Raw genomic sequence first — 108,033 nt, forward strand, 5'->3', positions numbered from 1 at the left:
CATCGACTTTGGGTCCACCCCGTTTGTGGTCCAGCAGGCGCTGGCGGAGTGGGAGCGGCCCAAGGTGGAGCTAAACGGGGAGTTCAGGGAATACCCGAGGGTGGCGGGAGTATCGTCTTTTGGCGCTGGCGGCTCGAACGCCCATCTGGTTGTAGAAGAATACATATCGCCCCAAGAGGTGCGGCCTGCCGCGGCTGCAGATGCGTCAAACCCGGCGGTAATCGTCATATCGGCCAAAACCGAAGAGCGGTTGAACGAGCAGGCGAAAAGGCTTTTGGATGCGGTTAAAGAGGCTGAGCTTATGGACATCGCCTACACCCTGCAGGTGGGGCGGGAGGCAATGGAAGAGCGGCTGGCCTTTACCGCCGGCGATAAGCGGGAACTGGAAGAGAAACTGCAGGCGTTTATAGAGGGGCGGGACGGCATCGAGGGGCTTTATCGGGGAAATACCAGGCGGGGCAAAGAAGCCCTGGGCGTTTTGGCCTCGGACGAAGAGCTGCGGGAAACCTGCGAAAAATGGTTCCGGCGCAAGAAATACTCCAGGCTGCTGGACCTGTGGACGAAGGGGCTGGAGATAGACTGGGAGAAGCTTTACGGGGAGAACAGGCCTCGGCGGGTCAGCCTGCCAACTTACCCGTTTGCCCGGGAGCGGTACTGGGCGCCGGAAGGCGTCGCTGTTGGTGCGGTCTCCGGCAAAATGAAGGTGCTGGGTAATTATATCGAGCGCCCTGACCAGAAGAAAAAATGCTATTTGAAAAAAAGCTGGGAGGTTTGTCCCGCTGACTCTGCCGGAAGTTTTAAGGGGAACGTGGCCATACTGGCAACGCCGGAAACAAAAAGCTTGGCGCTTCGGCTGTCGCAGCTTTTGCCGGGCGGTGTGGTCTTTGATGCGGCTGGTATTGAATCAAGGCTGGAGTCGGGAGAAGAATGGAAAAAGTATGACGGCCTGATAGACCTGGTGGGGTGCGGCAAGGAAAAAAACGATTCGCTGGCCTGGATTGCGTGGCTTCAGAAAATGATTGAGACGGGTCAAAAAAATGGGTTGATGTTTCTAGGCGTGACCAAAGGATTGGAATCATATCAAAACGGTGTCGTTAATATGTCGGGGGCTTCCAGGGCCGGGTTGTACCGCCTGCTGCAAAGCGAATACGGGCATGTGCGCTCCAGGCATATGGACGCGGACACCTCTGTTGACGATGAAGCGCTGGCCCGGCAGGTAGCGGCCGAGTTTTGCCTGGCGGGTGACGATCCGGAAATATGCTACCGGGACGGAAAACGTTACCGGGCTTTTTTGGAGGAAACGGATGCAGGCGGGTGTTTGCCGCAGGCCGTAACTTTTCCTGAAGAACATGTGCTGTGGGTTACAGGCGGGACGCGAGGGCTGGGCTACCTGTGCGCCCGCTACTGCGCCGAGAGGTACGGCGTCAGGCGCGTGGTGCTTACGGGGCAAAAACCGCTGCCGCCCAGGGGGGAATGGGCTGCATATGAAAACAAGGAAGGTTTGGCGGCCCAAAAGATCAAAGCGGTTAGAGAACTGGAAAAACTGGGTGTGCAGGTAATGGTGCTCTCGCTTCCGCTGACGGATGTTAATGCTGTCCAAAAGGGCTTAAAGGAGGTAAAAAAGGCGATGGGCCCGGTTGGAGGGGTTATTCACTGCGCCGGCAGCATCGACCTGGAAACCCCTGCGTTTATTCGAAAACCGCTCCAGGGAATTAAAAAAGTGCTTGATCCCAAAGTTTACGGGCTGGAGGTCCTTTATAATGCCATGCGCGATGAGCCGCTGCAGTTTTTTATCCTGTTTTCGTCCGTTTCGGCGGCTGTTCCGGCTCTGGCGGCGGGGCAAATAGATTATGCCATGGCCAATGCGTTCATGGATTATTTCGCGGAGGCAAATGCAAGGAAGTGTCCTGTTGTCAGCATCCAGTGGACAAGTTGGAAGGAGACGGGGATGGGAGAAGTAAAAAGCAGGGTGTACCGGCAGGCGGGCTTTCTCAGCCATACCGACGAGGAAGGTCTGGAGTTCCTGGACCATATTATTTCAACAAGAATGGGGCCTGTCGTCTTGCCGGCAGTAGTCAACCCGGATTTATGGAGGTCTTACGGTTTGATGAAGCCAAAGATTCAACAGGAGCCCGCGGCATTATCCGGAGAAAGGATTTCCGATTCTATTGATGGGCCAAAATTGCGGGGCAAAACTACGGACCAGGTCCGTTCGTGGCTGGCCGGGTTGTTTGCCGCGGAGTTAAGGATTGAAATCTCCAAGCTGGAACCTGATAAACCGTTTGCGGAATACGGGGTTGATTCAATACTGCTGGCGCAATTGCTGCGCTCTATCAATCAAGCGGTGTCACTGGATTTGGAACCGTCCATTTTATATGAGTATTCAACGCTGGATTCACTTGCCGCCTGGCTGGCTGACAGGCATGCTCAAGCCTTATCCGCATATGCCGAACATGAAGGGTCCGCGCGGCAAGACCCGCAGGTCGGGCTGGAACCTGCCTGGAGAATGCGGGACGAAGCTGACAGGAAAGAAGCGGCTTCCCTGGGCACGGCTGTGGTTGGGATGTCCTGCCGCTTTCCGGGAGCGAATAACCTGGAAGAATACTGGCGGTTGCTGGTGGAAGGGCGTTCGGCGATCCGCCCGGTTTCCCGGGAACGCCGCGGCTACGGAAGCCAGTTTTACGGGGGCTTTTTAGAAGACATTGCCTGTTTTGATCCCAGGTTTTTCTTGATTTCCGAGGAAGACGCCAGGGCGATGGATCCCCAGGCCTTACTCGTGCTGGAGGAGTGTTTAAAACTGTGGTATCAAGCGGGATACTCGCACCAGGAACTCAAGGGAAAACAGGTGGGGGTCTACCTAGGGGGGCGCGGCTGCTGCCCGCCGGGTGAAGCCGTTCTCAGCAAGGCGCGCAATCCCATCATGGCGGTTGGCCAGAACTACCTTGCAGCAAACGTTTCACAATTTTTCGACCTGCGGGGACCAAGCATCGTTGTGGATACCGCCTGTTCCTCGGCGTTGGTCGCCGTGAATTTGGCGGTTCAAGCCTTGAACAGCGGTGAAATTGAATCCGCTGTCGTGGGGGGAGTAAATGTTTTGAACTCTGAGGCGACTCACCGCCTGTTTGCGCAGAGGGGGCTTTTGAATCCCGGCCCGTCCTTTCATGCTTTTGACCGGCGTGCCGCGGGAGTAGTGCTGGGAGAAGGTGTGGGCGTTGTCCTGTTAAAGAAGGTGGAGCAGGCCCTGGCCGACGGTGACCAGATATACGCGGTAATAAAATCGGTAGCCATAAACAATGATGGGCGGACCGCGGGCCCGGCAACCCCAAACCTGCAGGCGCAAAAGGAGGTTATGCAGGCCGCCCTGGCGAGAAGCGGAAAGAAGCCCGAAGAAATCAGCTACCTGGAAGCAAACGCTTCCGGGAGCGAGGTGACGGACCTGCTCGAATTAAAAGCCGTTTCTGCTGTTTACCGTTCCTCAAGCAAAGCACCGCTGTGGTTGGGATCGGTGAAACCCAATATAGGGCATCCCTTATGCGCCGAAGGTGCGGCCAGCCTGATCAAGGTGGTGCTGATGCTGCAGCGCGGGCAATTCGTCCCGTTTTTGTCCGGCGAACAACCCATGAAGCATTTTGTTAAAGAGCAGTTCCCGTTTGGTTTTTGCCGTGAACCGGCCGCATGGGCAGGCATGTCCCGGGCCGCGGGAATAAACTGTTTTGCGGACGGCGGCACCAATGCCCATGCCATTGTGGAGGCCTGGGAGGATATAAGCCCGGCCCGGGCAAAGAGGAGCCCGCTCGTTCCCCCATCTATGGAACGTTATGACATTTACGGCCGAGAGGGCGCCGGTGATTTGAAAATGGTTTCTTCGGTTGACAAACAGGGGCTGCCCGGCGGTGCACCCAATATCTGGAAACGGGGAATAGTGGAGGGTTGAACTGTAATGAAGGAGAGTTTTTTGCTGAGCGCTGACAATCCGGTGATTAAGAATCACAAGGTGTACGGTTTGCCCATGTTACCTGGACTGGCTTATATAGACCTGCTTTACCAGGTGTTCCGGGAAAACGGTTTCGATTATACGACCCTTGAGCTTCGCAATTTAACAATCTATAACCCGCTGGTTGTGGAGCAGGGCAGAGATGTAACGCTTGATATCCAGTGTACCGAGACTGCAAACGGGCAGTGGCAGCTTAAAGTGGAAGGCCAGTATGAGGATAGGGAAAAAAAGGTCCGGGTTAAAAAACAATATGTTGCCGCCGAAATGAAGCAAAGAGAAGCGGCTGTCTTTGCAGAGACTCTTTCCCTTGATGCTGTGAAACAGGCGGCAAAGCAGACCGTTAACTTAAGCGAAATTTATAATCAGTGCCGGCGCAGGGAACTGGTGCATACCGGGTTTATGAAAGCGGAAGGAGTCGTTTATGACCTCGATGCGGAGGTGATTATTGACCTTTCCGTGGGGCCGGCGGCTTACCCCAGCGCGGCGGGATTCATGTTTCACCCGGTCCTGCTCGACGGAAGCGCCATAGGATTGTGGGGGACATCGGCCTTATTCAAGGAGGAACAGCGTTTATCTTTGCCTCTTTTTTATGAATCGTTTCGCGCTTCGACTCTTTTGCCAAAGCGGTGCACGGTACGGGTCCAGAAGTCTTCGCTGCGTCAAAAAAACGAACTTTCTTTCCTGACAATGGAGTTTTTCGATGATGCGGAGAAAAAAGCGGGGGAACTGTTCAATTACACCGGCAAGCTGGTCCGGGACGCAGGCTTGCTTAACCCTGACCCCACAAAAACCCAAAAATGGAACATGCCGAGATTGTTTTTGCCTTTCTTGAAATCTAAGCGGGCAGCAAGCAGCGGGTCGATAGCGGAAGCCGTCGAATCATTTTTAAAACAGCTGCTGGCGGAACGGTTAAATAAGCCGCTGGAGAAAATCGATGCACGGACAGGTTATTATGAGTTGGGCCTTGATTCGGCAGGTTTGCTGGAGCTTGCCCGTGATATAGAAAGAAAAACCGGGACTGATTTGTCGCCGACCTTATTGTTTGAATACACGAATATTGCCGACTTGTCGGCATATTTGGCTGAAAATTACGCTTCAAAATTTGCCGGCCGCGTCTTTGCGGGCATGCCGGCTGCAGCGCCGCGTTCGGGTTCTGGTCCTGATGAAGAGCTGTCCAAACTTCCTGGAGATGAGAGGGAAAGCAAACCGTTTTTTGCTCCGCAGGCCGCCGCCGGCGATATTGCCGTTATCGGCATGGCTGGCCGTTATCCAGGGGCCGGGAACCTGCGGGAATTCTGGAATAATTTGAAGAAGGGAAAGGAGTCCATAACCGAAGTGCCGAAAGACCGCTGGGATTGGAAACGGCTGGAAGGAATAAACTCGCCCTCGGGAAAAGGCATCCCCAGATGGGGAGGGTTTATTGATGACCCGGCCTGTTTCGATCACGAATTCTTTCACCTTTCACCGCGGCAGGCCGAAGAGCTCGATCCCCAGGAACGTCTGATTTTGGAGACCTGCTGGGAAGCGATCGAAGACGCTGGTTACACTCCCGGGACGTTGACGCCCGTTGGGGAGCGAAAACAAAAGCGGCCAGTGGGCGTGTTTATCGGGGTCATGCATAACGATTACTTGCTGGTCGGGGCTGAAGAGGTTTCGCGTGGGCGGCCGTTTCCTTTGCCCATGAGCAGCGCGTCGATTGCCAACCGCATCTCGTATTTCTTTGATTTCCACGGACCCAGCATTACCCTGGATACCATGTGTTCTTCCTCGCTCACCGCCGTGCACTTGGCAGTGGAGGGCATCAGGCGTGGGGAATGCCGGGTGGCCCTGGCCGGCGGGGTGAATCTGTCACTTCATCCCTATAAATACATGACATACGGGCTTATGGACGTGCTGGCCAGCGGCGCGCGCTGTCACCCTTTCGGACGGGAAGGAGACGGTTACCTCCCGGGGGAGGGTATCGGCCTGGTCCTGTTAAAACCGCTCTCTCAGGCTGTTCGTGACCGGGACAACATTTATGCGGTGATAAAAGGCAGCGCCGCCAATCACGGGGGAACAGCGAGCGGGTTTACGGCGCCCAACCTGGCCGCCCTGGCGGACCTGGTCGTCTCTTGCCTGGAGAATAACGGGATTGACCCCCGGACGATCAGTTATGTTGAGGCCGCCGCCAACGGGTCGGCCCTGGGTGATCCTGTAGAGGTGGCGGCTTTGACCAGGGCTTTCCGGAAGTTCACCCCTGATGAGCGGTTTTGCGCCATCGGTTCCGTAAAAGGCAATATCGGGCACGCGGAAGCGGCCGCCGGCATATCGCAGCTGGCTAAAGCAGTCCTGCAGCTTCATTATCAAGAACTGGTCCCGACCATAAACGCGGAGCCTTTAAACCCTGAGATAAACTTAAAGGGAACGCCGTTTTACCTGCAAAAAGAACTGCAGAAATGGAAACGGCCGGTGGTCAAGGTTAACGGGGAACGGCGGGAGTTCCCCAGGCGCGCGGCGGTAAATTCATTCGGGGCAGGAGGTTCGAATGTGCATATCATCCTGGAAGAATATGAAAAGAAGGGTTCAAAAAGTCCTGCCGTATCCCCGCAGGTTGCGGTTATTTCGGCGAAGACCCGGGAGCGCTTGCAGGCGGCCGTGGAACAGATGCTTGTCTTTATTGAAGGTCAAAGCAGGTTTTCCCTGGAGGACCTGGCGTATACCCTGCAGGTCGGGCGTGAAGCCATGGGTTGCCGGTTGGCTTTAGTAGTGAGGAGCCGGGAAGAACTCGTGCGGGGTTTGAAGGCTTACTTGAAACGAAACGCAACAAGCGGCGACAGCGAGGCCAATATCCCTATTTATACCGGGGATGGCGGTGACATGGCCGGTTCATTTCCGGGCAAGGGAAAAGAGGAGGACGCCCGGCGAGCGCTTTTGGCCGAAAAAGACCTTGAGGGCCTTGCTCGTCATTGGGTCCAGGGCGGACAGGTAAACTGGGAACTGCTTCATGAAGGGGGAACAGCAAGCAGGATTTCATTGCCGACTTATCCTTTCGCCAGGGTGCGCTGCTGGATTGCGGCAGGCAAGGAGAGGCCCGCGCCATGCCAGGACCAGGAGGCAATACCCGCCTGCTGGAGCGAAGAAAACATCCGGGAAGATATTGCGCATTTTCTATGCCGGGAGCTTGGCCTGGTCAGGGAACGGGTCGGTTTGGACAGGGACCTCACGGAGTACGGGATGGATTCAATAACCGCCATGAAGCTCCTGCGCCATATCGAAAAAACGTTCGGGTTGAAGCTGACAAGGCGGGAAATGATGGAACACCAGACGATCAAGTCTCTATCGGGCCACCTGACTGCGAAAATAGGGGAAACAAGACTTAAGGCAGCGGGTGAAGCGGGAGGGGACAAGGGGAGCGAGAGCCTGGAGAAATTCAAACAGGGCCTTTTGACCCTGGAGGAAATAGAGGAATTAATTGACAAGGGAGAAATAATAAAATGAAAAGAAAGAGGTTGATGTAATGAGCAGCGGTTCCATTTCAAACAAAAAGGCGCGAGGTTATCTCGGGTTTCTTCTCCGGTCGTTGAAGTACAGAAATTACCGTCTTTATTTCAGCGGCCAGGGCATTTCCCAGGTGGGAAGCTGGATTCAAACAATCGCTATAAGCTGGCTGGTGTACAGTATGACCGGTTCTGCCTTTATCCTGGGTTTTGTGGGGTTTTTAAGCCAGGTCCCGGTTCTGTTTATCACCCCCTTCGCCGGGGTTTTGGTCGACCGGTGGAACCGCCACCGAACTTTTATTGCCACTCAGACCATGGCCATGCTGCAGGCCTTCGTTTTATCGGCGCTGGTCCTGACGGGGAAAATCATGCTCTGGCATATTATTCTTTTAAGCCTGTTCATTGGTTTGGTCTTTTCTTTTGAATTAACGGTTAGCCAAACTTTTATTGTTAATATTATTGAAAAAAGAGAAGACCTTGGCAACGCCATCGCCTTAAATTCCGCGCTGCTCAACCTGGCGCGCTTGTTGGGACCTTCACTGGCGGGAATTTTGATTGCGACCGCAGGCGAGGGTGTTTGTTTCTTTATAAACGGCGCAAGCTACCTTGCCGTTATTGCAGCACTGCTGGCCATGAGAATTAGACCGCAACCGGCGGCCAGAAAGCGTGACCTTGGGAAAGAGTTAAAGGAAGGTTTCCTTTATGTCTTTGGTTCTCTACCTCTCAGGTCGGTAATCTTGCTGCAGGGGTTTATTACCCTTACCGGCATGCCGTTTCAGGTGCTGATGCCTGTTTTTGTCAAGGAAATCCTCAAAGAAGGGCCGCACGCGCTTGGCTTTATCGTGGGCTCTTCCGGTATCGGCGCCATTTTCGCCACACTGTTTCTGGCCTGGCGCAAGGACGTGCTTGGTCTGGTCAGGCTGATACCGTTAGCCACGGGGCTTTTAGGGCTTGGGCTTATCGCTTCCGCCCTTTCCAGGCTGACCTTGCTTTCGATGTTTTTTGCGTTTTTCACCGGGTTTGGAGCAATTATGCAGATGGCGGCGGGCAGTACGGTTTTACAGAGAATCGTGGATGATGATAAAAGGGGAAGGGTGATGAGCATTTATACAATTGCGTTTTGGGGCGTCTATCCGCTCGGCAACCTGCTGGCGGGAAGCCTGGGGAACATAATAGGGGTGCCCAACGAGTATATACTAAGCGGTGTTTGCTGCCTTGCGGGTTCGCTGGTTTTCGCGGCCAGGCAGGGGTCTATTGCTGCGGATGTTAAACAAGTTTTATCTCCTGCTGGGAGCGAAGCAAAGGCGTGAACGAAGAAGGGCGGCGGCGCTCCGGTGGTTTAAACGCCTGCTTGAGGCTGCGGAGAGGGAAGGAGAGGGTGTTTTGAGCAGATTCGAGTTAAAAGAAAGAATCCGGGAGGGGCTTAATGACGCGAGTTCCAGGCTGACCAGGCAAAAAGCCCTGGGTGTTATCAGAATGTCGGTCCGGCAGATGACGGCAAGCTGTCCCGGGTTGAAAGAAAGGTTAAGAGGGATTAAGGAGTATTCAATTGCCAATTTGCCTGTTCTTATGGAACAGGCTGTCGTTTCTTTGAAGGAGAACGGCTGCCGGGTTTTCATAGCCGGTACGGATGAAGAGGCCGTGTCGTATATCGGGGAAATAGTAGGAAATAAATTGGTAGTCAAGTCCAAGTCGAATGCGGGCAAGGAAATAGAGATTGCTGACCGCCTGGAAAGGCTGGGCGCTAGGGTTATCGAAACCGACCTGGGCGACCGCATCAACCAGATGGCTGGAAGCGGCGCCAGCCATCCCCTAGCCCCGGCCATTCACCTCCCGGTGGAGAAAGTGGCCGAACTTTTTTCGAAGGAAACGGGGCGCAAGCTGGAAGGCGACGTGGAAACACTGGTCAGGGCGGCCCGTGCAAGCCTGCGCGGTTACCTGGAAGAAGCAGGCGTGGGTTTATCGGGGGCTAATGCTGTGGTTGCTGAAACGGGGTCGATTATCCTTGCGGAAAACGAGGGCAACATCAGGGCGGTGACCGGCATGCCCGAAATCCATATTGCCGTGACCGGCGTAGAAAAGATCGTGCCCAGCCTGGATGACGGGTTAGCGGTGGCCAGGGCTGCGGCCGTTTGTGGAACGGGGCAGGATATGGGGACATATGTGAGCATAATTTCCGGCCCCACCCGTTATAACGGCCGGGACAACAGCTTTCAGGGAGCGGGACAGGGACCGGCCGAAGTGCATGTAGTCTTTCTGGCCGCAGGCAGAGACAGGGCTATAAAAGAAGGGTTTGCCGAAGCGCTTTACTGTATAAACTGCGGCGGGTGTCTCAATTTTTGCCCTGTTTATGCGGAAATAGGGGATAAATTCGGCTACAAGCACCTGGGCGGCCGGGGCGCCGTCTTCACGGCTTTTCATGAAAGCCTGGAAAAAGCCGAGGAGGCAGGCCTCTCGTTTTGCCTTGGCTGTCAAAAGTGCCTGGAGTCCTGCGCTGCCGGCATCAACACGCCGGAAATGATTTTGCGCCTGCGGGCGGAAGCCGTTGACAAGAGGCGTCCAGTACAGGGATATAATAAGGTGGCAACCGCCGTGCTGGTTGAGAACAGGCTTTCGCGATGGCTCAAACCGGCGCGTGTTTTACAGGATGCGGCGGTAAAACGGCAGGCGGGCGGCGATTTTGCCGTGCCCAGAATCGGGCTGCCGGGTCTGGGGATTCCGGCGACCCGTCTTGTTCCGACGATTGCCGGCAGGTTTTTTGAAGAAATGATCAGCGGGCGGCCGGCTGTTGACAAGTATAAAGTAAAGGTAAATTTTTTTGTTGGGTGCGTGACAAGGTATGTTCTGCCCCGGTTGGGGGCTGACCTGCTTGATGTCCTGGAAACACAGGCCGTAAAGGTCGTTGTTCAAGAAAAAGAGGCCTGCTGCGGGCTGCCCTTGCTGGCGGCCGGTTACAGGGAGGAGGCGACTGCCCTGGCCCGGTGCAACGTAAAGCTGTTTGCCCAGGAGTGCGCTGATTTCATGGTATTTGTATGTCCCGCCTGCGCAGCCGCGGTTAAGAAGGAGTGGCCCAGGCTGCTGGAGAATGAAGGCGACGAATTAAAAGAAAAAAGCCTGGAACTTGCGGCCAAGGTAATGGACATCAGCCAGTTCCTCCTGGAGGTGGTTGGCCTGGAAATGTTCAGGAAAACAGTAGAAAAGAGGGTTACTTACCATGATCCATGCCATCTTGCCGGGGGATTAGGGGTCAGGGAACAACCACGGAGTCTGCTGCGAGCAATCGGCGGCCTCGACCTGGTTGAGATGAAGGAGGCGGACAGCTGCTGCGGCTTCGGCGGCGGTTTCAGTTTTGCCTATTATGAGCTTGCCAGCAGGATCGGGAGCAAAAAAGCGGAAAAGATCGGGGATACCGGGGCGAGCCATGTGGTTACGGGCTGCCCGGGCTGCATGATTCACCTGGCTGACAGCCTGCACCAGGCGGGAGGCGGGCAAAAGGTTGTGCATACCATTGAACTGGCGGCAATGGCGGTAAGAGGAGGGAGAAACTGATGGGACAGGAGATTGCCGCAGCCCGGGAAAAAACGGTCAAGGGCCTGCCGGAGATGGTGAACAAAGCCTGTGAGAAGTTAATAGCAAAGGGCTGCCGGGTTTATTTCGCCGCCGACCGGGTTCAGGCCCGGGGTGTTTTAGCCGGCCTGCTGAAGGGGCAAAGGCTGGTGGCGCGCTCTTACAGCAAGACTTTACGGGAAATAGGGTTTGATGAACTGACGGCCGGGCTGAATATTAAGTCGGTTAGGACCTGCGCGGCGGAAATGATCATGGACCGGCTTCAACCACACCACCCGGGATGCTCCCCCTTTCCGTTTACAAGCTGCAGCCGGGACGAAATTTACAGGGCCTTGCGGGAAGAACTTGGCGAAAACGGCGCAGCAAATTTTGATGAATTAAGACGGCTGCTGCATAAAAAGATCAGGGGAATAATAATTGACAGCGAATCTGGCGTTACCGGCGCCAACGGCATAGCGGCGGAAAGCGGCACACTGATCTTGGCGGAAGAGGAAGGGAACGCCAGGAACGTTTCCAACCTCCCTCCAAGACACATAGCGGTTGCCGGGATCGAGAAGATTTACGGTAATGCAGAAGAGGCCCTGGCTGCCGTTTGCAGCGCGGCGGCACACGGCACGGGGCGGAAAACTCCGGCCTGCATTTCGTTGATTTCGGGGCCGAGCCGCACGGGCGATATCGGGTTTAGACTGGTTTACGGCATGCATGGTCCCGGGGAAGTGCACGTGGTCCTGCTGGACAACGGCAGGCGGTTTTTGCTGGAACAAGGCCTGGGAGATATGCTCAAATGTGTCGACTGCGGGGCCTGCCTTGTTATGTGCAGGCAGATGGCCCTGGAAAACGGGTGGACAGACCTTTCCCTGACCATGAAAGGCATTTGTCTGGCCCTGGTCCAGGGAAGGATTAAAAAACCTGAAAAGCTTGATATTTATAATGTTACCTGTCCGGCAGGCATTGCCTTCAAGCGTTTCAAACAGGTGTTATTAAAGCTGGGCGAGCTTTAAGAAAACGCTTTGTTTATTCTCGAATTCGTTGGGTAATTAAGCTGGAACCCCCAAATTAACGGGGGTTCAAAATTTTTTTAGATTTACAAATTTTTTTTGCAGGAGAATTAAAAAATAAGTAGAAAATAGTGGTACAGAGTGGAGTAAAGTGGTATAATGTGGAGTACAGTGGAAGATAAATAGGAGGAGCTAAACGGCTTGTTCACGGGAGAATACCAGCACAGCCTGGATGAAAAAAGCAGGTTGATAATGCCGGCCAAGTTCCGCGAGGTCCTGGGCGACGCGTTCATAATCACCAAGGGTCTGGACACCTGTCTGTTTGTTTATCCCCAGGCTGAATGGAAAATACTAGAGGAGAAACTGAAGAACCTGCCGTTTACCAATAAAGACGCGCGTGCTTTTGCTCGCTTCTTTTTCTCCGGCGCTATTGAATGCGAGACGGACAAGCAGGGGCGAATCTTAATCAGCAGCAACCTTCGCGAGTACGCAAGGGTTATTAAGGACGTGGTGATCATCGGGGTAGGAACGCGCATCGAAATATGGGCCAAGGAAGTCTGGGATGAATACAGTAAAATAACGGAAAAAAGTTACGAGGAACTGGCGGAGAAGATGATGGAGCTGGACCTGGGATTCTGAGGTGAACACAGATGAATTCAAAGCTGTTTTCTCACACTCCAGTTCTTCTCCGGGAAGTGCTGGACTTTCTTTCTCCGCAGCCCGGGCAGGTCATGCTTGACTGCACTGCCGGGGGTGGAGGTCACAGCAGGGCGATTTTGAGCCGGCTGTTGCCCGGGGGGAAACTTATTGCCCTGGACAGGGATAAAGAGGCTGTTGAAGCTGCGAAAAAAGTGCTGGAACCATTCGGGACAGAAAATTTCTTAATCATGCAGGCTGAATTCAGCGATTTGCAAAAGGTTTTGCAGGCTGTTTCCATAGAAAAGGTGGACGGGATCGTTTTTGACCTTGGTGTTTCCTCGCACCAGCTGGATGAGGCGGAAAGAGGATTCAGCTACCGTGTAGATGCACCTCTGGATATGAGGATGGACCGCGCAGCCGGTCAGACGGCAGCCGAACTGGTGAACGAAAGGTCACCGGAAGAACTTACCCGGATTATTAGGGATTACGGAGAAGAGCGCTGGGCTAAAAGGATAGCTTTTTTTATCTGTGAAGAAAGGAAAAGGGGGCCGATCACCACCACCGGACAGCTGGCGGATTTAATCAAAAAAGCGATACCCCAGGGGGCCCGGCGGGAAGGGCCCCATCCCGCCAGGCGGACTTTTCAGGCGCTCAGGATAGCCGTAAACCGGGAACTGGAAGTCCTGGCCGGGGCATTGGAGCAGGCGATAGAGGTCCTGAATCCAAGGAGACGCTTGGCGGTAATAACTTTTCATTCGCTGGAGGACCGACTCGTTAAAAGGGTTTTCCAGGAAAAGAGCGGGGGTTGTGCGTGTCCTCCCGACTTTCCCGTCTGCGTGTGCGGGAAGAGGGCTGTGGTAAAAATACTGACCGGTAAACCGGTTCAACCGTCGAAAGAAGAGATGGCGGTTAATCCCAGGTCCCGCAGCGCCAAGTTGAGAGTGGTGGAAAAAGAGGCGACGTTCTAAAGGGAAGAAGAGGTGAATATCCTTGGTAGTAGCGTCAAAACGTGCTGTTGGCCATGGTTACGATTACTACGCTCCGGTTTCTCTACCCAAGGAAAAGAGCAAAATAAGGATCAGGACGCGAAAGAGCGCCTCTCCTTTGCTTGGCGTGTTTGCTGGAGTATTGATGGTCACGCTTCTCTTTTCCACCGGTTTGTCTTATACTTATTTAAAAGCATATACAGCCAAGCTTTACCTGGAAATAAACAGATGCAGCCAGGAAAACAAGGCTATAGCCATCCAGAATGAAAAGCTGAAACTGGAAGAAGCCAGGCTGAAATCCTTGGAAAGGGTTGAGAAAATCGCTCAACAGAAGATGGGTATGATAAAAAACCCGCAGGTAGAGTACCTGGCTATGCAGATACAAGAAAGGAAAGTTCCATCTGCTGCGGTGGAGGGTGATGAAAGGCCGGCAGTGCAGGAAGGCGCAAATAGTATTTCTGCCGGGGAGAGGTTGCTAAAAGGTATAGCAGCGGCTATTTTGGAAAGGGGATCGGAAAAGAAAGGGTAACCGGCATTTGGAGTGGAGAAAATGTCCATATCTTCAATCAGGATCAGAAAAAGGATAACGCTTGTTTTTTTGCTGGTTTTGATATTGATGCTGTGCCTCTCCCTGCGCCTGGTTTGGGTCCAGTTTGTTATTGGCGAAGAGCTGAGGGAAAAGGCTTTCCAGGCCAGGTACCGCAATGTTGAGGTTAAGGCGAAAAGGGGTATGATCTATGATGCTAAGGGGAAACCCTTGGCTATTAGTGTTAGTACGGACTCTTTTTATGCCATACCAGCGCAGGTGAGGAAATCGGGCCGGGCTGAAGAAACCGCCGCCAAGATCGCGCAGGTTCTGAATATGGAAAAGGGAAAAGTGCTGGAGGCCATTACCAGGTACCAGGCTTTTGTCTGGATCCAGCGGCATGTGCCTGATGAGAAGGCCAGGATTTTGAAAGAGCTTAACCTGGAAGGAATCAGTTACGTGGAAGAACCGGAGCGCTTTTATCCGAACGGGCAGCTGCTTTCTCATGTTCTGGGTTTCTGCGGTATTGACAACCAGGGATTAAACGGTATTGAGGTTACCTATGAAAAGGTATTAAGCGGCAGTCCGGGAGCGGTAATGGTGGAGTATGACGCCAGGGGGCAGGAAATACCCGACGCCCTTTACAAGTATGTGCCACCGCAGGATGGAAACAGTATTTTTTTAACCATCGACGAGACTATCCAGTATATCGTGGAGCGTGAACTGGATGAAATCATGAAACTGCGGAACCCCAAAAGGGCCGGGGCGATTATTATGGATCCTAAAACGGGGCGAGTACTGGCCATGGCTGTCCGCCCGTCCTTTGATCCCAACAAGTATAAAGAGTATGACCAGTCCCTGTGGCGCAATTTTCTTATTTCAGATGTCTATGAGCCGGGTTCGACCTTCAAAACCGTCACTGCGGCCGGAGCTCTTGATGAAGGTGTAGTGAAACCGAACGACAGGTTTTATTGTTCGGGTTTTATCAAGGTGGGAAAGGAAACAGTAAAGTGCTGGCGGTACGGGAGACCCCACGGCAGCCAGAGTTTTGCGGAGGGGGTCCAGAACTCCTGTAACCCTGTCTTCGTCACTGTGGCGCTGCGGGAAGGAAAGGATATATTTTATCGCTATCTGTACGGCTTTGGTTTCGGCCAGAAAACGGGGATAGAACTGCCGGGCGAGGCGGTGGGAATCCTGGTAGACAGGGAGAAATGCAAGGATATTGATCTGGCCACCATGTCAATCGGGCAGGCCAACGCTGTGACGCCTATCCAGCTCCTGACTGCGTTTGCGGCCATCGCCAACGGAGGCTATCTAATGAAGCCGCAGCTGGTTAAGGAAATAAGGGACAGGGAAGGCAGGCTGGTCAAAACGGTCGAACCACAAGCAATAAGGCAAGTAATATCAAGTGACACTTCAAGGGTTTTTCTTAATATACTGGAAACGGTCGTCAGTCAAGGAACCGGAAAAAACGCTTACGTGGAAGGCTACAGGGTAGGCGGCAAAACGGGGACCGCCCAAAAGATAATCCCGGGTGGAGGATATTCAACTACGGAATACATCGCTTCGTTCCTTGGCGCTGCTCCGGTGAATGATCCCCAGATTGTTGGGCTGGTGGTTGTCGACTCGCCGCAGGGTGTTTATTTTGGCGGGCAGGTGGCGGCACCGGCTTTTGGCAATATTGTTCGCGATACCCTGCGTTATTTGCAGGTTCCGGCGCAGGTTGAACCTGGAAAGATTGCCAGCCCTAGTAAAAAGGCGGTGGTCCTGCCCAATATGGCGGGCCTGGAGGTCAAAGAAGCTGTGCAGAGGTTGGAGAAGCTCAAGCTGAAACAGGAAGTTGTGGGTGACGGGACGAAGGTCAAGACCCAGCTGCCCCAGGCGGGAAGCGAAGTCCGGGAGGGAAGCGAGGTTGTTCTCTATACAGGTATTCCGGCGGTGGAAAACAGCCCCGAATCCGTGGCCATACCCGATCTGACAGGAAAAACTCTTGGCGAGATCAGGGATCTTACCAAACTCCTCAACCTCAATCTTGAAGTTCAAGGCAGTGGTGTGGTGGTAAGACAGGAACCTGAACCGGGACAGCTTGTGCCTGTTGGGAGCAATATAACTATTGTTATGGAACCGCTAACCCAGAATGCTATGGAACAGTATGGGCCGTAAAGACATTTGGGCATTGCTTGGGGCCGATCTCCGGTATAGCTTTTGAATAATCATTAATTCATTAGCGAGAGTCGGAATTCGGATAATTGGATATCCGTTAATTCGGGTAATACTAGGGAGGACGGGACTTGAAAAGGTGGTATGGGCATGAAACTGGCAGAGCTTAAAGAATACACAGAGGTGCTGGCGGAAAGCGGCGATCTGGAAAAAGAAGTGGAACAGGTGGTCTATGACTCGTGCCAGGCCGGGGCGGGGTCCGTTTTCGTGGCGGTACCGGGCTTTAAAACAGACGGCCATCTTTTTATCGGTGAAGCCATGGAAAGAGGAGCCGCGGCTGCTGTCATTCAGGACAGCCGGTACATGTCCGAGGGCTATCCCTGGCTGTTGGTTCCCAGCACGCGCAAAGCGCTGGCCGATTTGAGCTGTGCCGTGTACGGTTTTCCCGGCAGCCGCTTGAATATAATCGGGGTAACCGGGACTAACGGCAAGACCACGACGACAAACCTGATTGCCCGCATCTTGGAGGATGCCGGGCACAGGCCCGGTCTGGTGGGGACCATCTATAACCGGATCGGGCGGGAAATAATCCCTGTCCATCACACAACGCCTGAAGCGCCTGATCTGCAGAAACTCTTTTTGGCCTTCCTGGAAAAAGGCGCGGATTATGCCGTGATGGAAGTCAGTTCCCATGCCCTGGAACTATCCAGGGTGAGGGGCACGGAATTTGACGTGGCCGTGTTTACGAACCTGACCCAGGACCACCTGGACTTTCACGGCGAAATGGAGCAGTACCTGGCGGCCAAAGGCAAGCTCTTTGCCGGTCTGGGGGTCAAAAGCAAGAAACAAAGGCGGAAGTTTGCTATTATTAATTGGGACGATCCCTATGCCGGCGCGATTGCCGAGATGACTTCCGTACCGGTCATAACTTACGCGGTCAGGAAAAACGCGGATGTGAAAGCGGAAAAGGTAGAAGTGAGAGCGGAAGGAGCCAGATTTGTTCTTAAGTTCACAGACAGGGCTGTCCCAGTCCGTTTGAGATTGACAGGGTTCTTTAACGTATATAATGCACTGGCCGCTGTTGCCGTAGGGCTGGTGGAAGGGATCGACGTGGAGAATATTGTTGCCTCCCTGGAAAAACTGGCCGGTATTCCCGGCAGGTTCGAGAAGGTGGAGGAAGGCGGAGAAGGACAAGATTTTACTGTAATTGTCGATTACTCACATACCCCTGACAGCCTGGAAAACTGCCTGAAAACAGCGCGGGAGTTTACGACGGGCAGGGTGATCACGGTTTTCGGCTGCGGCGGAGACCGCGACAGGAAAAAGCGCCCGGTTATGGGCGAAATAGCGGGGAGACTGTCGGATTATATCGTTGTTACTTCAGATAACCCGCGTTCGGAAGAACCGCAGGCAATCATCGCTGAGATTATGCCTGGTGTCAGGAAAACTTCCCTACCCGGAAGATATGTGGAGATAGCTGACAGGAAGGAAGCGATCTTCCATGCCGTCCGGGAAGCAAAAACAGGCGACGTGGTGATTATTGCGGGAAAAGGGCATGAGGATTACCAGATTATCGGGATGCGAGTCGTCCACTTTGACGACAGGGAAACAGCAAGGGAAGCCATCCGGGAAAAACTGGGCAGGTAGATTCACTGCTGGCAAGGGCCAGAGGTGGTAACTATGTATGGATTGACAGTGGAAAGAATAACGGAACTGGTCCAGGGCAAGCTGAGATGCGGGCAGGGATGTGTTGAGCCTGTCGGCGCCGCTATCGATACGCGGGTGCTTAAGCCGGGAGAACTGTTCTTTGCCCTGAAAGGGGAAAAAACAGACGGGCACTGCTTCCTGGAACAGGCCAGGGAAAACGGAGCGGCCGGCGCAGTGGTTTCTTTCATCCCGGAAGGGTTTAGAGAGGAAGGCTTTCCGCTGATCCAGGTCAGCGATGTCCAAAAAGCGCTCTGGCAGACAGCCGCTGCCATGCGGCGCCTTTTTGCCGGGCCGGTGGTGGCGATTACCGGCAGCACGGGTAAAACTACAACCAAGGACATGTTGTGGTCCATCCTGCAGGAAAGAGGCCCGGTGCTACGCAGCAGCGGCAACTACAACAATGAGCTGGGGCTGCCTCTCACCCTGCTGGCCGTAAAACAGGAACACCATGCCGTGGTGCTGGAAATGGGAATGAGAGGGCTGGGGGAGATTGATTTTTTAGCCCGACTCAGCGAGCCAAGCCACGGGATAATCACCTGTATTGGTCACACTCACCAGGAACTGCTGGGTTCGCAGGAGGGGATCGCCCAGGCCAAGGCCGAGTTGATTTCCCATATCCCGGCCAGTGGTGGACTGGCTCTGAACATGGATGATCGAAAACATTTAAAACAGTGGCTTTCCAATATCAGGTGCCGGGTTACCTGGGTGGGACTGGATCGAACCGCCGATTTACGGGCCGTGGATATAAAGCAAATTGCAGGTCCCCGTGGGGAACCGGGCATGAGTTTTATAATCAAGACAAGGGATGGCGAGGAATGTGCTGTCAATTTACCTGTTCCCGGCAGGCACAATGTGGTGAACGCGCTGCTGGCAGCGGCAGCTGCGCGGCAGCTTGATTGTGCGTGGGAGCAAGTAGCCGGCGGGCTGGGAAAAGTCAGGCTGACAGCCATGCGGCTGGAATTAAAAGAGGTTCCGGAGGGAGGAGTGCTGCTGATAAACGACGCGTACAATGCCAACCCGGATTCGATGCAGGCTGCTTTGGAAGTACTGCATTCAATGACTAAGGGGAGACGGGCAATTGCCGTGCTGGGGAACATGTATGAACTGGGCGGCTTTGCCGAAGAGGGGCACCGCCTGGTAGGAAAAAAGGCGCAGGAAGTGAAAGTCGCATATCTTATTACTGTGGGAGAGATGGCCCGGTTAATTGCCGAAGGAGCGCTGGAGGCTGGGCTTGCTCCGGATCAAATAAGGTCTTGCCAGGATAACCAGGAAGCCTTATTCTATTTGAAGAAACTGTTGAAACCCGGTGATGTTGTCTTGATCAAAGGTTCCCGGGGCGTCAGAATGGAAGAAATAGCCGCAGGAATTCTTTCTGTTTGAAGATTGGGAGGTATTTTCTTGCAGGCGGTAATTAAGGCATCGATTGTGGCTGCGGGGATTTGCCTGTTGAGCGCTCCTTTTTTGATACCGGTGTTAAGGAGACTCAAATTCGGCCAACATATACGCAGGGACGGTCCGCAGGGACACCTGAAAAAATCGGGAACTCCCACCATGGGCGGCGTGATGTTTTTTTTCAGCCTGTCTTTGGGAGTTGTTTTCTCGATGAAGCCTGACAACGATTTGGCGGCAGCCTTACTGGTGACGCTTGGTTTTGGGCTAATCGGTTTTTTTGATGATTTTATCAAGATGGTGATGAAAAGACCGCTTGGCTTGCGGGCCAGGGAAAAAATTGTTGGGCAGGTGCTTCTTTCCGGCGTTTTTGCCTGTGCTGTTGCTGCCTACGGAGGCAGGGGAACAGAGGTCTTTTTTCCCGGAACGGAATGGAGCTTGCAGCTGGGATGGATGTATATACCTTTTGCCATCCTGGTGATGGTCTCGACAGTTAACGCTGTCAATCTTGCCGACGGGCTGGATGGGTTGGCGGCCGGTGTCACGCTGTTTGCTGCTTTGGGCTACCTCCTGATTGCCAGGGCATGGGGATTGGAGGGCATTATGGTTTTCAGCGCTTCGTTGATTGGAACCTGCCTTGGTTTCCTCTTTTTTAACATTAACCCCGCCCGCCTGTTTATGGGCGACACCGGGGCGTTTATCCTGGGTGCCGCGCTCGGTTCAATGGCTGTGCTTACAAAGACCGAACTTTTACTTCCTGTGCTGGGCGGAGTGTTTGTCATTGAAACAATTTCGGTGGTTATCCAGGTTGCTTATTTCAGGCTTACCGGTGGGAAAAGGTTTTTTCGCATGAGCCCGCTGCACCACCATTTTGAGCTTTCAGGGTGGCCGGAACAGAAGGTCGTACTGGCATTTTGGACTGCTGCGGCGGCGTTTGCCGGCCTGGCAGTTGCTGCTGTTTTGTATTGAAGTTTTAATCAAAAAGGAGTTTGTTCTATGAATCTGGAAGGTAAACGCATACTGATGATTGGAGCCGCCCGCAGCGGGATAGCTGCAGCCCGATTTCTAAATGAAATGGGAGCCCGGGTTGTATTGAACGATAAAAAAAACCGGGAGGAATTGGAAAAAGAAGCCCTTGATTCACTGGAAAAAAAAGGGATTGAACTGGTATTTGGCCTTCATCCCGATATTGAAAAAATCCCGGTCGACCTGATAATTATGAGTCCGGGTGTGCCCTTAACTATACCTACGGTCCGCTCTGCACTGGAAAAAGGCATTCCGGTCTGGAGCGAAATGGAACTGGCTGCGCGCTTCAACAAGGCGCCGATTGTGGCGGTCACCGGGACCAACGGCAAGACAACCACCACGGCCTTGATAGGCAGAATATTTACCGATGCGGGGAGAAACGTTTTTATTGGCGGAAATATCGGAATGCCGTTTATCAGCAAGGCCGCGGAGCTTAAAGAGGGAGATGTGGTGGTCCTGGAAGCATCAAGTTTCCAGCTGGAAACGACGCAGACATTTAAACCCAAAGTTGCGCTGGCCCTTAACCTGACTCCTGACCACCTCGACCGGCACGGTTCATTTGCCGGTTATATTGAGGCTAAAGCCAGGATTTTTGCCAACCAGGACAAAGATGACTGGCTTATTCTTAACTGGGATGACGAAGAAACGAAAAAATTCGGCGACAGAGCGGCTTCAAAGGTCATATTTTTTAGCCGGAAGAATATTTTAGAGCAGGGATTCTGTGTGGAAAACGGTTATCTGACAGCCAGGATGGGTGGCAGGTCAACCCCAATCATCAGGACGGAAGAGATATACATTAAAGGCGGGCATAACCTGGAAAATGCTCTGGCTGCCGCGGCGGCCGGTTGGGTGATGGGCGTGGGACCGGATAGCCTTAAGGAAAGCCTGGCTACTTTCCCTGGAGTGCCGCACCGCCTTGAGCATGTACTGGTCCACAAGGGGATCGAGTATGTCAATGACTCCAAAGGGACCAATCCCGATGCCGCCATTAAAGCCCTGGACGCTTTCGACAGGCCGATTGTGCTTATTGCGGGAGGGAAGAATAAGGGTGTAGAATTTACGGAGTTTGCCAAAAAAGTGAAGGAAAAAGTTAAGGCCCTTGTTTTATTAGGACAGGCAGCCGGTGAAATCGAAAGTGCTGTAAAGAAAATCGGTTATACAAGTTATTATCATGCCCGGACATACCCGGAAGCTGTGGAAAAAGCCAGTTCCCTGGCTAAAACGGGCGATATTGTCCTGCTGTCTCCTGCCTGTACCAGCTGGGACATGTTCAATAACTTTGAGGAGCGGGGCGAGCTGTTTAAAGAACTGGTAAGAGAACTGGCCGCCCGGGAATGAGGTAAGGTATGGGTTTAAAAAAAGGATCGCCTGATATCATTATATTTTTTACCACCATACTTCTCCTGTCCGTAGGAATAATCATGGTTTTCAGCGCAAGTTACTATGATACACTGGAGAAGGATCCATATTTTTATGTCCGCAAGCAGATGACCTGGGGCCTGATCAGCCTGGCGGCCATGGTTCTTATGATGAAGATCGATTATTTCAGGCTGAAACCTCACGTAAACATTGTTTTTCTTATTACCCTGGTTCTGTTGATACTTGTCCTTGTTCCTGGGGTAGGCGTGGAAGTAAAAGGTTCCAGGCGCTGGATAAATCTGGGGTTTACAAACCTGCAGCCATCCGAAGTGATGAAGCTTTGCCTGGTTCTTTTTTTGTCAAAAAGCCTGGGGGCAAGAAGCCGGAGGATCAAGCATTTTTTCACAGGGCTGGGGCCGTATTTGCTCCTGCTTTCTTTAATAGGCGCGTTGATCATGATGGAACCTGACCTGGGAACAACCCTGGCCATTTCGGCAACGACAGTTATCATGCTGTTTGCGGCCGGTGTGCGCTGGCTTCATATCATTTTCCTGGGGATATCCGGCCTGGCCGTTGGGGCGGCTTTAATCCTCCAGGAACCGTATCGCTGGAACAGGATTGTCGGGTATCTCGATCCCTGGGCCCACGCTTCCAAAGAGGGATACCAGACCATTAATTCCCTGTATGCGCTGGGATCCGGTGGTTTTTTCGGCATGGGGTTAGGCAACAGCCGGCAGAAACTGGATTTCCTGCCGGAACAGCATACAGATTTCATTTTTGCCATACTAGGGGAAGAACTGGGTTTTTTGGGAGCTTTTTTTGTGATCCTTCTCTTTCTATTGCTGGCCTGGCGGGGATACCGCATAGCGCTGACTTGTCCTGATGTTTTCGGCAGTTTCCTGGCAGTGGGGATCACAACCATGATTGTCTTCCAGGCTTTTATCAATATGGGGGTGGTAACGGGACTTTTGCCGGTTACGGGGATCAGCCTGCCGTTTATAAGCTATGGAGGTTCTTCGTTGCTGTTTTCCATGCTGGGGATAGGGATTCTGCTTAATATTTCACGCTACACCGGCATCTGACCAGGACGAACCAGCCCTGGATTTTTAAATTATTATTGTCGTATTATGGTTGATATACTAAAATATTTCCGGGTAGATAAAACGCAGGGATGCCGTAGTAGAAACAAGAACGAGGTGAAGCGATGCGGGTCGTTTTAACAGGAGGGGGAACAGGCGGACATGTATATCCCGCTTTAGCTATTGGACAGGCCATCAGGAATGAATGGCCCAGGACGGAGTTTGTTTATGTGGGGACGGAAGAAGGGTTGGAAAACAGGATCGTACCCAATACAGGTTTTTCTTTTCGAACCATCAACGTGATCGGCTGGCACCGGACTTTTTCCTTACAGGCCCTGAAGGCGGCATGGCAGGTTGTTGTTGGCCTGCACCAGGCGGAAAACATTATTCACGACTTTCAACCGCACCTGGTTATCGGTACCGGTGGGTATGTTTGCCTGCCGGTGGTCTGGAGCGCCACGCTCAACAAAATCCCCACCATTATTCACGAACAAAACGCCCTGCCCGGACTGGCCAACAGGTTCCTTTCCAGGCGGGTAAATGAAATTATGCTTACCTTTCCTGAGGCTAGGCACCGTTTTCCTCGAAAAATAAAAGGAAAGGTCCATCATACGGGATTTCCCATCCGCAGTGAAATAATGCAAACAACCAGGCAAGACGGTTATTCCTATTTCAATTTCTCGCCAGGCAAACCGACGCTTCTGTGCGTGGGCGGATCGAGAGGAGCGCACAGCATTAACGAAGCGATGTTTGGCGTGTACCGTGAGCTTGTTGACAAAATCCAGATGATTCATATTACGGGACCGGCAGAATATGAGGCATACCTTAAACGCCTGGCCGCTACAGGTATAGACCTGGCTAATTGTGGGAATATTATTGTCAGACCATACCTGAACCACATGGAATTTGCCCTGGCCTGCGCCGATCTATGCATAGGGCGCGCAGGAGCAGCATTCATTTCGGAAATCACGGCCAAGGGTTTGCCCGGTATTCTGGTCCCCTATCCTTATGCGGCAGAAAATCACCAGGAATACAATGCAATGTTCCTGGTGAATAAAGGGGCTGCGGAGATGATTAGGGATAATGAACTGAACGGTAAAGTTCTCCTGCAAAGGGTATCCGCGCTTTTATTTGATGAAAGGCGGAGAAAAATTATGTCGGAAAACAGCCTTAAAGCAGGAAATCCTCGGGCGATAGAGAAGATAATTGAAATTATCAGGACTTATATGAAGAGTTAACACCAGGGACAACCCTCAACCTAAAAATGACAACCATACTCCTGTAACACCTCGAAGAAAGCTGCATATATAGTAAATTGCGGGATGATAGCAGTTTTTTTGTTTTAGGAGGTTTTGGACGGGAGAGAAAGGCGTGGAAGGGGATAACAGCAAATGCCAGATAAGCAGTGGGTCCATTTTATTGGTATAGGCGGCGCAGGGATGAGTGGCATTGCTAAATGCCTGCTTGAACTGGGTTACCACGTTACGGGATCCGATCTCCTGGCTACCGAGACAACAAAAAGATTGGAAAACTGGGGAGCAAGAATTTTTACGGGGCACCGGCAAGAAAACCTTGATCCCCTGGTTGACCTGGTGGTGGTATCTTCGGCCATCCCTAAAGACAATGCGGAGTTGATGAAGGCCGTAGCACTTGAAATACCGGTCATTCAACGGGCGGAAATGCTGGGACGGCTGATGGAAATTCAAAAGGGTATTGCTGTCGCCGGAGCCCACGGGAAAACAACGACGACTTCCATGATTTCCTTGATGCTCGAAAAAAACGGGTACGACCCTACTGTGGTGGTGGGAGGCGAGCTTAACGATATTGGCGGTAACGCCAAGCTGGGAAAAGGCGAGTACCTGGTAGCCGAGGCCGACGAATCAGACGGCTCGTTCCTAAAATTAAAACCATTCATTACTGTGGTAACCAATGTCGAAGATGACCACCTTGATTATTACGGGACACGGGAGAACATTGAAAAAGCCTTTCGCCAGTTTATAAAAAACACCCACCCCGGCGGGTTTTCCGTTCTCTGCTTTGATGACCCGGTGCTGCAAAGACTTATTCCGGGATTGAAGAGAGAAAAAAGGATAGTAACCTATGGATTTAATAATAATGCCGACTTTTACGCAGATGATGCGGTGTTAAACGGACATACCACGAAAACAATTATTTTCCAGGGGAGAAAAAGGCTGGGCGAAATACACCTGAGCATCCCGGGGAAACATAATCTGTTAAATGCGCTGGCGGCAGTGGCTGTCGGCATCAATGCCGGTTTGAGTTTTGAAGGAATAGCGTGCAGCCTGCAGCCTTTCCGCGGGGTGCAGAGACGTTTTCAGGTCATTGGTGAAGTGGACGGTATTGCGATTTATGACGATTATGCTCATCACCCCACAGAGCTGAAAACTACGCTTGCCGCGGCCAGGACATTGAAGCCCGGGAGAATCGTTGCCGTTTTCCAGCCGCACCGTTATACCAGGACGCAGCTTTTAGCGCGTGAATTCGGCAGCGCTTTCCGGCAGGCAGACGTTCTCATCGTAAATGAAGTGTATTCGGCTGGAGAAAAGCCAATACCGGGCGTGAGCGCCAAGCTTATCGTTGATCAGATTAAGGAATCAACCGGGCAGGAGGTTGAATACATCCAGGATAAATCCGACATAGTGAAGCGTCTTGGGGAAATAGTCAGGCCGGGCGACCTGGTCATCACCATGGGGGCTGGCAACATCTGGACCGCAGGAGTTGACCTATACAGAAGACTGGGGGAGAAGAAAGGTGAAGTCAAAGGGGATGAGAATGAAAATTGAAAACGTCTATGACTTCATACGGGACGAAAAACTGGGCGGGGTATTTTTAAACGAGCCGCTTTCTTTATATACAACCTGGAGAATTGGGGGGAGGGCCGACCTTCTTTACCAACCGGAGAATGCTGGCGATTGTGCCAGGGTTCTTGCCCTGGCCGGGCGGGAGGATGTCCCCGTACACTTCCTGGGTTTTGGTTCAAACGTTCTCATAGCTGATGAAGGGCTGAGAGGGCTGGTTATTCACACCAAGAGATTGAACATGATTAAAACGGAAGGAAAGAAAATCACTGCCGGCGCGGGAGTGCCCCTGGCCGGGTTAAGCCAGCAGGCAGCCGCAAAGGGGCTGAGCGGGCTGGAGTTTGCCTGTGGAATTCCAGGCAGCGTAGGAGGAGCGGTAATCATGAATGCAGGAGCTTATGGTTCCTCAATGAGCGCCGTTGTAACCAGGGCCACGACTCTTAGTAAAACCGGGGAGCGCAGGGAATACGGCAATGCGGAAATGAGATTCGGCTACCGAACAAGCTGTTTAAAGAATAAGGGCGAGTTGGTGGTGGAAGTTGAAATCGATTTGCCGGAAGGAGACGCAGAAGAAAGCAGAAGGCGAATGGAAGAGTATTTGAGGTTGAGGAAAGAAAAACACCCCCTTCATTTGCCCAGTGCAGGAAGCGTTTTTCGAAACCCGCCTGGCAGTCCGGCAGGCTGCTTGATCGAGACGGCAGGAATGAAAGGACGGCGGGTGGGAGACGCACAGGTTTCAGAACAGCATGCCAATTTTATTGTCAATCTTGGCGAAGCTAAGGCTGCTGAAGTAATTAAACTCATTGAGGAGGTGCAAAAGGAAGTATACAGGAAAAACTCCATATGGCTGGAAACGGAGGTTGTCTTACTGGGTTTTGACGACCGCAGGAGGTGACAGATATGGAAAAGTACGTGATTGTCGGCGGGAAAAGATTGTCCGGGGTAGTGCGGTTAAGCGGTGGAAAAAACGCGATCCTGACCATCTTACCCGCCTGTCTCATGTCTAAAGGGGTTTGTACCATTCACGATGTACCGCGTTTGAGCGATGTGTTTGTAATGAAGGAGGTGTTGGAATGCCTGGGGGCCAAGGTCTCGTTCCACCATAATACGATGGTGGTGGATGCAGCACAGCTTAATTCCGTGGAAGTCCCGGAGCGGCTGACCCGGATGATGCGAGCGTCCAACCTGGTGATGGGGCCGGTTCTTTCACGTTTTCATCAGGTAAAAGTCGCTTATCCCGGCGGCTGCTCTATTGGTTCCCGTCCCATGGACCAGCACCTGCGCGGAATGAAGGCGCTGGGAGCCCATGTGACCGAGCGTTACGGTTATATTGAAGCAAAGGCCGCCAAACTGCAAGGTTGTGAGATTTACCTGGATTTTCCCAGCGTGGGAGCCACCGAAAACCTGGTGATGGCGGCAACGCTGTCCGAGGGCATTACAATCCTGCGTAATGCTGCCAGGGAACCGGAAATCGTAGATCTGCAGAATTTTCTAAACAGCATGGGGGCGAAAATAAGAGGAGCGGGCACGGACATTATCAAGATAGAGGGGGTTAAGGAACTGGGGTCCACCGAGCACACGATTATTCCCGACAGGATAGAGGCCGGGACTTTTGTATTGATTGGCGCGATCACCCAGGGAGAAATCCTAATTGAAAACATTATCCCGGAACACCTGGAAGCAGTAATAGCCAAGGTCCGGGAAGCAGGTGTGGAAATAACCGTGTCTGAAAGCGGTGTGCGTGTTTTTTCCAGGAAAAGGTCCAAAGGAGTGGATATCAAGACCATGCCTTTTCCCGGCTTCCCCACCGATATGCAGGCGCAGTTCATGGCGCTTCTGGCCTTGTCGGAAGGGACGGGTATAGTTACCGAGACAATTTTTGAAAACCGGTTCAAGCATGTCGACGAGTTCCGGCGGATGGGCGCCAATATCAGGGTAGAAGGTCGGGTGGCCATTATTAAGGGTGTCAAAAGCCTGACCGGCGCGTATGTGGAAACATCGGACTTAAGAGCCGGAGCGGCGCTTGTTACGGCTGGCCTGGCTGCGGACGGCGCCACCGTTATAGGAAATATCCAGCACATCGACCGCGGTTATGAGAATTTTGAAAAGAAACTCCGGGACTTGGGTGCACAAATACTTAGGATTAATGGAGGCAAGGAGAAAGGCGAATAGCCTTTTTCCTGACGGCGATGGCTTGGACAGGCCTTGAGGTTGTGTTATAATATTTTTGATTTTAAGAGATGGGATAAAGGGAAAAACAGGGGAGAAATTAGTGCGGGGAAAAGCGGGTGGCGGTAAGGTTAGTTACATAAGAAGGCATAGAAAGAGAAGCACAGTGCCGGTATTTGGTTTGTGGCTTTTTTTATTATTCTCCTGTCTGCTGGCAGCTTATTTTTTCATGCACTCTGCTGTTTTTTCGGTAAAAGCAGTCGATGTAAAGGGCAACAGCTTTCTTTCCGCTGAAGAAATTGTCGAACTGAGCGGCATCAGGACAGGCGTCAACATTTTTAAGCTTGATACCAGGGAAGCTGCGGCCAAAATGAAAGTACATCCAAGAATAAAAAATGTTGAAATAAAAAGAAAACTGCCCCATAAGATTCTCCTGCAGGTCACCGAAAGGTATGCTTGCGCTTATCTTGAGGGTCAGGGCGGTTTGATTGCCGTTGACGAGGAGGGGGTTTATCTATATAAAGAAAACGATCCTGAAAACAGGAAATTTGCTCTCATCAGCGGCGTTCCGGTAAATGACAGCGCCGGTCCGGGAGCGGACCTTTCTACGCCAGGGCTTGCTTCGGCTTTGCTCCTGCTCAAGCTCCTCGATAAAGCCATCCTGGCAGATGTCGAGGAGATTGTGGCGCCAACCCCCGAATCTCTGGTTTTGAAGACGCGTCACGGTGTGGAGGTGCGTTTTGGAAGACCGGAAGAACTGGAAAGGAAGGTCATGTTAATTGGCGAACTCCTGGTGAAAAACGGCGAGCTGATTAATGACCAGACTGTTGAATACATAGACTTGCGTTATAATACAGCTCCCGTAATCAAACGAAAAAACTGAAATAAGTCAGGCTAAAAAAAGGGAAAAGCCACCTGATTGTGGAATATGCAATTATAGGAGAAGAAATGCGAAACGCAGGCTTACCAGGAATGTAAAGAGGAGAAGGGAGAAGTTTTTGATGCTTGAATTTGAAACAGATATTCACCGTACTGCCATGATAAAAGTCATAGGAGTTGGCGGGGGAGGCAGCAATGCCGTCAACAGGATGATTGAAAGCGGTTTAAAAGGTGTCGATTTTATCGCGGTCAACACAGATGTTCAGGCTCTTTACCTTTCCAAGGCCGAACATAAGATCCAGATCGGCGCCAAGCTTACAAGAGGGCTGGGGGCGGGAGCCAATCCTGAGGTAGGTCTGAAAGCGGCGGAAGAAAGCCGTGACGAGCTTGCCGGCATCCTGAAAGGCGCGGACATGGTTTTCATTACTGCCGGGATGGGCGGTGGAACGGGTACGGGGGCTACTCCCGTTATCGCCGGGATTGCCAAGGAAATTGGAGCGCTTACGGTCGGCGTTGTCACCAAACCGTTCCCGTTTGAGGGGAGAAAGAGGATGTCCCAGGCGGAATCAGGCATAGGAAGCCTTAAGGAGAAAGTGGACACCTTGATTATGATCCCCAATGAAAAACTTCTCCAGGTTGTGGATAAAAACACCTCTATTAACGAGGCTTTTCGCATTGCCGATGACGTTCTTCGCCAGGGAGTACAGGGTATTTCTGATTTGATTGCTGTTCCAGGATTAATAAACCTTGACTTTGCCGATGTGAAAACGATTATGCTTGATACAGGTTCCGCCCTCATGGGTATCGGATCGGCTTCCGGGGAAAACCGGGCTTCTGTTGCCGCCAGGTCCGCCATTTCCAGTCCCCTTCTGGAAACATCTATCGAAGGGGCCAAGGGGGTTCTTTTCAATATCACCGGAGGTTCCAACCTGGGGCTTTTTGAGGTGAACGAAGCGGCGGAGATTATTGCGCAGGCGGCAGATCCCGATGCCAACATCATTTTTGGCGCGGTGATCGATGACAACATGGGCGATGAGGTGAGGGTTACCGTAATAGCTACCGGCTTTGAGCGCAGCGCTCGAAAAGAGAACCTGATTGAACTGGATATTAAACCGTTTAAAGCGGATGACCTGTACATACCGCCATTCTTGCGGACGAAAAAATAAACCTTTATAGAAAAACTTGTTCCCCGCCTCCGGCGGGGTTTTTTGCGCGCCGCGTGCATGGGTATCATTTCAAAAAATGCAGTATTACGCCTTGTCCTGTCGCATAATCCGACAAATATATGGAAAGCCCTGGTGTATAATGAAAAAAGAATTTAACCTGGCCCGGGGTGATTGATTTGCAGGCGGGAGGAGAAGTGGTTGAAGTTTATGCAGATGTCGTGGTCCTGGTTAATTTCGTTATGGACTTTTTTATTCTGTGGATAGCCGGGCGGCTTGCCAGCTTGAGAATAAGTCCATTCCGTCTCGTTTTGGGGGCATTGACTGGTGCTGTTTATTCACTGGTGGTCCTTATCCCGGAAAACGCGGCTGCTGCTTCTTTTGCCGCCAAAATCGCCTGCTCGGTGGTTATGGTCCTGCTTGCCTACGCTCCCGTTTCTCCAGCGAAATTTTTACGGTCCATTTTTTTCATGTACGCGCTTTCTTTCATCATGGGGGGATCAGTCATCGGGACAATTTATCTGACAGAGAGGAAACCAGGCTGTCTCCAAGCCTGGAACGGAGCGGCGGTGCTGGCGAATTCGTTCAATTACTACTGGCTGCTGGTGGGGCTGGGAATGGCGGTTTTGACTGGATACGCAAGCCTGTTTTTTCTCCGCCGCAATTGGCTGCGGCAGAATCTCGTGAACGGTCTGGTAATCTGCATTGGCGACAGGAAAACAGATGTTGACGCACTTTTGGATACGGGAAACCAGCTGCTGGACCCGCTGACGGGAAAACCGGTAATCATCGTTGAGGCCGAAGCGTTGAAAGGGATGCTGCCCCAGGAACTGCTGGAAGCGGCAGGAAGCGAGGACGAGGTAAAACTGGCTGGCCTTTATGAGCGGCTTGAGCAGGGATGGGCAGCCAGGTTACGAATGATACCGTTTAATTCCGTGGGCAGGGAACGCGGGTTGCTGGTCGGGCTGCGCCCTGACTACATTGAAATAAAGTGCGGGAACAGGGTTAGCATATGCCGGGAGGTAGTAATCGGTCTTGTGGGCAACTGCCTTACGCGAGAAGGAAAGTATCGTGCTCTTCTTCATCCGTTTCTTTTAGAGAAATATGTATAGAGGAGGAAGCACATGCAGTTCCAGGAAAAACTGACCAACGTTCAAATTAACTTAAAATATTTTGTTTTTGGTGTCTTAAAGCTGCTGGGCATTGAACCGGAGGTTTTGTATGTCGGAAGCAGTGAAGCTTTGCCTCCGCCTTTGAGCATCGACGAAGAAAACTATCTTTTGGAGTGCCTGGAAAGAGGCGAACAGGGCGTTAAAAGCACGCTGATTGAACGAAACTTGCGGCTTGTTGTATACATTGCTCGGAAGTTTGAAAACACGGGGGTAGGGATTGAGGACCTGGTTTCAATAGGTACTATAGGCCTCATCAAGGCGGTAAACACATTTGATCCGGCTAAAAAGATCAAGCTGGCCACTTACGCTTCAAGGTGTATCGAAAACGAAATATTGATGCACTTGAGACGCAACAGCAAAATAAGGACCGAGGTTTCTTTTGACGAACCACTGAACATTGACCTGGATGGAAATGAGCTTTTGCTTTCCGATGTTATGGGCACCGATAACGACATTATTTACAAATCGCTGGAAGAAGAAGTGGACAAAAAGCTGCTGGTTTATGCCATGAAAAAGCTGTCTCACCGGGAAAGGAGGATTATGGACCTTCGCTTCGGGTTAAAAGACGGTAATGAAAAAACGCAAAAAGAAGTCGCCGATATGCTGGGCATTTCGCAGTCTTATATCTCCAGGCTGGAAAAGCGCATCATAAAAAGGCTGCGGAAAGAAATACAGCGCATGGAATAAAATATGCATAATTATACACAAAATGGTTGTATTATAATGAAGTCTTTGATATGATAGGGTAAGACGCAAGAGAGGTGAGAGGAATGTTCATTCGCAAGGCCAGGCTGACAGATGTTGAAGCAATGCACCAGCTTGTGAATAATTATGCAGAAAAAGGGTTGATGCTTTCACGTTCACGCAGCATGCTCTATGAGTATATCAGGGACTTTGCCGTTGCCGAGGTGGACGGGGAAGTTGTTGGTACCGGCGCGCTCCACATCATGTGGGTTGATCTTGCCGAAATAAGAGCGGTAGCTATAAAAGAAGGGTTTACTGGACAGAAGATAGGCAAACAATTGATCGAATTCTTTCTGCAGGAAGCCAGGGAACTGGGAATACCCAGGGTCTTCACGCTCACTTACCAGCCGGGGTTTTTTAAAAAATCCGGTTTTACTGTCGTTTCCAAGGAATCTATGCCCCAAAAAGTCTGGCGAGAATGCATAAACTGTCCCAAGTTCCCTAATTGCGATGAAGTATGTATGGAATTTGTTCTCAGGCAATGCTAGTAAAAGGCGGTCCCCCAAAAAAGCCGCGTGTTTAACAACGATATTGCTGTTAACAGAAAAAAGCCGAACAAAAACGGCTTTTTCTTTTTTGTCTCCATCTTGCGCCCTTTTTAAACGGTATATTTGATTTTTTTCAAGGTAATAATGAAGTTAGATTGTACCTAACCGTTTCCTGGGGGTAGGGAAGATGATCGTAAACAAAGTGGAGATTTGCGGTGTCAATACTTCTAAGCTGCCGGTCCTCAAGAATTCGGTGATGAGAGAGCTCTTTTTAAAAATGCGAGACGGGGATGCCACAGCAAGGGAAAAGCTTATAAACGGCAATCTCCGTCTTGTCTTAAGCGTGATCCAGCGTTTTACAAACCGGGGTGAGTACGTGGATGACCTTTTCCAGGTGGGCTGCATCGGTTTGATAAAAGCCATCGATAATTTTGACCTGGAACAGAACGTAAAGTTTTCTACTTATGCCGTTCCCATGATCATCGGCGAAATCAGGAGATACCTGCGCGATAATAATCCAATCAGGGTCAGCCGGTCGCTGAGGGATATTGCTTACAAGGCGCTGCAGGTGCGGGACAACCTGGTTAACAAAAACTCGCGGGAGCCGTCCATTAATGAAATAGCCGTGGAATTAAACATTCCCAGGGAAGAGATCGTGTTTGCGCTTGACGCGATTCAGGAACCGATTTCCCTTTTTGAGCCCATTTACCATGACGGGGGTGATCCCATTTTTGTCATGGACCAGATCGGGGACGAAAAAAATGCAGATGCAAGCTGGCTGGAGACAATATCCGTGAAGGAGGCTTTGCAGAAACTGAGCGAAAGGGAAAGGCACATTCTCACCCTGAGATTTTTTGAAGGTAAAACGCAGATGGAGGTCGCGGAGGAGATAGGAATTTCCCAGGCCCAGGTTTCGCGGCTGGAAAAAGCCGCCTTGACACACATGAGAAAATACATCTAAAAAAAGAAAGTTGTGTTAAACTTAGATTGATGAAACGTTGGAATTTTCAAGTCATTAAAGCTATTGGGGGGAAGAGATGATGGGAAGTGTTTCCATCCAGTTTTTAGGGAGCGGGGACGCCTTTGGAAGCGGCGGCAGGATGCAGCCGTGCATACTGGTAAGGTCAGCCGCGTCTGTTTTTTTGTTGGACTGCGGCACATCGTGTCTTATTTCCATGAGGAAATATGCCGCCGATCCCAACGAGGTGCAGGTGATTATTCTATCTCACCTGCACGGCGATCATTTTGGCGGGGTTCCTTTCTTCATTATCGATGCACAGCTGGTGAGCAAGAGGAAAAAGCCTCTTAGCATCGTGGGCCCGCCCGGGGCGAAGGAAAGAATAAGCGAAGCCATGGAGGTTCTGTTTCCCGGGTCGTCGAAGATTGAGCAGTCGTTTGCATTAGAAGTGCTGGAGCTGGCACCGGGGCAGGCAGTGGAATTCAGCGATCTAAAAATGAAAATCGAAGCGGAACAAGGTGTGCACCCCTGCGGCTCTCTCCCTTTGATCCTGCGTTTGCAGGTTGGGGACAAAGTTATTGCCTACAGCGGAGATACGGAATGGACGGAGGGGCTTGTTAAGGCTGCCAGGGGAGCGGATCTTTTTATTTCCGAAGCTTACTTCTATGATAAAAATGTCAAAAATCACCTAAATTACCGGACGCTGCTGGAAAAAGAAAAAGAACTCGACGCAAAAAGAACGGTTGTCACGCACATGAGCCCGGAGATGCTGGGCAGGCTGGATTCGCTCGTTTATGAATACTCTGATGACGGGAAGGTGTTTGAACTATAGACTGCCGGCCCAAAAATGAATTGAGTAATTATTGCTTGCGCCCTCACATATAAATGTAATGTTAAGACAAGGAGAGGGTGTCGGGCTTGATCATCAAAATTTCAGATTTACGCGACAGGGAAATCATTAATGTTAATGATGGAAGAAGACTGGGGCCGATCAGGGATATCGTGCTGGATTTGGAAAACGGGAAGATCCAGGCGATTGTTCTGCCGGGAATATCCGGCGGGCGGATACTGGGGATTTTTGGACGCGGCGACGAGCTGGTGATCCCCTGGGAAAAAATTGTGAGGATTGGCGTGGACGTGGTCCTGGTGGAAGTGCCGGGACAGCATGTTGAACTGCCGAGGAAATAAACCGGAACTTGACACAATCCGGTAAAATAATATATTCTGTTAAAAAATGAACCAAGAGGAGTATTCTTATGAGAATAAAGGCCACCGTCCTGGTTGACAACTATGCTTATGGGATCAACGGCGTTCTGGCTCAGCACGGGTGGGCCGTGTTCTTGGAAACGGAGAAGGGCAATTATCTATTTGACACGGGTGCGGGCAAGACAGTGATTAATAATGCCCATGTTTTGGGTGTTGATTTGTCATCCATCCAGGGTATTATTCTTAGTCACCATCATCACGACCATACTGGAGGGTTATTGGAGGTCTTGGAGTACCTCAAACGCCCGATTGATGTGTATGCGCACCCGGACCTGTTTAAGGACAGTTATTCTACCCGGAATGAAAGGATAAGCCACAGCGGTGTGCCTTTTAGACAAGCCGTTTTGGAGTCAAAAGGAGCCAGATTCAACCTGAGCAGGGAGTTCCGGAGTATTGTTCCAGGTTTTTATCTGACGGGTGAAGTTCCGCGGCTTACTTCTTATGAAAAAGGAGAGTCAAATCAGGTAATCAAGGGAGAAAACGGGTTTGTGCAAGATCCGCTTCTTGATGACCTGTCGCTTATTATCCCAACGGACCAGGGCCTCTTCATTGTCTTAGGCTGCGCTCACGCGGGAATAATTAATATTCTCAACTATGCCGTGAAAATGACGAACCAGGAAGTGATCCATACGGTCTTTGGCGGTACCCACCTGGGGCCGGCGGATGAGGAGCAGAGAGAGGAAAGCATTAAGGCCTTATTGGAAATGAATATTGCCCGGCTGGGAGTATCCCATTGTACCGGGATGAATACCGCGGTTAAGCTCGTCCAGGAATTCGGCCAGCGGTTTGTCTTTTGCGGTGTCGGGACTGTATTTGAAGTATAACCACGCACAACTCCCCAACAAATAATAAAAGTATTACCATTCAAAGAATAAAAAGCTCGTTTCGACAAGGAACGGGCTTTTTTGCCGGTCAGGAACGTATAAGAGCAGGATTATCCTCATTGGTTAAAGATGGTTGACATTGTCTATATATAGTTGGTAAAATATACTTGCACACTATATATAGGGATGCAGGGATTGTTGATGTGCAGTTGCCTTTAAAGGTGGTGTTTTGCTGTGCGCTGCCCATACTGCGGATGGAGCGATTCCAGGGTTTTGGAAACGAGGCTGTCGGATGACGGTTATTCCGTACGCCGACGCCGGGAATGTCTAAACTGCCAGAGCAGGTTTACCACTTATGAGAAAGTTGATGACCTGCCGCTTTTGGTGGTGAAAAAGGACGGTAGCAGGGAGCCGTTTGACCAGCATAAGATATTGAACGGGCTGTTAAAGGCCTGCGAAAAACGCCCGGTCTCCCTGGACAAGCTTGAAAACACAGCTGCGGAAATTGAGCGGGTTTTGAAAAACAAATCGCTTAAAAGGGAGGTCGCTTCCTCGGAGATCGGGGAGATGGTAATGGAACGGCTGAAAGAACTGGACGAGGTGGCCTATGTCCGTTTTGCCAGCGTCTACAGGGAGTTTAAGGATATCAACACCTTTTTGGATGAAATTGAAAGACTGCTCAGAAACTGATTTAAGGAGGACTTGAGATTGTTTACCCACATCAGGAAGCGTGACGACAGGATTGTGCCGTTCAATGAAAGCAAAATCACCGATGCCATTTTCGCGGCGGCAAAGGCCGTGGGGGGCGAAGACAGGCAGACGGCCGTGGAATTGACCCTGGAAGTAATGAAATACCTGAAGAATAATTTCAACGGCGAGATTTTTGGGGTGGAAGACGTCCAGGACGCGGTGGAAAAGGTGCTGATAGAAAGAGGCCACGCCAGGACGGCCAAAGCATATATCTTGTACAGGGAAAAACGCTCCCGGATAAGGGATGCGCGTTCCGAACTTATGGACGCGGTGGCCGAGATCTTGCGCGAGACCAACAGGGAAAACGCCAACGTGGGAAATTCGCCTTCGGCCAAGGTCCTGCAGATTTCTGAAGTCGCTTCCCGGAACTATTATTTGAAGCGCGTCATCCCGGAGGATGAGGCCCGTGCCCACCTGGAAGGCGACATATACATACATGACCTGGCGTGGTACGGCAAAACGCTGACTTGTCTCCAGATTCCCCTGGACAGGCTGCTGGCGGAAGGGTTCAACAACGGGCACGGCTATATACGGCCGCCCAAGGGAATCAAGACGGCGGCCGCCCAGGCGGCCATAATTTTGCAGAGCAACCAGAACGACATGCACGGCGGGCAGTCTTTCGCCTATTTTGACCGCGACATGGCGCCGTATGTGGAAAAGGAATACGAACGCCAGGAAAGGCTGCTGCGCGAAGCGGCCGGGAAGCTGGGAGCGGTTGCCGACGAGGAGAAAATTAAGTCGCTGGCCATGGAAAGGACGGAAAACGAGGTTTTCCAGGCCATGGAAGGCTTGATATACAACCTGAACACCATGCACTCTTTGAGCGGAAAGGAGAGGATATGGATTTATGATAAACAGAGTGGGGAAATGACCACTTATAGTATGGCGGAATTTCATGAGCAATTCATACCGGGTCGTTATCAAGCATTAAGCGTCAATTATCAGACGGGAAGGACAGAATTGAAAGATATCACCGCTTCATTTAAACATAAGAATACACATAAAATTCTGAACATCAAATTTAAATCCGGGCAAACAGTTGCTGTAACTGACAATCATTCCATGATCGCTTTGGGGGATGACGGGAGTATTGTTACAGCAGCGCCTGACCAGTTGAAACACGGTCTGATACCCCGCGAACTTGTATTGGAAAAAGAAGTGATAGAATTTGATTTGACCAAGTATCCCTCATCCACAAAATATCCTCTTGAGAGATTAAGAATGACTCCGTCTTTGGCCAAATTGATGGGCATGTATGTTGCTGATGGTTCTGTTAATGGCTCAACTCTTTCTTTGGCTTTGTTTGATAAGAATCTGGAAACGGAAGCGGAAAGGATTTTGCATGACATCCACCCGGGGTTTTCTGTTCGGTTACGGGAGCATAAAGGATTGCCGCGTGATCTGGCTTGTAATGTCGGACAGCAGTTTGCGGCATTTCTGGGGGATAAATGTGGGATAGGTGCTGAGAATAAACGCATACCAAGCGAGCTGTTTTTTGCTGACAAGAATATAGTCAAAGCCTTTCTCGATGGTTATATCTCCGGCGATGGCACTGTAGGTTCCAACCGGCTTGTGGTTGGCACTGTCTCAAAAGAATTGCGGGACGGTATCCAGCTTCTTTTCTGTAAATTGGGAATACCTGTTTATATTAGGGAGGCCTTTCCAAAAAGTCAATTTGCCAAAGCGAAGAAGCGTTACCTGATTGCGATAGGCGGATTTTATGGCCATGAACTGTCCTTAAGCGGTGAAAAAGGAATTAAGTTGATTGAAGCAACGCAAATCTGTACGGAGCAAACCCCTTATGACTATGATTTTTTGCGTCCTTTCATCAAAGAGGTATACGGCATTCATTGTAAAACCACCAAATACTACCGCTTGAAGCCCGAAATATTGGAAGGGATTGCGGTGGATCTGGCCAAACGGATTTTGGCCCCGGAAGAAAAGACGCAACTGGAACTTTTGGCTGATGAAGAGTTTTGGCTTAACCAGCTGACAGATGCTCTTGCAAAAATTCAAACCACTGAAAGGCATTATTTGCTTAAAATGATGTCAAAGAGAAAGCTGCCGCGTTTTTGTAAATACCTGCCGGTTTATTATCCATATAAAGACATGTTGAAACGATTCTGCCTGTCAGAGGTTGTCAATGAAAAAACCCGCAGCCGCATCGGCAATCACTGCCAGAGTCCTATGCTGGTCATGGATTGGGCTTGTATGGTCTTAAAACAAAACGAAAAAATGGTGAGTTTGCTGGCGGCAATCGAGAGGGCCTTACGTTTGTGGCCTATGAAAGTAAAGGAACTGATTGAGCTGGACCATGAGGAATATGTCTATGACGTCTCGGTAGAAGGCAATGAAAATTTCTTAACGGCAGAAGGGTTATTTGTACATAACTCCAGGGCCGGGGCGCAGGTTCCGTTCTCTAGCATCAACCTGGGGACCGACACCAGCTGGGCCGGGCGCATGGTGACGGAAAAGTTCCTTTTGGCGCTTGAGAAAGGCCTGGGCAAAGGGGAGTGCGCCATATTCCCCAATGTGATTTTCAAGGTCAAGGAAGGCGTCAATTATGATCCTGATGACCCTAATTACGACCTGTTCCGGCTGAGCATGAGGGTGGCCTGCAAACGGTTGCAGCCCAACTTTTCCTTCCAGGACTCAAGCTTTAACGCCCCGTACCGCGACGAGGAGGTCGCCTATATGGGCTGCCGGACCAGAGTAATAGCCAATGTCAACGGCCGCCCGGTAACTAACGGGCGCGGGAACCTCTCTTTTACCTCCATTAATCTGCCCCGCCTGGGGCTGAAGGCGCAGGGTGATTTGACCCTGTTTTGGCAGTATCTCGATGAAATGATGAACCTGACCATCAAGCAGCTCAAGACCCGCTATGACCTGCAGAAGAAACTGAAGGTCAGGGACTTTCCCTTCCTGATGGGGCAAAAACTGTGCCTGGACAGCGAAGACCTTAAGCCGGACGATCCGATCGAAAAAGCGGCCCGCCATGGCACCTTGAGCGTGGGGTTCATCGGGCTGGCCGAGTGCCTTAAAGCCTTGACGGGGAAACACCATGGGGAAAGCCAGGAAGCGCAGGCGCTTGGGCTGGCCATTGTCAGCTACATGCGGCGCCGCTGCGACGAGGCGACAAGGAAATACAGCCTTAATTACACCCTACTGGCTACTCCGGCGGAAGGCTTGAGCGGCAAATTCACCAGGGCTGATGCGGAAAGGTTCGGGGTAATTCCCGGCATTACCGACAAGGAGTGGTATACCAATTCGTTTCATGTGCCGGTGGAATTCGACATCACGGCCATGGAAAAGATTGCTATCGAAGGGCCTTACCATAAATACTGCAATGCGGGGCATATTTCGTATGTTGAACTGCCGTCGGCCCCGCACCATAACCTGGAAGCCTTCGAATCGCTCATCAGGGCGATGCGTGAAGCCGATATGGGGTACGCAGCCGTTAATTTTCCGGTTGATGTGTGCATGGAGTGCGGGTTTAACGGCGTGATCGAGAGCGAAATATGTCCCCAATGCCATTCGGCAGGCAAAATCAGCAGGGTCCGCCGGATTACGGGCTATTTATCCACGCTGGACATGTTCAATGAAAGCAAACGGGCGGAAGAAAGAAGCCGCAAAACTCATATGACCCTAAAATAAAAAGTAGATAACGGCAGTTGAAATGAAAGCGACTGCAAATCGTAACGGGAAGAGAAGCGAGGCGGGTGTTATGCGACTAGCCGGAATTGTCCCTGAGAGTATCGTTGATGGCCCCGGCGTGAGAATGGTGGTTTTCGCTCAGGGCTGTCCTCATCACTGCCCGGGATGCCATAACCCGGAAACATGGGATCCCGGGGGAGGACAAGAGATGACAGTCAAAGAAATTCTCAAAATCGTAAAAAAAAAGCTGAAAAACATCAGGGGTCTCACCCTTTCAGGCGGTGAACCCTTTCTCCAGGCTGAAGAGATGGCCGCCTTGGCCGGCAAGGCCAGAGAACTGGGACTGGATGTGGTTACCTATACGGGATATACTTATGAAGAGCTGCTGGCCCTTAATTTGCCCGGCTGGGCAAAACTGCTGGAGGTTACCGATATACTGGTAGACGGGCCTTTCTTGCAAGAGTTAAAAGATATCAGCCTTCCTTTTCGCGGTTCCAGAAACCAGAGGGTTATTGATCTCAAAGAGAAAAGAAAAAAGGGAATGAATGAATGCCAGGCCGGTTGAGGCCGGTTCATAAAAATAAGGCTCGCTTTCTCGATACGAAGAGGCGGGCCTTTAATTTGTACCGTCCAGATTTGTTTTGGCATATATTAAGTTTATAGATGCTGTAATACGATCCGGAGTGAAAAAAATGAACAGATATCTCGGGTATATGCTTCTTATTGTTTTTTTACCGGTATTAACGATCCTTTTTCTCGTTTTTTTCTTGATAAACAAACTGCTCAAACTTTTTACCGGTCTGTCTTGGCGCCGCTAGATCGCCCTGCCTTTGGCCAGTATCACGAGTATGAGAAGGCGCCGCGCAGATGAATTGCAGGTATGACATCCTTCACCCCAACAGTACGGGCAGTATTTGCTTAGTTCTGTCATAAACCATTCCTCCTTTCAGGTTGGTTTATTTAGATAAAAAAAGATGAAAAAAGAAGCACACTGGCGGTGCAGTCCAGTGCGCTTCATGGACAGTAAACCCAGCGATTAACTTTAAGATCAGAAACACTGGGCTGGGGGTGGAAGAGGGCATACACCCGGCAGGGTTACACACGGCGCCGGTACGCAAAAACCATAGCTGGGAACGAGAAGCTGAACGGTAAGGATGCACTTGATAACAAAACAAACCTGGATGTTGCAGCTTACGGTTATGCTTCCCAAGTTAACCGCGGTGACAACACAGCTGCATACGATGAGCGAGCTTTCCGAGCAGTCGGGGCTCACGCCTTCTGGGCAGCACAGCGTGACTGTCTTGGTAAAGGTAACTGTCTCCGTTGTGGTTTCTGCAGCGGCGTTGGGATTGGTAAGAACCAGGGGGACCGTCACCAGGACCGTAACAGTGAAAAAACCGTCGCCTACAGCCGTGCGGCTTACTTCTATGCAACTGATACCGGCGGAACCCAGAGCGCAGGGGACGGCCTGACCCACAGTAAAGGTACCTGTCGGGAACTCGCCGCCGATTCCGGTGGTCACGGTAAAATCGCGGGTAAGGTCGTGAATCTGGAAACAGCTGTCGTATACTTTATCTACGACTATGCATTCAATCCGGGTTGGCGGTGGGCAACCTTCCGGTGGGCATACGCCTGGCGAAACTTGCTCAAGCTTTGCTTTATCTGCCATCTCATTTTCCTCCTTGTTGATTTTTAAATGGGTTTTTTTCTAATGTATTGTATTAGCCAAGTCTATAAGTTGTTACAAATAAAAATGAAAAAATAATGTCAGGTGTTGATAGGAAATACTGTGAGACCATCCAGGACTCTACTGGCAACTTTTTCAACCGCGCCGCACATGATGATAACCAAGGTTGGAAATAATGTGAGCAATGGTGGAAAGCGAAGTTGAAACGGGGTTGAAGTATACCGTTAGATTTTTTTGATGGAGAAGCGGCTTTACCCTGACAACTCCGCTTTGAGCAAGCAGTGCGGATGATATTTTTTCCGCGTCGTTCTTGCTTTTCATATCCGTTATATTAATTGTGTAAGCGAATTCTTTTCCCACAACGTGGTAAAAATTAACTCCAGACTGCTGGAAAGGTTGAGTTTTTGAACCCTGGTTTGCCCAGAGGGGATCAAGTCTTTTTTTGTACCAGCTCATTCTGAAACCTCCATTATTACGGTCAGCTTCCAGTTGATTCTAATAGTCCCCGATTCATTATATTCTGCTACAGGCTAAATGTTCGTACCTGGTGTCCTGGAAATAAGCAGCAAAGTATTTTAAAGAGGCAATATTTTACGCAAGACCCGTTGCCCAGCTATTATTCAGGCCGGGAGTCAGGACAACCCAATGTATCAAATTTGTATTGGTTTTTAGGATGGTATATAGTTAAGGCAAAATGATTGAGGGGGCTGCCATGAAAAGAAGTATGAAGAGGAATACGGCTGTTTTACTGCTGGCGCTGTTTGTTTCCTGTATTTTTTTTACCGGACAGGCTTACGCTTCGTGGGGAGCGGCAAAAATAGCCGAACTGAGAGCTAAACAAAGCGGCGGGACCGTTATGCCGGAGCCAATGCCGCCTGTTCAGGAACCGCCTGCCGGTCAAGGAGAAATGTCTCAAGAAGAGTCACTGCTGTTGAAGCTTGTTAATGACGAAAGAACGAAGAACGGGTTGAAGCCGCTTCAGCCAATGCCGGAATTGAACCACCTGGCGCGCCTTAAAAGCGAAGACATTATAAAGTACAACTATTTTTCGCACACTTCACCAACTTACGGTTCTTTTGCTAAAATGGTGTATGATGCAGGCATAAGGTTTTATTCGGTTGGTGAGAACCTGGCCAAAGGGAGGAGCGTTACCCATGCCTTTTATATGTTTTTGGGGAGCGCCGGACACAGGGCCAACATGTTAAACAGCAGCTTCACACATACCGGGATTGGCGTAGTTCATGATCAGTATGGCGTGGTAGTTACCCAGTTGTTTATTATGAAGTAAAAATTTTTGCTTTAATGTAAACCCGGTATTACCGGGTTTTTTATGTTCGATTACGAAACAAGTATATTCCACCGCGTGAGTAACAAAAAAGCCACCTTAGGTAAGCATTGTTAAATGCTTTTTTATTTCGATATGACATCTTTGGCTGGGGTCTCATATAGTGATAATAGTAAAAAAATGAAGGTGGGATAACGCCATGTTTAACGTTTACTGGGGAGACCGGTTCCTGGCCACATATGAAAAGAAAAAGGAAACACCCTTTCTGACATTTTGCGCCGCGAATGGGATACCCTGCGAGTATCGCAGCGGGGCAGAGGAGTATGTTGTTTTTCCGGTCTTAAATGGAGTCACTGTGGCCCTGTCTTCTCTAAATGCGAATAATAAGAATGCACAAGAAGTGGCAAAACAACTTTCAGAAAGTCTGTCTCCCTGGGGGGCGCTCGTAGTCTTCCTTCACCGCGACTTAAAAAATCTTGGACTCATAAAGATACTGAAGGTGCAGATACTTTTAGCCCTGGAGGAAAGTGCAGACAGGCAGGAAACGGGTAAGCTGCGGTTTTTTTATTCTTTAAGACAAAAGAAAGAAAGCCTGGCTATCATCGCTTCAATTGCCAAGCAATTATTGAAGTCAAGGACAGGTATCACCATGGAAATATCCACCATATGCGATGTTGTCAAGAATCTGAAGTACATAAAGTATTATTTCTGCAATGTGCCCACCGTCTTGATTGAAATTGCCGGGCTGGATGTTTTCCAGCTGGAAAACCTGGAAAGAGCTCTGCTGAACGGCATACTGGAAAGATACGGCAGTATTTCACCAGAAGAGCAGTCGACAAAAATAAAAAGGCTGCAGGAGTATATGGAGGAACAGGAACAAGAACAGGCAAATGAGGCGGCAGAAGAGGAGATGCCTGACCCTGGAGAAAGCCGGGATACAAAAAAGGAAGAATTCGACTATTCGGTGAACGAGAGAGAAACACAATCAAAAGAAGATATTATGTCTCAACAGAGGCGGCAGCCAGGCCATAAGAACCAGGCGCAGCCGGAAACTAACGGATGGAAGGTGTCTGGAGATTCACCGGTCGAAAGAGGCAAGAACAAGAAAAGACATTACGGAAAACAAACATCAGCTCTTTTTCCGCCGGGCGATGGACCAGTTTATCAATTTGAGGCGTCTCAGAAAAACAATGTGCTTCAATCCGCTTCCTTGCTGGCGATAGTTGACAGGGAGAACGTGGTCAGCAGTTTTAACGACGAAATCAGAAAAACGGCGGAGTGGATAGTCCGGCAGGGCGGCTGTATATCCAAACAGAATGCTGGCGAAAACGAAAGTGTGTCCAATTCAGATGACGAGCATATCATATAGTGGGAGTTAAGCCTCCCAGGTGGGCGCTTATTGCATCTCATGAATTCCTCATTGGGGAGGATCAGGCGATCCTCCCCAATTCTTTTTCCTGTTATGCCTTAAATTACCTGCTGAAATTATCCCCTTCGTGTGTTAAGGTAGTATAGGCTGTCATAAATACTTTCACAGGAGGGAAAAATGATTAGTAAAACAAAAAGCGGTATAGCTTTTGTGCTGCTTCTGGTTTTCTGCCTGCTGATACTGGCGCCCGCGGTCCAGGCCGCACCCGTTGTCGCCAAGCCGGGTGACAGCAGCGCCACGATTGGCGAAATCAATATGATGCTTAAGTCTTTGGGATACTACTACGGACCGGTATCAGACAAGTACGGTGTTTCCACCAAATACGCCGTAATCATTTTCCAAAGGATGCACAGGCTGCCGGCTACCGGTACGGTGGACGAGCTTACCTACCAGGTTTTAAAGAACGAGTTTAATACAAAAACCGGTGGTGATAAAACACCGGCACCAAGTCCAGAGCCTGCTCCTGTCCAAGAACCGAACCCGCAGCCAGGCACGCAGCCTAAGCCGGAACCCGCACCGGTTCCCGAACCAGCCCCATCACCTGCGCCTGTTTATGGTCTGACAACCGATGAACAAAAAATGTATGAACTGATAAACCAGGAACGGGCCAAAGCCGGGGTTGCTCCCCTGCAGCTAGACATGAGACTGGTGGAAAGCGCGCGGATAAAAAGCAAGGATATGATTGACAATAACTATTTCAGTCACACCTCACCGGTTTACGGAGGATTTGCGACCCTGATCCGCAAGTATGCGCCCGATTACAGATACATCGGGGAAAATATCGCTGGCAACAGGACGGTTGAAGCAGCACAAAGCGCGTTCATGAACAGTGAAGGGCACCGCAGGAATATACTCAACCCCAATTATACTCATGTGGGAATAGGGGTTGTTGACGGCGGCCCGTACGGGAAGATGATTACCCAGCATTTTGGCGGTTAGGAAAAGAATAGCGAGAAGAACTAAAAGAGATTAAACCCATAAAAGGTTTAATCTCTTTTAATTATTTACAGTAACCAAATTGTTGTACATGCAATATCATATATCAGGCAGTCCTAAATACTTATGCCGGAAAGGAGATTATGCATGTTCCCAAATGACCTGGAAAAGATTTTTCAAACTGAAGACGCAGCCCTGGAAAAGTTAGCTAATTTTCTTTTGGATGTTTTAAAATCTGGAGAAAATAACATGGATTCTAACTTGGGAAAGTCATCGTGTTGTTGCCCTGGGTTAATAAAATTTAAGGTCATCGGCAGTACTGTGGTTATAATTAATAACAATGCCGAATGCAAGCGCGATTGAAATTCTGTCCGATTTTTATCATCCTGTTTTTAAAACTGGTTCTTCAAAAAAAGTAACTAAAAGAAGGTAGAAGCATAGTATATAATTGGTCGAGCTAATAATCATTATTCTGGAAGGAGGTTTTTATATTGAAGATTAATGAGATACTTGAGATTCCTCCCGTTCTTACCCCGGAGGTTATTCAGGCCATTGCCGATAACGCTGAGGCACTAAAAGCGTTAAAAGCGGTTTTAAGTTCAGGCGATGAGGCTGTGGCGTTAAGCAATGACTGCCATTCTAAAGATTGCTGCTGCCCTAAATTCCTGAAATTCAAGATCATTGGCTGTACTGTCATTATTATCAACGACAATGCAGAATGTAAAGAAAACAATAATTCTGATTAAGAAAAGACGTATTAATCATCCGGGAGTGTACAGCTCCCGGATTTTGCATCACTAACCCGTCCAACAACTTGCAACAAACAGCAATCGTGCCGGCAACTTTCCTACAATTACCACGAGACTTTATTCGCTAAACATGCTATTTTATGGATACAGGAAAAATTTTAGGGAAAGAGGGAATGGCATGATGAAAAAAAGAACCGTAACGACAATTGGTACCCTTGTTTTCCTTTTTTTTACGCTGGCATTCTTAGCTTCGCCCATGAACGCAGTTGCCAGCAGTTTGCCGGTTAGCGATACCGGTTCCCAGGACAACCCGATAGTAGCGAAAATGGGCGACAGCGGCCCGGTTGTCAGGGAGATAAAAACAATGCTCGGAGCGCTGCGCTATATCAATTTTTACGGGACGCCCAGTACATATTACACAAGGGTTACTGCATACGGGGTTTATTATTTTCAGCGCGACAATAGGCTGGACATGACCGGTATGGTGGACCTCCGCACCTATAATCTCCTGCAGGCCAAATACCTGGCCATGCTGGGAAGGCCGGCGCCTTCACCGGCTCCCGCACCTTCGCCGGCTCCGGTGACGGGCTTGACGGCGGAAGAACAAACGATGATCGATCTTGTTAACCAGGAACGGCTCAAGGCCGGTGTCGCTCCGCTGCAAGTGGACATGAGGCTGGTGGAAAGCGCGAGACTTAAGAGCCAGGATATGATCGACAATAATTATTTCAGTCACACTTCGCCCACCTGGGGCCAGTTTTACACGATCATTCGCCAGAAAACGGGGTCGGATTACGGTTACCTCGGTGAAAACCTGGCGGGAGCGCCGTCGGTTCAAACGGCCCACAGCCTGTTAATGAACAGCGAAGGACACCGTCAAAACATTCTAAATCCAAACTACACGCATATTGGGATCGGCATTAAAAAAGGCGGACCGTATGGTATGATGTTCACCCAGCACTTTGGCGGCGCTGCCAGGTAAAATTACTTTTCGATATTTTTGCTGTGTTTTTATGTTGCCAAGTCACTCCTTCCTTGTACCCATTCATATTATAGGTTAGGCTCTATTAGTTGTGCTGAAAAAAGGAGGGAGTTAATTGCACGAATATGAATTTACGGCCCAGGTGAAACAATTGTGGAAGGACCCGGAGATTCAGGCGCTGGCCAGGCGCTGCTACCATAAATTATTTAAATGCACGCCAGTTATCCTGGAAAAGGTTTGTGCATCCGGGACCAAGTGTTTTCACGACATTCATTATCTCTTTGAAACAGAAGGAGGACTTCCCATCCCGCCCGATGCATGTCCCATCAATTGCGTGGTAAGCAATTTTGCCATCTGCGGCGTGGGAACGGCGCCGTTGAAGCCTGGCGTGCTTGCCCCGCGCAGGGTAGGAGAATGCATAGTTTTCACCGTTGTCTACAAAGTCCGTGTCTGGTTTGAATTCTTTGATACGGTCAATAACAGCGTGGAAGTGGGGATGGCAAGTCAATGTTTCGAGCGCGAGCTGGCGGTACCCGTTGAGGATATAGACGGGGGCTGTGTGCTTTGCCAGCCGGAGGCGGTCGATCTCTGCATCAGGAGAATAAATCTCGACTGTATCAGGGCCGTGGTTGTACCCCGCCCTGAAGGGTTTCCCAAGTCTTTCCCCCCATACGCTATTGAAGTTACGGTGGAAAAGGAATTCTTTGCGCTGGAATCGGGAAGGTCTATTGTCTGTTTGCCCACATGTGTCGAGGAGTGTATCGAACTGCCGTTTCCGATCTTTCCGGGAGAGTGTGTGCCGTTTGAGAAAGAGGCCAAGTGCGACGAATTTTGCCAGGAAACGGACCTGCAGCCCGGCCGCTGCGCCCAGTGCCCGCCGCCTCAGCCATGAGACTATGGGTTTGCATAACAGGCTGTCAAAAAAGCCACTTTACCAGGTGGCTTTTTTGTGTTTTGGGCTGGCTGCCGGCAACCAGGGACAGGGAAAGGACACAGAATTCGTTTTCTTTTTTATAGAAAAAAGGTAAAATGATCTTTAGTAAAGAGTTGGAGGTAAAGTATTGACAGGCTTATTTGTAAAAAAGGAAAAAGAGGGAATCACATTTTATCAAGCGGCTTCATTCGAGGCTGCGGGATTAGTAGTTCACGCTTTCACCGGAAGAAAAGGAGGAGTCAGCAGAGGACTCTTTGAGAGTTTAAATTTGAGCATCTTGACGCAGGACTTGCTGGAAAACGTCCTGGAAAACAGGAGGAGATTGTGCGGGATACTCGGGATCAGCCCTGACAGCCTGACAGGAGCCCGGCAGGTACACGGGGACAGTGTTTACCTGGTAAGAGAGAACGATAAAGGCCGGGGCGCCAGACAGCCTGGTTCGGTTATTCCCGCTGCCGATGCCCTGATGACTGCTGTGCCTGGAATTACCTTGGTTGCCTTTTTTGCAGACTGTGTGCCCGTGTTTTTTTTGGATCCCGTAAAAAAGGCTGTTGCCTTAACCCATGCTGGCTGGAAAGGAACTGTCGCCGGGATTGCCGCGAAAACGGCAGCGGCGATGACCCGGGCTTTCGGAACAAAACCGGAAGACCTTCTGGCAGCAGTGGGGCCGAGTATAGGGCCATGTCATTACCAGGTGGATGGTCCGGTTATTGAAAGGGTCAGGCTGGCCTTCCCGGATGATTATGGTGAATTGCTGCCTGGTATGACGGCGGACGGTCACGCTCGGTTCAATCTCTGGGAAGCCAATGTACGCCAGATTCGCAGTTTGGGAGTACCTGCCCAAAACATAACCGTGGCCGGTATTTGCACATACTGCGAGCAAGAGAACTTCTTTTCGCATCGCCGGGGAATGGCGGGAAGGCAGGCGGCTTTAATTATGTTAAAAAATGAGCAGGGGTGAGAGGATGACGAAAGTACTGGTTGTTGACGATGAAGCCAGTATTGTAGAACTGGTAAAGTATAATCTGGAAAAGGCGGGTTTCCGCGTGGAATGTCTCGATGACGGGTTAAAGGCTGTTAAGCGTATTATGGAAGTTCCTCCGGATTTATTGATTCTTGACCTGATGCTGCCGGGCATGGACGGACTTGATGTTTGCCGCCACCTGCGGCAGCAGGAAAAGACACGCCTGCTACCGATCATCATTCTCACGGCAAGAGTGGAAGAAATCGACAGGGTGGTCGGTTTGGAACTGGGAGCTGATGATTATTTAACCAAACCTTTTAGCCCGCGCGAACTGGTGGCGAGAGTCAAGTCTATTCTTCGCCGGAGCCAGGGCAGCCAAACAAAAGTTGAAGCGGAACCCGGACCGATTGTCAGGGGCCCGCTAAAGATTTATCCTGACAGGTATGAGGCGGTCCTTGACGGCGAAGTGCTGGAACTTACTCCTAAGGAATTTCAGCTCCTGGTTCAGCTGGCGGCTAACCAGGGCAAAGTTTACACGCGGGAATTCTTGCTTGAAAACATCTGGGGATATGAATACCCGGGAGATACGCGGACGGTGGACGTGCATATCCGCCACCTCCGGCAAAAACTTGAAAAAAATTCGGGCCAGCCTGTACTGATAGAGACAATCAGGGGTATTGGCTACAGGTTTAAGGGGTAAAGATGAGCAAACTGGCGATAAGGGTCACATCTGTTTATTTTATTATTTCAATAATTACATTGATGACAATTGTATATATGTCCAGGATACTGGAGAAAGGGCTCTTTTATGTGCCAGCCCTTATTCTGATTTTCCTGGCGGGGGGTGCTGCTTTTTACTTGTGGTTTAACAAGCAGGCTGTGCATATTCGCAAATTGAACGAAATGGCCAAGGCCTTTGCCCAAGGAAACCTGATTCCCACGGGTATTGTTTCAACAGATGACGAGCTAGGGGAACTGAATGACTCCATGTGTCTTATGGCTAAAAATTTGAGCGAGCACCTGAGAAAAACTTTGCAGGAAAAAGACCGCATGGAAACAATACTCACCAGCATGGTGGAAGGTGTGCTGGTTTTTGACTGCCACGGGCGGCTGATACTTATGAACAGGGCTGCTGAGGACATGCTCGGGGTGAAGTTTGAGGATGAATCAAAACACTTTTTTCTGGAGATCTTGCAAAACCACCAGATGGCTGACCTGTTGAAACGGGGCCTTTCGGAAAGCAAGCGGCAGGTAATGGAAGTAAGACTGTCTCCAATGAATAACGAATACTACCGGGTGTATGTGACACCCATCTTGGGGAAGGAAGGCAATTCCCAGGGAGCCGTCATGGTGCTGCGCAATGTGACGAAGGTGAGGCTTCTCGAGCAAATGCGCAGCAATTTTGTCGCCAATGTCTCGCACGAGCTGCGAACACCACTCACTTCAATTAAGGGTTACGTGGAAACCCTGCTGGACGGAGCCCTGGATAACAAAGAGACTGCTCTTCATTTTTTGACGGTTATCAATACGGAAGCCGACCGCTTGAACCGGCTGATCGACGACCTTTTATACCTGTCGCAGCTGGAAACCGGCCGCATGGAGGTTGCCAAGAAAGTAATCGATTCAAAAACGTTTTTAGAAAAGGTTGTGGTCCTGCTGCAGCAGGTCGCCCGAAGCAAAAACATCAACATCGACACGGTTGTTCATCCGGCGGCCCAAACGTTTTTAGGCAACCAGGACATGATGGAACAGGTGATGATTAATTTGCTGGAGAATTCAATCAAGTATTCACATGATGGAGGTTCTGTCAGCGTAGAAATATTCCCGCACGAACAAGGAACAGCCATCAGGGTCAGCGACACGGGAATCGGTATCCCTGTGGAAAGCCTGCCGCGCATATTCGAGCGCTTTTATAGGGTGGATAAGGCGCGTTCACGCCAGGTCGGAGGCACGGGGCTGGGATTGTCCATCGTCAAGCATGTTGTCGACCGTCACCGCGGGCAGGTCCAGGTTGAATCCGAAGAGGACAAGGGGACCACGTTTACGATTATTTTGCCCAAGGCTTGATATTTAACATAATGTTAACCTGGGCTTAAGTAAAAAACATGCCGCCTCTTGTATAATTAAAGACAGTGATGAGAGGTGGTTTTGTTATGGAGCGAAACTATAAAATCACGGTAAAGAATCTGGACCTGTACTACGGGGAACGACAGGCGCTGAAAAATGTCAGTATGGACATAAAGGCGAACAGCGTTACCGCGCTTATTGGTCCTTCCGGCTGCGGGAAATCGACTTTTATCAGGACTTTGAACCGTATGAACGACCTTATCGCGGAAGTGAGGATAAAAGGAGAAGTGGCCATCGACGGGAAAAACGTTTACGGGGATGATGTGGATGTCGTGTCTCTGCGCAAGAGGGTGGGGATGGTTTTTCAGAATCCCAACCCTTTCCCCATGACGGTATATGATAATGTGGCGTACGGCCCGCGAATCCACGGGATAAAAGACCGGCGAAAACTCGGCGAAATTGTTGAAAAAAGTTTGCGGCAGGCGGCGCTCTGGGATGAGGTCAGCGACCGGCTGCACAAACCGGCCCTAGGGCTTTCAGGAGGGCAGCAGCAGCGCTTGTGTATTGCCCGGTTACTGGCGGTGGAACCGGAAATTCTATTGATGGACGAACCTACTTCGGCGCTGGATCCCATTTCGACGTTAAGAATAGAGGAACTGGTGCGAGAACTAAAAAAAGACTATACTATCGTCATAGTGACGCATAACATGCAGCAGGCAGCGAGGATTTCCGAGACAACGGCTTTTTTTCTCCACGGTGAAGTTATTGAGTGTGATGCCACACAGGTGATATTTACCAATCCTCGCCATCAACAGACTGAGGACTATATCACCGGACGGTTCGGATGATAACGTCAAACGGCTTTAGCAATATGTCGAAATATTAAGGGCAGAAAGGAGTAGAACGGCATGATCAGGCATGGCTTTGATGAAAGCCTGGATGGCCTGCAGAAGGACATCTTGCGCATGGGCAAGATGGTGGAGGAAATGCTGGATAAATCAGTTGAATCTTTGAAAAGGCAAGATACAAAAATGGCCGAGGAGGTGTTGAGAAGGGAAGAGCAAATAGACCTCTTGGAGCAGGAAATCGAACAAAAATGTCTCAGCCTTATTGCCACCCAGCAGCCTTTGGCCAAGGATTTGCGTAAAATTGCGGCCGGGTTTAAAATAATTACCGACCTGGAAAGAATGGCCGACTACAGTGAAGACATTGCCAAAGTAACCATTCGCCTGGCTGGAGAACCGCTGATTAAACCGCTGATAGACATCCCCCGCATGAGCAAGCTGGCCGGGCAAATGCTGAGCGACGCGCTTGACGCCTACGTAAGGGAAGATGTCGAACTTGCTTACCGCATGTGCCAGAATGATGATGAAGTGGACCATATTTATGCGCAGGTCATCAGGGAGCTGCTGACGTACATGATGGAGAATCCCAGGACCATAAGCCAGGCTACCAGCCTGATGTTTGTTGGAAGGTATATTGAAAGAATAGCCGATCATGCCACCAATATCGGAGAACGCGTGATTTACCTGGTAACGGGTGTCAAGAAAGAGCTTAATGATTGAGGGAGAAAACCGGCTGGCGAAAAAAATGCCGCATGTGCGGCATTTTTTATCCCGGGGGGAAGGATAACATTTCCTTCTGTAGAATAAATAAACGTTAGTGGTTTAATCATGAGGTTTTGAGAGGCACGAAAAGGTTGCGCGTAGTCGAAAAACAAAAGAATGAAATAATTAAGGATGAAGCAGCCAAGCGGTTAAAGGCAGCAACCCTGCTCGCTGCGGCGTTTGTTATAAAAATACTGGGGATTGTTTTGATAAAAGGCCTGGCGGCCAGCATCATGGTAGAGGCCGTGCAGGTAAAAGCCTCTGTCCTGGAAGACTTCCGACAGGCCGAATTCCTGGTAATCAGGCCAGAAACGACCGTGAACGCTCCCTTTCCGGGGCGGTTTGAAAAGACCCGGCAGGATGGGGAAAGGGTTGCCAGGGGCGCCCTGGTTGGTTACCTGACCAAAGAGGGAGGAACCAGCCTTGAGAAGCTGGAAAAAATTGAGATGAAGGCTCCGCAGGCAGGGATGCTTTCTTACGAAACGGACGGTTATGAAGAACTGTTCCACCCCGCCGTCTGGCCGCAGCCAGATTTGGACAAACTTGCGGAACTGCTGAAACGGTTAGACGGCAAGAACAGTGGAGATGCTAAAAAAAACGGCATGGTTGAAGCAGGTCAAGCGTTGTTTAAAATCATTAACAACCTGGAGCCGGAATACCTGTTTGCCGAAATAAACGAAGACCTGCCCAAAGAAATAAAAACAAACGGCTCTCTCGAGCTGCGCCTGGAAGAAGACGGCAAGACCGTCAACTGCGAGGTGGTTTGCATTTCCCGGACCGGAAGCGGTACAAGGCTTCTCCTCAAGGCACCCGGTATGCCGGAACTGCAAGGCAACCGTAAAGTCGACTGCAGGGTGATTTTAAGGAAGATACCGGGCGTTGTGCTGGACTATGGTGTTGTCGTGGAAAAGAACGGAAAAGAAGGTGTGTATCTTATCGAAAACGGTGTTGTAACCTGGCGCGCGGTAAGCGTGTCGGGAACGGCAGGTGAAATGGCTGTATTCAAGGGCTTGTTTCCCGGAGAATGGGTTGTTGTAACGCCTGAGCTGGTTAAGGAAGGGCAGAGGATATTAACGGAGAAATAGTCGGGATGGAGAGAATATGGAGCTGATAAAACAGAATTTGCTTGTTTTAAAGGAAGAAATTTATGAAGCCTGCCGCCGCAGCGGGCGCAAGCCTGATGAGGTTGTCCTGGTGGCGGTAAGCAAATCGCATCCCGTGGAGACCATCAGGAAGGCCTATGATTTGGGGCAGCGCGTTTTTGGAGAGAATCGCGTCCAGGAACTGCTGAAAAAGCAGCCGGAATTGCCGCCTGATATGGAATGGCATTTGGTTGGAACTTTACAGCGCAACAAGGTCAAACAGGTGATAGACAAGGTTTCCTTGATCCATTCCGTTGATTCGCTGCCCCTGGCGAAAGAAATCAGCAGGCAGGCCGTGTTGAAGGGAAAAACGGCGCATGTGCTTCTCCAGGTGAATATAGCGGAAGAAGCGAGCAAACACGGGTTTTTGCAAAAAGAATTGGCTGCCGCGGTCAAGGAAATTAATGATCTGCCTGGAATAAAGATTAAAGGGCTGATGACAATTGCGCCTATTACCCGGAACCCCCAAGAGGTGCGTCCGGTTTTCAGGCGCCTGCGGGAACTGGCCGGTGAAATGAAAGCACTGGGATTGCCGGACCTGGAGATGGACGAACTATCCATGGGCATGAGCGATGATTTCCAGGTAGCTGTAGAGGAAGGAGCAACCCTGGTGCGGATAGGCAGTCGTATTTTCGGTCCCCGAGTTTACTAAAGGAGGAGGAGGCTCTTGAAAGTCTTTGACAGGTTTTTGGATCTCGTGGGTTTTACTGAGGTCAAAGAGGAGGTTGTAGTGGAGGAAGAGAGTCCTTTGGACGAGGTCCCGGAATGGAAGCCGTCACGGAAAACAAGAGGACAGGTTGTTCCCTTAAATACCAGTAAGGAGCAAATAAAGGTGGTTTTAATTGAACCGGCTGCCTTTGACGACTGCCAGCAAATTGCCGACAGCTTGAAAAACAAGCGCACGGTGATAATCAACCTGGAAAACATCGACCTGGGGCTGGCACGCCGGATCATTGATTTTGTTGGCGGAACTGCCTACGCGCTTGGCGGGGCCTTGCAGAAAATAGGCTCAGGCATCATCATAGCCGTGCCCAGCAATGTTGATATTTCCGGGGACATTCATTCCATGAGCCAGCCCAAAGAGGTCTTTGCCTGGATCAACAAGCTGACGCAGGGGAATGACTTCAACAGGAGGTACTGAGCATTGAAACGCATCGGGTTTATCGGCGGGGGAGCCATGGGAGAAGCTTTTATCAGGGGGCTTCTGACCAGGGGTAGAGACCCCAACACCATTGCGGTAAGCGAAAAGAACCTTGAACGACTGGACCTTTTGAAGAAGAATTATGGGATTGTTTCTTTCCGTGAAAACAGGGAACTGGTGCGCTTCGGCGAGATAATTATTCTTGCCGTCAAACCGCAGAATTTATTGGAGGCAGTGGAGAGTTTTTCGTCGTTGATTACAAGTGACAAGCTTCTTGTCTCCATCCTGGCCGGCGTGACCAGGGCAAAGATCGAGTCCTTGCTGCCGCAGGGGAGCAAGGTGATCAGGGCTATGCCCAATACACCCGCGTTGATCGGCGCAGGCGCTACCGTCCTGGCTGCGGGTCCAGGTGTGGCCCCCGGCGAACTTCAGTCGGTTTGTGAAGTTTTTGAAGCTGTGGGAAGTGTCACCGTTTTGCCGGAGGACATGCTCAACGCTGTTACAGGATTAAGCGGCAGCGGTCCGGCGTTTGCTTATCTTTTTATTGAGGCCTTGGCCGATGGAGGCGTGATGGCGGGGCTTCCCCGGGATACTGCTTATAAGCTGGCAGCCATGACCGTGAAAGGCGCGGCGATGATGGTTTTAGATTCAAAACTTCATCCGGCACAGTTAAAAGACATGGTGACTTCCCCCGGCGGAACCACCATTTACGGGCTTTTGGAAATGGAGAAGGCTGGAGTGAGAGGAGCAGTAATGAAAACAGTTGTGACAGCGGCAAAAAGAGCGGAGGAATTATAGCAGTTTATAAAACGAAACAGCAGGGGAGAGTGGGAAATTGTACCGGCTTATACCTTATGTTCGGGTCGCCTTTGAAGTGTACTACGGGTTGATTATCGTTCGCGTTTTGCTGTCCTGGATACCTCATGATCCGTATAAAAGCGTATTTCGGTTTGTTTACGAGGTTACGGAACCGGTTTTGGCTCCGTTTCGCAGGCTGATTGGAGGGCGAATGATGATCGACTTTTCCCCGATTTTTGCTCTTCTAGCCCTGGAACTGCTGGAAAGGCTGGTAATCAGCATCCTTCGTTACCTGTAAAGCGTGTAAGAAAAGCTGATAGCCGAGGAGGGAAATCGCTTGTTAACGCCACTTGATATTCACAACAAGGAATTTAAAAGAGGGTTTCGCGGTTATGACATTGATGAAGTGGACGAATTCTTGGACGAGGTAATCAAGGATTTCGAGTCGCTGTACAAGGAAAACCTGGAACTCAAAGAAGAAATAAGAAAACAAAAAGAGCACCTCAGCCGTTACAAGGAAACGGAGGATGCCCTGCAGAATACGATGCTGCTTGCCCAGAAAATGTTGGAAGAGTCCAAGAAAAATGCTGAAAAGGAAGCTGAACTGGTGCTGTGGGAGGCCAGGAAGAAGGCTGAACAAATTGTGAGCGGCGCCCACGACCAGGTTACGGAGAACATAAGGAAGGTGGAGCAACTAAAAGCATTTGAAAAACAGCTGAAAACAAGGCTTAAGAGTTTCCTTGCCGCCCAGCTTGAGATGTTGGAGAGCAGCGACTTTGACGAAGAGCCTTGTGCTGGGGCAGAAGGCCGGGAGGAAAACGTTCATGAGTCCGTGGAAGATAACCGAGACTGAAAGCGGGGTCTTGTTCAGCATTAAGGTACAGCCGCGGGCGGCAAGAAATGAAATTGGAGGGCTGCAGGGCCAGGACCTTAAAATAAGACTGACTGCCCCACCGACGGAAGGAGAGGCAAACGAGGCCTGCATCAGGTTTATTGCCGAGTGGCTGGATGTGCCCAAAAATGCGGTAAGAATAATTGCCGGACATACCAGCCGGCACAAGATAATCAAGGCAGCAGGGATAAGCAAGGGAGAACTGATTCGGCGCCTCGAGATGACGCAGGCAAGAAGCGGCATAAAGTTTGAGCTTTGAAGGACGGGGCCGGATTTGACTTTCGCTGCCGCTTTGTTTTATACTTTATGGAGCAAGGGCTGTAAGTGGGGTGGTACCACGGGTAGAACTCGTCCCCTTGGGGGGAGTTTTTGTTTTGTAAGAGGTGAGAAAGGGATGGAAAAGGCTAACAAGTATAATGAAACTCTCAACCTTCCAAAAACAGAATTCCCGATGCGGGCCAACCTTCCGCAGAGGGAGCCGGAGATTTTGAGAAAATGGGAGGAAATCAAACTTTACGATACTGTCCAGGAGTCCTGCAAAGGCCGGCCCAAATTTATCCTGCACGATGGACCTCCATACGCCAATGGGGACATTCACCTTGGGCATACTTTGAATAAGGTGCTGAAAGACATAATTGTCAAATTCCACAGCCTTAGAGGTTATGACTCACCTTATGTGCCGGGCTGGGATACCCACGGCCTGCCTATAGAACAGCAAGCCATCAAGGCCCTGGGCTTAAACAGGCACGCTGCCGATCCCCTGGAGTTCAGAAGGCATTGCAGGGAATATGCATTAAAATACGTAGATATCCAGAGAGAGCAGTTTAAACGCCTTGGAGTAAGAGGGGACTGGGAAAACCCGTACCTCACGCTGAGCCCTGAATTTGAGGCCGTACAAATCGGTGTTTTCGGCGAAATGGCTAAAAAAGGGTATATTTACAAAGGGCTGAAGCCGGTCTACTGGTGTCCGAGTTGCGAAACAGCGTTGGCCGAGGCAGAGATCGAATACAACGAAAAAAAGTCGGCTTCAATTTATGTCAAGTTTCCTGTAAGCCAAGGGAATAACGTTCTGAGAGAGGACAACACGTATTTTGTAATCTGGACAACCACGCCCTGGACGCTTCCGGCCAACATGGCCATCTGTCTCCATCCGGAATTGGAATACAATGTACTGGCGGTTGGCGAAGAAAAGTATGTAGTTGCCGGGGAGCTTACGGCGTCTTTTCTCGAAGTGCTGGGCAACCCGCCGCATTATATCGAAAAAAAATTCCGCGGCGCAAAACTGGAAGGAATTACGTGCCGCCATCCTTTTTATGACCGGAAATCGGTGGTTGTCCTGGGGGAACACGTCACGACGGAGCAAGGAACCGGCTGCGTCCACACCGCTCCGGGACACGGCGTAGAAGACTTCGAGGTCGGTAAAAAATACGGTCTTGAAGTTTTGTCGCCGGTTGACGACAGAGGAAGGTTTACCAGGGAAGCCGGCAAGTTTGCAGGAATGTTTATCGAAGACGCCAATAAGGCAATATCCGCCGAGCTGAAGGAAAGGGGCCTGCTCCTGCACCTGGGATTTATCAGGCACCAGTACCCGCATTGCTGGCGCTGTAAAAAGCCGGTCATGTTCAGGGCGACTGAGCAGTGGTTTGCTTCAATTGACGGGTTCCGCCAGCAAATACTGCAGGCCATCGAGGAGGTCCGCTGGATCCCTGCCTGGGGAAAGGACAGGATTCACAACATGGTAGCCGAACGGAGCGACTGGTGTATCTCCAGGCAGCGAACCTGGGGAGTGCCTATCCCGATTTTTTACTGCAAAGAATGCGGGAAAGAGATCATTAATGATGACACAATCGGCCATTTGCAGAAACTTTTTGCTGAACACGGCTCAGACGTATGGTGGGCCAGGCCGGCAGAAGAACTGATCCCGCCGGGGCTTGCCTGTCCAGCCTGCGGTAGAAGAGAATTCCGCAAGGAAACCGATATTATGGATGTCTGGTTCGATTCCGGTTCAAGCCACTTTGCCGTTCTGGAAAAACGTCCTGAACTGAGATGGCCTGCCGATTTGTACTTGGAAGGAAGCGATCAACACAGGGGTTGGTTTAACTCGTCTTTATCGACATCGGTGGCCGTGCGGGGGACGGCGCCGTACAGGGCGGTTCTGACTCATGGTTTTTTGGTCGACGAAATGGGAAGAAAAATGTCCAAATCCCTTGGGAACGGGATAGACCCTCTGGAAGTTATCGAACAGATGGGGGCGGATATACTGAGACTGTGGGTTTCTTCCGCCGATTACCGGACCGATGTGGCCGCCTCGCCCAATATTCTAAAACAGATAACGGAGGCATACCGGAAAGTTCGCAACACCTGCCGCTACATCCTGGGAAATCTTTACGACTTTAATCCTGAAAAAGACGGGGTATCTTATGAGCAACTAGCCGAAATCGACAGGTGGGCGCTTCTTAAGCTGCACAAATTGATAAAAAGGGTTACGGACGCCTATGAGAATTATGAATTTCATGTGGTATACCACAGCATCCACAATTTCTGTGCCGTGGATATGAGCGCAATATACCTGGACATCATTAAAGACAGGGTCTATACGGCAAAAGCCGGTTCGCTCGAGCGCAGGAGCGCCCAGCAAACCATGTACGAGATAATCTCAGCGCTGGTCAGAATGCTCACCCCCATCCTGGCTTTTACCACGGAAGAAATCTGGCAGTACTTGCCTTATAACAAAGGAGCAGCAACGGTACAGGCAGCCGGATGGCCGGAGTACAACGAACGCTGCGTTGATAGTGATCTGGAAAAACGCTGGGAAAAAATACTGGAGATCAGGGAGTATGCAGCTAAGCCCCTGGAGGAAGCTCGCCAGCAAAAGGTCATCGGGCATTCCCTGGATGCACGCGTTCAGCTGTATGCCGCCGGCGAGTGGTATCAATTTTTGAAGGAATTGGAAAGCGAGCTGCCCACTATCCTGATCACCTCGAGCGTGGCCGTTTATCCTAAAGGGGAAGCGCCGGCCGGTGCTTATTCGAGCGAAGATATTCCGGATGTCGCAGTCCTTGTGCAAAAAGCACCCGGAAAAAAATGCGAACGCTGCTGGATATATTCAGAAACCACGGGATTGGAAGAAGCGCATCCCACCCTGTGCCGGCGCTGCGCGCAAGTAATGGCGGGGCAGAATTGAGGATGAACAACCAGCCGGTTGTGGTAATAGGCGGCGGGGCTGCCGGGATGATGGCAGCTGGCCGGGCCGGGGAACTGGGGGCCAGGGTGATCCTCCTGGAAAAGAACAGGGTGCTGGGGCGAAAAATCGGCATTTCCGGAAAGGGTCGCTGCAATGTCACCAACAGCGGCGAATTACGGGATTTTATCGAAAATTACCCATGTAACGGGCAGTTTTTATACAGTTCGTTAAACAGGTTTTCCAACGTAAACCTCATGCAGTTCCTGGAAAAACGGGGAATCCCGTTGAAAAAGGAAAGGGGCGGGCGCGTTTTTCCGGCCTCTGACCGGGCAGCCGATATTGTTGCAGGATTGAGCAGGTACCTAGCTGAAAACGGAGTGGATGTTCGTTTAGGCGAAAGAGTTTTGGAAATAATGGCGGCAAATGGAGCAGTCAGGGGAATAAGGACTGCCCAAGAAGCAATCAGCGCTTATCAAGTTATTGTAGCCACCGGGGGCAAATCATACCCGGCAACAGGGTCAACGGGTGATGGCTATGACTGGGCAGCGAGGCTCGGGCACACAATAGTGCCGCTGCGGCCAGCCCTCGTACCGCTGAACATAAGGGAGGAATGGGTTAAGGAACTGCAGGGCCTTACCCTGAAAAACGTGGAGGCTTCGGTCCTGGAGGAAGAGAAAGCACTGGCCGGGGAGTTCGGGGAAATGCTGTTTACCCATTTTGGTGTTTCAGGTCCTATTATTATGACCTTAAGCAGAAAAGTTGTGGAGAGGGCGGCAGCACCCGGGAAGCTGAAGCTGAAAATTAACCTTAAACCGGCGCTTTCCAAAGAAGAGCTGGACAGGCGGCTGGCAAGGGATTTTCAAAAATACAGGAAGAAGCAGTTGAAAAATGCCCTGGACGACCTTTTGCCCAAGAGGTTGATTCCCCGGATCATCGAGGCAAGCGGCATTAATCCCGGCAAATTTGTTAACCAGCTGACGAGGGAAGAGCGGAGGCGGCTGCTCGACGTTTTGACCGGCTTTACCCTGACCATTGCAGGACCGCGTTCACTTTCCGAAGCGATTGTGACGGCAGGGGGAGTCTTATTAACAGAAATCAACCCGAAGACCATGGAGTCTAGACTGGTCAAAGGTCTTTATTTTGCAGGCGAGATTCTTGATATCGACGGTTACACGGGTGGATACAACCTGCAGGCCGCTTTTTCCACTGGATACGCTGCCGGTGAAGCGGCCGCGGAAGCGGCCCTTTCTTCGGGCAAACGCTAGGCCGGAATAAAAGGGGTCAGCAAGGGCCTTCCCCTCTTGCTGCTCGCTTGCTACGGGGCTGGTTTAACCTGTTCTTTTTTGGCCAGGATAATCTGGCCTTCTCTGGTTAAAACCTGGTAAAACTGTTTTTGCCAGGGCAAAACCATTGACTCTAGGTGCTTTTCCATATCCCTGAGGATCACGACCGTTTGCGGCCCGGCACCCGGCTGGTCGAGGGTTCCTGCGCTTAAAATGAACCTGCGCCACTCTTTATCCCATTGATAGTTAGCCTGAATATTTCTTGCGGATACAAGGTCAAAATGATAAGGGGCCGGCAGGGTTTCCTTTTCCCCTGCTGGCGAACAAAAAAAACGCTGTTCGCCTTCCACCCGGACCTGGCAAGAGGGTGCAGCCTGCATGGTGACGGTGAGTTCCTGGATGAGTTTATACCACTGCGCCGGCCGGGTCTGCGGGTCATACCAGGTATTGAGCAGGTTTAATTCCCAGAATGTTTGCTCTTCCCACGCGGTTTCCGGCTTGTTTTTTTGCCAGGTCCAAAGCTTGAGGGTTTGCGATTCCGAGTATGCGCCCGTTCTTTCATTGTGGTCCTCCCGGGTTATAAGGATATCCTTTCCTTCGGGACCGGCAACCTGATCGATCCTGCCCACCGGCAGCAGGTCGTCTATAAAACAACAGAGGACATAGCGGGAATTTTGTTTTTGTATTACGGCCAGGATCCCTCTGTCCGGCGGCAGGGAAAACGCAAAGACCAATTCCGGTTCTTTATCGCCAAACATATCGAGGAACAGGTGCTTTTTTTGCCATGGTTCTCCGGCCAGGTCGGGAACTATATAGCGCAAAAGCGCCCGGGACGTTTCATTGACCGCGTCTTCCACCAGCACGGGGTTTTTTGACTGCAGCAGGTTCACCTGGACTTGCGGGAAAACAGGAAGCGGGCCGGTGATGAGGCCTGATGCCGGGATTAGTGCTTTTTGCTGCACGGTATACCACCAGGCTAAAAAAAGGAGGCAGAATATTAAAAGCTGCCCGGCTATTTTTTTTCTCATGGAGAACCTCTCAAAGGATGGTCTTGTTAATAATACATTTTATTCAGCGGTTTTAGGAATATTGATTCAAATACCACCGCCAACAGTAAAAAGAAAGATAGAAATAATAATCCGCTGGCAGGAATACCGAAAAACGCGTGGAATATTTACCATGAAACTTAAAAAAGGTACGGATGAAGCCCGGCGGGAGAGTCTCTTAATGAGCGCCGAAGGAGCAAAACCGGAAAATTACTGGCGCCGGTTGAATCTCTCAGGCAAACAGCACCGCAGGTGGACGTGTCCCTGGAGAGGTATTTATGCCGGCATAAATACACCAAAGGGGTAAACCGGGATTTACCGGAGAAACTCTCAGGTAAAAGGACAGGGAAAACAGTAGGAGAATGTTGCTGCTGTTTTGCTTTGTCCTTTCTTTTTGGGATTAGAAATTAAAAAAACGGGCAGATTTTGAAAAAGAGAGGTGGTCGGCCACATGGTTAGTTTGCTTAAGACCCCGCTGTACGAACGGCATGTAGAACTGGGTGCCAGGATGGCGGGATTTGGCGGGTGGATCATGCCCATACAGTACACCGGCGTTTTGGAGGAGCACAGGGCCGTGCGCAGCGCCGCCGGGATATTTGACGTTTCTCATATGGGAGAAATAAGAGTCTCCGGAAAAGGGGCGCTTTTTTTCCTGAGAAAACTGCTCACCAGTGACCCGGCATCGCTTGAAACCGGCCAGGTCCAGTACAGCCTGATGTGTTGCGAATCAGGCGGAGTGGTGGACGACCTGCTGGTTTACAGGCTTGGAGAGGAGAGCTTTTTGCTGGTGGTTAACGCCGGAAATAAGGACAAGGACGTGGACTGGCTTAGGGGACATCAAAAGACTACGGGTCATGGAGACAGTGTTGAAATAAGGGACATCTCAGCGGAAACCGGCCAAATAGCGGTGCAGGGACCCCGCTCTGCGGAGATTCTGGGCAAATTATGCGAGGCGAAACTGGAGGGGATGAGGTATTATTCTTTTCTAAAGACCAGGGTTGCGGGCCTGGAAGCGCTTGTTTCGCGGACTGGGTACACCGGCGAAGACGGGTTTGAGATTTATTTGAGGGTTGGTGAAACCAAAGAGGCCTGGGATAGGATCATGGAAGCAGGAAAACCGGCAGGACTGGTTCCTGCCGGGCTGGGAGCTAGGGACACGCTGCGTTTGGAAGCGTCGATGCCTTTATATGGTCATGAATTGAGCCAAAGCACCACACCCCTGGAAGCAGGGCTTGAAAGGTTTGTATCCTGGGGAAAAGGCGGTTTCATAGGCAGGGAAGCCCTGGAACAGGAGAAAAGGGAAGGGGTCAAAAAGAAACTGGTTGGTTTTGTGATGGTGGAAAGAGGTGTTCCCAGGGCTGGTTACGAACTGCTAAAAATGGGGCGGGTTATTGGCAAGGCGACTTCCGGAAGTTATGCTCCCAGCCTGGACGGCTGCTTAGGGATGGGCTATGTTCAGGCACAGGAAGCGGTTGCGGGCAATAGAATAGAAGTGATGATCAGGGGCAGGTGGGCTGCTGCCGAAATAGTCAACAGACCGTTTTATAAAAAAAAGGGAGGTTGGTCAAATGGGCGAGAGTGAATTGAAGTATACCAGGGAGCACGAATGGATTAAAGTGGAAGGTACGAAGGCCTTGGTCGGTATTACCGATTATGCCCAGGAAGCACTGGGGGACGTGGTTTTTGTGGAGCTTCCCGAAGTGGGCAAAGAGCTGGAAATAGGGGATGTTTTGGGGGTCGTGGAGTCAGTAAAAGCGGCTTCGGATGTTTATTCACCGTGCCGGGGAAAGGTTACCGCCGTGAATGAAGCCCTGTTTAACAATCCGGAACTGGTAAACAAGGACCCTTATGGAGACGGGTGGATGGTCGAAATGGAATTCACCGAACTGGCCGGCGATCTTTTATCAGAGGAGCAGTATGAAGCCAGGCTGGCCGAGGAGGGGAAATGATGATTCCTTATATACCGCATACTCAGGCCCAGGTGGAAGAAATGCTGCGCACGATCGGGGCACGGTCCATAGAAGAGCTTTTCGGCGATATTCCCGCAGAGGTCAGGTTTAAGGGCGAACTGCGGCTGCCGGGAGGTCTCTCGGAAAAAGAGACCTGGGACCACCTGGCTGAGCTGGCTGAAAAAAACTGCCACAGCGGACAGTACACCTGTTTTCTTGGCGCCGGTTCTTACCAGCATTACCAGCCTAAAGCAGTGAAACATCTTTTGTCCCGTTCTGAATTCTACACCGCCTATACCCCATACCAGCCTGAAATAAGCCAGGGGATACTGCAGGCAATTTTCGAGTACCAGACCATGATTTGCGAGCTGACCGGGATGGATGCCGCTAATGCCTCTGTCTATGACGGCGCTACTGCTGTATCCGACGCGGCTCTGATGGCGGCTGAAGCCACGCGCCGGAGGGTTATTCTGGTCAGCAGCCTGCTGCATCCGGAGTACCGCCAGACCATGCGGACTTATTTGCGGAGGCGGGGGCTGGAAATAAAGGAGATCCCCTGGGAAGAAGGGCTTACCAGCCAAAGAGCCCTGGAAAAGCTTTTGGACAAGGATGTGGCCGGGGTGGCTGTTCAAAACCCGAATTTCCTGGGAAGCATTGAACCGCTGCACCTGCTGGCCGGCGCTGTTCACGAGGCCGGTTCGCTGCTCATCGCCTGCGTGGATCCCGTTTCCCTCGGCCTAATTGAAAGTCCAGGGAAACTGGGAGCGGATATAGCGGTGGGCGAAGGGCAGAGCCTGGGACTTCCCATGAGTTACGGAGGTCCGCACCTCGGGTTTATGGCGGTGAAGGAAAACATGGTACGCCGCCTGCCCGGCAGGATTGTCGGCAAAACAAGAGATAAAGATGGGCGCGAAGGATTTGTGCTTACGCTTCAGGCTCGTGAGCAGCATATCCGCCGGGAAAAAGCCGGCTCCAATATTTGTTCCAACCAGGCCCTCTGCGCGCTGGCGGCCACCATTTATCTTGCGCTCATGGGCCCGGTCGGTTTAAGCGAAGTAGGCAGGCAGTGCCGGATGAAGAGCAACTACGCCATGTCGCGCCTGGAAAAGATTCCTGGCGTTACGGTTCCTTTTTCGGTTCCTGTTTTCAAGGAATTCGTTGTCAGGACGCAAGAGGAACCGCAGCAGGTTAACAAGAGGCTGTGGAAAGCTGGAATCCTGGGAGGGCTCGATTTGATGCGGTTTTATCCGGAACTGTCAGGTCATATCCTGCTGTGTGTGACGGAGATGCGCACATACCAGGAAATAGACAAGCTCATCAGGGTATGGGAGGGAACCGGTGATGGAAAAATTGATTTTTGAAAAAAGCGAAGAAGGCAGGCAGGAGAAGTATTTACCGCCGCTTGAGCCCATCATGAAGGAAAAAGACTTGAAAATGACCCCGCTGCCGCCGGGATTGGAAAGAAAGGTGCCGCCGCTGCTTCCGCAACTGACGGAGGGGGAAGTGGTGCGTCATTATACAAGGCTTTCCCAATTGAATTACGGGGTGGATACGGGTTTTTACCCCCTGGGCAGCTGCACGATGAAGTACAACCCCAAAATCAACGAGGATGCGGCCAGCCTGCCAGGGTTTGCCGGGCTGCACCCGTACCAGCCGGAAGAAACAGTACAGGGCGCCCTGGCCTTGATGTACAAAACACAGCAGTACCTGGGAGAAATCGCGGGAATGGATGCCGTTTCCTTGCAGCCGGCAGCGGGAGCCCACGGCGAGTTTACCGGGCTGCTCATCATCATGGCCTATCATGAATCCAGGGGACAGTACGGGCGTAACAAGGTTATCGTACCCGATTCTTCGCACGGCACCAATCCGGCGACAGCGGCGCTGGGCGGCTGTGAAATCATCCAGCTGCGTTCCAACCGTGCGGGTACTGTTGACCTGGAGGAACTGCGCCGGGCGGTAGGAGAAGATACTGCGGCCCTTATGCTGACAAATCCCAGCACCCTGGGCCTTTTTGAGAGGGATATACTGGAAATCGCCCGTATTGTTCATGAAGCCGGCGGTCTTTTATACTACGATGGGGCTAATATGAACGCGATTATGGGTTATGCGCGGCCTGGTGACATGGGGTTCGATGTGGTTCATTTCAATCTGCATAAAACATTTTCCGCACCGCACGGCGGAGGAGGTCCCGGCTCCGGCCCGGTGGGCGTGAAGGCATTTCTTGAGCCGTTTTTACCGGTTCCGGTGGTAATGTGTGACCAAGAGAATGAGCAGCGGTACTATTTGGATTACGACAGGCCCCAGTCAATCGGGAAGGTAAAAGCGTTTTACGGCAATTTTTCGGTAGTCGTTAAGGCGTATACTTATATAAGCAGGATGGGAAAAGAAGGGCTTAAGGCTGCCAGCGAAAATGCTGTTCTTAATGCCAATTACCTCATGGCCAAACTGGCGCCTTATTATCACCAGCCTTTTCCAGGACCGTGCAAACATGAATTTGTTATCACCCCCAAAAACCTTAAAGAAAAAGAAGTTCGCGCCGTTGACATAGCCAAGCGTCTCCTTGATTACGGGTATCACCCGCCGACGGTTTATTTCCCTCTCATTGTGGAAGAAGCGCTGATGATTGAACCAGCCGAGACGGAGAGCAAAGAGACCCTTGATGCTTTTGCGGACGCCATGGCTTCGATAGCCAGGGAAGCCGGAGAGAACACGGAAATTCTGCACGAAGCGCCTCATGTGACTCCTGTTGGCCGGCTGGACGAAGTCGCGGCAGCCCGTAAGCCCGTTCTGCGCTGGAGACCAAACAAATAAAAGGGATTAAAAGGTCCCATGCACACCCGTGTTTTTCCCGTCATATAGTAAAGGGGACGGGGGTGCAGGGAACATGGAAAAGGCGATTTTTTTTTCGGGAGAAGGTACCGCGTTCAGGGGGACAATTAAAACGTCAGATTGCCTGGAGTTATACCCGGAAACCTTGCCCGCTTTGAGATTGTTGGCTCGACGAGGGTTCGGTCTTTTCCTGGTTACCCCGCAGTACCAGGAATACAGGTGGTTCAAGGCCGCCTTAAAGGATAAAACCCTGCCGCTTGGCCATTTCGATCCGGAAAAAACGGGTGCAGCCTGTTGGGGTGAAGTGCATTCCCTTGATTGGGGAGAAAGTTATTATATAACCGATGGGCGCTACCTGAAACTGTTTGCAGCGTGGAGCTGCAAGATCATCTTGGTTTTGTCCGGCTGCGGCGTGTCTACCCTGGCTTCGGCAGGCAGTGACCTGCAGCTTTTTGCTGACGTGTGCAAGGACATTTACGCGGCAGCCTTCAGTGCCGCGGCTGGCAAATAAGCTATTTTGGAAAATGTCCCGTGCCTTGCAGGGGTTTTTTTGTGATTTTTTTATGCAAGGCAAAAAATGAGGCAAAAGCAGGCATTAATTGATATAATAAATTAATGTTATTTTTATATGAACGGTGGGCGGGAGGGAATATCCATGGATGAAGAACAAAATCGGGCAATCATAACCGTGGTGGGCCGCGATAAAGTCGGTATTATTGCGGGTGTCACTTCGGCGCTGTCTGAGCAGAATGTCAATATTCTTGATATCAGCCAGACGATCATGCAAAATTTTTTTACCATGATAATGGTTGTTGACCTGGCAAAAGCCACGGTAAGCCTGCAGGAACTGCAGCGTATTTTAGCCGAAAAGGGCGAAGAAATCGGTGTGCAGATCAATGCACAGCATGAGGACATATTCAAATTTATGCACCGGATTTAGGAGGGATCAAAATGCCTTTTTCATTGACCCCAGGAGAGATATATGAAACAATCCGCATGATCCAGTCTGAAAAACTGGATATCCGGACTATTACCATGGGCATAAGTTTGAGAGACTGCACCAGCAGCAGCATTGTTCATACAGCCGAGAGGATCTACGATAAAATCAGCAAAAAGGCGGAGCGACTGGTAAAGGTGGGGGAGGACATTTCTCGCGAATACGGCATTCCCATCATTAACAAGAGGATTTCGGTAACTCCCATCTCACTGGTAGGGGAAGGGTGTGACGGGAACGATTATTTACCGCTGGCCCTGGCTATGGAAAAGGCGGCCGAACAGGTCGGCGTTAATTTTATCGGCGGTTTTTCGGCCTTGGTACATAAGGGGTTGACCAAGGGAGACGAAAACCTCCTCAATTCTATCGCGGCAAGCCTTTCGGCCACGGAGAGGGTCTGCTCATCCGTTAATGTGGCGACCACCAGGACGGGGATCAACATGGATGCGGTCTACCGGATGGGTAGAATTATTAAAGAGACGGCAGAGCTGACCAAAGAGCTGGGTGCCGTCGGCTGCGCCAAACTGGTAGTATTCTGCAACGCAGTGGAGGACAACCCTTTTATGGCAGGTGCATTTCATGGCCTGGGCGAGCCTGAGGCGGCAATTAATATCGGCATCAGCGGGCCGGGGGTGGTACTGAATGCGGTAAGAAACAACCCCCAGGCTGATTTTGGCTCTCTGGCCGAAATCATTAAACGCACGGCTTTCAAGATAACGAGGATGGGAGAACTGGCGGGAAGGGAAGCAGCCAGGAGGCTCCAAGTACCGTTCGGCATCGTCGATTTGTCTCTGGCTCCCACGCCGGCGCTTGGAGACAGTGTGGCCGATATTATTGAAGCTATGGGCATAGAGAAAACAGGCGGACACGGAAGTACCGCCGCCTTGGCCCTGCTTAACGATGCGGTAAAAAAGGGCGGGGCGATGGCTTCTTCTTATGTCGGCGGTTTAAGCGGCGCTTTTATTCCAGTGAGTGAGGACGCAGGCATGGTCAGGGCGGTTGAAGACGGCAGCCTCGGCATAGACAAGCTGGAAGCCATGACCTGTGTTTGTTCCGTCGGTCTGGATATGATAGCCGTGCCCGGAGACACTACGGCTGAAACCCTGGCGGCCATAATTGCAGACGAAGCCGCTATCGGGATGGTTAACCGGAAAACAACCGCGGTCCGGATAATTCCTGTCCCGGGGGGCAGGGTGGGAGATAAGGTGGTGTTTGGCGGGCTTTTGGGAAGCGCGCCCATCATGCCGGTCAGCAAATTTAAGGCTGACGCTTTTATCAGGCGAGGCGGCAGGATACCGGCTCCCATCACCGCGCTGAACAATTAATTACGAGGCAAAAAGAAAAAAAGGTAAAACGGAATTATTGTTGAATAATAATATAGGTCTTGTTAACTATTAAGTTGGTGAGGGAAGCTGTATGTCCCTGCGGTGTTTGATGACAAAAAGGATTGGCTTGACCGTGGCGTTTTCACTGGCGGCCATTCTGGCGGTAGGATTTTTTTTGTTTGGGTTTGAAGAAAGGCCAGAGAGTATATACATGATTTTATCAATTGCTGCTACCGGCGTTCTGATGGGAGCTGTCGTCATTTACAGCCTGGATAAAACGTTTTTGCAGCCCATAGCCCAACTGAAGGAAGGTGTGGAGTTCCTCAGAACGAAAGGGGGACCGGACGGCTGTCTTAATGTTACAGGGAAATATGAGCTTGAAGAGCTGGGGCGCTCGATCAACTGCCTGCTGGAAGAACTGGCAGACGCCCAGCAGGAATTAAAGAAAAGCGAGAAACGCTACAGGTATTTGAGTTTTAAAGACCCCTTGACCGGTTTATACAACAGGGCGTTTTTCGATTATGAAATGAAGCGCATCAATAAAAATCTCGAGCAGTATCTTCCTTTGAGCATCATTTCTGTTGATATAGACGGACATAAGATTGTGAACGACACCTTTGGCCACACGGAAGGAGACCGCCAGATCAAATATGTGGCTGATATTCTCGCCAATTCCATCAGGAGAGGAGACACCCTGTCACGCATCGGCGGAGACGAGTTCTGCATCATTCTTCCCAACGTTTCTCAGAAGGTGGCAAACCAGAGGAGAGAAAATATTCACAAGGCCGTTGAAAGTCACAACAGTGGGAATCCCTTTATACCACTGAGCATATCCGTGGGTGTGGCTACATTGAACAGCAAAGGAAAGCGCGGAAGCGTGTATGACCTTTATCACCTGGCGGATGACGACATGTATTACCATAAATACAGCAAAACAGAAAGCGTTAAAAACAGGGTTATTGAACTGCTGCTTTCAGCTTTGTCGGAAAAGGATTATGCATCGCACGGCCATATTAAGAGAATGGTAAAAATGGCCGGGGAAATGGCCGACCGGCTGGGTCTTGACGAAAAAATGAAAAACGACCTTCTCCTGGTAGCCAGTATCCACGACCTGGGTAAGCTGGGTGTGCCCGATGAGATTTTGTTTAAAGCAGGTAAATTATCCCAGAACGAAATGTCAAAAGCGAAGAAGCATGTCAGGATCGGTTATAATATGGCCGTTAGGACCAATCAACTGGCGCATGTTGCCGAATACATTCTGCATCATCATGAGTGGTGGGACGGCAGCGGTTATCCCTCAAAAATGAAAGGCAGTGAAATACCGTTAATCTGCAGGATTCTATCCGTCATTGATGCATATGATATTATGACAATACCGCTTCCCTACCGTCCTGCCAAAAGCAAGGAGGAGGCCGTCGAAGAATTGAAGAAATGCGCCGGGACCCAATTTGAACCGGCAGTCGTGGAAAAATTTATTGAAATGATCGAGGAGGGAAATATTTAAAAATAAGCAGTAGTTGATAGGGTATAATATAGCTTGAACGCGAAATTATGGAGCACGCAAGATGGGCGATTTGGAAAACAGGATCAGGCAGCTGGCTGAAGCCATGGAGAAAATGAAGATGGCCGAGTACATGGAATACCTCAACAACACGAAGAGGATGCTGGCGATTAATTTTATTGCCGGGCTCGCCCGTGGACTGGGGATGGCAGTAGGCTTTACCATTCTGGGGGCTTTTGTTGTTTATTTTTTACAGAAGCTGGTTCTTCTTAACCTGCCGGTTATCGGAGATTTTATTGCCAATATCGTCAAACTGGTTACATACAGCTTGGAAAAATAGCCTAAAAGACCTTGGAGCGGGAAAATGACATTCTGGATTACGGTGCTGTTAATTATTCTTCTTGACAGGACAACAAAATATCTGATCGGCGCGCATATGAAGCTGGCCGAGAGTATTCCCATCATTAACGGGTTCTTTCATCTTACTTATGTGAAAAATCCCGGCGCAGCTTTCGGAATGCTGGCTGATAAAAGGTGGCTGTTTATTGTTATCACGCTGGTAATGCTGGGGATAATTGTTTACACTGCGCGGAACAGCTCCGGTAAGAATACCTGGTTTGCGGTTGCCCTGGGCATGGTGGCGGGAGGTGCGTTCGGAAACCTTGTGGACCGTGTCAAAGGGGGGCTTGTTATCGACTTCATTGATTTTCGCGGAATTTGGCCGTATATTTTTAATATCGCCGATTCAGCCATTGTGGTCGGGGTTATTCTTTTGGCCTGGCAAGTACTAAAGCCAGACAGGCGCAGGTGTTGAAAATGGAACGGCTTGTTTTTTCCGTCGCCCAGGAAAACAAGGGAATGCGGCTGGATGTGTTTCTCAAAGAAAAGATGGGGAATTTAAGCCGTACCCAGGTTCAGCGTTTGATTGCAGAAAACAAGGTTATAGTAAACGGCAAACCCGAGAAAGCTAACTACAGGATAAACCTGAAAGACGAAATACGATGTGAAATCCAAGCACCTCAGCCGCTTCTGGCAGTACCTGAACCGATTGCTCTGGATATTGTCTATGAGGACCCGGATTTAATTGTGGTTAACAAGCCGCAGGGGATGGTCGTCCACCCGGCCAGCGGTAGGTTTAGCGGGACGCTGGTCAATGCTTTGCTGTATCACTGCCGCGACCTTTCCGGAATTAACGGTGTCCTGCGTCCGGGGATAGTGCACCGGCTAGACAAGGACACCTCGGGGCTTTTGCTGGTGGCCAAAAATGATGAGGCACACCATAACCTGGCCAGGCAGTTGAAAGAGCATACGGTAAAAAGGATATACATTGCCCTGGTTCACGGCAAGATCGCGGAACCGGGCGGGATCATCGAGGCCCCGATCGGGCGCGACCTTAAAGATAGGAAAAAAATGGCTGTAGTCTTGAAAAACAGCAAGGCGGCCTGCACAGAATACATCGTGCTTGAGCGTCTGGAAGGCTATACCCTGGTGGAATGTCGGCTGAAAACAGGACGAACCCACCAGATCAGGGTACATATGGCCTATATTCATCACCCGGTTGCAGGTGACCCTAAATATGGACCGAAAAAAACGTTGCCAGGGCTGACAGGGCAGGCACTGCATGCCGGGACCATCGGTTTTTTCCACCCGCGAACCGAGGAATGGCTTGAGTTTTCATGCCCTCCTCCGCCGGGACTCGTTAAGGTTCTCGAAAAACTGGGCAGCAAGTACCTGTTCGTTAAGGAAAGGGGATAGTGGTTGTGTACAGGGAAAAAGCCAAAATATTGGACAGGGACGGAATCAGGCGTTCTTTAAACAGGATTGCTCACGAGATTGTTGAAAAGACGAAGAATGTGAATGACCTTATCCTGGTAGGAATACGACGCCGCGGCGTTCCCCTGGCCGAGCGCCTGTCGGGGTTTATATGGGAAATCGAAGGCGTGAAGGTCAGAGTAGGAAAGCTTGATATTACTCTTTACAGGGATGACCTGACAGCCCTGAGCGATTACCCTATTGTTCACGGCACGGATATTCCCTATGATATTAAAGGAAAAAAGATTATCCTGGTTGACGATGTCCTCTATACCGGCAGGACAGTCAGAGCGGCCATGGAGGGCATTATTGACCTTGGCCGGCCTCAGCTTATCCAGCTTGCCGTCTTGATCGACAGGGGTCACAGGGAACTGCCTATACGGGCCGATTATATAGGGAAAAATGTTCCCACTTCGAAAAAGGAGATGGTGCGGGTCAACCTGCAGGAGGTGGATGGAGAAGACAGTGTCCTGATCATGGAATACCAGGAAATTTGAACTAAAGAGCGCGTGAACTGTCCAAGATTGCTTTTATTTTTTCTTCGGTCGCAGTGACGTGAACGGTTCGCTGGTTTTCATAATGAACCATGCCCGGCCGGGCGCCTTTTCTTTTCCAAACATGTTTTTTGGGAGTGTAGTCAACAGGCACATTGGCTGACAGCCGGCCCCTGGAATGGTAAGCCGCCAGCAGGGCGGCCTTTTCCAGCACTCCAGCGGGGAGTTCCCTACCGGCCGGATTTCGTACCAGCACATGCGAGCCCGGGATGTTTTTGGTATGCAGCCAGATGTCTTCGGGTCTAGCTATTTTTGTTACCAGGAAGTCGTTTTGCTTGTTGTTTTTACCCAGGTAAACTTCCCAACCATCAATCACGAGCTTTTGCGGGAGACTGGCGGCAGGAGCCGCGTGTTTTGTTTTTCCCGCCCTGCCTGGAGAAGTCTTGATGTAACCTGCTTCCTGCATTTCCGTTTTTATTTCCTCCAGTTCGTGTAAGTCTGCTGCATTCTCCAGGGCGGCGGCGAGGCTGGCCAGGTATTCGAGTTCTGAACTGGTTTCCTCGTATTGATGGCCAGCCTGTCGCGCGGCGTTTTGGGCCTTCCGGTATTTCTGGAAATAGAGCTGGGCGTTATCCATGATGGAAAGGTCTTCATCCAGGGGTATTTTGACTGTACTGCCGCCGGGATCGTGGTAGTTGACGACTTCGGCTTCCTTCCCGGGACGAAGGGTGTGAAGGTGAGCGATAAGGAGTTCTCCCCACAACTGGTAGTTCCCGCATTCTTCTGCCTCTCTGATTGTTCCGAGTAGAAGGCCGGCCTTTTTCTCGCAGCGCAAGGTCTCTTTTTTTATGACCTGGAAGAGGTCGTTTTTTTTCTGGTTGAAAAGAGCGACGGTTTTTTTGGAATGGAAATAACAATCTGCGGCTTCACTGATGCTGGGAAACTCGCGGCGCCATTCCTTGGGGTACTGGGTCATGGAGATGGCGGAAAAAGCGAGAGGCGTTTGATCCCGGATTACGACTTCAGGTGAAAAGGAGCCATTTTTAATATCGCACGTCACCTGGGAAAAAGAGCGCCATAACCTGCTTAGCTCGTACTCCCCGCAGTATTCAAGGGGAGTGCTGTCTTCCAGGCCGCTGCGAAAAACAATCTCCGAAACGGTCTGGGGGCCAAAGCCGCTGAAAGCGGCCAGAAGTATTTTGTTCAAATTCTGGGTCAGGGGGAAGGAGAGCAGCTTCCTGTAAAAGGAATCCTGGTCAACATCCCAGGGAAGGGTTTTTTCCTGTGGAGGCGGAGGCTGGTAGGGAAGACCTGGCAGGACCTGGCGGTAGCGGCTCATATTTGCGGTCACCCTGTGGATGGCGTCTATTATTACGTCCCGGCCGGGATCCACCAGGATTATGTTGCTGTACTTCCCCATTACTTCGATGATCAGGGTGCGTTTTGCGGTTTCGCCGAGTTCATCAACAACCTCGCAGGTTATTTCCATAACCCGTTCAAGTCCTTGCTGTAAACAGGACAGCACTTTGCCGCCTTCCAGGTGCTTGCGAAGGAGCATGCAGAAAAGAGGAGGTTCTAAGGGATTGTTTACGGGATGGGAAGTGAAATAAATCCCGGCTTCCTGGGCTGCGGAGGAGAGCAAAAGCCTGTGTGTGCAGCCCGGCTTTTTAAGCAAAAGCAGTATTTCATTCCTGGCAGGCTGGTAAATCTTATCGATGCGCGCGCCTTTCAGGTTCCTGTTCAGTTCAAGGGAGACCGCTCTCATAACGGTTCCGTCATACGACATCTTTCCACCTCGCCATCTGGTTTTGCTTTAATAAGTATATCCCATCTCATGTTTTTTGTGCCAGTAGTAAAAGGTTATTATTAACGGCCGAAAAGAATAAAAATGAAGGGTGGGTAATTGATTTTTGCGAGGTGGGAATTGATGAAGAAAGAGTGGCATGCGATGACTGCACGAGAAGTGCTGGAAGATTTTATGGTTGAAGCCCAAAAAGGCTTGTCTGCAGGAGAATCGATGCGCCGCCTTAAACTTGTTGGCCCAAACCGGTTAAAAGAACAAAAAAAAGTGTCTCCTGTGTTCATTTTTTTTTCACAGTTCACTGATTTTATGGTGCTGGTCCTGATGGCTGCCAGCGTTGTTTCTGGATTTCTCGGTGAGTATGCCGATTCATTTACCATTTTGTTCATAATTGTCTTGAATGCAGTTTTGGGTTTTATACAGGAGTACCGGGCTGAAAAGTCACTGGATGCCCTGAAAAAGATGACCGCGCCTGAGGCCAGGTTGATCAGAGAGGGCCGGGTATTGAGGGTGCCGGCTGAAGAGGTTGTCCCCGGAGACATTGTGGTGCTGGAAACGGGAGACCTTATTCCGGCTGATCTAAGAATTATTGAAGCAAACCAGCTTGAGGTAAACGAGGCTACGCTGACAGGCGAGTCTTTGCCGGCAAGAAAACGTCCCCAGGAGACTTTTGCTGTATCAACGACACTGGCCGATAGAAAAAACATGGGCTACATGGGAACGGTCGTCACCAGGGGCAGGGGAACGGGGGTGGTTGTAGGAACAGGAATGGCAACGGAAATGGGCCAGATTGCCGGGTATATCCAGCAGGTCCAAGATGAGGATACACCGCTGCAGAAAAGGCTAGCCCATCTCGGACGCTGGCTGGTCATGGCCTGCCTGGCGGTAGTTGCCTTGGTGGTCGCGGCTGGAATAATGCGCGGTGAACCTGCCTACGGGATGTTTCTTACCGGGGTTAGCCTGGCTGTAGCCGCCATTCCTGAGGGGCTTCCCGCCATTGTTACTGTAACTCTGGCTGCCGGGGTGCAAAAAATGGTAAAAAGGCAGGCTATCGTTAGGGAACTTCATGCGGTGGAAACTCTCGGCTGTGCAACGGTAATCTGTTCTGACAAGACCGGAACACTCACCAAGAATGAAATGACAGTGCGCAGGATTTACTTGGCCGGAACAACGGTGCAGGTCACAGGTGAAGGTTATGACCCGCATGGCCGGCTAACCTGTTCAGGCGACGAGTCATGGACGGAAAAGAATAAGGGCGGAATTGATCAAGCGATGAAAATTGCGGCCTTGTGCAATAATGCTTCTCTCCGGAAGAATAATATAACCATTAAGGGGCTTTTCAGGAACGGCGACCGGCAAGCATGGAAGGTGGAAGGAGACCCGACCGAAGGGGCCCTGCTGGTTGCTGCCGCAAAGGCCGGCTTGTGGCGTGAAACGCTGGAAAGAAAAGAGAACAGGGTCAGGGAAATACCCTTTGATTCCGAAAGAAAACGGATGAGCGTCGTTTACGAAACGAAGGGCAGCGGGAAAAGATATGTTTACTGCAAGGGAGCGCCGGATGTACTCCTGGATCTTTGCAGGTGGGTCTGGTGGAATAATGAAATCGTTCCATTAAAACCAGAACTAAAAAAGGCGGTCCTGCAGGCCGACGAGGAAATGGCTGGCGAAGCCATGCGCGTGCTGGGACTGGCCTTTCGAGAAATTCCGGCAGGTTTCAACCTGGAAGACGAATCCGGTATAGAAACCGATCTGGTGTTTGTTGCTCTCGCCGGGATGATTGACCCGCCGAAAGCAACCGCCCGGGAGGCCGTGGGAATATGCAGGGCGGCGGGGATAAAGACGGTCATGATTACCGGAGACCATAAAAGGACGGCGGAGGCCATAGCTAAAGAGGTGAGGATTATAACCGGCCCAGGCCAGCTTGTTCTGACCGGGCCAGAACTTGACGGTTTGAGCGATTACCAGTTGGGGAACATTATCAACCAGGTGGCGGTTTTTGCGCGTGTTTCTCCCAAACATAAAATCAGGATCGTGAGGGCCCTCAAAAACGCAGGGCACATTGTGGCCATGACTGGAGACGGCGTAAATGACGCTCCGGCGGTAAAGGAGGCCGACATCGGCGTGAGCATGGGAATCGCGGGAACTGACGTTACCAGGGAAGCTTCGTCGCTGGTCCTGGGGAATGACGATTTCGCCACTATTGTGGCTGCCGTCGAAGAAGGCCGGATCATTTACGACAATATCAGGAAATTTATACGTTATCTTCTCTCCTGCAATGCGGGGGAGATCATGACCATGTTCGCCGCTACCCTGCTGGGCTTGCCCCTGCCGCTGATACCGATTCAGATCCTGTGGATGAACCTGGTCACCGACGGGCTGCCGGCCATGGCCCTAGGCTTTGATCCCGGCGACCCGGACATCATGAATCGTCGCCCCCGGTCCCCGCGAGAAAACATTTTTGCTCATGGATTGAGCAGGAGAATAATCGTGAGAGGGTTTATTATCACCGCGGCCGTATTGTTTGTATATATCACTGGATTTTTTGCCGGTGGAAAAAATTTAGAACTGGCCAGGACAATGGCTTTTACCACACTAGTGTTTGTGCAGCTGCTTTATGTATTCGACTGCAGGTCGGAGCGCTATTCCATTTTTGACCTTGGTTTTCTAAGCAATCCATACCTTGTGGGAGCCGTAACCTGCTCAATCATCATGCAGCTGGCGGTCATATATGTCCCGGCTTTCCAGGGACTTTTCGGGACTGTCCCGCTGGAATTATGGCCTTGGGGTTTAATCATCAGCCTGTCGATAGGAACTACCCTCTTGCAGGGATTGTACCGTACTGTTAAAATCAGGAGAAAGAGAAGAATTATTTCCTTGAGAGCATAGGAGGTTTTCGAAGGATGAAATTTCGCAAAGTTCACGGGCTGGGCAACGATTTTATTGTTATCGACGGTATTAAGGAAAACCTCCCGAACGATTTATCCAAAGCTGCCTGGAGAATGTGCGACAGGCATTTTGGTATTGGGGCTGACGGCCTTGTGGTTATACTGCCTTCCAACCGCGCAGACATCAGGATGCGGATCATCAATTCTGACGGGAGCGAAGCGGAGATGTGCGGCAATGCCATCCGCTGTTTCGCCAAACTGGTTTATGAACTTGGTTATGTGGTGAAGGATGAGTTTTCTGTGGAAACCCTGGCCGGCCTGATGGTCCCCCGCCTTGTCCTGGAAGGGAGAGCAGTAAAGGGGGTAACCGTAGACATGGGAGAACCTGCGCTGGAAAAGAGCGCCGTTCCCATGCTGGGACCGGAGGGACAGGCCATCGACGAACCCCTGGAGGTGCTGGACACAACGTACAGGGTAACCTGCCTCTTGATGGGTGTCCCGCACTGCGTGATTTTTGCAGACGATGTAGAAAAAGTTGACCTGTACCGGTACGGCCCGGCGATAGAAAAACATCCAGTATTTCCCAGGAAAACAAATGTCCATTTCGTTGAAGTGATCAGCGACCACGAGTTGAAAATGAGGATCTGGGAAAGAGGGGCCGGACCCACCCTGGCTTGCGGGACCGGGGCCTGCGGCGTGCTGGTTGCGGCGGTGCTGAATAAAAAGACCGGCAGAAAGGCCAGGATCCAACTGCCGGGAGGATTTCTTGACGTGGAGTGGGCCAAAAACAATCATGTCTACATGACCGGTCCGGCCATGGAGGTTTTCCGGGGCGAAATATCAGATACGAGCCTGATTGAATCTTAATCGGATGAAGAAAGGATGATTGGTTTATGGAAGCGACAAGGATTAAAAAACTGCCACCTTATCTGTTCGCGCGCATTGAGAAGAAGATCGAGGAAGCCAGGGAAAAGGGGATTGACATTGTCAGCTTCGGTATTGGAGACCCCGACCAGCCTACTCCCCAGTACATCATCGACGAACTGTGCAAGGAAGCGCAAAACCCCGCCAACCACCAGTACCCGTCTTCGGTGGGACTGCTTTCTTTCCGTCAGGCGGTTAGCGAGTATTATAAAAAGACGCACGGTGTGGACTTGGACCCTAAAAAAGAAGTGGTAACCCTGATCGGCTCGAAAGAAGGGATAGGACACATCAATTTCTGTTATGTGGACCCTGGCGACATCAACCTAATTCCTGATCCGGGTTATCCCGTTTACGGGATAGGCACACTGCTGGCAGGCGGTGAAGGTTATCCCATGCCGCTTTTGAAAGAGAACGGTTTTCTGCCGGACCTGGACAGCATTCCCGCAGATGTGGCCAGGAAAGCCAAGCTGATGTTTATCAATTATCCCAATAACCCTACCGGCGCCGTGGCCGGGAAGGATTTCTTTTCCAAAGTGGTGGAGTTTGCAAAAAAATACGAGATAATCGTTTGTCATGATGCCGCCTATGTGGAACTCGCTTACGGCGATTACGAGCCGGTAAGCTTCCTTGAAGTTCCCGGGGCCAAGGATGTGGGGATTGAGTTCGGGTCACTTTCCAAACCGTTCAACATGACGGGCTGGCGCATAGGATGGGCTGCCGGCCGGACCGACGTTGTGGAATCGCTCGGCCGCCTCAAGTCAAACCTGGACTCCGGGCAATTCCAGGCCATCCAGTACGCGGCAATAAAAGGGCTGACCGGGCCGAAGGACGGGGTTGAAAAATTGCGCGGTTTATACAAAAGGAGATTGGACCTGGTTGTAGAAGGTTTAAACAAGATGGGTTGGAACTTGCCAAAACCCAAAGCCACCTTTTATTTGTGGGCTCCCGTTCCCCGGGGATTCACTTCGGCCTCTTTTGCCGAGTACGTGCTGGACAAAGCGGGAGTGATTGTTACGCCAGGCAACGGCTACGGCCAGTACGGCGAAGGATATTTCCGCATTTCCGTCACTATTTCCGACGAGCGGATCAAGGAGGGACTGGCTCGCCTGGAAAAACACCTGGGCAAAGTGGAGTTTTAAGGTTATGACTGTCATAATTATTAAAGAAATTGTGGAGGTAAAAATTGATTAAAAGCATGACGGGATTCGGCAGGGGGGAAAACACGGGTCTCCACAAGCAGGTGACGGTGGAAATAAAATCGGTGAACCACCGCTACAACGAGGTCCTGGTTAAACTGCCGCGCCAGTATACACTGCTGGAAGAAAATGTGCGCCGGGAAGTGCTAAAAAATGTTTCGCGCGGCAGGGTTGAAGTAAAATTGAATCTGGAAAACGCGGGCGGCGACAAAATCAAGGTTGAAGTTGACAAAGAATTAGCCTTGGCGTATTATAAAGCATTGAAGGAATTGGCAACAATTGTCGATATGCCTTTGAACTTGAGGCCGGTTGAAATCGCCCAGATGCCGGATGTTATGAAAGTGGAGGAAACCGAAGAAAATCTTGATGAAATCTGGCGGGACGTAAAACCTGCCCTTGAACAGGCTCTCCTTGTTTTGCTGGAGATGAGAAAAAAAGAGGGGGAAAAACTGGAAGCCGATTTTAAAGCCCGTATAGATTACTTACATGAACTGCATAACAAGATTGAAGATAGAAGCCCTTTCGTGGTAAGCCAGTACCGGGATAAACTGCACAGCCGGCTAAAAGAAATAATTAACAGCGGCCAAGTTGACGAAAACCGTGTCGAGCTTGAGATTGCGCTCTTTGCGGACAGAAGCAGCATAGACGAAGAACTTACCAGATTAAAAAGCCATTTTAATCAGTTTATAGAAGCTTTAGAAGAAGACAGCCCGGTAGGCCGCAAGCTGGATTTTTTGATCCAGGAAATGCACAGGGAAGTCAACACCATCGGTTCAAAAGCCAGTGACATGGAAATAACCCGGCACGTGGTGGAAATGAAGTGCGAGCTGGAAAAGCTGCGTGAACAGGTACAAAACATTGAATAAACGGGCCAGGAGGTTTATATGTCTATTAAATTGATAAATATCGGCTTCGGGAACATAGTTTCGGCCAACCGCATCATTGCCATTGTCAGTCCGGAATCGGCACCGATCAAGAGGATAATTCAGGAAGCCCGCGACAGGGGAATGCTGATTGATGCCACATATGGAAGGCGGACGCGGGCAGTAGTTATTATGGACAGCGATCACGTTGTTTTGTCTGCTGTCCAGCCGGAGACTGTTGCTAACAGGCTGGGAACCAAAGAGTCGCTGCCAGTAGAAGATCCTCTTATGTAATGGAGAAAAAGCATGTGCAACCTCGCTGACAATCGTGGTTCCAGGGGTAACCTGATAGTTCTTTCCGGCCCTTCCGGGGTTGGCAAAGGGACTATCTGCCGTGAGCTTTTAAAAAAGTGCCCCGACCTGACCTATTCCGTTTCTGCTACCACCAGGAAGATGCGTCCAGGTGAAACTGACGGTAGAGAGTATTTCTTTTACAATGTGGATGAGTTTCTTCACCTGGTTAAAAAAGGCGCTTTCTTGGAATGGGCCAGGGTATATGACAATTACTACGGCACTCCCCGGGAGTTTGTTGAAAAAATAACGGGGGAAGGCAAGGACTGCATTTTAGAAATAGATGTCCAGGGAGCCCTGCAGGTGAAAAGAGAAAAGCCGGAAGGAGTGTTCATCTTTATTGCGCCGCCTTCTAAGGAAGAACTTGTTCGCAGGATTACCGGGCGAGGGACCGAAGACAAGGTAGAAATTAAAAAGAGACTGGATCAAGCGGACGGGGAGATGGCCCATCTGGCGGAATACGATTACTTGGTAGTAAACGATGAAGTATCTCTGGCCGTTGCCAGGATACAATGCATTATTACGGCCGAAAGATGCCGGGTACATAAAAAAAGCAGGTAAATATTACGGGAGGTGTCTATGTGCGCCAGCCTTCAATAGATGAGTTAATGAAAAAAGTCGATTCCAAGTACGCTTTGGTGGTGGCAGCGGCCAAAAGGGCACGCATGTTGACGGAGGGAGCCAATCCCCTGGTGGAAAAAGGGAATAATGAATCATTAAAGCCGGTCAGCGTGGCCCTGGAAGAAATAGCTGGCGGAAAAGTGCTTTTCGAGTCCACCAAGAGCGGCATAAAATAAACAAATGATGGTAGATACAGCGTGGAGCGGCGGCTGGAAAGGGGGAACGGCTTTGTTCAAGGGGAAAAACATTGTTGTCGGCGTAACGGGCAGCATAGCCGCTTATAAAAGCGCGGAACTGGTCAGCTTGCTGAAAAAGAAAGAAGCCCGGGTATATTGCGTGATGACGCAAGCTGCCCGGGAGTTTATTACTCCTCTTACCCTGCGCACTCTTTCGCAAAACCCCGTCTTTACCGGGATGTTCGATGAACCACGGTTGTGGAAGGTGGAACATGTAGGGCTTGCCGACAGCGCGGACCTGGTGATGGTTGTTCCTGCCACCGCAAATATAATCGGCAAGTTGTGTCACGGGATTGCGGACGACCTGCTCACCACCGTAATTATGGCTGCAAAGGCCCCGGTCCTGCTGGCGCCTGCCATGAACGTCAATATGTATATGAACCCAATTGTTATTGAAAATATAAAAAAATTGAAAGAATTTGGCTACCATTTCGTAGAGCCTGAAGAGGGAGAACTGGCCTGCGGCTACCAGGGCAAAGGGCGCCTGGCTGATCTGGAGACAATTCTGGAACGGGCTGAAGAACTCCTGGTGAAAGAAAGGCCGCTTTGCGGGAAGAAGGTACTGGTAACTGCTGGTCCCACCCGCGAACCACTGGATCCGGTCAGGTTTTTAACCAATCACAGTACGGGGAAAATGGGTTACGCCATCGCCAGGCAGGGGCGCCTGCTTGGCGCTGATGTGACCCTGGTCAGCGGGCCTTCCGCACTCAGGCCGTTTTCAGGCGTCAAGTTAATAAAAGTAGAAACGGCCCAGGAAATGAAGGACGCAGTAATCAGCGAGTACGAAAACAGCGACATAATTATAAAAGCCGCTGCTGTCGGCGATTTCAGGCCAAAAACAAGATCCGTTGAAAAAATAAAGAAACAATCAGCCGGTGGGCTCTGCTTGGAATTGGAAAATAACCCGGACATATTAGCAGAACTGGGACAAAGGAAAGGCTCCAGGATCCTGGTCGGGTTTGCTGCAGAAACCACCGGAGTCATAAAAAACGCGGCTGAAAAAATAGCTAAAAAAAACCTGGACTTTATCGTTGCCAACGACATTACCAAGCCTGGCGCCGGCTTTGCTGGGGATACGAACCAGGTAACCCTTATTTTCGCTGATGGCAGGGAGAAAAAACTCCCCCTGATGGAAAAAGACAGCGTGGCCAGGGAAATTCTAGAAGAGGCAACCAGGATTTTAAAAGAAAGGGAGTGTATGTTGAATTGAGCAAAAGACTTTATACATCGGAGTCGGTTACGGAAGGACACCCGGATAAGATAGCGGACCAGATTTCGGACGGCATCCTGGATGCGCTTTTAACGGAAGACCCCATGTCCAGGGTTGCCTGCGAAACGTCGGTAACAACGGGATTGGTGCTTGTTTTCGGAGAAATAACCACAAGCTGTTATGTGGACATTCCCAAAATCGTTAGACAGATTGTAAAGGACATCGGTTATACAAGGGCGAAATACGGTTTCGACGGGGACACATGCGCCGTGCTTACGGCTATCGACGAGCAGTCGCCGGATATTGCCCTTGGTGTGGACAGGTCGCTGGAAGCCAAAACGGGGATAGATGCAGAAGACGAGGAATTTGAAGCTATCGGCGCGGGCGACCAGGGCATGATGTACGGTTATGCGACGAACGAAACGCCAGAATACATGCCTATGACCATCTCCCTGGCCCATAAGATTACCCGGCGGCTGGCCGAGGCGAGAAAAAAAGGAATTATTCCCTACCTCAGGCCGGACGGGAAGTCCCAGGTGACCGTGGAATACGAAAACGGAAAGCCGGTGAGGGTGGATACAATCGTTGTTTCTACGCAGCACAGCCCAAGCGTGGAAACCCAAAACATCAGGGACGATATTATTGAAGAAATTATCATCCCGATTGTTCCTGCCGAAATGATCGACAGGAAAACGCGCTACCTGATAAACCCCACCGGCAGGTTTGTAGTTGGCGGTCCACTCGGCGATGCCGGTCTAACCGGGCGTAAAATCATAGTTGATACTTACGGGGGAATGGCCCGGCACGGCGGAGGGGCTTTCTCCGGCAAGGACCCGACAAAAGTTGACCGTTCCGCCGCGTATGCAGTAAGACACGTGGCCAAAAACATTGTGGCGGCGGGGCTTGCCGAAAAGTGCGAAATACAGGTGGCTTATGCCATTGGAGTGGCCCGTCCTGTCAGCATTATGGTGGATACTTTCGGCACCGGGAAATTTGATGACGAAGAAATAGTAAGGGCCGTACGGGAACTGTTCGACCTGCGGCCGGCGGCGATTATCAAAAACCTCGATCTTCGCAGGCCAATATACAAGCAGGTAGCGGCTTACGGGCATTTCGGACGCACTGACCTTGACCTGCCCTGGGAAAGACTGGACAAAGTGGGAGAATTGAAAAAATACTTTAAACTATAAGGAAACTAACCCTGCCGGGAACATTCAGTTCCCGGTTAATTAATGAGAAAAAACCATTTAATGCTTGCGCGGGGTGAAGGATGTTTGCAGATGTATTAATCCTGCAGCCGAAGAGCGGTCAGGACCAGGTGCTGACATACCATGTGCCGGAACACACGGCCGGAGTTGAGGGCGGCCGCCTGGTCGTCGTGCCCTTAAAGCAGCATAAAAAAAGAGGACTTGTCCTCAGGGTGTTCGACGAGAGACCGGCTGTCAGAGCGAATATTAAACCGGTGGAAAGCGTCCTGGACGAGTGGATGTCTCTAACGAGCACCGGTCTTGAGATAGCCATCTGGCTAAGCGAGTATTATGTGTGTTCACTTAATAAAGCCGTGTCTTTATTCCTTCCGCCGGCCATGAGGCAAAAGGAAAAGGAGATCGAGGTGTTTGTTGCCGGCAGCAGGGAACCGTTCGAACATTTGCTCCTGGGGAAAATGGAGGAGGATATTTTATCGCTTCTCAAAGAAGAGGGCGCGGCAACACGAGAAAGAATAAGCAGGTGTTTCGGTCCGGACGTGAAGCAGTCGCTGGAGTTCCTTTCGAAAAACAGGCTTATTGAACTGCAAAGAAAAATAATACCGCCAAAAACAGAAAAGAAAACCGGAAGAAATGGTCTCCCTGCGGAAAGAATGGACAGCCGCAGACCTGAGGTCTTGAATTGCGAACAGCAGCTTGTTTTCGATAAAATATATTCATCTATAATAAAACGTGAAACAAAAAAGTGGCTGCTGTTTGGGGTTGCCGGAAGCGGCAAGACGGAAATATATCTCAGGGTCATGGAAGAAATCTTAAAGCTTGGGCGGCAGGTTCTTTACCTTGTGCCAGAGATTGCCTTGACACCGCAGGTTGCTTCTCTCCTTCTGGGATCCTTCGGAGAGAAGGTGGCTGTTTTGCACAGCGGCATGTCTGGCGGCGAAAGATTTGACGAGTGGCTGCGGATCAGGAAGGGAGAGGCGAGGATTGTCCTGGGTCCACGCTCGGCTGTATTTTCTCCGTTCACCGACCTGGGATTGATCATTATTGATGAAGAACATGAAAACACCTATAAACAAAACGAACCGGACCCGCGTTATGATGCCAGGAAGGTGGCGCTTGAACTGGCCGATCGCTTCAGGGCACTCCTGGTAATGGGTTCCGCCACGCCCTCCTTGTTGTCATTTAAACTTGCCCTGCAAGGGAACTACGAATTGCTGCGCCTTCAGACGAGGGCAGCGTCCCGCCCCCTGCCGGAAGTAACAATAATTGATATGAAAAAAGATAGAAGAGAAGGAAACGGCGGAATTTTCAGCAGTTATCTTCAAGAGGCTTTGAAAAAGGTTGTTGCCCAGGGGGAGCAGGCTATTTTATTCATGAACAGGAGAGGGTTTCATACATTTCTTTTATGCCGCGAATGCGGGAAAACGATGAACTGCCCGCGCTGCTCGATTTCTTTAACTTACCACCGGTCAGGAAACAGCATATTGTGCCATTACTGCGGGTACAAAAGAGCTGTGCCCGTAAGGTGCCCTTTATGCGGGAGCCATTTCCTGAATTATTACGGTACAGGCACGGAAAGGGTGGCCCAGGAACTGGAAAGGTTTTTGCCGGGTATCAGGTATGCCCGGATGGATGCGGATACGACCAAGACCAAAGGCAGTCATACCAGGATTCTCAAGGAGTTCCAGCAAAAGAAAAGCCAGGTCCTGATCGGCACGCAAATGGTTGCCAAGGGCCTGGACTTTCCAGGCGTTACCCTGGTAGGGATCATCAACGCCGATGCGCTTTTGAACATACCGGATTACCAGGGCGCGGAAAGGGCTTACCAACTCATGGCCCAGGTTGCCGGGAGGGCGGGCCGCGGTAAAATAAAAGGAGAAGTGATCATACAGGCTTACAGCACAGAGAACTACGTGTACCCGGCAGTGGCGCGCCATGACTACGAAGCATTTTTCAAAAAGGAGATTGAAGACCGCCGGGTGTTGAAATACCCGCCGTTTTATCACCTGGTGAGGATACTTGTGAGCGGGACGGAAGAGAAAAAAGTCATGGAAAGGGTAGATTATTTATCAAAAATGCTTAAAATAAAAATAGGTACAAATGTTGAAGTTGATACCGAAATAATCGGACCGGCTCCTGCCCCGCTGTACCTTTTAAAAGGGCGCTGCCGGCATCATCTGCTGTTAAAAGGGAAACGGCTTGAAAGGCTGCAGGAACTGGCAGCCGCAGTTCGCGAAACAACCAAGAAATTGAGTCTGGAACCGCGGGTAATAATTGATGTTGAACCGCAAAACCTGCTTTAATTTTATTCGATGCCGCAGGGTGTAAAAGGAGGGCTCAGATGCCGGTTTACCAGATTATAAAAAAAGGCGACAGCATATTGAGGGAAAAGGCTAAAACCGTGCCCCAGGTCACAGCCAGCATCATTAAACTGCTGGACAACATGAAAGCCACGCTTGAAGCAGCGAACGGCGTTGGGCTGGCTGCGCCGCAAATAGGCGTTTCCAAGAGGGTAATTATCGTGGAGACCGAGGAAGAATACATTGAGCTGATAAATCCGGAAATCGTCATGAGCGAGGGGGAACAAACGGATATTGAGGGGTGCCTCAGCATTCCGGGTATTGTTGGTGAAGTGACCAGGGCTTTCCGGGTCAAGGTTAAAGGACTTGACCGCAGCGGAGAAAACGTGGAACTGGTCAGGGAAGGGCTTTTAGCCAGGGCATTGCAGCATGAGATCGACCACCTTGACGGCATTCTGTTCATTGACAGGGCCCAGAACCTCAGGCCGGTGGAATAGAGTGGTTTTGATGGCTGAAGAAACTAGAATCGTTTTTATGGGCACACCCGGTTTCGCCGTGCCTTCGCTCCAAGCGCTGCATGAAGCGGGTTACAACTTGGCGGGGGTAGTCACCCAGCCGGACCGGCCCAGCGGACGCGGGCAAAAAATAGTCTATTCCCCGGTCAAAGCAGAGGCGATAAAACTGGGGCTGAATGTTTACCAGCCGGCCAAACTGGGAGAGGAATGGTTTCGGGATGAGCTGGCTAGGATTAAGCCAGAAATCATTGTGGTGGCAGCTTTTGGCCGCATCTTGCCGCGTGAGCTGCTCGAACTGCCGGTCCTTGGTTGCATAAATGTTCACGCTTCGCTGCTGCCGGCCTACCGCGGGGCAGCGCCGATCAACTGGGCCATTATCAACGGGGAGCGGGAAACAGGGGTTACGACCATGCTGATGAACGAAGGTCTGGACAGGGGAGACATACTGTTGTCCGAAAAAGTGGTAATAACGCCGGACATGACCAGCGGAGAACTGCATGACCTGCTGGCCCGGGTTGGCGCGCAGCTTCTCGTAAAGACTTTGGCTCTATGGGTAAAGGGCGAGATACGGCCGCAAAAACAAAGAGAAGAAGAAGCCAGCTATGCGCCAATTTTAAAACCGGAGCACGAAAAAATTGACTGGTTCAAACCTGCCGGGCAGGTGCACAATCTGGTGCGGGGGCTGGAGCCGTGGCCCGGAGCCCATACAGGTTACCTGGGCGGTATTTTGAAGATAAGGGAAACGAAGGTTTGGGAAATAAGCGGTAGAGAAGCTCTCCCGGGAACTGTTTTGCATATCGTCAAGGGACAGGGTTTCGTAGTACAAGCAGGAGAAGGCTCCGTACTGGTTACCAGGGTACAGCCTGAAGGTAAAAAGGCGATGACCGCAAGCAGTTTTATCAACGGTTACCGTTTGCGGGAAGGGTTTTTATTCGAAAGCTGACAGCGTGGGGTTTGTTATGCGAAAACGTTTATTTATCGGGCTTCTGGTGATCAGCCTGTTTTTCCTGCTCTTACTTTTTGCAGGCGCCTGGTGGCTGGTTTCATACAGGGGTTTGGTAATCAATAAAATTATACTAACCTTTATTACCGCGGCAGTCGTTTTTCTTCTGTTCATGCTCGTAACCGGACTGGCGGCCATGGTCTGGAGTTTATGGCGGGCCAGGACAATTCCGCTGCTGCATAACATTATGCTCTCCGCGACAAACATGCTCTTTCCCCTGGCGATAGCGATAGGTAAAGGGCTGGGTTTAAGCGAGGACCGCGTCAAAAATTCTTTTATAAATGTATCCAACCACCTGGTCAGAGGGAGGGATTATGCCCGGCCGTTTAAAAACATAATAATCCTGGCTCCCCACTGCCTCCAGTGGGTATACTGTCCCCACAAAATTACCATCGATGTCCACAACTGCCGGGAGTGCGGCAGGTGCCCGGTTTCGACGCTGCTCAAGATTGCCAGGCGCTATGATGTCCAATTGCGGGTGGTGACCGGCGGCACTTTCGCCCGCAAGGTGGTAAGAGATGTTAAACCGGAGGCTATAGTAGCGATTGCCTGCGAGCGGGACCTGACCAGCGGAATCCAGGATATTGCCGGCCTGCCCGTGATAGGGATCGTGAACGAACGTCCTGAAGGGCCTTGCTTTAACACTAAAGTGGATTACGGTAAGGTGGAGGAAGCCATTCAATTTTTTCTCAAAGGAGGTTTAAGGTAAAATGTATTACAACCCGTTTTTTGATCCAAGCATGATCATTGTCATACCTGGGCTGATCCTGGCCATGTACGCCCAGGCCAAGGTCCAATCTACTTTTGCCCGCTACCTGCGGGTGGCTTCGGGCAGCGGAGTTACAGGCGCGGCAGTGGCCCGTTCAATCCTTGATTCCGAAGGGATCAGGCAGGTCGAGGTCGAAATGATCGAGGGAAACTTGACCGACCACTATGACCCGAGAACAAAAACGCTGCGGCTTTCACCGCAGGTCTATAGGGGCACTTCTTTGGCCTCCCTGGGCGTGGCTGCCCATGAAGCGGGGCACGCCATCCAGCATTACGCCGGTTACATCCCGCTCAATATCAGGAACAGCCTGGTGCCGATGGCCAATTTCGGTTCCACGCTGGCTTTTCCGCTGTTTTTCATCGGTTTGTTTTTCAGTTATACGATGGTGAAAATCGGGATATACCTGTTCGCCGCTGTTGTTCTTTTCCAGCTGGTAACCTTGCCGGTCGAGTTCAACGCTTCCCGGCGGGCGCTTGTCGCCCTGCAGGCCGGCGGGTACATCAGTACCTCGGAGGTAAAAGGGACCAAGGCCGTCTTGGATGCGGCGGCCTTGACGTACGTAGCCGCAGCCCTGATGGGCCTTTTGCAGTTGGTGAGGCTCCTGCTGATAGCAGGCATATTCGGGCGCAGGGACGAGTAGATGCCAAGGGAAGCGGCCTACCGCATCCTGACGGAAATAGAAAAGGGGGCTTACGCCAACCTGGCCCTTGACGATTATTTAGACAGGCATGAACTGTCTTCCTCGGACAGGGCGTTTGTTACCGAAATTGTTTACGGTACGGTAAGATACCAGTTGAAGATGGACTGGATAATCGACCAGCTGGTTAAAAAAACGGGCAAACTGGAAACAGGACCCCGCCTTTTGCTGCGCATGTCTTTTTATCAGCTGCTTTTTATGAAAAGGGTACCGCCTTTTGCCGTTACCAGCGAGGCAGTCAGGCTGGCGAAAAAGCTTTTTCATGCCGGGGTGGCAGGGCTGGTCAACGGAGTGCTCCGCAGTTACCTGCGCTGCCCCAAACAGGTGAAATGGCCGGACTGCGCCGCCGATCCGGCCCGGTTCCTGGCGGTGGTCCATTCCCACCCTCTCTGGATGGTGAAACGCTGGATTGCCCGTTACGGCTTTCAGGCCAGCCGGGAGATATGCGAGTTCAACAACAGGCCGGCCGATTTATGGATAAGGACTAATACGCTGAAGATAAGCCCTGAGCGCTTGGCCAGCCGGTTAAAAGAGGAAGGGTGCGTCGTGGAAAAGGGCAGCCGGGTGCCGGAAGCACTGCTTCTAAAGGAAGGTCCAAACATCGGTTCACTGCCCTCGTTCCAGGAGGGCCTGTTTACGGTACAGGACGAGAGTTCCATGCTTGTTTCCCATGTTCTCAGGCCCCAAGCGGGACAGGTCGTTCTCGACACCTGTGCCGGTCCCGGAGGGAAAAGCACTCACCTGGCCCAGTTAATGAAAAACAAGGGGCTGGTAGTGGCCTGCGACGTGCACGAACACAGGCTCAGACTGATCGAGGATAACGCAGCCCGCCTGGGGATCAAGATCATTGAAACGAGACTGCGGGATGCGGCCAGCGCAGGCTGGGAGCCTGACGAAAAATATGACCTGGTTCTGGTAGACGCGCCGTGCTCCGGTTTGGGCGTGTTAAGACGCAGGCCGGATTCACGCTGGCGAAAAAAAGAGGAGGATATTAAGGTTCTTGCCGACCTGCAGGCTCAAATCCTGGACAATGCCGTCCGGCTTGTCCGGCCCGGGGGAAGGATAGTGTACAGCACCTGCACTATTGAACCGGAGGAAAATGCGGGTGTCGTGGAGAGAATAAAGGGAATACACCGGGGAATAAGGAGCGTTGATTTGAACCCTCTCCTCCCGTACAGGCCTTCGGATGAACAAGAAAAAAGGGATAATGCCCTGGGTTTTCGCCAGTACCTGCCGTTTAAAGACGGTATGGAGGGGTTTTTTATTGCCGGGCTGGAAAAAGTTTATTGAGCAAGAATAAGTGGAGAAATTGAGAATGGAAGATTGTTTAAGGCAGGACATCAGGGGACTGTCACTCGATGAGATAAAAGAACTCCTGGCAGGCGCGGGAGAAAAGGAATACCGGGGCGAACAGGTCTTTCGCTGGGTGCAGAAAAAAGCTGTTGCGTGCTGGCAGGAAATGAGCAGCATCGGAGAGAAGACCAGGGCTTGGTTGGCTGAAAAGACTTACCTGCGGCCGCTGGAATTGAAGGAAGAACTGGTGAGCGAGGACGGCACACGCAAGTACTTGTGGAAGTTGGGAGATAATAAAACCATTGAATCCGTATTGTTATACCATGAAGGTGACGTTACAAAGGCCAGGCATACGATCTGCCTGTCAACGCAGGTCGGGTGTCCCATGGGTTGCTCGTTCTGTGCCACGGGGAAAATGGGTTTTTGGCGAAACTTGAGCGCAGGCGAAATAGTTTCGCAGGTCCTTGATACGACAAGGCTCAGGCGGAAGGAAACGCCGGCGTTTAAGGCAGGCAATATTGTTTACATGGGTATGGGCGAACCGCTTTTAAATTTGCCAGCGGTACTGAAAAGTATTAGAATACTAAATGATAAACAAGGGCAAAACATCGGCATCCGCCGCATAACCGTCTCAACCTGCGGGCTGGTACCCCAAATTGATGAGCTGGCCAGGCAAAATATTGACATTGTCCTGGCCGTGTCGCTGCATGCCCCGAATAACGAGCTGAGGAACAGGGTTATGCCGGTCAATAAGAAATACCCCTTGGAAATATTGATCCCTGCCTGCCGCCGTTATATCGAGAAGACCGGGCGACGGATCACCTTCGAATATGCTCTCATTAAGGGTTTTAACGACGACCAGGAACACGGAAGACAGCTGGCCCAACTTTTGCGAGGGCTGAAAGCCAATTTGAATATTATCCCTGTCAACACTGTCCCTGGCGCGAGTTTTTCTAGGCCAAAGCCTGAAAATACCAGGAGATTTGCCGAACTGCTGAGGAAAATGGGACTTGATGCCGTAGTCCGCGAGGAAAAAGGCGTGGACATAGCAGCGGCCTGTGGACAGCTGGCTGGAAGGAGCGAGGTGAGAGGGTTTGCTTTTTGATGCTTTGACCGATGTCGGCCTGATCAGGAAGGAAAATGAAGACAATTACCTGGTTTCTCCCGAAAGGGGTCTGTTTGCGGTTGCCGACGGAATGGGTGGGCATGTCGGCGGCCAGAAGGCCAGCAAGCTGGCTGTTCAAGTCCTGGACGAATTGATCAATAATGAGAGTGAAAAGGAAGCGCCTGCCCTGATGCAGTATGCTGTTAGCCGGGCAAACGAAATGATCCTAAAGTCAGGGGAAAATGAACAGGAATATTATGGAATGGGGACGACAGTTACCGCCGCGCTCTTCAGAGACGGATTAATCCACCTGGCCCATATCGGCGACAGCAGGGCCTACTTGTTCAGGGACAGCAGCCTTTCTCTATTGACTTGCGACCATTCGCTGGTTAATGAATTATTCCAGACCGGGAGCCTGACCTTTGAAGAAATGCAGAACCACCCACAGCGCAACATTCTAACCAGGGCTTTAGGCACGCAGAAAGTGGCCCAGGTCGATATTATGTCCTTACCGGCTCAGGAGAAAGACCTTCTTCTCCTTTGCACGGACGGGCTTTATTGTCACGTCTCCGACAGAGAAATCGAGGATATTTTAAAGCAGGACTGGTCTTTGAAGGAAAAAGTCCGCCGGATGGTGGCCCTGGCCCTGGAAAGAGGCGGCACGGACAATATTACGGTTGTGCTTGTCGCCAATGAAGGGTGATTAAGGATATTTTTGCTATTATATCTTTGCAAGGAAAGAGGTGAGAGCTGGTGATAGGTCGGCTTCTGGGAAACAGGTACGAAGTGCTTGAAAAAGTAGGCGGCGGTGGCATGTCGCTGGTTTACAGGGCTAAAGACGTTTATCTAAACAGGATTGTGGCTATCAAGGTCTTACGGGAACAGCTGACCAGCGACGAAGAATTCGTCGCCCGTTTCAGGAGAGAAGCCCAGGCTGTCGCCAGCCTTTCCCATGGAAACATTGTCAGCATTTACGATGTGGGACAGGATAACGGGGTTTATTACCTGGTTATGGAAATGGTGGAAGGGCGCAACCTCAAGGAAGCGATCCGGGAAAGAGGCCGGCTGCCCCTTAAAGAGGCTGTCGAGATAGCAAGGCAGATCTGCGATGCCCTGGAACACGCCCACAGCAGCAGGATCATTCACCGTGACATCAAGCCGCACAACATAATTCTCATGGAAAACGGCAGGGCAAAGGTCACAGATTTCGGAATCGCCAGGGCGGTCTCCACAGCAACCGTGACTCATACCGGCAGCATTATGGGCTCTGTTCATTACTTTTCACCGGAACAGGCCAGGGGGGAAATAGCTGACGAGAAGTCGGATATTTATTCCCTGGGAGTTGTGCTTTATGAAATGATGACGGGAAGGCTTCCCTTTGAAGGGGATTCACCAATCAGCATTGCCCTGAAAAAGATACACGGCGAACCAGAACCGCCGCGCAAGCTTAATCCGGAAATCGGAGAAGCCATGGAAAGAGTTATCCTGCGGGCAATGGCGAGTGAGCCTTTCCAGCGCTACCGGTCCGTAAACGAACTGAGGCAGGATCTGGTTTCGGCGCTCCTTTACAATAAAACAAGGGACGGGACAAAGGAGGAAGAAATGCCGGAAGACACGGTCACCATCCCCAAACTCGTCCGGAAAAAACAAAGGAGGGACGACCTGGCTGTTCCATTCAAAATATGGACGTGGGTTATGATTTCCCTGATGGTGATTGGTTTCATCCTGGGAATGTACCTTTCCGCAGCGGTGATGGCCCGTGGAGAGGTTGGGGTTCCTGATGTTGTGGAAATGAACATAACGGAAGCGGGCCAGGTTCTCAGCAAGGCCAATCTCAACCTTGTTCTGGTCAGGAGGGAGAATCACCCCCGTATACCCAAAGACCTGATCATCTCGCAGGTCCCAAAAGCCGAGCAGGTTGTTAAAAGGAACAGCAAGGTGGAAGTCGTTGTCAGCGACGGCCCCACCATGGTAAAAGTGCCCAATGTCCTTACCAGTTCGCTGCTTACTGCCGAGGTCACCCTGAACAACGAGGGACTGGAAGTTGGTGAAATTACCAGGGTCTATCACGAGCAGATACCTTCCAGCCAGGTTGTTAATCAGGAACCTGCTGCCGGCAAGGAAGTGGTGCAGGGGACGGCGGTTAACCTTATTGTCAGTAAAGGTGCGGAGCCTATCTGGGTAAAAATGCCGGCGCTGACCGGTTTGACTTTAAGCCAGGCCAAGTCGATTTTGCAGAATTATAACCTCATTATTGGAGTCGTCCAGCCAGAGACTAGTTATAAGTACGCCAAGGACGTTGTAATTCGTCAGGACCCGGGAGTGGACAGCGAAATCCTGCAGGGTTCCGTGGTAAACCTTGTCGTGAGCGCCGGGCCAGGCCCGGCGGGCGGGCAGTATTCGGTCAGCGTTACCCTGCCGCAAAGCGGAAGAGTGAAAATTGTGGTTGACGATGAAAAAAGCAGGCAGGTAGTTTACGAAAAATACCATTACAGCGGTGAAACGGTAAAGGAACTGGTAAACTATCAGGGTAAATGTTTTATAGAGGTTTATGTGGATAATAAACTGGTTGAGAGAAAAGAAGTGTGATCAAAAGAAGGGGAGAAAAGTTTGGGGTTGGAAGGGATAATAATCAAAGGGTACGGCGGCTTTTATTATGTCTGGGACGGGAACGATACATGGGAATGCTTGTTGCGCGGCAAGCACCGTCTCAAAAAACAATCCTTCCTGCCCGGAGACAGGGTAACCTATTCAGTCATCGATCCGCAACAGAAAAAAGCGGTAATCGAAAAAGCGTTACCACGTCGGAACGAACTTACCAGGCCTGCGGTGGCCAATGTGGAAGCAGCTGTCCTGGTGGCCTCATTCAAGGACCCTGAGCCTGACTTCTGGCTCCTGGACAGGCTGTTGATACTTGCCCAGGCCAGCTCCATCAATCCAGTGATTTGTTTTAACAAGGCAGACCTGGTAACGCCTGCCCACTGTAAGGAGATAAAAGAAAGGTATAAAAAAGCGGGTTTCCCGGTTCTAATCACCAGCAACAGGCATGGTTGGGGAATCGAGGAACTGGGAAAGGCCTTGGCCGGCAAGGTTTCAGTGTTAGCTGGCCCGTCAGGTGTAGGAAAGTCGAGCCTCTTGAACTCGCTTAATCCAGGACTGCGGCTGAAGACGGGAGAAATAAGCCTGAAGCTTGGTCGCGGCAAGCACACCACAAGGCATGTTGAGCTTATACCGGTTCCGGGCAGCGGTTTCGTTGCGGACACTCCAGGCTTCAGCCAGGTGCAGCTTCCCCAAAGCATGAAGAGAGAAGAACTGGTCGAGTATTACCCGGACTTTTTAGAATACAGGCCGCTGTGCAGGTTTAATACTTGCTGTCACTTGGAAGAACCGCAGTGTGCGGTGAAAGAGGCTGCGGAAAAAGGCCTGATCGATAAAAAACGCTACGAGCGATACAGGGTTTTCTTGGAAGAGGTTATCTCCGGAGAGAGGAGGCATTAGAGGATGGTTTTGCTGGCAACTTCCATTTTGTCTGCCGACTTCAGCCGGCTGGGCGAAGCTGTTGCTTATGTGGAAAAGGCTGGAGCCCACTGGCTTCACATTGATGTGATGGACGGGCATTTTGTCCCCAACCTGACAATTGGGCCGCTGGTCGTTAAGGCGCTAAGGCCGAAAAGCCAGCTGTTGTTCGACGTTCACCTGATGATTGATAATCCCGAAATGTACCTGCGGGAATTCAGGGCGGCGGGAGCGGATCTGATTACTGTCCATGCGGAAACATGCCGTCACTTGCACCGCGTGATTCAGATGATCAAAGAGACAGGGGCCAAGGCGGGGGTGGCGCTCAACCCGCATACACCTCTCGACGCAGTTGAGTACGTGCTGGAAGATCTTGACCTGGTCCTGTTGATGACTGTTAATCCGGGTTTCGGCGGGCAACGGTTTATTCCCGGGGCGCTTCCCAAAATAAGCGCGCTGCACGTCATGGCCAAAGAAAGAAATCCGGAACTGTATATCCAGGTTGACGGCGGCATAAATAAGGACACTGCCCCGATGGCGGTGGAAGCAGGGGCGAATGTGCTGGTTGCAGGGTCGGCGGTGTTTAACCATCCTAACCCAGCGCAGGCTGTTGCCCAGCTGCTGGAATCTTACCAGACATGAGTATTGCCGTGACAGCCGGCCTAAATTGCGGAGGTATCCATGAAAAATAAAAAATGCCTGATTATTTCGGGAGGATGTTTGGAAACGGGACCGTTTTACCAGGCTCTGGCCCAAGAGGCCCACTGCGTTATCTGCGCTGACGGCGGGGCCAGGCACGCTGCGGCTCTCGGAATTGTGCCTGCGCTTGCGGTCGGGGACTTCGATACGCTGACCGAAAAGGAACTTGCCGAACTGGCAGCGCTGGGAACAAAAATCATCCGTTGCCCAAGGGAAAAAGATTATACCGATACACAAATGGCCCTCGAAAAGGCGCTGGAAATGGGCTTTCAAGAGATTGACATTGTCGCCGCTCTTGGTGGAAGGCTCGATCACGCGCTGGCCAATGTCATGCTTTTAGCGCTGCCAAAGGCCGAAGAAGCAAGGATAAGGCTGCTGGACGAGGACCAGGAGGTCTTCTTAATAAGAAGAAAAACGGTTTTGCGCGGAAAGCTTGGCGAAACAATCTCGTTGTTGCCGTTAAGCGAAGAGGTGTCTGGTATTAGAACGCGGGGACTTTATTACCAGGTTGATAACGGCAGGTTTGTCATGGGGATTCCGGTTGGAGTAAGCAATGTATTCAGTGAAGAAACCGCCGAGATAGAGATTGAAAAGGGCTTGCTGCTGGCCATCCGGGTGAGGAATAAACAAGGATAAAAAAAGAACCTCCCTTATCTGAGGTCCTTTTCGCGGCTTGAATCATTTTGCTATACGACCCTCTGAACTTTGCCCGAACGCAGGCAGCGCGTACAGACAAGCAATTTTTTAGGAGTGCCGTTGACCATCGTTCTAACCGTCTGCAGGTTCGGCGACCAGGTTTTCTTTGTCCGGATATGGGAGTGGCTTACCTTCATACCGGTCCCTTTACCTTTACCACATATACCACATTTATAGGACATGGATTACACCTCCTTAAGGCCGGTACAGGCCAGTAAGTAACAAAAAGCTCACTTGTATATAATATCAAAAACAACTGGCACACGCAAGAACAAATAATTCCCGAAACGACTTTACACTAACCCGCAATTGGAAAACGGTTTACTAAAAGGAGGTGTCTTTCTATGAAGCAGGAAATCCTGCGCATGCTGATCGAAAAACGGGGAAATTACCTTTCGGGAGAAGAAATCAGCAGGCTGCTCGGAGTGAGCAGGGTCGCAGTGTGGAAACAGGTCAATGCCCTGCGGCAAGAAGGCTATAACATAGAATCTTCCCCCAAACAGGGCTACCGGATAGTGGAGCTGCCCGATATCCTGTCAAAAGAGGAAATAACGATTGGCTTGGCCGGGCAGGACTTTATAAAAGAGGCAGCCGTGTTTGAGCAGGTTTCTTCGACAAATGACCTGGCAAAAGCAATGGCGGCGCAAGGTTCACCCGAAGGAACGCTGGTTGTGGCGGATAAGCAAACAAAAGGCAAGGGGAGGATGGGGCGTTCCTGGGAATCTCCATCCGGTAAAGGACTTTATTTTAGCCTTGTTCTGAAACCTAAAATAAAACCTGTCCACGCCCCCCAACTGACACTTGTGGCCGCAGTCGCAGTGTGCCGGGCCATACGCGGTTTGACAAAACTCCCCGTGACTATCAAGTGGCCCAACGATATTCTGCTGGAGGATAAAAAGGTTTGCGGAATCCTTACGGAAATGAGTTCGGAGATCGACCAGATCAATTATATTGTGCTGGGAATCGGGGTCAATGTGAACCAGGGAAAAGACGATTTTCCAGAAAATTTAAGGGATAAAGCCATTTCTCTGGCCGCAGCGGCGGGCTGTTTGTTTCGCCGGGTCGCTTTGTTGCTGGAAATTGTGAAGGAACTGCGCACGGTTTACCGGCTTTATCAAAGAGAGGGGTTTGCCGTTATTGTGGAAAGCTGGATAAAAATGAACTCCACCCTGGGCAGGGAGGTTTTCGTCTCTTCGCACGGGGAACAATACTGCGGGACTGCCGAAGGCATAGACGAACAAGGACGGCTCCTGGTGAGAAAAGGCGATGGAACCCTGGAAACCCTTGTTGCGGGCGACATTTCGTTGAGAGGCACACATTGACTTAGCGAACTAAATAAATTATGATCGCCAGCAGGATTTTAAAATTGTTTAGAGAATAATTAATCTGAACTAAATATCCCCCTGCGAGATATTTGTTAATCTAACAGGAAGGGTGGTGGGTTAACAAGCTAAACAGATTTAATCAAACCGGTTAAAGAGAAAAGAAGAAAAGAGAAAAGAAGAAAAAATGGAGGGTGAATTAAAAAATGACACCAGCAACTATTACCTTGTTAATCTTGTTGGGTGCCGCGATTTTGTTTATTACCGAGGTGATTCCTCTAGCCGTTACCGCTATGTCAGTCGCCGTCGTCCTCTTCTTGTCGGGAGTGCTGGATGCAAAAGCGGCGTTCAGCGGTTTGATGGACAACAACGTTATTTTGTTTGCCGGCATGTTCGTGGTAGGAGCGGCGCTTTTCGAAACGGGAGTAGCCGCCAAAATCGGCGATGGAGTTGTAAGAATAGCCGGGAAAAGCGAAAAAAAGCTGCTGGTAGCTGTTATGGCCGTTGGAGCTCTTCTCTCCTCAGTGTTATCGAATACAGGGACAACGGCTGTTTTGATGCCTGTGACCATTGCTATCGCGGGTGCGGCCGGTTACAACCGTTCTAAGCTTTTAATGCCTCTAGCCTTTGCGGCTGGGCTCGGAGGGGTTATCACCTTAATCGGCACGCCGCCCAACCTGCTGGTGAAAAGCGCGCTTGAAGCGGCCAAGCTGGGTACATTCGGTTTCTTTGAATACGCCTGGATAGGGATACCTTTAACAATTGCGGGCATTGTTTACATGGTTACTCTGGGCATAAAACTTATCCCTGACAGGGCAATGGACATGGAAGCCGTTGACGCGGCCGTGAAAGCGGAGGTGGGGACCGCCAAAGAAGTGAGCTCCACCAAACAGACGATCTCTATTGCCGTCCTGCTGGCTGCGGTTTTGGGCATGATCTTTGAAAAACAAATCGGGGTCCCTCTCCACGTGACCGCAGTTATCGGCGCGCTGGTAATCGTAATCACCGGCGTGATGACCGACAAGCAGGCATACAGGGCCATCGACTGGACCACGATCTTCCTGTTTGCGGGCATGCTTCCCCTGGCCTCGGCGCTGGATAAGACGGGGGCCGGCAAACTGATCGCCAATGTCGTAATAGGCTTTATCGGTAAGGACGCCAGTCCGTACCTTATAACGGCTGCGCTGTTCTTCGTTGCCGTCGCTCTCACCCAGTTCATGTCCAATACTGCCAGCACAGCGCTCTTGGCGCCGATAGGCATAGCTATCGCCAAGGGACTGGGTGCTGATCCACGGGCGGTGTTGATGGCCATAGCCGTTGCTGCCTCCTGTGCTTTTGCTACTCCGGTCGGCACGCCTCCCAACACACTTGTGCTGGGGCCCGGCGGGTACCGGTTTATGGACTACGTGAAGGCTGGAACGCCTTTAGTGGTGCTGGCCTGGATAGTGTCAGTCATTATAATTCCTATTGTTTGGCCGTTCTTCTAAAATTATAGAAGTATATTAAGAGTTATCCAGAAGAGGGCGCCGTCGTTTATTCGGCGGCGCCCTTGATGACATTCCTTATAGTATTTAGATTTTTACAAAGAAGGTATCCATTGCAAATCTTATTAAATTTCTATTTTAGATTGCTCTTTTTTTCACGGTATTATATAATTATTTTAGATATGAATGCCCAAATAGCTTGTGAGGTGGAGGTGGTGGGGGATTGACAGGACCGGAAATTGCGGACAGAATAGGGACTGATACTATTTTTATAACCGGTTACGCCAAACTGCCATCATCCATTACGGCGGCAAAACTCTATGAGGTCATTGCAGTAGGGGTAGAGATTGATCCAAATACCGGTATTATAGTAGAATGCGATTGTACGTTGGCTACCACGGTAGGAAGAAACTTTTTGAAAAAGCTGGTGCTTGGATACAACCTCAGTTATGGAATAGACGATTTGCTGAACAGGTTTGAAGTAAGGTACCACGGCAGTGCCCGCAAGGCCATTATCACCGCTTTGAAAATCATGTACGAGAAGTGGCTCGCCTACTTGCAGATGGTCAAGGACGGCGAGATAACCCAATAACCAAATAAATGTGGGGTTGATAAGGGCGGGATGAACGCGCGGGTTGGCGTATCCTCCCCGTAAAGACCGATGAAGTGCTTATGACGGTGAACCGCACCGGACAAGTAAGCAAAACTAGTTGGTTACCCTGTGGGGTAGTATTCACCTTAAAACAGGAGCGACCGGCTAGTTTTTTATTTATCCAAATAAATAAAATAAATAAAAAGAATAAATGGAGGGTTAAAAATGTACGAGGAGAGAATCAGGTGCAAGAAACTCCTGGAAAAGGTGGTCTCCGCAGACGAAGCCGCCATGCTGATCAAGGACGGAATGAGGGTCGGCACAAGCGGGTTTACGCCCTGCGGTTACCCGAAGGCTGTTCCTCTTGCCCTGGCCAGGCAGGCAAGAGAAGGGCGCAAGGTAAAAATCGACCTCTTGACGGGCGCGTCGGTTGGAGTCGAGCTGGACGGGGAGCTGACCGAGGCGGGCGTAATCGCCAGAAGGGTACCCTATCAGACGAACGAGGCCATTCAAAAGGCGATTAATGACGGCCGGATTAACTACATAGACCAGCACCTGAGTCACAGCCCGCAGCAGGTCCGTTACGGGTTTCACGGTAAACTGGACGCGGCGATAATCGAGGCGGTGGCGATTACGGAAGAAGGGCACATTGTCCCGTCAACCTCGATGGGCAATTCTCCGACTTTTGTTCAGGAAGCTGGGTTTGTCATTGTCGAAATAAACACCAGCCAGCCCCTGCAATTGGAGGGCATGCACGACGTTTACATTCCCCAAGACCCGCCCAACCGCCGGCCCATACCTATCGTCAATCCCGGGGACAGGATCGGGACGCCCTATATCCACTGCGGTCCTGAAAAGATCAAGGCGATAGTGGTCACCGATATCACCGATAAGGTAAGGCCCCTGGCCCCTCTTGACGATGAAAGCCGGGCGATGGCGCGCAACCTGATAGACTTTTTCAAGAAAGAAGTAAAAATGGGCAGGCTGCCGAAAAACTTGCTGCCCCTGCAGTCCGGCGTCGGCAACGTGGCTAATGCCGTTTTGGCGGGCTTGCTGGAGTCGGATTTTGAAAACCTGGTCTTTTACTCTGAGGTTATCCAGGATGCGGCACTCGATATGATCGACGCCGGCAAATTCGCGGTCGTTTCAGGCACGTCGCTGACGCCCTCCGAAGAAGGGCTGGTGAGGTTTAAGGAGAAGATAGAATTTTACCGGAAGAAAATAATCCTAAGGCCGCAGGAGATAAGCAACAACCCGGAAATTGCACGCCGGCTGGGCGTAATAAGCATGAACACCGCCATCGAGGTGGACATATACGGGCACGCCAACTCCACCCACCTGATGGGTACCAGGATGATGAACGGGATAGGAGGCTCCGGCGACTTCACCAGGAATGCCTATCTTTCCGTGTTCCTGACAGCCTCAACGGCGAAAAAAGGCAACATCTCTTGTGTTGTTCCGATGTGTTCCCATATCGATCATACCGAGCACGACATCTGTGTAATCGTGACCGAACAGGGAGTGGCAGACCTGAGGAACAAATCGCCCAAGGAAAGAGCCTTGGAGATTATCAACAACTGCGCGCATCCAGACTACAAGCCGCTTTTGAGGGAATATTTCGAAGAGGCGTGCAGGGTTACCAAGAATGCCCACACACCACACCTGATCGGCCGCTGCCATGAGTTTCACGAACGCTTTCTGAAAACAGGCTCCATGAAAAAGTAGAGAATATTAAGTTAAGACATCTTTGCTGCCCAGTTACATTAAAAGAACAAAAAGCAAATAGTTATAAAATATATATCTTGATAACATATTATTAAAAAAATAAAATGTAACTGGGCAGCAGTAATATTAGAGGAACCGGACAGCCGGTCTTCTCGGCAAAATCCGGGACCTCTTTGCGTAAAAGAGATATAATATATGGAAGGAGCGCAAGAAAATGTTTGACAGAGAGAAAATCAAAAAGACCGCAGCCGCCAAAGAGACATGGGAAAAGGGCATGGTTGCAAAAGCACTTTCCAGGAGCAAGGAACGGTTTGAGGAATTTGTCAACACTTCCGGGATAAAAGTTGACAGGCTTTACACGCCAGTTGATCTTGCCGATTTTGACTACGAAAGCTCGCTGGGTTTCCCCGGAGAGTTCCCTTTTACCAGGGGAGTGCAGCCAACCATGTACCGCGGCCGGTTTTGGACTATGCGGCAGTACGCCGGGTTTGCCACGGCCGAGGAATCGAACAAGCGTTACAAGTACTTGCTGGAACAAGGCCAGACCGGGCTTTCGGTGGCCTTTGACCTGCCCACCCAGATAGGCTACGACTCGGACGACGAAATAGCCCAGGGTGAAATAGGCAAGGTCGGCGTGGCAATCGACTCCCTGGCCGACATGGAAATCCTGTTCAACGGGATTCCCCTTGATAAGGTGAGCACGTCCATGACCATCAACGCACCAGCCTCCATCCTGCTGGCCATGTACATCGCCGTGGCGGAAAAACAGGGGGTCACTGCAGATAAGTTAAACGGCACCATCCAAAATGACATACTCAAGGAGTATGCCGCAAGAGGCACATACATTTTCCCGCCAGAACCCTCCATGCGGTTGATCACGAATATCTTCGAATTTTGTTCTCAAAACGTGCCCAACTGGAATACAATCTCCATCTCCGGTTATCACATTCGTGAAGCGGGTTCCACAGCCGCGCAGGAAATAGCGTTTACCCTTGCCGACGGCATCGCTTACGTGGAAGCCGCCATCAAAGCGGGCATGAACGTGGACGATTTTGCAGGACGCTTATCATTCTTCTTCAATTCGTACAATGACCTTTTTGAAGAGGTGGCCAAGTTCCGGGCGGCCCGAAGATTGTGGGCCAAAATCATGAAAGAAAGGTTTAAAGCCAAGGACCCGCGTTCCATGATGCTTCGCTTCCACACCCAGACCGGCGGTTCAACCCTGACCGCACAGCAGCCCGATAACAATATTATCCGTGTTACTATCCAAACGCTGGCTGCCGTGCTGGGAGGGACTCAATCGCTTCACACCAACTCCAAGGACGAAGCTCTATGCCTGCCCACCGAGGACTCCGTCCGTATTGCCCTGCGCACGCAGCAGATTGTGGCTTATGAATCAGGCGTTTGTGACACCGTGGACCCGCTGGCTGGTTCGTACTACGTGGAAAGCCTTACTAACGCGCTCGAAAAAAAAGCCATGGATTACATTGAAAAAATAGATTCCCTGGGCGGAGCCGTCAAGGCCATAGAACAGGGTTACATCCAAAAAGAGATTGCCGACAGTTCGTACGCTTACCAGAAGGAGATCGAGTCAGGAAAACGTGTTGTTGTCGGTCTCAACAAGTTCCAGATCAAAGAGAAGCCGGTTGAAGATCTGTTGAGGGTGGACCCCATTGTCGGCGAGACTCAAATTAAGAAGTTAAAGGCCATGAAAGCATCACGGGACAACGTGGCCGTGAAGTCGAAATTGGAAGCCCTGTGCCAGGCCGCCCAAGGCGACGGCAACCTCATGCCCTATATACTTGATGCGGTCCGCGTGTACGCAACAGAAGGCGAAATCTGCAATGTGCTGAGAGAAGTGTTCGGCGAGTATAGGCCGGTTGAAATCCTGTAGCTAGAGATAATAAAAAGTAGATGGGGGTTAGTGAAATGACTGAGAAACGGATAAGAGTTCTGGTAGCAAAACCTGGTTTGGACGGCCACGACCGAGGCGCCAAAGTCATTGCGAGGGCTCTTCGCGATGCGGGTATGGAGGTTATTTATTCGGGACTTCGCCAAACCCCGGAACAAATCGCAGCCGCCGCCGTGCAGGAAGATGTCGATGTGGTCGCTATGAGTTTGCTTTCCGGAGCCCATAACCATCTTTTCCCGAAGGTGGTCCAGCTTCTAAAGGAGAAAGGCATGGACGATGTTCTGGTTGTTGGCGGGGGGGTAATACCGGACAGCGATATTCCGTTCCTGAAGGAAAAAGGAGTTTCCGAGATTTTTACCCCTGGAACACCAACCTCGACAGTGATAGAATTTATAAAAAACAATGTTAAAAAAGCGGTGCTATGATGGAAATTGTAGATAAAGCCCGGCAGGGTGACCGCCGGGCAATCGCACGGCTGATCAGCCTGTCCGAAAACGAAGAACCCGGGGCCGGAGAAGCGCTTAAAATGATGTATCCTTATACCGGGAACGCCCATATTGTCGGCATTACAGGCCCGCCAGGTTCAGGGAAAAGCACGCTCACCGATAAGCTGGTGAAAGAACTAAGAAAGAGGCAAAAAACGGTTGGGATCCTGGCAGTAGATCCTACAAGCCCTTTTACCGGTGGGGCGATACTTGGCGACCGGGTACGCATGTCCGATCTTAACCTTGACCCCGGCGTGTATATCCGCAGCATGGGAACAAGAGGCCGGCTCGGCGGCCTGGCCAAAGCGACGCATTTCGCTGTCAAGATCTTGGACGCCTGCGGCTTTGATTATATTTTTATTGAAACCGTGGGTGTGGGGCAGTCTGAAGTGGATATCGTCAAAACCGCGGATACCACAATAGTCGTGACGGTTCCAGGGTTAGGCGACGACATCCAGGCAATTAAAGCGGGTATCCTGGAAATAGGCGACATCTTTGTTGTGAACAAGGCTGACCGCGACGGCGCCAACAGGGTGGTCATCGAACTGGAAATGATGCTTGAATTGAACCCCAACAAGCCGGAATGGGACTTTCCGATCATCATGACAGTTGCCCCGCAGAATAAAGGGGTTATGGAAACTGTTGACAGCATCATTAAACACTATAATTATTTGAATGAATCCGGGGAACTTCTCAGGAGGCGCCGGGAAAGAATGAGAACGGAGATTTTCGACTTGGTTACGCAGCAATTGACCATGCACCTTACGCAGAAACTGGCCCGGGAAGGAAGGTTCGAAAAGGAGCTGGACAGGGTTCTCAACAAGATAAACGACCCGTATACCCTGGTAAAAAGCATCCTTGAGGAGACTCTCAGGTAAACACAAAGAAGTCCTAAATGTATTGTTGTATTGTTGTATACAGTAACGTATAATAATTCCAATATTATAATCTAGGGGGGGTAGAACGATGAAAATTTTAAAGGTGGACCATGTCGGCATAGCCGTAAATAACCTGGACGAGGCGTTGAAGTTTTACACGGAAATCCTGGGAATCAAGTGCGTCGGGACCGAAGTCGTCGAGGACCAAAAAGTGAGAGTGGCCTTCTTGCCTTGCGGCGACAGCGAACTGGAACTCTTGGAATCGACGACGCCGGACGGGCCGGTGGCCAAGTTCATAGAAAAGAACGGCGAGGGTATCCAGCATATTGCCCTGAAGGTTGAAAACATTGAAGAAGCGCTGGCTTATCTCAAAGAAAAAGGTGTACGCCTTATTGACGAAAAACCACGCTACGGGGCGGGCGGTGCCAGGATCGCCTTCCTGCACCCCAAGGCTACCAGGGGTGTCTTGCTGGAAATATCAGAGAGGAAATAAAATGAAATAAATGCAGAAAAGAGGGATTCTCGAAAAATGAGTACAAGCGCAAGAATTGACGAACTAAGGGAGCGGAGCAGGAAAGCAGAAAAAGGAGGCGGAGAAAAAGCCATCGAAAAGCAGCACAAGAGCGGCAAACTTACGGCCCGGGAAAGGATAGAAAGGCTGCTGGATGCGGGGTCCTTCACGGAGCTGGACAAATTTGTGGCTCACCGCTGCGTGAACTTCGACATGGCGGGGAAAGAAGCGCCGGGAGACGGCGTGATCACCGGCTACGGGACCATAGACGGCCGGCTGGTATACATCTTTGCGCAGGATTTCACCGTGCTGGGCGGTTCGCTGGGCGAAATGCACGCCAAAAAGATCTGCAAGGTCCTTGATTTGGCTGTGAAAATGGGCGCGCCGGTAATCGGGCTAAACGATTCCGGCGGGGCCAGGATCCAGGAAGCGGTTGACGCGCTGGCCGGATACGGGCAGATCTTTTACCGCAACACCCTGGCATCGGGGGTGATTCCCCAGCTGTCGGTAATAATGGGCCCGTGCGCCGGGGGCGCGGTGTATTCGCCAGCCCTCATGGACTACGTGTTCATGGTAAAAAACACCTCGCGGATGTTCATCACCGGGCCGCAGGTGATAAAAGCCGTAACCGGCGAAGAAGTGACCGACGAGCAGCTGGGCGGCGCCATGACCCACAACCGGATCAGCGGGGTGGCGCATTTCGCCGCTGAAGACGAAGAGGACTGCTTCAACCAGATCAGGACCCTGCTGAGCTACCTGCCCTCCAATAACCTGGAAGAACCCCCGTATGTAGAGACGGGAGACGACCCGGAGCGCATGGACGAAACCTTGAACGAAATAATTCCCGACAATCCCAACGCTGGTTATGACATGGCAGCGGTGATCCAGAAGGTTGTAGACAACGGCGAGTTTTTCCAGACCATGCCCTATTACGCGCCGAACATCCTGACCGGATACGCCAGGGTAAACGGGCGGGTCATCGGCATAATCGCCAACCAGCCCAGGCACCTGGCGGGCTGCCTGGACATCAACGCCTCCGACAAGGCGGCGCGGCATATCCGTTTCTGCGACGCTTTCAACATCCCGGTGGTGAACTTCGTGGACGTGCCCGGCTATCTTCCCGGGACGAATCAAGAATACGGCGGGATTATCCGGCACGGCGCCAAACTGCTTTATGCCTATTCCGAAGCGACCGTACCCAAGATTACCATCGTGACAAGAAAAGCCTACGGCGGGTCTTACTTGGCCATGTGTTCACAAGACCTGGGTGCCGATCAGGTTTTTGCCTGGCCCACTGCCGAAATAGCCGTGATGGGAGCTGAAGGCGCAGCAAACATCATTTTCCGCAAAGAAATCGAAGGGGCGGAAAACCCGGCTGCAAAACGAGAAGAATTGATTGCCGATTACCGGGAGAGGTTTGCCACACCGTATGTGGCAGCGGAAAGAGGTTTTGTGGACATAGTCATCGAACCGAAAGAGACACGTCCCCGCCTGGCCAATGCCCTGGAAATGCTGGCGACCAAGCGCGAAACCAGGCCGGCCAAAAAACACGGGAACATACCCCTGTAAAGGAGACACCTGAAAGGAGGGACGAAAAGTGTTCGGTTTCGGTTTAACAGTTGCGGGCATCGGCATAGGTATAGTGTTTTTAGAGCTGATGATCCTGGTGCTGGTGATATTCCTGATCAGCACCGCTTCCAAAAGGATAGAAGGCAAAAAGAGCAGCGCCGCTGCCGTTACCGTGAAGCAAGAAGAAGACCATAAAGTGCAGGAAGAGCAGGCCCAAAGCGAGGACGAAGTCATGGCGGTCATCGCGGCGGCTGTTGCCGCTTGTTTCCAGGGCCAAACAACCATCCGCTCCATAACCCGCATAACAGGAACGAGCGCTCCTGCCTGGAGCCATGCCGGGCGGCAGGAAACAATGGCCTTAAGACAGCTGTGAACAAAAAAACAAACGTGAAAAGGAGAGAAAACTGACATGAGAAAATTTCAAATAACCGTTAACGGTAAAGTATACGAAGTAGAAGTGGAAGAAGTGGGCGGTACAGCCGCTGCGCCGCGCGCCGCTGCGCCCGCTCCGAGGCCTGCCGCCCCGGCGCCGGCACAGGCCGCGACACCGGCACCCGCTCCAAAACCGGCTGCCGCTCCCGCCCCGGCTGGCGCCGAAGTGGTCACCGCGCCGATGCCCGGGAAAATCCTGTCCATAAAAGTGAAGGCGGGGCAGGCCGTGAACGCCGGCGACCTGATCCTGACCCTGGAAGCGATGAAAATGGAAAACGAAATATTCTGCGGGTCAGCCGGGACGGTGAAAGAAATCAGGGTAACAGAGGGTGCTGCCGTTAACCCCGGCGATGTCCTCGTGGTGATCGGCTGATATAAAGAGGACAAGCGTAATAACTCGAGAGGGGTTGAAAAAC

The 108,033-nt window shown here is 51.0% G+C and carries 100 protein-coding genes and 1 riboswitch; of the genes, 95 read left to right on the forward strand and 5 right to left on the reverse strand.

Features of this window, described 5'->3' with window-relative positions; all coding sequences use genetic code 11:
• From NUV48_02980 to nrdG, 30 genes are all read left to right on the forward strand, one after another.
• The coding region (locus NUV48_02980; protein ID MCR4441100.1) for a KR domain-containing protein at window positions 1–3,934 on the forward strand (3,934 nt) is incomplete at its 5' end.
• 6 nt (window positions 3,935–3,940) lie between these two features.
• Complete coding sequence (locus NUV48_02985; protein ID MCR4441101.1) at window positions 3,941–7,471, forward strand: phosphopantetheine-binding protein; 3,531 nt, start codon at window positions 3,941–3,943, stop codon at window positions 7,469–7,471.
• Between the two features lie 19 nt (window positions 7,472–7,490).
• Window positions 7,491–8,780 (forward strand): MFS transporter, encoded by a 1,290-nt coding sequence (locus NUV48_02990; protein MCR4441102.1) that lies wholly within the window; start codon window positions 7,491–7,493, stop codon window positions 8,778–8,780.
• Complete coding sequence (locus NUV48_02995; protein ID MCR4441103.1) at window positions 8,734–11,019, forward strand: LUD domain-containing protein; 2,286 nt, start codon at window positions 8,734–8,736, stop codon at window positions 11,017–11,019. Before NUV48_02990 ends, NUV48_02995 begins: the two co-directional genes overlap by 47 nt.
• Window positions 11,019–12,038 (forward strand): LUD domain-containing protein, encoded by a 1,020-nt coding sequence (locus NUV48_03000; GenBank protein MCR4441104.1) that lies wholly within the window; start codon window positions 11,019–11,021, stop codon window positions 12,036–12,038. Before NUV48_02995 ends, NUV48_03000 begins: the two co-directional genes overlap by 1 nt.
• A 198-nt stretch (window positions 12,039–12,236) precedes the next feature.
• Window positions 12,237–12,674, forward strand: coding sequence for a division/cell wall cluster transcriptional repressor MraZ (gene mraZ / locus NUV48_03005; GenBank protein MCR4441105.1), 438 nt, complete (start codon window positions 12,237–12,239; stop codon window positions 12,672–12,674).
• A gap of 11 nt (window positions 12,675–12,685) precedes the next feature.
• Window positions 12,686–13,642 carry a 16S rRNA (cytosine(1402)-N(4))-methyltransferase RsmH gene (gene rsmH / locus NUV48_03010; protein ID MCR4441106.1) on the forward strand — a complete coding sequence of 319 codons (957 nt, stop codon included), beginning with the start codon at window positions 12,686–12,688 and terminating at the stop codon, window positions 13,640–13,642.
• A 22-nt stretch (window positions 13,643–13,664) separates the two neighbouring features.
• Complete coding sequence (locus NUV48_03015; GenBank protein ID MCR4441107.1) at window positions 13,665–14,189, forward strand: cell division protein FtsL; 525 nt, start codon at window positions 13,665–13,667, stop codon at window positions 14,187–14,189.
• A gap of 21 nt (window positions 14,190–14,210) precedes the next feature.
• Window positions 14,211–16,349 (forward strand): stage V sporulation protein D, encoded by a 2,139-nt coding sequence (locus tag NUV48_03020; protein ID MCR4441108.1) that lies wholly within the window; start codon window positions 14,211–14,213, stop codon window positions 16,347–16,349.
• A 147-nt stretch (window positions 16,350–16,496) separates the two neighbouring features.
• Entirely contained in the window at window positions 16,497–17,993 is a 1,497-nt protein-coding gene (locus tag NUV48_03025) for a UDP-N-acetylmuramoyl-L-alanyl-D-glutamate--2,6-diaminopimelate ligase (GenBank protein ID MCR4441109.1), read from the forward strand.
• 33 nt (window positions 17,994–18,026) lie between these two features.
• A complete protein-coding gene (gene murF, locus NUV48_03030; GenBank protein MCR4441110.1) occupies window positions 18,027–19,433 on the forward strand; it encodes a UDP-N-acetylmuramoyl-tripeptide--D-alanyl-D-alanine ligase in 1,407 nt (468 codons plus the stop codon).
• A gap of 18 nt (window positions 19,434–19,451) precedes the next feature.
• Window positions 19,452–20,411 carry a phospho-N-acetylmuramoyl-pentapeptide-transferase gene (gene mraY, locus NUV48_03035; GenBank protein MCR4441111.1) on the forward strand — a complete coding sequence of 320 codons (960 nt, stop codon included), beginning with the start codon at window positions 19,452–19,454 and terminating at the stop codon, window positions 20,409–20,411.
• Window positions 20,412–20,438: 27 nt separating this feature from the next.
• Complete coding sequence (gene murD / locus NUV48_03040) at window positions 20,439–21,806, forward strand: UDP-N-acetylmuramoyl-L-alanine--D-glutamate ligase (GenBank protein MCR4441112.1); 1,368 nt, start codon at window positions 20,439–20,441, stop codon at window positions 21,804–21,806.
• Window positions 21,807–21,814: 8 nt separating this feature from the next.
• Complete coding sequence (gene ftsW, locus NUV48_03045; protein MCR4441113.1) at window positions 21,815–22,909, forward strand: putative lipid II flippase FtsW; 1,095 nt, start codon at window positions 21,815–21,817, stop codon at window positions 22,907–22,909.
• A gap of 122 nt (window positions 22,910–23,031) precedes the next feature.
• Window positions 23,032–24,144 (forward strand): undecaprenyldiphospho-muramoylpentapeptide beta-N-acetylglucosaminyltransferase, encoded by a 1,113-nt coding sequence (gene murG, locus NUV48_03050; protein MCR4441114.1) that lies wholly within the window; start codon window positions 23,032–23,034, stop codon window positions 24,142–24,144.
• Window positions 24,145–24,297: 153 nt separating this feature from the next.
• Window positions 24,298–25,710, forward strand: a complete 1,413-nt coding sequence (murC, locus tag NUV48_03055; GenBank protein ID MCR4441115.1) for a UDP-N-acetylmuramate--L-alanine ligase — start codon at window positions 24,298–24,300, stop codon at window positions 25,708–25,710.
• On the forward strand, window positions 25,700–26,620 hold the full coding sequence (murB, locus tag NUV48_03060; GenBank protein ID MCR4441116.1) for a UDP-N-acetylmuramate dehydrogenase: 921 nt from the start codon (window positions 25,700–25,702) through the stop codon (window positions 26,618–26,620). The genes murC and murB overlap by 11 nt, the downstream gene beginning before the upstream one ends.
• A gap of 5 nt (window positions 26,621–26,625) precedes the next feature.
• Complete coding sequence (gene murA, locus NUV48_03065; protein ID MCR4441117.1) at window positions 26,626–27,897, forward strand: UDP-N-acetylglucosamine 1-carboxyvinyltransferase; 1,272 nt, start codon at window positions 26,626–26,628, stop codon at window positions 27,895–27,897.
• Window positions 27,898–28,123: 226 nt separating this feature from the next.
• Window positions 28,124–28,777: an FtsQ-type POTRA domain-containing protein gene (locus NUV48_03070; protein ID MCR4441118.1), complete on the forward strand. Its 654-nt coding sequence runs from the start codon at window positions 28,124–28,126 to the stop codon at window positions 28,775–28,777.
• Between the two features lie 118 nt (window positions 28,778–28,895).
• A complete protein-coding gene (gene ftsZ / locus NUV48_03075) occupies window positions 28,896–29,939 on the forward strand; it encodes a cell division protein FtsZ (GenBank protein ID MCR4441119.1) in 1,044 nt (347 codons plus the stop codon).
• Between the two features lie 194 nt (window positions 29,940–30,133).
• Window positions 30,134–31,048, forward strand: a complete 915-nt coding sequence (spoIIGA, locus tag NUV48_03080) for a sigma-E processing peptidase SpoIIGA (protein ID MCR4441120.1) — start codon at window positions 30,134–30,136, stop codon at window positions 31,046–31,048.
• A 12-nt stretch (window positions 31,049–31,060) separates the two neighbouring features.
• Window positions 31,061–31,795 carry an RNA polymerase sporulation sigma factor SigE gene (gene sigE / locus NUV48_03085; GenBank protein ID MCR4441121.1) on the forward strand — a complete coding sequence of 245 codons (735 nt, stop codon included), beginning with the start codon at window positions 31,061–31,063 and terminating at the stop codon, window positions 31,793–31,795.
• A gap of 83 nt (window positions 31,796–31,878) precedes the next feature.
• The gene (locus NUV48_03090) at window positions 31,879–32,340 is read left to right on the forward strand and encodes an N-acetyltransferase (GenBank protein ID MCR4441122.1); all 462 of its coding nucleotides are present in this window, start codon (window positions 31,879–31,881) and stop codon (window positions 32,338–32,340) included.
• A gap of 187 nt (window positions 32,341–32,527) precedes the next feature.
• On the forward strand, window positions 32,528–33,301 hold the full coding sequence (gene sigG / locus NUV48_03095; protein ID MCR4441123.1) for an RNA polymerase sporulation sigma factor SigG: 774 nt from the start codon (window positions 32,528–32,530) through the stop codon (window positions 33,299–33,301).
• A gap of 76 nt (window positions 33,302–33,377) precedes the next feature.
• A complete protein-coding gene (locus NUV48_03100; GenBank protein ID MCR4441124.1) occupies window positions 33,378–34,130 on the forward strand; it encodes an MBL fold metallo-hydrolase in 753 nt (250 codons plus the stop codon).
• Between the two features lie 89 nt (window positions 34,131–34,219).
• On the forward strand, window positions 34,220–34,486 hold the full coding sequence (locus tag NUV48_03105; GenBank protein ID MCR4441125.1) for a YlmC/YmxH family sporulation protein: 267 nt from the start codon (window positions 34,220–34,222) through the stop codon (window positions 34,484–34,486).
• Window positions 34,487–34,554: 68 nt separating this feature from the next.
• Window positions 34,555–35,388, forward strand: a complete 834-nt coding sequence (locus NUV48_03110; GenBank protein ID MCR4441126.1) for an MBL fold metallo-hydrolase — start codon at window positions 34,555–34,557, stop codon at window positions 35,386–35,388.
• A 234-nt stretch (window positions 35,389–35,622) separates the two neighbouring features.
• Window positions 35,623–36,078 carry a transcriptional regulator NrdR gene (gene nrdR / locus NUV48_03115; GenBank protein ID MCR4441127.1) on the forward strand — a complete coding sequence of 152 codons (456 nt, stop codon included), beginning with the start codon at window positions 35,623–35,625 and terminating at the stop codon, window positions 36,076–36,078.
• 18 nt (window positions 36,079–36,096) lie between these two features.
• Window positions 36,097–39,792, forward strand: coding sequence for an anaerobic ribonucleoside-triphosphate reductase (gene nrdD / locus NUV48_03120; GenBank protein MCR4441128.1), 3,696 nt, complete (start codon window positions 36,097–36,099; stop codon window positions 39,790–39,792).
• A 70-nt stretch (window positions 39,793–39,862) separates the two neighbouring features.
• Window positions 39,863–40,357: an anaerobic ribonucleoside-triphosphate reductase activating protein gene (nrdG, locus tag NUV48_03125; protein ID MCR4441129.1), complete on the forward strand. Its 495-nt coding sequence runs from the start codon at window positions 39,863–39,865 to the stop codon at window positions 40,355–40,357.
• A 483-nt stretch (window positions 40,358–40,840) separates the two neighbouring features.
• Here nrdG and NUV48_03130 read toward each other — a convergent pair whose 3' ends face one another.
• Together NUV48_03130 and NUV48_03135 are read right to left on the reverse strand one after the other, a co-directional pair.
• Complete coding sequence (locus NUV48_03130; protein MCR4441130.1) at window positions 40,841–41,461, reverse strand: hypothetical protein; 621 nt, start codon at window positions 41,459–41,461, stop codon at window positions 40,841–40,843.
• A gap of 153 nt (window positions 41,462–41,614) precedes the next feature.
• Window positions 41,615–41,935: a cation transporter gene (locus NUV48_03135; GenBank protein ID MCR4441131.1), complete on the reverse strand. Its 321-nt coding sequence runs from the start codon at window positions 41,933–41,935 to the stop codon at window positions 41,615–41,617.
• Window positions 41,936–42,191: 256 nt separating this feature from the next.
• Here NUV48_03135 and NUV48_03140 point away from each other — a divergent pair, with 256 nt between their 5' ends.
• The 21 genes from NUV48_03140 (at window position 42,192) to NUV48_03240 (ending at window position 60,854) form a co-directional block, all read left to right on the forward strand.
• On the forward strand, window positions 42,192–42,767 hold the full coding sequence (locus tag NUV48_03140) for a CAP domain-containing protein (GenBank protein ID MCR4441132.1): 576 nt from the start codon (window positions 42,192–42,194) through the stop codon (window positions 42,765–42,767).
• Window positions 42,768–42,963: 196 nt separating this feature from the next.
• The gene (locus tag NUV48_03145) at window positions 42,964–44,133 is read left to right on the forward strand and encodes a hypothetical protein (GenBank protein MCR4441133.1); all 1,170 of its coding nucleotides are present in this window, start codon (window positions 42,964–42,966) and stop codon (window positions 44,131–44,133) included.
• Between the two features lie 177 nt (window positions 44,134–44,310).
• Complete coding sequence (locus NUV48_03150) at window positions 44,311–45,132, forward strand: CAP domain-containing protein (GenBank protein ID MCR4441134.1); 822 nt, start codon at window positions 44,311–44,313, stop codon at window positions 45,130–45,132.
• Window positions 45,133–45,276: 144 nt separating this feature from the next.
• Window positions 45,277–45,492 carry a hypothetical protein gene (locus NUV48_03155; GenBank protein ID MCR4441135.1) on the forward strand — a complete coding sequence of 72 codons (216 nt, stop codon included), beginning with the start codon at window positions 45,277–45,279 and terminating at the stop codon, window positions 45,490–45,492.
• A 128-nt stretch (window positions 45,493–45,620) separates the two neighbouring features.
• Window positions 45,621–45,875: a hypothetical protein gene (locus NUV48_03160; GenBank protein ID MCR4441136.1), complete on the forward strand. Its 255-nt coding sequence runs from the start codon at window positions 45,621–45,623 to the stop codon at window positions 45,873–45,875.
• Between the two features lie 181 nt (window positions 45,876–46,056).
• Window positions 46,057–46,860 carry a CAP domain-containing protein gene (locus NUV48_03165; GenBank protein ID MCR4441137.1) on the forward strand — a complete coding sequence of 268 codons (804 nt, stop codon included), beginning with the start codon at window positions 46,057–46,059 and terminating at the stop codon, window positions 46,858–46,860.
• 115 nt (window positions 46,861–46,975) lie between these two features.
• Complete coding sequence (locus NUV48_03170; GenBank protein ID MCR4441138.1) at window positions 46,976–47,752, forward strand: hypothetical protein; 777 nt, start codon at window positions 46,976–46,978, stop codon at window positions 47,750–47,752.
• A gap of 169 nt (window positions 47,753–47,921) precedes the next feature.
• Complete coding sequence (pgeF, locus tag NUV48_03175; GenBank protein MCR4441139.1) at window positions 47,922–48,755, forward strand: peptidoglycan editing factor PgeF; 834 nt, start codon at window positions 47,922–47,924, stop codon at window positions 48,753–48,755.
• A 4-nt stretch (window positions 48,756–48,759) separates the two neighbouring features.
• Complete coding sequence (locus NUV48_03180) at window positions 48,760–49,458, forward strand: response regulator transcription factor (GenBank protein MCR4441140.1); 699 nt, start codon at window positions 48,760–48,762, stop codon at window positions 49,456–49,458.
• A gap of 2 nt (window positions 49,459–49,460) precedes the next feature.
• A complete protein-coding gene (locus NUV48_03185; protein ID MCR4441141.1) occupies window positions 49,461–50,825 on the forward strand; it encodes an ATP-binding protein in 1,365 nt (454 codons plus the stop codon).
• A gap of 86 nt (window positions 50,826–50,911) precedes the next feature.
• Window positions 50,912–51,673: a phosphate ABC transporter ATP-binding protein PstB gene (gene pstB / locus NUV48_03190; protein ID MCR4441142.1), complete on the forward strand. Its 762-nt coding sequence runs from the start codon at window positions 50,912–50,914 to the stop codon at window positions 51,671–51,673.
• Between the two features lie 60 nt (window positions 51,674–51,733).
• Window positions 51,734–52,390, forward strand: coding sequence for a phosphate signaling complex protein PhoU (gene phoU, locus NUV48_03195; protein ID MCR4441143.1), 657 nt, complete (start codon window positions 51,734–51,736; stop codon window positions 52,388–52,390).
• A gap of 134 nt (window positions 52,391–52,524) precedes the next feature.
• On the forward strand, window positions 52,525–53,517 hold the full coding sequence (locus NUV48_03200) for a hypothetical protein (protein MCR4441144.1): 993 nt from the start codon (window positions 52,525–52,527) through the stop codon (window positions 53,515–53,517).
• 22 nt (window positions 53,518–53,539) lie between these two features.
• Entirely contained in the window at window positions 53,540–54,226 is a 687-nt protein-coding gene (locus tag NUV48_03205; protein ID MCR4441145.1) for a YggS family pyridoxal phosphate-dependent enzyme, read from the forward strand.
• A gap of 15 nt (window positions 54,227–54,241) precedes the next feature.
• On the forward strand, window positions 54,242–54,715 hold the full coding sequence (sepF, locus tag NUV48_03210) for a cell division protein SepF (GenBank protein ID MCR4441146.1): 474 nt from the start codon (window positions 54,242–54,244) through the stop codon (window positions 54,713–54,715).
• A 3-nt stretch (window positions 54,716–54,718) separates the two neighbouring features.
• Window positions 54,719–55,513, forward strand: a complete 795-nt coding sequence (gene proC, locus NUV48_03215; protein MCR4441147.1) for a pyrroline-5-carboxylate reductase — start codon at window positions 54,719–54,721, stop codon at window positions 55,511–55,513.
• A 37-nt stretch (window positions 55,514–55,550) separates the two neighbouring features.
• Window positions 55,551–55,811, forward strand: a complete 261-nt coding sequence (locus tag NUV48_03220) for a YggT family protein (GenBank protein MCR4441148.1) — start codon at window positions 55,551–55,553, stop codon at window positions 55,809–55,811.
• A gap of 39 nt (window positions 55,812–55,850) precedes the next feature.
• Window positions 55,851–56,366 (forward strand): DivIVA domain-containing protein, encoded by a 516-nt coding sequence (locus NUV48_03225; GenBank protein MCR4441149.1) that lies wholly within the window; start codon window positions 55,851–55,853, stop codon window positions 56,364–56,366.
• A complete protein-coding gene (locus tag NUV48_03230) occupies window positions 56,338–56,664 on the forward strand; it encodes a DUF167 domain-containing protein (GenBank protein ID MCR4441150.1) in 327 nt (108 codons plus the stop codon). The genes NUV48_03225 and NUV48_03230 overlap by 29 nt, the downstream gene beginning before the upstream one ends.
• Window positions 56,665–56,799: 135 nt before the next feature.
• Window positions 56,800–59,589, forward strand: coding sequence for an isoleucine--tRNA ligase (gene ileS, locus NUV48_03235; GenBank protein MCR4441151.1), 2,790 nt, complete (start codon window positions 56,800–56,802; stop codon window positions 59,587–59,589).
• Window positions 59,590–59,591: 2 nt separating this feature from the next.
• Window positions 59,592–60,854, forward strand: a complete 1,263-nt coding sequence (locus tag NUV48_03240; GenBank protein ID MCR4441152.1) for an NAD(P)/FAD-dependent oxidoreductase — start codon at window positions 59,592–59,594, stop codon at window positions 60,852–60,854.
• Window positions 60,855–60,904: 50 nt separating this feature from the next.
• Here the strand turns inward: NUV48_03240 and NUV48_03245 are convergent, their stop codons facing one another.
• Window positions 60,905–61,900: a hypothetical protein gene (locus NUV48_03245; GenBank protein MCR4441153.1), complete on the reverse strand. Its 996-nt coding sequence runs from the start codon at window positions 61,898–61,900 to the stop codon at window positions 60,905–60,907.
• A 174-nt stretch (window positions 61,901–62,074) separates the two neighbouring features.
• Window positions 62,075–62,177, forward strand: a riboswitch (glycine riboswitch).
• Between the two features lie 192 nt (window positions 62,178–62,369).
• On the opposite strand from NUV48_03245, the gene gcvT reads away from it, so the two are divergent.
• The 12 genes from gcvT (at window position 62,370) to pyrR (ending at window position 72,825) form a co-directional block, all read left to right on the forward strand.
• Window positions 62,370–63,500: a glycine cleavage system aminomethyltransferase GcvT gene (gene gcvT, locus NUV48_03250; GenBank protein ID MCR4441154.1), complete on the forward strand. Its 1,131-nt coding sequence runs from the start codon at window positions 62,370–62,372 to the stop codon at window positions 63,498–63,500.
• Entirely contained in the window at window positions 63,487–63,867 is a 381-nt protein-coding gene (gene gcvH, locus NUV48_03255) for a glycine cleavage system protein GcvH (protein MCR4441155.1), read from the forward strand. Before gcvT ends, gcvH begins: the two co-directional genes overlap by 14 nt.
• Entirely contained in the window at window positions 63,864–65,228 is a 1,365-nt protein-coding gene (gene gcvPA, locus NUV48_03260; protein ID MCR4441156.1) for an aminomethyl-transferring glycine dehydrogenase subunit GcvPA, read from the forward strand. The genes gcvH and gcvPA overlap by 4 nt, the downstream gene beginning before the upstream one ends.
• On the forward strand, window positions 65,209–66,678 hold the full coding sequence (gene gcvPB / locus NUV48_03265) for an aminomethyl-transferring glycine dehydrogenase subunit GcvPB (protein MCR4441157.1): 1,470 nt from the start codon (window positions 65,209–65,211) through the stop codon (window positions 66,676–66,678). Before gcvPA ends, gcvPB begins: the two co-directional genes overlap by 20 nt.
• Before the next feature lie 73 nt (window positions 66,679–66,751).
• A complete protein-coding gene (locus NUV48_03270) occupies window positions 66,752–67,207 on the forward strand; it encodes a hypothetical protein (protein MCR4441158.1) in 456 nt (151 codons plus the stop codon).
• Window positions 67,208–67,351: 144 nt separating this feature from the next.
• Window positions 67,352–67,636, forward strand: a complete 285-nt coding sequence (locus tag NUV48_03275; GenBank protein MCR4441159.1) for an ACT domain-containing protein — start codon at window positions 67,352–67,354, stop codon at window positions 67,634–67,636.
• Window positions 67,637–67,647: 11 nt separating this feature from the next.
• Window positions 67,648–69,015 (forward strand): PFL family protein, encoded by a 1,368-nt coding sequence (locus tag NUV48_03280; protein MCR4441160.1) that lies wholly within the window; start codon window positions 67,648–67,650, stop codon window positions 69,013–69,015.
• Between the two features lie 91 nt (window positions 69,016–69,106).
• The gene (locus NUV48_03285; GenBank protein MCR4441161.1) at window positions 69,107–70,519 is read left to right on the forward strand and encodes a diguanylate cyclase; all 1,413 of its coding nucleotides are present in this window, start codon (window positions 69,107–69,109) and stop codon (window positions 70,517–70,519) included.
• A 61-nt stretch (window positions 70,520–70,580) separates the two neighbouring features.
• Window positions 70,581–70,856, forward strand: a complete 276-nt coding sequence (locus NUV48_03290; GenBank protein ID MCR4441162.1) for a DUF5665 domain-containing protein — start codon at window positions 70,581–70,583, stop codon at window positions 70,854–70,856.
• A gap of 24 nt (window positions 70,857–70,880) precedes the next feature.
• On the forward strand, window positions 70,881–71,330 hold the full coding sequence (gene lspA, locus NUV48_03295) for a signal peptidase II (protein ID MCR4441163.1): 450 nt from the start codon (window positions 70,881–70,883) through the stop codon (window positions 71,328–71,330).
• A gap of 2 nt (window positions 71,331–71,332) precedes the next feature.
• Entirely contained in the window at window positions 71,333–72,271 is a 939-nt protein-coding gene (locus NUV48_03300; protein ID MCR4441164.1) for an RluA family pseudouridine synthase, read from the forward strand.
• Between the two features lie 5 nt (window positions 72,272–72,276).
• Entirely contained in the window at window positions 72,277–72,825 is a 549-nt protein-coding gene (pyrR, locus tag NUV48_03305) for a bifunctional pyr operon transcriptional regulator/uracil phosphoribosyltransferase PyrR (GenBank protein ID MCR4441165.1), read from the forward strand.
• A gap of 1 nt (window position 72,826) precedes the next feature.
• On the opposite strand, the gene NUV48_03310 is transcribed toward pyrR, so the two are convergent.
• On the reverse strand, window positions 72,827–74,608 hold the full coding sequence (locus NUV48_03310) for an NFACT family protein (GenBank protein MCR4441166.1): 1,782 nt from the start codon (window positions 74,606–74,608) through the stop codon (window positions 72,827–72,829).
• A gap of 162 nt (window positions 74,609–74,770) precedes the next feature.
• Here NUV48_03310 and NUV48_03315 point away from each other — a divergent pair, with 162 nt between their 5' ends.
• The 21 genes from NUV48_03315 (at window position 74,771) to NUV48_03415 (ending at window position 96,647) form a co-directional block, all read left to right on the forward strand.
• Window positions 74,771–77,509 (forward strand): cation-translocating P-type ATPase, encoded by a 2,739-nt coding sequence (locus NUV48_03315; protein ID MCR4441167.1) that lies wholly within the window; start codon window positions 74,771–74,773, stop codon window positions 77,507–77,509.
• A gap of 14 nt (window positions 77,510–77,523) precedes the next feature.
• A complete protein-coding gene (dapF, locus tag NUV48_03320) occupies window positions 77,524–78,375 on the forward strand; it encodes a diaminopimelate epimerase (protein ID MCR4441168.1) in 852 nt (283 codons plus the stop codon).
• Between the two features lie 26 nt (window positions 78,376–78,401).
• Window positions 78,402–79,571, forward strand: a complete 1,170-nt coding sequence (locus NUV48_03325) for an LL-diaminopimelate aminotransferase (GenBank protein MCR4441169.1) — start codon at window positions 78,402–78,404, stop codon at window positions 79,569–79,571.
• Window positions 79,572–79,615: 44 nt separating this feature from the next.
• The gene (locus tag NUV48_03330; GenBank protein MCR4441170.1) at window positions 79,616–80,494 is read left to right on the forward strand and encodes a YicC family protein; all 879 of its coding nucleotides are present in this window, start codon (window positions 79,616–79,618) and stop codon (window positions 80,492–80,494) included.
• A gap of 18 nt (window positions 80,495–80,512) precedes the next feature.
• Window positions 80,513–80,785 carry a DUF370 domain-containing protein gene (locus NUV48_03335; protein MCR4441171.1) on the forward strand — a complete coding sequence of 91 codons (273 nt, stop codon included), beginning with the start codon at window positions 80,513–80,515 and terminating at the stop codon, window positions 80,783–80,785.
• A gap of 12 nt (window positions 80,786–80,797) precedes the next feature.
• The gene (gene gmk / locus NUV48_03340; GenBank protein ID MCR4441172.1) at window positions 80,798–81,403 is read left to right on the forward strand and encodes a guanylate kinase; all 606 of its coding nucleotides are present in this window, start codon (window positions 80,798–80,800) and stop codon (window positions 81,401–81,403) included.
• 20 nt (window positions 81,404–81,423) lie between these two features.
• The gene (rpoZ, locus tag NUV48_03345; GenBank protein ID MCR4441173.1) at window positions 81,424–81,639 is read left to right on the forward strand and encodes a DNA-directed RNA polymerase subunit omega; all 216 of its coding nucleotides are present in this window, start codon (window positions 81,424–81,426) and stop codon (window positions 81,637–81,639) included.
• A 52-nt stretch (window positions 81,640–81,691) separates the two neighbouring features.
• Complete coding sequence (gene coaBC / locus NUV48_03350) at window positions 81,692–82,909, forward strand: bifunctional phosphopantothenoylcysteine decarboxylase/phosphopantothenate--cysteine ligase CoaBC (GenBank protein ID MCR4441174.1); 1,218 nt, start codon at window positions 81,692–81,694, stop codon at window positions 82,907–82,909.
• Window positions 82,906–84,099 (forward strand): methionine adenosyltransferase, encoded by a 1,194-nt coding sequence (gene metK, locus NUV48_03355; protein ID MCR4441175.1) that lies wholly within the window; start codon window positions 82,906–82,908, stop codon window positions 84,097–84,099. Before coaBC ends, metK begins: the two co-directional genes overlap by 4 nt.
• Before the next feature lie 80 nt (window positions 84,100–84,179).
• Window positions 84,180–86,417 carry a primosomal protein N' gene (gene priA, locus NUV48_03360; GenBank protein MCR4441176.1) on the forward strand — a complete coding sequence of 746 codons (2,238 nt, stop codon included), beginning with the start codon at window positions 84,180–84,182 and terminating at the stop codon, window positions 86,415–86,417.
• A 38-nt stretch (window positions 86,418–86,455) separates the two neighbouring features.
• On the forward strand, window positions 86,456–86,911 hold the full coding sequence (gene def, locus NUV48_03365) for a peptide deformylase (protein ID MCR4441177.1): 456 nt from the start codon (window positions 86,456–86,458) through the stop codon (window positions 86,909–86,911).
• Window positions 86,912–86,921: 10 nt separating this feature from the next.
• Entirely contained in the window at window positions 86,922–87,872 is a 951-nt protein-coding gene (gene fmt, locus NUV48_03370) for a methionyl-tRNA formyltransferase (GenBank protein MCR4441178.1), read from the forward strand.
• A 16-nt stretch (window positions 87,873–87,888) separates the two neighbouring features.
• Window positions 87,889–88,641: a DUF116 domain-containing protein gene (locus NUV48_03375; protein ID MCR4441179.1), complete on the forward strand. Its 753-nt coding sequence runs from the start codon at window positions 87,889–87,891 to the stop codon at window positions 88,639–88,641.
• A 1-nt stretch (window position 88,642) separates the two neighbouring features.
• Complete coding sequence (locus NUV48_03380; GenBank protein ID MCR4441180.1) at window positions 88,643–89,341, forward strand: zinc metallopeptidase; 699 nt, start codon at window positions 88,643–88,645, stop codon at window positions 89,339–89,341.
• Entirely contained in the window at window positions 89,342–90,688 is a 1,347-nt protein-coding gene (rsmB, locus tag NUV48_03385) for a 16S rRNA (cytosine(967)-C(5))-methyltransferase RsmB (GenBank protein MCR4441181.1), read from the forward strand.
• A 25-nt stretch (window positions 90,689–90,713) separates the two neighbouring features.
• On the forward strand, window positions 90,714–91,796 hold the full coding sequence (rlmN, locus tag NUV48_03390) for a 23S rRNA (adenine(2503)-C(2))-methyltransferase RlmN (GenBank protein ID MCR4441182.1): 1,083 nt from the start codon (window positions 90,714–90,716) through the stop codon (window positions 91,794–91,796).
• A complete protein-coding gene (locus NUV48_03395; protein ID MCR4441183.1) occupies window positions 91,786–92,499 on the forward strand; it encodes a Stp1/IreP family PP2C-type Ser/Thr phosphatase in 714 nt (237 codons plus the stop codon). Before rlmN ends, NUV48_03395 begins: the two co-directional genes overlap by 11 nt.
• 50 nt (window positions 92,500–92,549) lie before the next feature.
• Window positions 92,550–94,385, forward strand: coding sequence for a Stk1 family PASTA domain-containing Ser/Thr kinase (gene pknB, locus NUV48_03400; protein MCR4441184.1), 1,836 nt, complete (start codon window positions 92,550–92,552; stop codon window positions 94,383–94,385).
• Window positions 94,386–94,406: 21 nt separating this feature from the next.
• Window positions 94,407–95,294: a ribosome small subunit-dependent GTPase A gene (rsgA, locus tag NUV48_03405; protein ID MCR4441185.1), complete on the forward strand. Its 888-nt coding sequence runs from the start codon at window positions 94,407–94,409 to the stop codon at window positions 95,292–95,294.
• Window positions 95,295–95,297: 3 nt separating this feature from the next.
• Complete coding sequence (gene rpe / locus NUV48_03410) at window positions 95,298–95,954, forward strand: ribulose-phosphate 3-epimerase (protein MCR4441186.1); 657 nt, start codon at window positions 95,298–95,300, stop codon at window positions 95,952–95,954.
• Between the two features lie 39 nt (window positions 95,955–95,993).
• Entirely contained in the window at window positions 95,994–96,647 is a 654-nt protein-coding gene (locus NUV48_03415; protein ID MCR4441187.1) for a thiamine diphosphokinase, read from the forward strand.
• 50 nt (window positions 96,648–96,697) lie between these two features.
• On the opposite strand, the gene rpmB is transcribed toward NUV48_03415, so the two are convergent.
• Complete coding sequence (gene rpmB, locus NUV48_03420; GenBank protein ID MCR4441188.1) at window positions 96,698–96,889, reverse strand: 50S ribosomal protein L28; 192 nt, start codon at window positions 96,887–96,889, stop codon at window positions 96,698–96,700.
• Window positions 96,890–97,051: 162 nt separating this feature from the next.
• On the opposite strand from rpmB, the gene NUV48_03425 reads away from it, so the two are divergent.
• The 11 genes from NUV48_03425 to NUV48_03475 all read left to right on the forward strand — a co-directional run bounded on the left by NUV48_03425 (window position 97,052) and on the right by NUV48_03475 (window position 107,990).
• Entirely contained in the window at window positions 97,052–98,029 is a 978-nt protein-coding gene (locus tag NUV48_03425; GenBank protein MCR4441189.1) for a biotin--[acetyl-CoA-carboxylase] ligase, read from the forward strand.
• A gap of 206 nt (window positions 98,030–98,235) precedes the next feature.
• The gene (locus tag NUV48_03430; GenBank protein MCR4441190.1) at window positions 98,236–99,516 is read left to right on the forward strand and encodes an SLC13 family permease; all 1,281 of its coding nucleotides are present in this window, start codon (window positions 98,236–98,238) and stop codon (window positions 99,514–99,516) included.
• A gap of 220 nt (window positions 99,517–99,736) precedes the next feature.
• Window positions 99,737–100,105: a DUF3870 domain-containing protein gene (locus NUV48_03435; GenBank protein MCR4441191.1), complete on the forward strand. Its 369-nt coding sequence runs from the start codon at window positions 99,737–99,739 to the stop codon at window positions 100,103–100,105.
• Between the two features lie 225 nt (window positions 100,106–100,330).
• Complete coding sequence (locus NUV48_03440; protein MCR4441192.1) at window positions 100,331–101,830, forward strand: acetyl-CoA hydrolase/transferase family protein; 1,500 nt, start codon at window positions 100,331–100,333, stop codon at window positions 101,828–101,830.
• A gap of 214 nt (window positions 101,831–102,044) precedes the next feature.
• Window positions 102,045–103,724, forward strand: a complete 1,680-nt coding sequence (locus tag NUV48_03445) for a methylmalonyl-CoA mutase family protein (protein ID MCR4441193.1) — start codon at window positions 102,045–102,047, stop codon at window positions 103,722–103,724.
• A 35-nt stretch (window positions 103,725–103,759) separates the two neighbouring features.
• The gene (locus NUV48_03450; GenBank protein MCR4441194.1) at window positions 103,760–104,167 is read left to right on the forward strand and encodes a cobalamin B12-binding domain-containing protein; all 408 of its coding nucleotides are present in this window, start codon (window positions 103,760–103,762) and stop codon (window positions 104,165–104,167) included.
• Complete coding sequence (gene meaB / locus NUV48_03455) at window positions 104,167–105,105, forward strand: methylmalonyl Co-A mutase-associated GTPase MeaB (protein MCR4441195.1); 939 nt, start codon at window positions 104,167–104,169, stop codon at window positions 105,103–105,105. Before NUV48_03450 ends, meaB begins: the two co-directional genes overlap by 1 nt.
• Before the next feature lie 88 nt (window positions 105,106–105,193).
• Window positions 105,194–105,598: a methylmalonyl-CoA epimerase gene (gene mce, locus NUV48_03460; protein MCR4441196.1), complete on the forward strand. Its 405-nt coding sequence runs from the start codon at window positions 105,194–105,196 to the stop codon at window positions 105,596–105,598.
• Between the two features lie 36 nt (window positions 105,599–105,634).
• Window positions 105,635–107,185, forward strand: a complete 1,551-nt coding sequence (locus tag NUV48_03465; GenBank protein MCR4441197.1) for a methylmalonyl-CoA carboxyltransferase — start codon at window positions 105,635–105,637, stop codon at window positions 107,183–107,185.
• A gap of 28 nt (window positions 107,186–107,213) precedes the next feature.
• Window positions 107,214–107,558, forward strand: coding sequence for an OadG family protein (locus tag NUV48_03470; protein ID MCR4441198.1), 345 nt, complete (start codon window positions 107,214–107,216; stop codon window positions 107,556–107,558).
• Between the two features lie 36 nt (window positions 107,559–107,594).
• A complete protein-coding gene (locus tag NUV48_03475; protein ID MCR4441199.1) occupies window positions 107,595–107,990 on the forward strand; it encodes a biotin/lipoyl-binding protein in 396 nt (131 codons plus the stop codon).
• The last annotated feature ends 43 nt before the right edge of the window (window positions 107,991–108,033 follow it).

The sequence above is a fragment of the Peptococcaceae bacterium genome (assembly GCA_024655825.1).
Lineage (GTDB): Bacteria > Bacillota > Peptococcia > DRI-13 > PHAD01 > JANLFJ01.

Coding starts and splice junctions, on each gene's coding strand:
- NUV48_03380 (MCR4441180.1), top strand. CDS start 88,643: ATGTATTACAACCCGTTTTTTGATCCAAGCATGATCATTGTCATACCT.
- ftsW (MCR4441113.1), top strand. CDS start 21,815: ATGGGTTTAAAAAAAGGATCGCCTGATATCATTATATTTTTTACCACC.
- gmk (MCR4441172.1), top strand. CDS start 80,798: ATGTGCAACCTCGCTGACAATCGTGGTTCCAGGGGTAACCTGATAGTT.
- NUV48_03430 (MCR4441190.1), top strand. CDS start 98,236: ATGACACCAGCAACTATTACCTTGTTAATCTTGTTGGGTGCCGCGATT.
- NUV48_03425 (MCR4441189.1), top strand. CDS start 97,052: ATGAAGCAGGAAATCCTGCGCATGCTGATCGAAAAACGGGGAAATTAC.
- rsmB (MCR4441181.1), top strand. CDS start 89,342: ATGCCAAGGGAAGCGGCCTACCGCATCCTGACGGAAATAGAAAAGGGG.
- NUV48_03475 (MCR4441199.1), top strand. CDS start 107,595: ATGAGAAAATTTCAAATAACCGTTAACGGTAAAGTATACGAAGTAGAA.
- NUV48_03090 (MCR4441122.1), top strand. CDS start 31,879: ATGTTCATTCGCAAGGCCAGGCTGACAGATGTTGAAGCAATGCACCAG.
- ftsZ (MCR4441119.1), top strand. CDS start 28,896: ATGCTTGAATTTGAAACAGATATTCACCGTACTGCCATGATAAAAGTC.
- NUV48_03110 (MCR4441126.1), top strand. CDS start 34,555: ATGAGAATAAAGGCCACCGTCCTGGTTGACAACTATGCTTATGGGATC.
- NUV48_03335 (MCR4441171.1), top strand. CDS start 80,513: ATGTCTATTAAATTGATAAATATCGGCTTCGGGAACATAGTTTCGGCC.
- rpmB (MCR4441188.1), bottom strand. CDS start 96,889: ATGTCCTATAAATGTGGTATATGTGGTAAAGGTAAAGGGACCGGTATG.
- NUV48_03315 (MCR4441167.1), top strand. CDS start 74,771: ATGACTGCACGAGAAGTGCTGGAAGATTTTATGGTTGAAGCCCAAAAA.
- NUV48_03070 (MCR4441118.1), top strand. CDS start 28,124: ATGCACTCTGCTGTTTTTTCGGTAAAAGCAGTCGATGTAAAGGGCAAC.
- NUV48_03020 (MCR4441108.1), top strand. CDS start 14,211: ATGTCCATATCTTCAATCAGGATCAGAAAAAGGATAACGCTTGTTTTT.
- NUV48_03285 (MCR4441161.1), top strand. CDS start 69,107: ATGTCCCTGCGGTGTTTGATGACAAAAAGGATTGGCTTGACCGTGGCG.
- murD (MCR4441112.1), top strand. CDS start 20,439: ATGAATCTGGAAGGTAAACGCATACTGATGATTGGAGCCGCCCGCAGC.
- sigE (MCR4441121.1), top strand. CDS start 31,061: ATGCAGTTCCAGGAAAAACTGACCAACGTTCAAATTAACTTAAAATAT.
- NUV48_03325 (MCR4441169.1), top strand. CDS start 78,402: ATGGAAGCGACAAGGATTAAAAAACTGCCACCTTATCTGTTCGCGCGC.
- mce (MCR4441196.1), top strand. CDS start 105,194: ATGAAAATTTTAAAGGTGGACCATGTCGGCATAGCCGTAAATAACCTG.
- nrdG (MCR4441129.1), top strand. CDS start 39,863: ATGCGACTAGCCGGAATTGTCCCTGAGAGTATCGTTGATGGCCCCGGC.
- NUV48_03240 (MCR4441152.1), top strand. CDS start 59,592: ATGAACAACCAGCCGGTTGTGGTAATAGGCGGCGGGGCTGCCGGGATG.
- NUV48_03310 (MCR4441166.1), bottom strand. CDS start 74,608: ATGTCGTATGACGGAACCGTTATGAGAGCGGTCTCCCTTGAACTGAAC.
- murA (MCR4441117.1), top strand. CDS start 26,626: ATGGAAAAGTACGTGATTGTCGGCGGGAAAAGATTGTCCGGGGTAGTG.
- NUV48_03150 (MCR4441134.1), top strand. CDS start 44,311: ATGATTAGTAAAACAAAAAGCGGTATAGCTTTTGTGCTGCTTCTGGTT.
- phoU (MCR4441143.1), top strand. CDS start 51,734: ATGATCAGGCATGGCTTTGATGAAAGCCTGGATGGCCTGCAGAAGGAC.
- NUV48_02995 (MCR4441103.1), top strand. CDS start 8,734: ATGTTAAACAAGTTTTATCTCCTGCTGGGAGCGAAGCAAAGGCGTGAA.
- NUV48_03290 (MCR4441162.1), top strand. CDS start 70,581: ATGGGCGATTTGGAAAACAGGATCAGGCAGCTGGCTGAAGCCATGGAG.
- NUV48_03165 (MCR4441137.1), top strand. CDS start 46,057: ATGATGAAAAAAAGAACCGTAACGACAATTGGTACCCTTGTTTTCCTT.
- sigG (MCR4441123.1), top strand. CDS start 32,528: ATGATCGTAAACAAAGTGGAGATTTGCGGTGTCAATACTTCTAAGCTG.
- NUV48_03145 (MCR4441133.1), top strand. CDS start 42,964: ATGTTTAACGTTTACTGGGGAGACCGGTTCCTGGCCACATATGAAAAG.
- NUV48_03465 (MCR4441197.1), top strand. CDS start 105,635: ATGAGTACAAGCGCAAGAATTGACGAACTAAGGGAGCGGAGCAGGAAA.
- gcvH (MCR4441155.1), top strand. CDS start 63,487: ATGGGCGAGAGTGAATTGAAGTATACCAGGGAGCACGAATGGATTAAA.
- NUV48_03300 (MCR4441164.1), top strand. CDS start 71,333: ATGGAACGGCTTGTTTTTTCCGTCGCCCAGGAAAACAAGGGAATGCGG.
- fmt (MCR4441178.1), top strand. CDS start 86,922: ATGGCTGAAGAAACTAGAATCGTTTTTATGGGCACACCCGGTTTCGCC.
- NUV48_03270 (MCR4441158.1), top strand. CDS start 66,752: ATGGAAAAGGCGATTTTTTTTTCGGGAGAAGGTACCGCGTTCAGGGGG.
- rsmH (MCR4441106.1), top strand. CDS start 12,686: ATGAATTCAAAGCTGTTTTCTCACACTCCAGTTCTTCTCCGGGAAGTG.
- NUV48_03375 (MCR4441179.1), top strand. CDS start 87,889: ATGCGAAAACGTTTATTTATCGGGCTTCTGGTGATCAGCCTGTTTTTC.
- rlmN (MCR4441182.1), top strand. CDS start 90,714: ATGGAAGATTGTTTAAGGCAGGACATCAGGGGACTGTCACTCGATGAG.
- gcvPA (MCR4441156.1), top strand. CDS start 63,864: ATGATGATTCCTTATATACCGCATACTCAGGCCCAGGTGGAAGAAATG.
- def (MCR4441177.1), top strand. CDS start 86,456: ATGCCGGTTTACCAGATTATAAAAAAAGGCGACAGCATATTGAGGGAA.
- NUV48_03135 (MCR4441131.1), bottom strand. CDS start 41,935: ATGAGCTGGTACAAAAAAAGACTTGATCCCCTCTGGGCAAACCAGGGT.
- meaB (MCR4441195.1), top strand. CDS start 104,167: ATGGAAATTGTAGATAAAGCCCGGCAGGGTGACCGCCGGGCAATCGCA.
- NUV48_03130 (MCR4441130.1), bottom strand. CDS start 41,461: ATGGCAGATAAAGCAAAGCTTGAGCAAGTTTCGCCAGGCGTATGCCCA.
- murG (MCR4441114.1), top strand. CDS start 23,032: ATGCGGGTCGTTTTAACAGGAGGGGGAACAGGCGGACATGTATATCCC.
- ileS (MCR4441151.1), top strand. CDS start 56,800: ATGGAAAAGGCTAACAAGTATAATGAAACTCTCAACCTTCCAAAAACA.
- murC (MCR4441115.1), top strand. CDS start 24,298: ATGCCAGATAAGCAGTGGGTCCATTTTATTGGTATAGGCGGCGCAGGG.
- NUV48_02985 (MCR4441101.1), top strand. CDS start 3,941: ATGAAGGAGAGTTTTTTGCTGAGCGCTGACAATCCGGTGATTAAGAAT.
- NUV48_03185 (MCR4441141.1), top strand. CDS start 49,461: ATGAGCAAACTGGCGATAAGGGTCACATCTGTTTATTTTATTATTTCA.
- NUV48_03000 (MCR4441104.1), top strand. CDS start 11,019: ATGGGACAGGAGATTGCCGCAGCCCGGGAAAAAACGGTCAAGGGCCTG.
- NUV48_03025 (MCR4441109.1), top strand. CDS start 16,497: ATGAAACTGGCAGAGCTTAAAGAATACACAGAGGTGCTGGCGGAAAGC.
- NUV48_03440 (MCR4441192.1), top strand. CDS start 100,331: ATGTACGAGGAGAGAATCAGGTGCAAGAAACTCCTGGAAAAGGTGGTC.
- NUV48_03275 (MCR4441159.1), top strand. CDS start 67,352: ATGGATGAAGAACAAAATCGGGCAATCATAACCGTGGTGGGCCGCGAT.
- gcvPB (MCR4441157.1), top strand. CDS start 65,209: ATGGAAAAATTGATTTTTGAAAAAAGCGAAGAAGGCAGGCAGGAGAAG.
- NUV48_03245 (MCR4441153.1), bottom strand. CDS start 61,900: ATGAGAAAAAAAATAGCCGGGCAGCTTTTAATATTCTGCCTCCTTTTT.
- lspA (MCR4441163.1), top strand. CDS start 70,881: ATGACATTCTGGATTACGGTGCTGTTAATTATTCTTCTTGACAGGACA.
- murF (MCR4441110.1), top strand. CDS start 18,027: ATGTATGGATTGACAGTGGAAAGAATAACGGAACTGGTCCAGGGCAAG.
- NUV48_03100 (MCR4441124.1), top strand. CDS start 33,378: ATGATGGGAAGTGTTTCCATCCAGTTTTTAGGGAGCGGGGACGCCTTT.
- dapF (MCR4441168.1), top strand. CDS start 77,524: ATGAAATTTCGCAAAGTTCACGGGCTGGGCAACGATTTTATTGTTATC.
- priA (MCR4441176.1), top strand. CDS start 84,180: ATGTTTGCAGATGTATTAATCCTGCAGCCGAAGAGCGGTCAGGACCAG.
- NUV48_03415 (MCR4441187.1), top strand. CDS start 95,994: ATGAAAAATAAAAAATGCCTGATTATTTCGGGAGGATGTTTGGAAACG.
- murB (MCR4441116.1), top strand. CDS start 25,700: ATGAAAATTGAAAACGTCTATGACTTCATACGGGACGAAAAACTGGGC.
- rpe (MCR4441186.1), top strand. CDS start 95,298: ATGGTTTTGCTGGCAACTTCCATTTTGTCTGCCGACTTCAGCCGGCTG.
- NUV48_03180 (MCR4441140.1), top strand. CDS start 48,760: ATGACGAAAGTACTGGTTGTTGACGATGAAGCCAGTATTGTAGAACTG.
- pstB (MCR4441142.1), top strand. CDS start 50,912: ATGGAGCGAAACTATAAAATCACGGTAAAGAATCTGGACCTGTACTAC.
- NUV48_03230 (MCR4441150.1), top strand. CDS start 56,338: ATGAGTCCGTGGAAGATAACCGAGACTGAAAGCGGGGTCTTGTTCAGC.
- NUV48_03280 (MCR4441160.1), top strand. CDS start 67,648: ATGCCTTTTTCATTGACCCCAGGAGAGATATATGAAACAATCCGCATG.
- NUV48_03450 (MCR4441194.1), top strand. CDS start 103,760: ATGACTGAGAAACGGATAAGAGTTCTGGTAGCAAAACCTGGTTTGGAC.
- gcvT (MCR4441154.1), top strand. CDS start 62,370: ATGGTTAGTTTGCTTAAGACCCCGCTGTACGAACGGCATGTAGAACTG.
- NUV48_02990 (MCR4441102.1), top strand. CDS start 7,491: ATGAGCAGCGGTTCCATTTCAAACAAAAAGGCGCGAGGTTATCTCGGG.
- NUV48_03155 (MCR4441135.1), top strand. CDS start 45,277: ATGTTCCCAAATGACCTGGAAAAGATTTTTCAAACTGAAGACGCAGCC.
- NUV48_03445 (MCR4441193.1), top strand. CDS start 102,045: ATGTTTGACAGAGAGAAAATCAAAAAGACCGCAGCCGCCAAAGAGACA.
- NUV48_03140 (MCR4441132.1), top strand. CDS start 42,192: ATGAAAAGAAGTATGAAGAGGAATACGGCTGTTTTACTGCTGGCGCTG.